The following is a 115,343-nucleotide window of genomic DNA, read 5'->3' as shown; positions in this document are numbered from 1 at the left end:
AGGACGCTGGAGTGCCCCATCCAGGTGAGCCGCAGGCCGCTCGCCGGGGGCCTGGCGAGGTCGGCGAGGGTCGTCGCGTGCACCGGGATCGGGGCGGAGGGGGTGCGGCGGACCCGCTCCTCCTTGCGAAAGTAGATCTTCGCGAACTCCAGGGCGGATCCGGACGGCCTGGTCCGGGCGCCCAGCGGGTTCTGGAACGAGCCGTTCGCGTAGTGCGGCGATCTCTGGATGCGCGCAAGCCGCTCCCCCGCGGGATCCGCGCCGAAGGCGGCCGGCCGCAGCGAACGGAGCCGGGGGCTCGAGAACCGGGACACGGCACCTCCAGAAACAGGATTGCTCAGGCTCCCCCCATTATGTGCGCCACCTCCGACAGCGGCCGCCGGGGCCCGGCCCCAGGGCCCGCCCGCCCGCGTCCGGCCCCGATGTCACATCCGCGCTCCCTCGTTCCGTCTCCTCCACGAGACGGCGAAACCACGCCGCGCACGACCGGGAGGTGGCCCCCATGGCCCGCATTTCGCTCACCCCGCCCCGCACCCTGTTGCTGCGCGCCATGGAGTGGTACTCCAGGCGCGCCTACGGCAAGGTCCTCGACCCGGGGAAGGCGATGGCACACAACGGCCGCGTGCTCTGGTCCTACCTGCGCTTCGAGCAGTCCGTCGCCAAGTTCCGCGCGCTCGACGGGGACCTGAAGATGCTGGCCGAGATGACGTCGGCAGCGGCGATCGGCTGTGCCTGGTGCATGGACTTCGGCCACTGGGAGGGCAACCGGCGTGGCATGGACCCGCGCAAGCTGCACGACGTACCGCGGTGGCGCGAGAGCGATGTCTACACGCCGCTGGAGCGGGACGTGATGGCGTACGCGGAGGAGATGACCGCGAATCCGCCGGAGGTCGACGACGAACTGGCCGCCCGGCTGCTCGGACGGCTCGGCGAGGCCGCGTTCGTGGAGCTGACCATGATGGTGGCCGTCGAGAACATGCGCTCGCGGTTCAACTCGGCGATGGGGCTGACCAGTCAGGGCTTCAAGGAGTCCTGCGACCTGCGGGACGCGCCCGCGGGGAGGTCGCGTCCCGCGGCGTAGGCCTCCCGGCGGCGGGGCCCGTGGTGTACTCCTGGCTGCTGACTGATCGGTCAGTAGCCAGGAGCCAACGATCGGCAGACCGCAGGAGCAGCCCCATGCCCGTCCCCGCCGCACCCCAGCCGTCCGTGCCCCCGCCGCCTCCGCCATCCCTGCCATCCCCGCCCTCCCCGCCCTACCTGTCCCTGACCTGGACCGATCACGTCACCGGTCGTCGCGGCTTCCTGGTGGTCGACCGGCTGGTGCGCGGAGTGTGCAGCGGGGGCCTGCGGATGCGGCCGGGCTGCACGCAGGCGGAGGTGGCCGGGCTCGCACGCGGGATGACGATGAAGGAGGCCCTCCACTACGACCCCCGGGCGCGCTACATCCCGCTCGGCGGCGCCAAGGGCGGCATCGACTGCGACCCGCGGGACCCGGCGGCCTACGACGTCCTGGTGCGCTATCTGCGGGCGATGCGCCCCTGCATCGCGGACTTCTGGACCACCGGCGAGGACCTGGGCCTGACCCAGGACCTCGTCGACCGGGCCGCCGCCGAGGCCGGTCTGACGTCCTGCGTGCAGGCCGTCTACCCGCTCCTGGACGACGAGGCGGCGGCGCGGCGACGGCTCGCGGACGCGTTCGCCGTCGCGGTCGACGGGGTCGGCCTGGACGCGCTGGTCGGGGGCTGCGGTGTCGCCGAGTCCGTGCTGACCGCGCTCGACGCGGCGGGCGTGCCGCCCGCGCACGCCCGCGTGGCCGTGCAGGGGCTCGGCACCATGGGCGGCGCGACGGCACGTTTCCTCGCGCAGGCGGGGCTCACGGTCGTGGCGGTGGCCGACATCAAGGGCACGGTCGCCAACCCCGACGGCCTGGACGTGGAGGCACTGCTCGCCGCCCGGGACGCGTACGGCACCGTCGACCGCGCGGCCCTGCGCCCCGGCGACCGCGAACTCCCCGACGGCGCCTGGCTGTCGGCCGACGCGGAGGTCCTCGTACCGGCCGCCGTGTCGTACGCGATCGACGTCACCAACCAGGAACGGATCAGCGCCCGTTGGATCGCGGAGGCCGCCAACATGCCGGTCCTCCCCGACGCGGAGCGGCTGCTCACCGCACGTGGCGTGACGGTGCTGCCGGACGTCGTCGTCAACTCCGCGACCAACGCCTGGTGGTGGTGGACGCTGTTCGGCGACATCGGCACCTCATCCGGTACGTCCGACGGGGCCGCCCTGGCCGACGAGGCCTTCGCCCACACGCGCCGGGCCATGCGCGCGCTGGTCGGGCAGGTGCTCGCGCGGGCTCGGCGGGACGGCACGACACCGCGCGCCGCCGCGCACGCGCTGGCCGCCGACCGGCTCCCGGAGATCACCGAACGCTTCGGCTGGTACGCGCCGCGTGCGACGACGTGAGGCGTGCACGGGCCGGAGCCCCGGCCGTTGAAGGTCCGGCACGGCGCCGCACGCCGCGCATACGCCCTGTGTGACGCGCGTAGGTAGGGTGCACGGCGTGACAAGAGTGCGGTTGAGCGTGGCGGAGCGGCGGGTGGAGCTGCTGACCGCCACCGTCGAACAGATCGAGGTGCGCGGCGTGGCGGCCGTGCGCATCGCCGACGTCGCGGCCGCGCTGGGGGTGAGCAACGCGCTCGTCCTGTACCACTTCGCCACCAAGGACGAGCTGGTCGCCGCCGCGTTCGCGCATGCCGCCGAGGGCGACCTGGCGCAGCTGCACAAGGTCCTGGGCCGCCGCACGTCGGCGGTGCGACGGTTGCGTGCGGCGGTGCGGTGGTACGCGCCGACGGGGCCTGCCAAGGGGTGGCGCCTCTGGATCGAGGGCTGGGCGTCGGCTCTGCGTGAGCCCGCGCTGCGGTCGGTGACCCGGGACCTCGACCGCCGGTGGAAGGCCGCGCTCGCCGAGGTCATCTCGGAGGGGGTGGCCGCGGGCGAGTTCCGGTGCGCCGACCCGGAGGCGGCGGCCCTACGCCTGACGGCCCTTCTCGACGGTCTCGCCGTCCAGATGACGGCTTACCCTGGCTCGGTGTCGCGGGCGCGGACGCGGGCCTGGGTGGACGAGGCGTTGGCCCGTGAACTGGGCTTGCCCACGGAGGCCTTGAAGACCTGAGGCCGCGCCGCAGCCCTCGCGGGGCGGACTGTGCCGGTAGTTTTCAGCCCCTCCGGTGTTTGCGGAGCGGGGTCTGGGGCGGAGCCCCAGTTCTGGGAAGGGGCGCAGCGGGGAGCTCCCCGCTGCGCCCCTTCCGGCAAGGCCCCCGGCCCGAACCCTCACTGCAACTCGTAGACCGCCACCACCGAAACACTGTCCTGAATCTCCCCCGGCGCCACCGGCACCCCCTCCTGCTTGGCGAAGGCAGACGGAGACACCGTCAGAGGCCGAGGGTTGCCGGACTCGGCCTCGGTGAGGGAGACGAGGCGGCCGAGCTCACGCCCGGTGAGGCTCGCGTAGTGCTCGGCCTTGGACCGGGCGTCCGCATGCGCGGCCTCCCGCGCCTTGGCCCGCAGCGGCCGGGCGTCGGCGAGGTCGAAGGTCACCCCATTGATCCGGACGGAGTCCCCCGCGGCGGCCACGGCCGCTTTGATCACCCGCCCTGTACGACGCGGCTCCCGCACCTGCACGCTGAAGCTCTGCGCGGCCCGATACCCGGTGAGCTTGGCGGCCCCGCCACCCTCCGCGTACACGGCGGACAGCTCCAGGCTGTCCGTACGGACGTCGCGCTCGGCGACGTGCTGCTTGCGCAGGGCCCCGAGCAGCGCGTTGGCGGCGGCATGCTGCGCGGCGAGGGCCTTCTCCGCGGTCGGCGCGGTGACCTCCACCGCCATACCGACCACGGCCAGGTCGGGCGCGGCACTGGCGGAGCCGGTACCGGTGACGGTCACGGTGGACGGCGAGGGCGTCGGATCGGCGGGAGCCGGGGCGCGAACCGGGGCCGGGGCGGACACCGCAAGGACCTCGTCGGCGGCGGCAGGCGCGGCGAAGGCCGACGGCAGCCCGAGCACGGCGAGCGCGACGACGGCCGCGGTGAGCGCGCGCAGCGGGATGCGCGGGCGCGGGGCCGGGTCGGACGCAGCCGAACCTGGGTCCCCCTCGCGTACGAGCGGGCGCGGAGCTGCGGACATGGGCGGGAGTCCTTCCGATGGCCGGGTCATCCGCCCCCGCGGGGACGGCTGGCCGTCATCCCAGCACCCGCGGACCCGCGCGCGGGTCCGCCACTCCCGCCCTGTCACCTCACCGGTCGAGCCCGCCCCGCCCGGGGCGGGCTCCTACAGCGGCATCAAGTCCGGCCGTTTGGCGGCCACATGGTCACCGGAGGACTCGCCGCGGAGCCGCCGCCCGATCCACGGCACCAGATGCTCGCGCGCCCAGTGGATGTCGTCGCGCCGCTCCTCCAGCGGGCCGCGCGGCGGCAGCGGCGGCCAGGGCTGTTCCGGGTCGGCGGGCACCTCGATGCCGAGCGCCTGGGCGGCCCGCAGCGCCACCCGGGTGTGTCCTTCGGCCGACAGGTGGAGGCGGTCGTCGTCCCAGGCCCGCCGGTCCTGCACGGACTTCAGGGACCACAGGTCGAGGACCGGGCAGCCGTAGCGGTCGGCGACGGCGCGGACATGGCCGTTGTACGTGGCGATCTTGCCGCGCAGGTGCTTGAGGAGCGCCACGCCCCGGGTGTCGAAGCCGGTGGTGACGACGACGGTGCCGACGGCGGAGGCGAGGTCGGCGACGGCCCGCTCGAACCGTTCGGCGACCTCGTCGGGGTCGGTGCCGGGCCGGATGATGTCGTTGCCGCCGGCGGCGAACGTGACCAGGTCGGGCGCCAGCTCCTTGGCGCGCGGCACCTGGTCCGCGACGATCTGGTCGAGGAGCTTGCCGCGCACGGCGAGGTTGGCGTACCGGAAGGAGTGCTCGGGCACGCGGTCGTCGAGGAGGACGGCGAGCCGGTCGGCCCAGCCGACGAAGCTGCCGTCAGGGCCGGGGTCCCCCACGCCTTCGGTGAAGCTGTCGCCGACCGCTGCGTAGGAGGTGAAGGTGTCTGTGGGTGTGTTTTTGATGAAGTGTGTCGACTCTGCTGTCACGTCGCCACATCTTTCCTGGCGGCAAGTGACCTACGCCATCGTAATAAGGGGTTGACGCGGGGTGAGATAAGCCACCGGTCAAGATTGCACCAACCCGGAATACGCGTCGGTGACCCGCCGGAGCCGGAAGACGGCCGCGTCCAGGTCGCCGCGCAGCCCGGTCCGCAGCCCGTGCTGCAGCAGGACCGCGCCGCGATGCGTCTCCCGTGTGTCCGGGCACGCGTAGGCCGCATGCGGGTCGAGCCCCCGCAGCCGTACGGGTGGCACCTCCTGCCCGTACGCCTGCGCGGGGAGCCAGGCGAGCACGACGACGTCGTCCCCGTGGACGTACTGCACCGCGCACAGGCCGCCGTCCGGATCCCGCAGCCGGTACAGGTCGCCGAGCTGCACGACGGGCCTGATCTCCTTGTACAGCTCGACCCAGCCACGCGCCTCGGCGCGTTCGGCGTCGCTCCACCGCGTCAGGTCGCCGCCGACGCCGAGCACGCCCGCCAGCGCGCTGACGAAGCGGAACCGCAGCGTGCTGGTGCGCCCGTTGAGCTGGGTGTTGGGGCTGTCGGTGACCCAGGCGGCCATGACGCGCGCGGGGTGGATCTGGCTGAACCCGTGCTGGATGGCGAGCCGGTCCAGCGGGTCGGTGTTGTCGGACGTCCAGACCTGATCGGTGCGGGCGAGGACGCCGAGGTCGATCCGGCCACCGCCGCCCGAGCAGGACTCGAAGGCCACGGCGGGGTGCGCGGCCCGCAGCCGGTCGAGGAGGCCGTAGAAGGCGTGCACATGGGCGTCCCACAAGCGTTGCGGGTAGGGCTCGCCGGGCCAGCCCGGGTCGGTGAAGCAGCGGTTGAAGTCCCACTTCACGTAGTCGACGGGCGCGCTGGACAGGAGCGCGTCGAGCTGTTCCCACAGGTACGCCTGGACGTCCTCGCGCGCGAGGTTGAGGACGAGCTGGTTGCGGAACTCGGTGCGGGTGCGGCCGGGATGGTGCTGCACCCAGTCGGGGTGCGCGCGGTACAGGTCGCTGTCCACGTTGACCATCTCCGGCTCGACCCAGATCCCGAACCGCATGCCGAGGGCGTGCACCTCGTCGGCGAGCGGCTTGAGCCCGCCGGGGAAGCGCTCGGGGTTGGGCGTCCAGTCGCCCAGCCCCGCCCGGTCGTTCACGCGCGCGCCGAACCACGCGTCGTCCACGACGAACAGCTCCACGCCGAGCTCCGCGGCCCGCCCCGCGAGGGCCCGCTGCTGCTCCGCGGAGATGTCGAACCCGGTGGCCTCCCACGAGTTGTAGAGCACCGGCCGGACGGCGTCCGCGTCCGGGATGACGTGCGCGCGCTGGTACGCGTGCCAGGCCCGGCTCGCCCCGCCGAAGCCCCCGTCGGTCCACAGCCCCGCGAAGACGGGCGTGGTGACCGACGCGCCGGGGGCGAGCAGCAGCTGCCCGGAGTCGTCGTGCCCGCTGCCGCCGGTGATCTGCACGGCGCCGTCCGGGAGCCGGTGCACGGCGATCCGCCAGGACCCGGACCAGGCGAGCGCACAGCTGTGCACCTCGCCGTGCTCCTCGGTGGCGCCGTCCGCGTCGAGGGCCACCCAGGGCAGGTGCTGGTGCCCGGTGTGCCCGCGCCGACTGCCGATGACCTGCTCGCCGTAGGTGAGGTCGGAGCGGACGAGCCGGGACTCCGCCGCCCAGCGCCCGTGCAGGTGCGACAGCCGCCAGCGCTCGCGCAGGGGCAGCGTCCAGGTCGCGGAGTCGGCCCGCAGGACCTCCACGTCCGGTGCCGTCGGCGGGCCCTGGTGGGTGAGGACGGCGTACCGCTCCACGACGTCGCCGCGCATCCGGTACGCGAGGGTGATCAGGAGGCCGTGCACGGCGTCGGTGAAGTGCAGTCGGAGTGCGTCGTCGGTGCCACCCTCGGCAGCCGCGGCGCCCCCGGCCGCCTGCGCCCCGGCCCCCACCTCCGCCCGCAGGAACTGCCATTCCGTCCCCCGCACCCCACCACCCCGCACCGACAGCGCGGGCCGCACGAACCTCGGCCCGCCCTCGACCGGATACTCCTCCCGCCCGTCAAGACACGATTCGAAGGGCCGCTCGGGCGGCGTCGGCGCGGCGGCGAGGGCCTCGGCGTCGGCGACGGCGAGCCGCGCGCCCCAGTGCAGATGCAGCAGTTCGTCGCGGTCCGTGAGGTGCAGCGCGTAGCTGCTGGTGGGGCCCGAGAGGAGCCATGTCCGGCCCGTTCCGCCGACCTCGATCATCAAACCCCCACAGATAGCGAGACGAATTCCCACAGGCACGCGCGCGTACGCACATTTTCCGGCCCATCGACCGCGTGGGCAACGCCTGTGCACTCCCGCGTACGGGGTCCCGGCGCGCCCTGTACGCGCCTCCGGCCACCCCCGTGCCAGGGCTGATCGCCTCAGGAACCCGTGTCGTATCGTCGAAGGCGCAACCAACGGTGGGCCGCGCGCCCGCCGGGTCGTGCGCGCAGCCGCCCCCGAGCGGCCCGGAGCCACCCGGGCCCGCCCGGGCACCCCGAGCAAGAGGAGACCCCGTGACGCAGCAGGTCCCGTCGACCGAGCCCGAGCTGGCCGGTGTGCGCAACTTCCGTGATGTGGGCGGACTGCCGACGCTCGACGGCCGCCGGGTGCGCCACGGCGTCCTCTTCCGCAGCGGTCACCTCGCGCACGCCACGGACGCCGACGCCGCGTTCCTCGGCTCGCTGGGCCTGCACACGATCTTCGACTTCCGCAACGCCGCGGACCAGCGCCTGGAGGGCCCGGACGTGGCGCTGCCGGGCGTGCGCAATGTGAACCTGCCGCTGTCCGACCCGGCCGACGGCGCCGAGTTCTGGAAGATGGTCCGCGACGGCGACCTGGACCAGCTGCGCTCGATCCTGTCGGACGGCAGGGCGGCGGGGCGGATGACGGCCTCGTACCGCACGATCATCGAGGAGCGCACGGCCGAGCACAGCCGGGTGCTGCACGCGCTCGCCGAGGACAGCGTGCCCGCGCTCATGCACTGCGCGGCGGGCAAGGACCGGGCGGGCCTGTCCATAGCCGTGACGCTGCTCGCCGTCGGCGTGGAGCGCGAGGCGATCCACGCCGACTATCTGGAGTCGAACGCCGCGCACCGCCGCTACAAGGTGCACCGCAGCAGCACCTCGGCGGACGCGATGTCCCCCGAGGTGATGGAGCTCCTGAGCCCGCTGTTCGACGCCCGCGCCGAGTATCTGGCCGCGGCCTTCGAGACGATCGAGCGGACCTGGGGCGACACCGACACGTATCTGGAGCGGGGCCTCGGCGTCAAGCCGCAGACGCGGGAGCGGCTGCGCGAGCGCCTGCTCGACTGAGTCCGGGCGCCGGGACGGGGCGGCCGGGGCCGCCCCACTGGTGGGTCACTGGTTCTGTCCGCCGAGCACGAACAGCAGATAGACGAAGAACGCGAACACATGGCCCACGGCCACATAGATGATCAGCCGGACCCACAGGGCGCGGGGGAACTTCTCCTCCAGGACCATCCGGCGTTCAGGCCGCCGCGGCTCAGGTTCCGTCATGCCTGTCTCCCTGGGTGGGGCCGCCGAGGCACAGCGCGGTGGCCGGGCTCTGCAGCAAGGTGTGGACGAAGAGGAAGTCGGCACCGCCGTGGTCCGCGGCGGCGATCCGGTGCGGGGTCAGCGAGTCGAAGTGCGCGCTGTCGCCCGGAGCGAGGGCGTACGCGGTGTCGCCGAGCCGGAGCCGCAGCCGCCCGGTGAGGACGTACAGCCACTCCTCGCCCGGGTGGACCCGCACGATGTCGCCCTGCGCACCGTGCGGGACGTGCACCCGCAGCGCCTGCATGCCCCGGCCGGGCGCGCCCGCCTGCCAGTACGTCCAGCCGCCCGCCGCCGTGGGCTCCATGTCGGCGGCGCGGACGACGGAGTGCCGCTCGGCGGGCGTCTCGCCGAGAAGCTCGGAAACCGTCGTACCGTAGGTACGGGCGAGGGCGAGCAGCATCGGCAGCGACGGCTGGCGCTGCCCGGTCTCCAGGCGGGACAGGTGCGCGGGCGAGAGTCCGGCCGCGCGGGCCGCGGCCTCCAGGGTCAGGGCGGCGCGGCGGCGCAGGTCCCGTAGCTGGGGCGCGACGACGGGCAGGGCATCGGCGACGGTGTCGGGGTGCGGGTCGGCAGCGGCGTCGCCGGGCTCCGGGGCGGCCCCCGCGGGTTCGGCAGGGTTCATGCTTCGATTCAGCCAGAGGCTTGCCTCAGGGGCAACTTTCTTGCCCCTGAGGCAAAGACCCACGGCACTGCCTGCGCGCCACCGGCGGATCAGCCCGCCGCACCGGCCGACCCGCCCGCCGCGCTACCGGTTCGCCACCGCCTGCTTCACCAGCGTCCTGCCGAAGTCCCACATCAGCCCGCCCCCGCTGTGCGCGTCGTCCATGACGGCGGTGAAGGCGGCCACGAACCGGTCGACGTCCTGCTCCCCCACCGTGAGCGGCGGGATCAGCTTGATGACCTCCAGGTGGTCGCCGGAGACCTGGGTGAGGATGCGGTGCTTCTGGAGCAGCGGCACCACCACCATCTGTGCGAACAGGCCCTTGCGGGCGGCCTGCAGCATCGTCCAACGGCTGCGCAGCTTCAGGGACTTGGGCCTGCCGAACTCGATGCCGATCATGAGGCCGCGGCCGCGCACCTCGCTCAGCAGCTCATAGCGGTCGACGAGCGCGCCGAGCCGTGACTTCAGGAGGTCGCCGGTCACGCGCGCGTTCTCGACCACCTTCTCGTCCCGCATGACGGCGAGGACGGCGAGCCCGGCCGCCATGGCCTGCGCGTTCGCCCCGAAACTCGCCGAGTGGACCAGGACGCGGTCCATGGACGAGTAGACCTTCTTGAAGATCCAGTCCTTGCCGAGGGTGGCGCCGACCGGCACATAGCCGCCGGACAGCGCCTTGGCCACGCACACCAGGTCGGGTTCGACGCCGTCCTCGTGCTCGTACGCGTAGAACGCGCCGGTCCGGCCGAGCCCGGTCTGCACCTCGTCGGCGATGAGGAGTGCCTTGTGCCGGTGCAGCAGTTCCTGGGCGGCGCGCAGATAGCCGGGGGGCGTCTCGTGCACGCCCTTGCCCTGGATGGGCTCGACGATCAACGCGGCGACGTCGCCCTTCTTCAACTCGGCGCGCAGCGCGTCCAGATCGCCGAGCGGCACCGCCGTGTCCGGAAGCAGCGGCGCGAAGCCGTCCCGGAAGCCGTCCTCGCCGTTGACCGACAGGGAGCCGGTGGTCAGGCCGTGGAAGGCGTGCGCGCAGTACAGGACGCGCGGCTTGCCGGTGGCGTACCGCGCGAACTTCAGGGCCGTCTCCACCGCCTCGGTGCCGCTGTTGCCGAAGAACACCCGGTCCAAGTGCGGGCTGTGGGTGAGCAGTTGCTCGGCGAGCAGGCCGGGCAGGGGCTGGCAGTCGAAGCGGGTGAGGTCGGCGAGGGAGGCGTCGAGGACGTCGTGCAGCGCCTTGCGTACGACGGGGTGGTGGCGGCCGAGTCCCATGACGCCGAACCCGGCGAGCATGTCCAGGTAGTCGTTGCCGTCCGCGTCCCAGAAGTGGGCGCCCTCCGCGCGTTCGTAGACCTTGTCGAAGCCGATGGTGTGGAGCATCCGCGGCAACTGGTGGTTCAGGTGGCGCGCGTGCAGTTCGTACCGTTCGCCGCCGCGCTCGGCGAGCAGTCGGCCGAGGTCGAACTCCTTGCTCATGCTGGTCATGCCCGGTTCTCCTCGCCGGCCGCACCGGCTCTCTTGGTGCCGGTGGGACCGGCCTGTTCCGGCGCGCCGGCGCCGGTGGCGTCCCGGCGCGCGATGGTCGCGCTGATGCTCCCGGCGATCTCGACGGGGGTGAGCCCGAGGTCGGCGAGGACCTCGCCCCGCTTGGCGTGCGCGAGGAACTGGTCGGGGATGCCGAACCGCCGTACGGGAACGTCCACTTCGGCCTCGCCCAGGGCCAGCGCGACCGCCGCGCCGACCCCGGACGCCTTGCTGTTGTCCTCGACGACCGCGACGAGCCGGTGCCGCCCCGCGAGCTCGGGCAGCGCCGGGTCCACGGGCTTGACCCAGCGCGGGTCGACCACGGTGGCACTGATCCCCCGCTCCCGCAGCAGATCGGCGGCGCCCAGGCACACCGGGGCCATCACGCCGACCGCGACGAGCAGCACATCGGCGGCCGTCCCCTCCTCCTCTTCGGGGCCCCGGCTCAGCACGTCCATGACGCCGACGCGGTCCACGGCCGGGATCACGGGCCCCACCGACTCCTTGGGGAACCGCAACAGCGTGGGCGCGTCGTCGACGGCGACGGCCTCGCGCAACTGTGTCCGGAGCTGGTCGGCGTCGCGCGGCGCGGCGATGCGCAGGCCGGGGACGACCTGGAGGACGGACAGGTCCCACATGCCGTTGTGCGAGGCGCCGTCGGGCCCGGTGACCCCGGCGCGGTCGAGCACGAAGGTGACCCCGCACCGGTGCAGCGCGACGTCCATCAGGAGCTGGTCGAAGGCGCGGTTGAGGAAGGTGGCGTAGACGGCGACGACGGGGTGGAGCCCGCCGGTGGCGAGCCCGGCGGCCGCGACCGCCGCGTGCTGCTCGGCGATGCCGACGTCCCACACCCGGTCGGGATAGGCCTCGGCGAACTTGGTGAGGCCCACCGGGTGCAGCATGGCGGCCGTGATCGCCACGACGTCCTCGCGCTCGGCGCCGATGCGGACGATCTCGTCGCCGAACACCGAGGTCCAGGAAGGGCCGTTGGACGGGGCGAGGGGCTCACAGGTGAGGGGGTCCATGACGCCGACGGTGTGGAAGCGGTCGGCCTCGTCGGCGAGCGCGGGTTCGTAGCCGCGGCCCTTCTCGGTGAGGCAGTGCACGAGCACGGGCCCGTGGAAGCGCTTCGCGCGGCGCAGCGCCGACTCGACGGCCTTGATGTCGTGCCCGTCGATCGGGCCGACGTACTTCAGGCCCAGGTCCTCGAACATGCCCTGCGGTGCGAAGGCGTCCTTGAAGCCCTTCTTAGCGCCGTGCAGCGATTCGTACAGGGTGCGGCCGACGACGGGGGTGCGCTGGAGGAAGTCCTTGCCCCAGGCGAGGACCTGCTCGTAGCTGTCGGTGGTGCGCAGGGTGGCCAGGTGGTTGGCGAGGCCGCCGATGGTGGGGGCGTACGAGCGTTCGTTGTCGTTGACGACGATGATCAGCGGCTGGTCCTTGGCGGCCGCGATGTTGTTCAGCGCCTCCCAGGCCATGCCGCCGGTGAGCGCGCCGTCCCCGATGACGGCGACGACGTGCCCGCGCTCGCCGAGCACGTCACGGGCCTTGGCGAGGCCGTCGGCCCAGCCGAGCGCGGTCGACGCGTGGCTGTTCTCGACGATGTCGTGTGCGGACTCCTCGCGCGAGGGATAGCCGGACAGGCCCCCTTTGCCGCGCAGCTTGGAGAAGTCCTGACGCCCGGTCAGCAGCTTGTGCACGTAGCTCTGGTGGCCGGTGTCCCACACGATGCGGTCGACGGGCGACTCGAAGACCCGGTGCAGGGCCATGGTGAGCTCCACCACGCCCAGGTTGGGCCCGAGGTGACCGCCGGTCCTGGCGACCGCGTGCACCAGGAACTCCCGTATTTCCTCCGCCAGTTCGGCAAGATCGGCTTCGGTCAGCGCCTTCAGGTCGTGCGGCCCCCGGATCGTCTCCAGAATGGTCATGCTCGGGCCCCCTTACTGGTTGTTCAGCTCACGGTGACGTCGGGCACCCCGGACGGGACGCCTGCGGCCTCCATCTGCTCGGCGATCTTCATCGCCTCTTCGATCAGGGTCTCCACGATCTTCGATTCGGGCACGGTCTTGACGACCTCGCCCTTCACGAAGATCTGCCCCTTGCCGTTGCCGGACGCGACACCCAGATCGGCCTCACGCGCCTCACCCGGCCCGTTCACCACACACCCCATGACCGCGACCCGCAACGGCACCTCCATGCCGTCGAGCCCCGCCGTCACCTCGTCCGCCAGCTTGTACACGTCGACCTGGGCGCGCCCGCAGGAGGGGCACGACACGATCTCCAGGCGCCGCTGGCGCAGGTTCAGCGACTCCAGGATCTGGATGCCGACCTTGACCTCCTCGGCCGGAGGAGCCGACAGCGAGACGCGGATCGTGTCGCCGATGCCCTCGCTGAGCAGCGCGCCGAACGCGACGGCCGACTTGATCGTCCCCTGGAACGCCGGACCGGCCTCCGTCACACCCAGGTGCAGCGGATAGTCGCAGGCGGCGGCCAACTGCCGATAGGCGTTGACCATCACCACCGGGTCGTTGTGCTTCACCGAGATCTTGATGTCCCGGAAGCCGTGCTCCTCGAAGAGGGACGCCTCCCACAGCGCCGACTCGACCAGCGCCTCGGGCGTCGCCTTGCCGTACTTCTTCAGGAGGCGCGCGTCCAGGGAACCCGCGTTGACGCCGATGCGGATCGGCGTACCCGCGTCGCTCGCCGCCCGGGCGATGTCCCGCACCCGGTCGTCGAACTGCTTGATGTTGCCGGGGTTCACCCGCACCGCCGCGCACCCGGCGTCGATCGCCGCGAACACGTACTTCGGCTGGAAGTGAATGTCGGCGATCACCGGGATCTGCGATTTGCGCGCGATCGTCGCGAGCGCGTCGGCGTCGTCCTGCGTCGGACACGCCACCCGGACGATCTGGCACCCCGACGCCGTCAGCTCCGCGATCTGCTGCAGCGTCGCCCCGATGTCCGACGTACGCGTCGTCGTCATCGACTGCACCGACACCGGCTCGCCGCCCCCCACGGCCACCGGTCCGACCTCGATGCGCCGCGAGAGGCGGCGCTCGGCGAGGGGCCGGACCGGCAGCTCCGGGAGGCCCAATGCGACGGGCACTCCAGGGGTCATGACGTCACCCGCGATTTCCGTTGACGGTCTCGCGCATGGCCCGCAGGGACTCCTTGAGGGAGCCCATGGTGGCGAGCACGGCCGTGGGCTCGTAGCCGCAGTGCGCCATGCAGTTGGCGCACCGCTCGTCCTTGCCGCGGCCGTACTTGGACCAGTCGGTCTTCTCGATCAGCTCCCGGTACGTCGGGACGTACCCGTCGCTCATCAGATAGCAGGGGCGCTGCCAGCCGAAGAGCGAGTAGTTGGGGATCGCCCACGCCGTGCACTGGAAATCGACCTTGCCCTCGAGGAAGTCGAGGAACAACGGCGAGTGGTTGAGCCGCCAGCGCCGCCGGTTGCCGCCCGCGAAGGCCTTCTTGAACAGCTCGCGGGTCTGCTCGACGCCGAGGAAGTGCTCCTGGTCGGGCGCCTTCTCGTAGGCGTAGGCGGGCGACAGCATCATCTCGTCGACCTGCAGCTCGTCATTGAGGAAGTTGAGCACCTCGATGATCGTCTGCGGGGTGTCGGTGTTGAAGAAGGTCGAGTTGGTGGTGACCCGGAAGCCGCGCCGCTTGGCCTCCTTCATGGCCTCGACCGCCTCGTCGAACACCCCCTCCTTCGCCACCGACTCGTCGTGGCGCTCCCGCATCCCGTCGATGTGCACGGCGAACGCGAAATACGGCGAGGGCGTGAACTTGTCCATCTTCTTGCGCAGCAGCATGGCATTGGTGCAAAGGAAGACGTACTTCTTCTTGGCGACCAACTGCCTTACGATCTCATCGATCTGAGGGTGCATCAGCGGCTCGCCACCGGCGATGGACACCATCGGCGCACCGGACTCGAGAACGGCGCCCACGGCCTGGGCCACCGGCATCCGCTGCTTGAGCACCCCGGCCGGGTGCTGGATCTTGCCGCAGCCCTCGCACTTCAAATTGCAGGCGAACAGCGGCTCCAACTCGACAATCAGCGGGAACTTGTCCCGCTTGCGCAGCTTCTGTTCCATCAGGTACGTAGCGACCTTGATCGACTGACGCAGCGGCATGACCATCTGGCTCACCTCCGGGGGAGCAGCGAAGAACGGTGCCATTCGAAGAAAGCGGGAAGCACGGCACGGAGAACGCGGAAGGCCGATATTCCACCGCGCACCGTGCCGATCCGTACGAGTTCGTGCTGTGGGGCGTCCACGACCACCCGGACGGCGGCAACCGGCCGGGACCCGGCCGCCGCCGCGGTGCGCAGCGTGACGGCGGACTCCATGTCCACCGCGATCGCGCCGGTGGCGAGCAGATCGCCGCGTTCGTGGCCGCGGACGACGTGGTCGGACCCCGTGAGCGGCCCGGTGTGCACGGTGCGCCGGGGCAGCGCCCGCACCAGCTCCTCGACCAGGAGTTCCGTGCCGACGCAGGGCGTGGCGCCGCCGTCGTGCCGGGTCTCCTCGGCGACGACCAGGTCGCCGGGGTGCATGCCGGGGGCGAGCCCGGCGCAGAAGCCGGTGGCCACGACCGCCGCGTCCCGCAGGGACGGGGTGCCGAGCGCCGTGGTGACGGCGCGCTCGGCGGCCTTCGGGCCCATGCCGGTCCGCAGGACGGTCATGGGCCCGCTCGCGCCGCCCCGGTCGCCGGTGCGCAGGGCGAGGCGCTCGATGCCGAGCGCACAGGCGACGAGGAGCGGTGCGGGGCCCGGCGGCGCCGGGGTCACGGCCATCAGCCCCCCTTGCCGGAGGCACCGAGGGCCGGCTCTCCGTTGACGTACCGGCCGAGCGCGGTCAGCGGGAAGACCTGCCGGTAGAGGTGGTAGTTGATGGAGAAGTCCCAGGGGAAGCCGGTGCCGGTGAAGTACGGCTCGTCCCAGGAGCCGTCCTCGGTCTGCGTCTGGACCAGCCAGTCGACACCGCGCTCCACGCACTTGGCGTCCCGCTCCCCGGCCGCGAGCAGCGCCAGCAGCGCCCAGGCCGTCTGGGACGCGGTGGAGGCGCCGCGTCCGATCCACTGCTCGTCGCGGTAGGAGCGCAGGTCCTCGCCCCAGCCGCCGTCGTCGTTCTGCACCGACTCCAGCCAGGCGACCGCGCGCCGGATCGCCGGATGCGAGGCGGGCAGCCCGGCGGCGACGAGCGCGGGCAGCACCGACCCGGTGCCGTAGACGTAGTTGACGCCCCAGCGCCCGAACCAGGCGCCGTTCGCCTCCTGTTCGGCGAGCAGCCACTCCACGCCGCGCCGGGTGCGCGGGTCGTGGGACTTGCCCTCGTAGGCGAGCATCTCCACGACGTGCGCGGTGACGTCGGCGGAGGGCGGGTCGATGACCTCGCCGAAGTCGCAGAACGGCAACCGGTTGGGGAAGGAACTGGTGTTGTCGACGTCGAAGGCGGCCCAGGCGCCGTTCTTCGACTGCATGCCGAGGTTCCAGCGCACCCCGCGCGCGATGGCGTTCTCCAGGCGCGGCTTGTCCGGGTGCGCGACCCGGCGCAGCGCGAGGACGACCTCGGCGGTGTCGTCGATGTCGGGGTAGTTGTCGTTGTGGAATTCGAAGGCCCAGCCGCCGGGGGTGAGGCCCGGCCTGCGCACCGACCAGTCGCCGGGCCGCACGATCTGCTCGCCCAGCATCCAGTCCGCGGCCTTGACGAGCTGCGGATGGTCGGCGGGCACCCCGGCGTCGGCGAGGGCGATGGCCGCCAGGCAGGTGTCCCACACCGGCGACTGACAGGCCTCGATCATCCGGGCACCGTCCTCGCGCCACACGGCGAACCGGTCCAGGGACGCGAGACCGGCCTTCAGGACCGGGTGGTCGAGGTCGTAGCCCATCAGGTGCAGCGCGATCACGGAGTACACGGCGGGCGGCTGGATGCCGCCCCAGCAGCCGTCGTTCTCCTGCCGTTCGATGATCCAGCGCGCGGCGCTGTTCATCGCCGCCTTGCGCACGCCGCGCGGCGCGACCTTGTGATAAAGGTGCAGCGCCTTGTCCATGCGCTGGAAGACGCCGTCCCAACTCGCCATCGGGGCAAGGGGCTTGGCGGGGTTTGGCGCGCTCGCGTCGGTGTGCAGCTCGTCCAGCGCGAAGGGCGCGGGACGGACCGGACGCTTGGCCGAGACAATGGTGAGCGGCACGATGGTCTGTCGCGCCCAGCAGCCGAAATCGTAAATGTTGAGCGGGAACCACTTGGGAAAATAAAGGAGTTCGGGCGGCAGCTCGGGCAGGTCGTCCCACTTCCACCAGCCGAAGAGGGCGAGCCAGATGCGGGTGAAGACCCGGGCGGAGGCGATGCCGCCGCGCTCCCTGATCCAGGCGGACGCCTTCGCCATGTGCGGGGCGTCGGGTGCGTCCCCCGCGAGGCGCAGCGCGACATACGCCTCGATGGTGGCGGAGAGTTCGCCGGGGCCGCCGTAGAAGGTGGCCCAGGTGCCGTCGTCACGCTGCTCGCCGCGGATGAAGAGTCCGGCGGCCCTGGTCGTCGATTCGTCCTGGATGCCCAAGAACTGACGGAGCAACAGGTCCTCGGCGTCCATGGTCACATTGGTTGCCAGGTCGCCCTTCCACCATCCCTGGGCGTCCTGGCGGGACAACAGGAATTGAGTGGACCGTTCTATGGCGCGCGCCGCGGCACCCGGCACCCCGGGCGGCGCGGGGGTGGTGTCGGTCGTTCCGGTGGCCGAGGCCGCTCGGGGCGTTGCCGCTCCGGTGCTTCCGTCGGTCGTCGCTGTCATGGCTTCCCCTTCTACGCAGTGCTTCATCTCTGCTGGGTCCGCCGTCGGCCGGTGCCCTGGAGGGACACAGGCCGGCGACTGCGATTCAGTTGGGGCCGATAGTGATCATCTCTTTCGTACGACGACGAAGTCGGCGAGCGCGGTGAGCTGCGCCCGCACCTGGTCCGGCATCTGGACCGCGTCCAGGGCCTCGATGGCGACGGCGTGCTGCCGTCGCGCCTCCTCGGCGGTCCACTCGCGGCCGCCCGCCTGCTCGATCAGGGCGGCGCGCGCGGCGAACTCCTCCTCGGAGAAGCTGTCGAAGTCGTTGCTCTTGGCGTCGGCGGCGAGCAGCTCGCCGAGCCGCTCCGAGGCCGGGCCGCCCGCGGCGAGCGCGGCGACCACCGGCAGCGACTTCTTGCGCTGGCGCAGATCGCTCCACGTCTGCTTGCCGGTGGCCTCGGGGTCGCCCCAGATGCCGAGCAGGTCGTCGACGGCCTGGAAGGCGAGGCCCAGGTGGTAGCCGTACTTCTCCAGGATGTCGGCGGTGGCGTCGTCGGCGCCGCCGAGGACCGCGCCGATGGAGACCGCGCAGGCGAGCAGCGCGCCCGTCTTGTTGCCCTCCATCTCCAGGCACTCCTCGACGGTGACCCGCTCGCGGTGCTCGTAGGAGATGTCCTGCGCCTGGCCGTCGATGAGGGCGCGGGTCGCGGTGGTCAGGCGGCGGGTCGCGCGGCCCGCCTCGACGGTGCCGAGTTCGAGCAGGATCTCGTTGGCGAGGGCGAACAGCGCGTCGCCGACGAGGATCGCCTGCGCGGGGCCGTGCACCTTCCACACCGTGTCGCGGTGGCGGCGCTGCTCGTCGCCGTCCATCAGGTCGTCGTGCAGGAGCGAGAAGTTGTGGACCAGCTCGACGGCGACCGCGCCGGGCACGCCGGTCTCCGGGCTCGCGCCCGCGGCCTCCGCGGAGAGCAGGGCGAGCGCCGGGCGCACGGCCTTGCCGCCGTCGCCGACGGCCGGGTTGCCGGCCGCGTCGATCCAGCCGAAGTGGTAGGCGGCGACGGTGTCCATGGGCGGCGCGAGGCGGTCCACCGCGGACCGCAGGACCGGGGTGGCCAGCGTCCGGCCGCGTTCCAGCAGCGCGGTCACGTCCACAGCGGCCGGTTCGGCCGAGGGCACAGTCGGCACATTCTCTCCTCTGGTTCCGGTGCGGGGTTCGTGGGGCGGGGGCCCCAGCAGGTCGAGCTTCACGCCGCCTCCTCGAAGAGATGGCCATGGGGGCGGTCCAGTGCGGTCAGGGCCGCCCTGGCTGCGGTGATGCCGCTGCGCACAGCGCCTTCCATCGTCGCGGGCCAGCCGGTCGCGGTCCACGCGCCGGCCAGGTAGAGCCCGGACGCGTTGGTGTGCGCGCCCGGCCGCAGGCGGCCGACGCCCGGCGTGGGCGCGAATGTCGCCGTGCGCTCCCGGGTCACGAAGAAGTCGAGGACCCGTGCGCCGTGCGCGGCGGGCAGGAGGCGCTCGAGCTCCGGCAGATAGCGCTCCCTGAGCGCCGCCACGGGAGCGTCGATCTCGTCCTGGGCGGCCGACTGCGACAGCGCCAGATACTGCCCCTGGGCCAGGCCCGAGGCCTCGGTCCGGTCGAAGACCCACTGCACGGGGGTGCCGAGCGCGGCGAAGAAGGGCCTTCTCAGGACCTTGCGGTCGTACACGACATGGATGTTCAGGATCGGCGCGGTGTCGATGCCGAGCAGCCGGTCGGGCTCGTCGAGGGCACCGTCCGGGAGCAGATCGTGGGTCTCGGCCTGGGGCACGGCGAGCACCACGGTGTCGGCCGGAATGGACTCGCCGGGAACCTCGACGCGCCAACCACCGTTCTTACTACGGGAGACGGAGGTGACACGTGCTCTTAGTTCGGTACGCACGCCCGCCGAGTCGAGCGCCTTGCGGGCCAGACCGTCATGGATGTCACCGAGGGGCACCCGCGCCCAGCCGATGTCGGCGGCGCCCGGCTCGGAGAGCAGCCCGGTCTTGAACACCATCGCGGCGAGGCCCAGCGAGGCATCGCCCGCGACGGCGTTGAGGGTGGCGACCCCGACGAGGTCCCACAGGGCCTCGATGGCGCGCTTCGACTGTCCGCGGGCGGCCAGCCAGCTGCCGAAGTCCTGACTGTCGAGCGCCGGGTCGGCCGGGTCGAGTCCCTTGAGGGCGAGCGCCGCGCGCCCCACGGCAGCGCGCTCGGCGAGCGACAGATGCGGGTAGCCGGCGAGGCTCGCGGCCAGGTGCAGCGGCACCGGCAGCGCGGTGCGGCGCAGGCGTCCGAGCCGGTTCCGGTCGGCATCGAGCACGGGTACGTCGAGACGGTCCTGCACCGGCGCCAGGTGCGCGCCCTCGACCCGGTCGAGGAACCAGCGGTAGGCGGTGCAGCAGCGCAGGTAGACGTGCTGGCCGTTGTCGACGGTCAGTTCGCCGCGCTGGAAGGAGAAGGCGAGTCCGCCGAGGCGCGGGCGGCCCTCGAGCAGAGTGACGTCGAGGCCGGCGTCGGCCAGGGCGAGGGCGGAGGTGATACCGGCCAGGCCGCCGCCCACGACGACGGCGGACGCCCGTTTACCGGCTCCGTCGGCGCCCCCTTCGGGCTGCCTGTCGTCCTGCCTCATGCGTCCTCCCTTTCGGCAGTTGCAGTCTGGGACGCCATGGTCATGCGGAGGGTTGCCCGCCGTTTGCGGCGACGCACAGGACCTGCACCGGCGCCGCCGTACCTGCGCATCACGTACGCCTCCTGACGGCCCCCCGGGAGACGCTGCGCGCGTCGAACCCGGACAGACCGCGCACGGCGACATACGCCTTCTCGCGTCCCGGCAGCGAAACGCGGCCCCGGAGCACCGCTTCCGGTTCCCGCTCGATGCGATCCAGCAGGCGGCGGTAGATGCCCGCCATCGCCGCCACACAGGCACCGCTGCGCCGGTCCAGCATCGGCAGCAGCCGGTAGCCCTCGGCGAACAGGGCGCGGGCACGGCGGACTTCGAAGTGGACGAGGCCCGCGAAGTCCGACCCGGCGGGCGGCTCGGGGCGGGAGAACCCGGCAGAGCAGCCGAACTTGGCGAGGTCGTCGGCCGGCAGGTAGGTGCGTCCCTCCAGGGCGTCCTCGCGAACGTCCCGGAGGATGTTGGTGAGTTGGAGTGCGAGGCCGAGCGTGTCGGCGTACTCCGGCGCGCGCTCCGCGTGCAGCGCCCCCGGCTCGGTGCCGAAGACCCCGAGCGAGAGCCGTCCGATGGCACCGGCCACACAGCGGCAGTAGACCTTCAGGTCCTCCCAGGTCTCGTACGTCTCGCCGCGCACGTCCATCACGACGCCGTCGATCAACTCGTCGAGCCCGCCGAGCGGGATCGGGAAGTGCTGGGCCGCGTGGCTGAGCGCCACGGCCACGGGGTCGGTGTCGTCCTCCTCCACCTCGCCGTCGCGGACGCGGGTGAGCAGCGCCCGGGTGTCGTCGAGCCGCGCCCCCTTCACGTCCGGCGCGAGGGTGCCGTCGCCGATGTCGTCCACGCGCCGGGAGAACGCGTAGAGCGCGGACATCGCCCGCCGCTTGGGCGTCGGCAGCAACCTGATGCCGTACGCGAAATTGCGTGCCTGCTGCCCGGTCACGGTCTCGCAATAGCTGTATGCGGCGAGTACCGGCGCGGACACGCGAGGTTCTGACTCCACGGTCCGGCTCACCCCTCTCCTCGCAGAACCGCGCCCACCTCGCGCACCAGGCGCGGTTTCGTGGGCTTCGGCGGCCTTGGAAGTACGTCGTATCCGGCGGCGGCGATCGCCGCGATCGCCGCCCTTCCCCCTGCCACGAACCCTGCAAGCAGCAGCTTCAGCCTGCCGTGGACGCTACCCACCAGGGGGGTGCCTTCATTCAGGAGGCCATGGGCGCGTTCCGCTTCATATGCAACCAGTGCGCGCACCGATGCGCCTGCCGTAGGGACAGCCAGGTCCCGCTCCTGGACATGAAACCGCTTCATGTCCTCGGCGGGCAGGTAGACCCGATCGCGGCCCAGGTCCTCGCGTACGTCCTGGAGGTGCTCCACGATCTGCAGCGCCGTGCACACCGAGTCGGAGAGGCGGATGCGCTCGGGGGTCGCGGTGCCGGTGATGGCGAGGACCAGGCGGCCGACGGGGTTCGCGGACAGCTCGCAGTAGGCGAGCAGGTCGTCGTAGGTCTCGTACCGCTTGACGAGCTGGTCCTGGCGGTTGGCCGCGATCAGGCCGAGGAACGGCTCGGGGGTCAGGCCCCGGCGGCGCACGGTGGGCACCAGGGCCTGCAGTAGCGGGTGGCCGGGGTCCTGACCTGCGAAGACCTTGTTCAGGTCGGCTTCGAAGGCGTCGAGGAGGGCGAGCGGGTCACCGGCGGCCTCGGGGTCCGCGCCGAGGTAGCGGGCGTGGGCGGCGCCGCGGTCGAGGTCGGTGTCGCCGATGTCGTCGACCAGGCGGGCGTAGCCGTACACGGCCATGAGGTCCTCGCGCCAGGCGCGCGGGAGGAAGAACGGGGCCACGGGAAAGTTCTCGTCCGCGGCTTTGTCGAGGACGGCGGACGCATCGCGGAGCCGGAGATCGTCCGTAGCCATTGCCGTCACATCTCCCGTTCTACACTGCCGACCCAAAACATCCTATTTCGGACACGCCGCCCTGCCCCCCGTGCGGCCGACCGCGCCCGCCACCCCGATGCCGCGCGATATCGCCCCACTTGCCGCGAATCAGCACCGGTACAGCTTACGTTGTACAACGCACACCGAGTCGTCGGGGTGTTCGGCACATCACAACAACGCACCGATTGGCTCCAATCTTCCCTGAACTCCGGTGACTTGAGGGACTCCTGATGTCCGAAGAACGGGTCAGGGCCCCGCCGGAGTGTCCCGGCGGAGCCCTGACCCGTTCGGCCGCCGCGCGCGTGCGGCCATTCGGCTACTTGCCGGTGAACTTCTCGTACTCCTTGATGACCTCGTCGGTCGGTCCGTCCATCCGCAGCTCGCCCCGCTCCAGCCAGAGCACGCGGTCGCAGGTGTCACGGATCGACTTGTTGTTGTGGCTGACCAGGAAGACCGAGCCCGCTTCCTTGCGCAGCTCGCGGATGCGGGCCTCGGAGCGCTTCTGGAACTTGCGGTCGCCGGTGGCCAGCGCCTCGTCGATCATCAGCACGTCGTGGTCCTTGGCCGCCGCGATGGAGAACCGCAGGCGGGCGGCCATGCCGGAGGAGTAGGTGCGCATCGGCAGGGTGATGAAGTCGCCCTTCTCGTTGATGCCGGAGAAGTCGACGATGTCCTGGTAGCGCTCCCTGATCTGCTCACGGCTCATGCCCATCGCGAGCCCGCCGAGGATGACGTTGCGCTCGCCGGTCAGATCGTTCATGAGGGCCGCGTTCACCCCGAGGAGCGAGGGCTGGCCGTCGGTGTAGACCTTGCCCTTCTCGGCCGGGAGCAGGCCCGCGATGGCCCGCAGCAGGGTGGACTTGCCGGAGCCGTTGGACCCGATGAGGCCGATCGCCTCGCCGCGGTAGGCGGTGAAGCTGACCCCGCGGACGGCGTGCACCTTGCGCACGCCGCGCTCCTCGCCGCGCTTGATGATGCGGCTCAGCGCGGAGGTGGCGCTGCCCTTGCCCGTCTTGGCGCCGTTGACGCGGTAGACGATGTGCAGCTCGTCCGCGATGACGGTGGGGATGTGCGCCCGGTCGGCGCTCTTGTCGTCAGCCACGGCCGTACCGCTCCTCCGCCTTCCAGAAGTACACGAAGCCGCCCACGGCGACGAGCACGGCCCAGCCGGCCGCGACCGCCCAGACGTGCGGCGGCAGGTTCTCGGAGCCGTAGCCGTCGATGAGCGCGAAGCGCATCAGGTCCATGTAGATGGCGGCCGGGTTCCACTGGAGGATGTCGCCGATCCACGCCGGGTGCTCCTTGAGCATCACCGGGATGGAGAACATCACGCCGGACGCGTACATCCAGGTGCGCATCACGAACGGCATCAGCTGCGCGAGGTCGGGGGTCTTGCTGCCGAGCCGCGCCATGACCAGCGCGAGCCCGGTGTTGAAGAGGAACTGCAGCGCGAGCACCGGCAGGATCAACAGCCAGGACAGCTTCGGATAGCTGCCGAAGCCGACCGCCACCACGAACAGCACGATCATCGAGAACAGCAGCTGCTGGAGCTGCTGCAGCGAGAAGGAGACGGGCAGCGAGGCGCGCGGGAAGTGCAGCGCGCGCACCAGGCCGAGGTTGCCCGAGATCGCCCGTACGCCCGCCATCACCGAGCTCTGCGTGAAGGTGAAGACGAAGACGCCTGTCACGAGGAACGGGATGTACACCTCCCGGGACATGCCCCGGTCGGCCTTGAGGATCAGGCCGAAGATGAGGAAGTAGACGAGCGCGTTGAGCAGCGGTGTCGCCACCTGCCAGAGCTGGCCGAGCTTGGCCTGGCTGTACTGGGCGGTGAGCTTCGCCTGTGAGAAGGCGAGGATGAAGTGGCGCCGCCCCCAGAGCTGGCTGACGTACTCGAAAAGACCCGGACGGGCGCCGCTGACGGACAGGCCGTACTTGGCCGCCAGCTCTGCGGGGGACAGCCCGTCGTCGGGCGACGGTGGCGCGGTCACCGCGACTCCACCGTCCTGCGTTGTCTCACTCACGAGGGGAAACTTTCGTCTTCAGATGCACGGCCGGTCGGGCGTAGGCCTGGGGGGCCAGGGACCGGAATACGGCCCGAATGTTCTCAGACCCGAGCTTGTCAGATCACAGGAGGTCGGCCCAGCCGGGTCAGGCGCCACACCGTACGCCACTTCATGGGGCGGCGAGGTCCGCTCGGGCTGGTCCAGCCCTCCTTGAAACCGCCGAACCAGGCCTTCAGGGCGGGCCGCGAGGGGCGCCGGGCGAGGGTCAGCAGGAGCCAGACGCCGAGGTACACGGGCACCAGGAGGGCGGGCAGGTTGCGGCGGGCCAGCCAGACGCGGTTGCGGGCCACCATGCGGTGGTAGACCGCGTGCCGGGAGGGGGCCGTGGTGGGGTGGAAGAGCACCATGTCCGCGCGGTAGTCGATCATCCAGCCCGCGTCCAGGGCGCGCCAGGCGAGGTCCGTCTCCTCGTGGGCGTAGAAGAAGGCGTCCGGCAGGCCGCCGACCTCCTTCAGGACCTCGGTGCGCACGGCGTTGGCGCCGCCGAGGAACGTCGTCACGCGCGAGGAGCGCATCGGGTCCGAGGCGCGCAGGCGCGGCACGTGGCGGCGCTGGGTGATGCCGGTGTCCGGGTCGGCGATGCGGAAGCTGATGATGCCGAGCTCGGGGTCCGCCGCGAAGGCCGCGCGGCACAGCTCGGCGGTGTCGGTGTGCGCGAGCAGCCCGTCGTCGTCGAGGAACAGCAGGATGTCGACGTCGGTGCCGCCCGGGCCGAAGGCCTCGATGCCCACGTTGCGCCCGCCCGGGATGCCCAGGTTCTCGGGCAGTTCTATGGTGCGCACGCCCGCGGGCACGTCCGGCACGGGGGCGCCGTTGCCGACGACGACCACCTCGACCCGGTCGCCGTCCTGCTTGGCGACCGAGTCGAGCAGGGCGCGCAGCTCCTGGGGGCGGTTGCCCATGGTGATGACGACCGCGCCGACCTTGAGCGGCGCGGTCGACGTCCCCGGTGTACCGGCGGGGCTCGGTGTACTCACTTCAGCCTGCTCGACACGAGGATGGACACGAGGTGCAGCAGGGTCTGCAGGAGCGCGATGCCCGCGAGCACGGCGACCCCGACACGGGAGAAGAACAGGTCTCCCCTGACCGAGTCCACGATCGCGAGGACCAGGATCAGCAGCGACGCCTCGATGCCGAGGATCAGCCGGTGGAACTTCAGCGCGGCCGCGGCCTTGCGTGCCAGGGCCATGCCGGCGGCGCGCGGCTCGGCCGCCGACTCCTGGACGGGAGCCATGCCCTGCTGATGGCGGGCGACCGCGACGAGGTCGGTCTCGGCCTTGATCAGGATGGCGCCGAGGGCGGCCAGGGTGCCGAGGAAGGCCCACAGCCAGTCGATGCGGCCCGAGCCCCACAGGTCGGCGGCGCGCAGGCCGAAGCCGACCAGCACCGCCGCGTCGCACAGATAGGCGCCGACCCGGTCCAGGTACACCCCGGACATCGAGTACTGCTTGCGCCAGCGGGCGATCTCGCCGTCGACGCAGTCGAGCAGCAGATAGAGCTGGACCGCGACGACGCCGAGCACCGCGCCCCAGATCCCCGGCACCAGGAGGGCCGGGGCGGCGAGGACGCCCGCGACGGTCATCAGGTAGGTCAGCTGATTGGGCGTGATCCTGGTGTTCACCAGGTAGCGGTCGCAGCGCAGCGAGATCTCCCGCATGTACATGCGTCCCGCCCAGTGCTCACCGCTGCGCCGGTCCTTCACCCCCGCGGGGTGAACGACGGGCCGGAGTTCAGCTACCGATGGCCTTGGCATAGTCGGCGTATGCGTCCTTGATCTGGTCGGTGTTCAGATTGAGGTGCTCGAGGATCGTGTAGCGGCCCGGCCGGGTCTGCGGCGCGTACTCGACGACCTGGACGAACTCGTCCACGGTGAAGCCGATCTCCTCGGGCAGGACCGGCAGGCCGTGGCGGCGCAGGACCTCCGCCATGTACGCCGACTCCTCGCGGGCACCGCGCAGGTACATCGCGAAGGCGGCGCCGAGGCCGCACTGCTCGCCGTGGCTCGCGGCGCGCTTGGGGAAGAGCAGGTCGAAGGCGTGGTTGATCTCGTGGCAGGCGCCGGACGCCGGGCGGGAGTCGCCCGAGACGGACATGGCGATGCCGGTGAGGACCAGGCCCTCGGCGAGTACCTGCAGGAAGCCGTCGTCGCCGACGCCGCCGGGGTGGCGCAGGACCGCCTCGCCGGCCTGGCGGGCCATCGCGGCGGCCAGGCCGTCGATGTCCTCGCCGCGCTCGCGGGCGGCCAGCTCCCAGTCCCGGATCGCGGAGATGTTGGACAGGGCGTCGCCGATGCCGGAGCGCACGAAGCGGACCGGGGCCTCGCGGATGACGTCGAGGTCGATGACGACCGCGATCGGGTTCGGCACGCCGTAGGAGCCGCGGCCCGCGTCGTTGTCGAGCGTCGCGACGGGCGAGCACAGACCGTCGTGCGACAGGTTCGTCGCGACGGCGACCAGCGGCAGACCGACGCGCGCCGCGGCGAACTTGGCGCAGTCGATGATCTTGCCGCCGCCGAGGCCGACGACCGCGTCGTAGCGGCCCTTCTTCATGGCCTCGGCGAGCTTGATGGCGTCATCGAGGGTGCCGCCGCCCACCTCGAACCATTCAGCGCTCGGCAGCGACGGCGCGAGCCGCTTGCGCAGCACCGCGCCGGAGCCGCCGCTGATGGCGATGGCGAGCTTGCCGGTCGACGAGCAGATCCGCTGGTCGGCGAGGACACCGGCCAGGTCGTTCAACGCCCCTGCCCGGATGTCGACGACGACCGGCGAGGGGATGAGCCTCGTCAGTACTGGCACGCGATTTCACGCCCCTTGGCGAGGTCGTCGTGGTTGTCGATCTCGACCCACGTGACGTCGCCGATCGGCGCCACGTCGACCTTGAAGCCGCGGTTGACGAGCTCCTGGTAGCCGTCCTCGTAGTAGAGGTCGGGGTCGCGCTCGAAGGTGGTCTTCAGGGCGTCGGCGAGCTCGTCGGCGGCGGAGCCCTCGATGAGGGTGACGCCGATGTACTCACCGGTGGCCTCGGCCGGGTCCATCAGCTTGGTGATCTTCTGGACGCCCTTCTCGGGGTCCACGACGACCTTCATCTCCTCGTCGGCGAGCTGCTTCACCGTGTCGAGGGCCAGGATGATCTTCTTGCCGTCGCCGCGGGCGGCGAGCAGCGTCTTCTCGACGGAGACCGGGTGCACGGTGTCGCCGTTGGCGAGGATCACGTCGTGCTTGATGGCGTCACGGCCGCACCACAGGGAGTAGGCGTTGTTCCACTCCTCGGCCTTGTCGTTGTCGATGAGCGTCAGCTTGAGGCCGTACTTCGCCTCCAGGGCCGCCTTGCGGTCGTAGACGGCTTCCTTCTTGTAGCCGACGATGATCGCGACCTCGGTCAGGCCGATCTCGGCGAAGTTCTTCAGGGTGAGGTCGAGGACGGCCAGCTCATTCTCGGTTCCCTCGCCCACGACGGGCACCAGCGCCTTGGGCAGCGTTTCGGTGTAGGGACGCAGGCGCCGGCCGGCGCCGGCAGCCAGGACGAGGCCGATCATGCGGGTTCTCCTTCATCGTGTACGGCGGGTGCGCCACGCATGTGAGCGGTCACCCAGAAGCGGATGCTCTCGATGAGCACCACGAGTGCCACGGCCACGGCGAGAGCCGTGAGCGCGACGGTGAAATCTGTGTCGTGCAGTGCGAAGGCGGCCAGCGCGACCGCCAGGGTCCTGCCCTCTTGGCCGCCGATCGCCCGCACCAGCCAGCGCGGGGGCGCGCCGGTGCCGCCCTTGATGCGGTACACCGTGTCGTAGTGATGGTAGGCGACCGCGGCCACCAGGCCGAAAGCCGCGGGAAGGCTTCCGTTCACATCGGCTTTGGCCGCCAGCACCAGTACGGTGCCGTACTCCGCGACCCGGAAGAACGGCGGCACCAGCCAGTCGAGGGCGCCCTTGAGGGGGCGGCCGAGGGCGAGTCCGGACGCGATGACGTACACCACGGCGCCGACCACCACCCACGGGCTGCCGTAGGAGCTGAAGAGGGCCGCGCAGACCACCGCGGCGCCGCCGGCGAAGGCGACGGCGGGCGCGGGCAGCGGCAGGCGCAGCCGCAGCGCGGCGAAGGCGGACGCGAGCGGGCCGTTGTCGGCGAGGTCGGCGAGCGCCGCCGTGGCGCGGTCGGTGCGGGTCGCCTTGCGGGTCAGCGAGCGCAGCACGCGCCCTGCCGTGGTGTAGCAGGCGGCGAGGCCGCAGCCGATGAGCAGGACGACCAGGGTGATGCGGGGCGTGCTGACGGCGGTGAGCACGGCGATCAGGGCCCAGCGTTCGCCGATGGGCAGCACGATCATGCGGCGCAGCCAGACCGTCCAGCCGACGCTGTCGAGCTTGTCGGAGAGGGCGGCGGTGGGGCTGGTGTTGCCGGTGGCGTCGTGGTTCGCCTCGTTGAAGGAGAAGTCCACGACGTGCCGGCAGGTCTGCAGGACCATCGCGCCGAGCGCGAGCGCCCACACATCGTCGCCGCCGCGGGCGGCGCCGAGCGCGAGGCCCGCGTAGTACGCGTACTCCTTGGCGCGGTCGAAGGTCGCGTCGAGCCAGGCGCCGAGCGTGGAGTACTGCAGCGAGTAGCGGGCGAGCTGGCCGTCCGTGCAGTCCAGGACGAAGGAGAACAGGAGCAGCACGCCGGCGGCGACGAAGCCGCCGCGGGTGCCGGTCGCCGCGCAGCCGGCCGCGATCACCGCCACCAGCAGGGAGGCGGTGGTGACCTGGTTCGGGGTGAGGCCCCGGCGGGCGCACCAGCGGGCGAGGTAGCGCGAGTACGGGCTGATGCAGTAGGTCGTGAAGAAGCCGTCGCGGGCCTTCACGGCGCCGCGCAGGCGGACGGCCTCGTCGTCGACGGCGGCGACGGCCTGGCGGGCGGAGTTGCGGGACTCGGGGTCGCCGGGCAGGGCCGCGACGAGGGTGCCGAGTTCGGGCCGGTGCACGTCGGTGCCGGAGGCCTCGACGGCGGCGGCGACGCGGTCGGGCACGGCGTCGGAGGCGACCGCCACGGACGCGCGGCCGCCGTCGGCGGTGGCCTCGGCGGCAGCGGCCTCGACAGCCCCGGCGGCCCCAACTGCCGTGCGCAGCGCGGCCGTCAGCTCCCGGCGCGCCGACGCCTGCGCGGTCATGGCGCCGGGCACGGCGGACACCGGGAAGCGCGGGTCGGTCAGGCCGAGGCGCAGGGCGTGGACGTGGCCGACGAAGCGGCTGTCGACGAGGGCGACGCGCTCGGTGGCGGGCAGGTCACGCAGCAGGGCCTCGAGCTCTTCCGGGGACGCCGCCTCGGGGGCGGTCCGCACGTCGAAGCCCAGGGACCGCAGATCGCCTTCGAGCGGCGAACCGGGCACCGGCCGGCCGGTGAGGATGGCGGTCGACAGACGAACTCACTCCTTGATTCCCGGCGCGGCTCGCGCGGGCACGTGCGTGACGGGGGCACCCGGGCAGCGAGGCGGCCGGGCGGCATGTCGGCAGAGGCTATCGGATGAATGGAAGCGGGCGTTCACCGCCCGTTCACGCCCCGATCAGCGCGGTCTGCGTGGTTCTCGACCGCCGCGATCATCATGGTCGAAAGCGGCCCGCGGCCACAAACCGTGGGGTCCACAACCGACCAAGCCAGCCTAAGGTGGACGCCCATGACATGGATGATCACAGGTGGAGCGGGATATATCGGGGCGCATGTGGCGCGGGTCATGGCCGGTGCGGGTGAGCGGGTGGTCGTCCTGGACGACGTCTCCTCGGGTGTGCCGGAGCGGCTGCCGTCGGACATTCCACTGGTACGGGGCACTTCGCTCGACGGGGGCCTGCTGCGGCGGGTGTTCGCCGAGCACGCGGTGACGGGGGTCGTGCATCTCGCCGCCCGCAAGCAGGTCGGCGAATCGGTGGAGCAGCCGCTGCGCTACTACCGGGAGAACGTCGGGGGCCTGACGACGCTCCTCGAAGCGGTGGTGGACGCCGGGGTGAAGCGGTTCGTCTTCTCGTCGTCGGCGGCCGTCTACGGCAACCCGCCGGACGCCGACCTGGTCGCCGAGGACACGCCCTGCGCGCCGGTCAGCCCCTACGGCGAGACGAAGCTGGCCGGTGAGTGGCTGGTGCGGGCGGCCGGACGGGCCCACGGGCTGACCACGACGTGCCTGCGGTACTTCAACGTGGCGGGCTCCGCCAGCCCGGAGCTGGCGGACACCGGTGTCTTCAACGTGGTCCCGATGGTCTTCGACCGCCTCACCCGCGGCGAGGCCCCGCGCGTCTTCGGCACCGATCACCCCACGCCCGACGGCACCTGTGTGCGGGACTACATCCACGTCGGCGACCTCGCCGAGGCCCATCTCGCCGCCGCCCGCAGGCCCGCCGAGCCGGGCAGCGATCTGACGGTGAACATCGGCCGCGGCGAGGGCGTTTCCGTACGCGAACTCCTCACCGTGATCGCGGAGGTCACCGGGGACACGCGCGAGCCCCTCCTCGAACCGCGCCGGGCGGGTGACGCGCCGCGCGCCGTGGCGGACGTACGCCTGGCCGCGAAGGCGCTGGGCTTCAGCGCCCGGCTCGGGGTGCGCGAGATGGTGGAGTCGGCGTGGGCGGGCTGGTGCCTGCGCCACCCGGAGGCCGTGCGCGGCTAGTCGTAGCGTCCCGCAAAGTCACCTTCAAGGCTCTGACCTGCGGAGTGTTTCCGCAGGTCAGAGCATATGACAACGGTTCCCAAGAGCGTGTTGCGCATACCCCCCACCCGTAGTTGACTGAAGGTCGCGTCCGGATCAGGGCGACGACCGACGACGACGGAGGACCGCGCCATGGGGGCAGGACACGACCACGGCCACGCACCGCCCGCGCGGGGCACGGCCACGGCCGCCCACAAGGGGCGCCTGCGCATCGCGCTGTCCATCACGCTCACCGTCATGGTGGTGGAGATCGTCGGCGGCATCGTCGCCGACTCCCTCGCGCTGATCGCGGATGCGACGCACATGGCGACGGACGCGCTGGGCCTCAGCATGGCGCTGCTCGCCATCCACTTCGCGAACCGCCCGCCGAGCGAGAACCGCACCTTCGGCTACGCCCGCGCCGAGATCCTGGCGGCGCTCGCCAACTGTCTGCTGCTCTTCGGCGTCGGCGGGTACGTCCTGTACGAGGCGGTGCAACGGTTCGTCACGCCCGCCGCGACCGAGGGCGGCCTGACCATGGTCTTCGGCCTGATCGGCCTGCTCGCGAACCTGGTCTCGCTGGCCCTGCTGATGGGCGGCCAGAAGGACAGTCTCAATGTGCGCGGCGCCTTCCTGGAGGTCCTCGCGGACGCGCTGGGCTCGGTCGCGGTGCTCGTCTCGGCCGCCCTCATCCTGCTCACCGGCTGGCAGGCCGCCGACCCCATCGCCTCCATCGTCATCGGGCTCATGATCGTCCCGCGCACCTGGAAGCTGCTGCGGGAGACCCTGAACGTCCTGCTCGAATCGGCGCCCAAGGGCGTCGACATGGCCGAGGTCCGCGCCCACATGCTGGCCCTGCCCGGCGTGGAGGACGTGCACGACCTGCACGCCTGGACGATCACGTCGGGGATGCCGGTGCTCTCGGCGCACGTCGTCGTCAGCTCCGAGGCGCTGACCGCCATCGGCCACGAGAAGATGCTGCACGAGCTGCAGCTCTGCCTGGGCGACCACTTCGACGTCGAGCACTGCACGTTCCAGCTGGAGCCGGGCGGCCACGCGGAGCACGAGCCGGGGCTGTGCCACTGACGTACGACCGGACGCGTGGCCACGTACGGCCTGGTCACGTACAGGCCGAGCAGGCACGGGCGGGACTCCCGATCACGGACAGTGCTACCCTGGCCAGGACCTTACGGAAGTGAAAGAGGTGGGTTGATGACTGTCGTGGCTGGCGCTGCCCTGCGCGGCGACACGTCTGTCCCCACTTTCCGGGCCCACGCCTGACCTTCCGTACGTCGCCTCTCGCACGTACGTCACGTATGCCTTGCGCGTACGTCATCCGTGTCACGGCCGGGCCCACTCATTCAAGGGTTTACTCCGTTGACTCAGAACGCGATCACCAACGCCTTCTTCACCCTGCACCACGGCCTGCCCCGGCAGGGTCCCGGCTCCGACGCCACCACCCGCAAGCTGCTCGCCCTCGCCGGTGAGCTGCCCGCCCGTCCGCGCGTCCTCGACCTGGGCTCCGGCCCCGGCCGCTCCGCGCTGCTCCTGGCCGCCGAGGCCGGAGCCGAGGTCACGGCCGTCGATCTGCACGAGCCGTTCCTCACCGAGCTGCGCGCGGCGGCGGACGCCCGCGGGCTCGCCGACTCCGTGCGCACCGTCCAGGCCGACATGGGCGAACTGCCCTACCCGGACGGTTCGTTCGACCTGATCTGGGCCGAGAGCTCGGTCTACTGCATCGGCTTCGACACCGCCCTCGACAGCTGGCGGCGGCTGCTCGCCCCCGGCGGGACGCTCGTCGTCACCGAGTGCGAGTGGACGACCGACGCCCCGTCCGGGGCGGCGCGCGCCTTCTGGGAGCAGCACTATCCGCTGCGCACCACCGAGGAGAACACGCGCGCGGCCCTCGCGGCCGGGTACGCGGTGCTCGGCACCGTGTCCCAGCCGGAGTCCGACTGGGACGAGTACTACGGTCCGCTCGGCGCCCGCGCCGACGCGGCCGACCCCGGGGCGCCCGGCATGGCCGAGGCCCTGGCCGGCACCCGCGCCGAGATCGCCATGCGGCGGGAGCACGGGGCGGAGTTCGGTTACACCGGCTACGCCCTGCGCCCGGCGGGCGACGGCTGGCGCACCCGGCCCGAGTCGGCGTCCGGCGCCGACCGCGCGGCCGTGCACGCCGTGCACGCCGCCGCCTTCGAGACGGAGGCGGAGGCCGACCTCGTGGACGCACTCCGCGCGGACCCCGGGGCGTGGCTCGACGGGCTCTCGGTGGTCGCCGAGGCGCCGGGCACGGACAGCGCCGACGGCGCGGGCGGGGAGGTCGTGGCGCACGCCCTGATCACCCGCTGCCACGTGGACGGCGCCCCGGCCCTGTGCCTGGCGCCCGTGGCCGTACTACCGGCGTACCAGGGAACGGGCGCCGGTTCGGCCGTCGTGCGCGCCGTGCTGCACGCCGCGCGCACCCGTGGCGAGCAACTGGTCCTGGTGCTCGGGCACCCGGACTACTACCCGCGGTTCGGGTTCACCCCGGCCTCGGGGTACGGGATCCGGCCAAGTTTCGAGGTGCCGGACGAGGCGATGATGGCGCTCGTCCTGGCACGGCCCGGTACAGGTGACGGCGGCAAGCCCGTCCCGTCAGGCACGATCGCCTATCCGGCGGCCTTCGGGGTCTGATCCCGGCGCGCCCCCGGCCGGACGCCGGGGGCGCCGCGGCGCGATCCGCGTGTCCCGTTCCCACGGTCGGGGACGGGACATGCGGGGCCCCCGGAGTGCCGGGAGTGCCCCCGTCGTACGGCAGACTTGACCATCCGAGACCGAAGCGAAGGATGGGTATGCCGATCACACCTGCCACCGCGGCGAACAGCTCGTCGAACGGCGCCGGAGAAACTATCTTGCTGGAACTCGTCGACGAGGACGGCAGGACGATCGGCACGGCGGAGAAGCTGGCCGCTCACCAGGCGCCCGGGCAGTTGCACCGGGCGTTCTCCGTCTTCCTCTTCGACGAGCAGGGGCGGCTGCTGCTCCAGCAGCGGGCGCTCGGCAAGTACCACTCCCCCGGCGTCTGGTCGAACACCTGCTGCGGGCACCCGTACCCGGGCGAGGCACCGTTCGCGGCCGCCGCCCGGCGCACCTACGAGGAGCTGGGCGTCTCGCCGTCACTGCTCGCCGAGGCAGGCACGGTGCGCTACAACCACCCGGACCCGGAGTCGGGCCTGGTGGAGCAGGAGTTCAACCACCTCTTCGTGGGCATGGTGCAGGCCGACCTGCGTCCGGACCCCACCGAGGTGGGCGGGACGGCGTTCGTGACCGCCGGGGAGCTGGCGGAGCGGCACGCGAAGGGGCCGTTCTCCGCGTGGTTCATGACCGTCCTGGACGCGGCGCGGCCCGCGATCAAGGAGCTGACAGGGCCGGGCGCGGGCTGGTAGTCCGCGGGCACCGCCGGACCTCGCCGGGCTCCCCCGGGCGCTCCGCCCCCCCTCGGACCTCAGATCCCGTTGGGTTTCAGGGGCAAGGCCGCCCAGATGACCTTGCCCCCGCTGGCCGTGTGCGCGACGTCGCAGGCGCCGCCCGCCTCGCGGGCGATCTCACGGACCAGGAGCAGCCCCCGGCCGCCGGTCTGGCCGTGGTCGGCCTCCAGCGCCGTCGGGCGGTAGGGGTGGTTGTCCTCCACGGATACCCGCACCCACTCCGCGCCCACCGCGACCTCCACGGCGAGCATCGGCGACAGCAGCGCCGCGTGCCGTACGGCGTTGGTGACCAGTTCGGAGACGATCAGGAGCAGCCCCTGCACCAGGTCGTCCGATGCCGGCACTCCCTGGCGCGCGAGCAGATCGCGCACCGCGTGCCGTGCCTGGGGCACCGAGGCGTCGACGGCGGGGGCGGTGAACCGCCACACGCCCTCGTACGGCACGCGCCCACCTCCCCCGGGGAGCGGGTCCGGCCCTCTCCCGTCGTTGCCCATCGCCCGGTCCCCGCCCTCGCGCTCGGTTGTCACCACACGTCGAGTGTTGGTAACGCGCTGGTCCGTACCGCGCTACTGACCAGAAGTCAGCGACTATCGACGGGAATTGATCGCCCCCGCGTGCCGTCGTCAGTTGCGCGACTGCTCCTGCCCTTCTTGTTCCGCCTTCGAGGGTTCTTCAGCTTGTACGGCTTGCGGGGTCCCGCCCGCGCCGCCGACGCGCTCCGAGACCATGCTGATCAGGCGTCGGCCGCCGACGGCCGTCGCGATCAGGCCGAGGCCGTCGAAGAGCAGCGCGAGCGAGAAGAAGCAGCCGATGACGTACTGGCTGCTGTGCGGCCAGTCGCCGAGCACGAGCACGCCGAGCAGCACACCGAAGGCACCCTGCAGCAGCGTCACCGCCATCTGCGGGCCACGCACCACCAGGCTGCCGACGAGCCGGAACACACCACCGGTCAGGAAGAGCAGCGCCGCGAACATCGTCAGCGCCTCCGCGGCCACATCGGGCCTGCGGATGACGACGACGCCCGCCGCGAGGTTCAGCGCGGCGACCACCACCCCGAGCCAGAAGAAGTTCGTGCCGCGCGACTGCACCGCGTGCAGCAGCGCCACCAGGCCGCCCACCAGGAGCAGCCAGCCGAACAGCAGCATCGAGGTGAGCGTGGCCACGCCGACGTACACGATGCCGATGAGCCCGCCGAGGACGAGGATCGCGCCGAGCACGGCGAGCCAGCCGAAGCTGCGCTGCAGGCGGGCTCCTTCATCCGTGATGCCGGTACTGTCGGCACCGTCCTGACCTGCCCGTTTGTGTGTTCCGCCGAGCATCATGAGGGCCTCCGTCCGCTGTGCGACGCCGCCCCTTCTTGATCGTACGTTCGGTGGGTGCGGATAGCATCCGGCGCATGGAGCCGCAGCTGAGGCACGCCGTCGCCGACGGCGTCGCCACCGTCGTCATCGACCATCCGGCCAAGCGCAACGCCATGACGGCGGACATGTGGCGCTCGCTGCCGCCGCTGCTCGCGGCGCTCGCCGCCGATTCCGCCGTACGGGCGCTGGTCCTGACCGGCGCCGGGGACACGTTCTGCGCGGGCGCCGACATCTCCTCGCTGCGCACGGAACCGGCGCGCGCGCAGGAGCTCGCGGTGCGGGCCGAGGAGGCCCTCGCGGCCTTCCCCAAGCCGACGCTCGCGGCGGTGCGCGGGTACTGCGTGGGCGGCGGCTGCCAGTTGGCGGCGGCCTGCGATCTGCGGTTCGCCGACGAGGGCGCGGTGTTCGCGATCACCCCGGCGAAGCTCGGCATCGTCTACCCGGCGTCGACGACGCGCCGCCTGGTGGCGCTCGTGGGGCCCTCGACCGCCAAGTACCTGCTGTTCTCCGGCGAGTCCGTCGACACCGGGCGGGCGCTGCGGAGCGGGCTCGTGGACGAGGTGCTGCCCGCCGGGGACCTGGACGCGCGGGTCAAGGAGTTCACGCGGATCCTGGCCTCGCGGTCGCTGCTCACGCAGGCGGCGGCGAAGGAGTTCGCGTCCGTGACCGCCGGTTCGGACGGCCCCGACGCCGGGGTCGCGCGGGAGGCCTACTGGGCCGGGCAGATGCGCGGCAGCGGCGACACCGCCGAGGGTGTCGCCGCCTTCCTGGAGCGCAGGCAGCCGCGCTTCGCCTGGACTCCGCCGCCGGGTCCGGCTACGCCGGCTGCTCCTGCTCCTCGTCGCTGAACCGGTTGAGGTCGCGGAACATCTCGACGAGGTGGGCGGGCGCCTTCTCCGGCGAGCCGGCGTCGTAGGGCGGCTGCGGGTCGTACTCCATCATCAGCTGGACGGCCTGGGCGCGTTCCTCACCCGCGATCCGGCCGACGAGCGCGAGACCCATGTCGATGCCGGACGACACCCCGGCCGCCGTGACGTACTTCCCGTCGAACACCACCCGCTGCCCCGTCGACCGCACGCCGACCTTGTCCAGCTCCTCCAGGGCCAGCCAGTGCGAGGTCGCCTGGCGGCCCTCCAGGAGCCCCGCGGCGGCGAGCGCCAGGGAGCCCGTGCACACGGACGTCGTCCAGGTGCTGGTGGCGTCGGCGGTGCGCAGCCAGCCGAGCAGCGCCTCGTTCTCCATCTGGTCGCTCTGGCCGGGGCCGCCGGGCACCACCACGATGTCCGGGCTCGACACCTCGTCGAAGGTCTTCTCAGCGACGAGGGTGAGGTGGCCGGTGTCGTCGTGCACGGGCCCGGCCTGCTCGGCCACGAAGACGACCTCGGCGTCCGGGAGTCCGGCGAGCGTCTGGAACGGGCCGACGGCGTCGAGCGCGGTGAAGCGTTCGTACAGGGCGATGGCGATCTGCATGCGGGCACTCCTCGGGAAGGCGGGTCGGATGACGGTGTGCGGTGGTGCGGCGGGACCGGTGCGCGGTCACGGGTGCCGGGTGGGCGCGTGGCTCACACCGCGACGGTCAGGGGGGTGTGGAAGCGGCGGCGGTACTCGGCCGGTGCCGTGCCGAGCGCCTTGACGAAGGCGCGGCGCATGGCCTCCGGGGTGCCGTAGCCGCAGGCGCGCGAGACCTCCTCGACGCCGTCGGAGGTGTCCTCCAGGAGGCGCCTGGCGTGCTCGACGCGGACCCGGTCGACGTACTTGCCGGGGGTCATGCCGGTCTCCGCCTGGAAGGCGCGGGCGAAGTGCCGGGGCGAGAGCCGGGCGCGCTCCGCCAGGGACTCCACGCTCAGATCGCCCTCGGGGTGCTCGGTGATCCACTGCTGGACCTCGCGCAGCGGCTCCCGGCGGGCCGTCTGCGCCGACAGCTGGGCGCTGAACTGCGCCTGGTTGCCCGGGCGGCGCAGGAACACGACGAGGTAGCGCGCGATGATCAGCGCCGTGTCCCGGCCCAGGTCCTCCTCGACGAGGGCGAGCGCCAGGTCGATGCCCGCCGTCACGCCCGCCGAGGTCGAGACGTGTCCGTCCCGTACGTAGATGGGGCCCGGGTCCACGTCGATCTCCGGGTGGTCCCGGGCGAGTGTGGCGCAGTACGCCCAGTGGGTCGTCGCGCGGCGGCCGTCGAGCAGGCCCGCGCGGGCCAGCAGGGCGGCCCCGGTGCAGACCGAGATCAGGCGCTCGGCGTGCGGGGCGTGCGCCCGGAGCCAGTCGACCAGTGCCGCGTCCTCCTCGCGGGTGCCCGCGCCGCCGGGCACCAGGACGGTGTGCGGCACCGGAGCGCCGGAACGTCCCGCGTACTCCGCGAGCGAGGAGTCCGGGACCAGCGTGAGCCCGCTCGACGTCCGCACGGGGGCGCCGTCGAGGGAGGCGGTGCGCACCCGGTACGGCGGCGCGTCGGGGTGGTGGTGGCTCGCGCCCGTGAACACCTCGGCGGGGCCGGTGACGTCGAGGCTCTGGACGCCGTCGAAGAGGACGATCAGGACGGTTCGCTGCTCCATACCCACGATTCTTGGGGTACGACGGGATGGCCGCAATGACGGGCAGCCCACCTTTTCTGCCATCCTTTTCCGCCATGGGCAGCTGTCGCCGGTGCCCGGTCCGCATGCCTGCCCGGCGTCGGAGCCCGGGGAGGTCCCGTACGTCGCCGGGAAACCCTTCACCTCATACCGACCAGTCGGTAACGTGTGGGCCATGACCTCTTCGACGACCTCCGCACCGGTCGGCGCGGCGCTGCACCCGCGCGCGGGACGGCGCTGCCACAACGTGCTCAACGCCCTCCACACCACGCACTACTTCTCCCCGGACGTGGGCCGCGAGCTGGCCGCGCTCGGCATCACCCACCCGAAGGCCGTCAACTTCGCCATCCGGGCGGCGGCGCTGGGGGCCGTGGGCGCGGGCACCGTCACGGCCACGTTCTACAACTACCAGCCGGACACGGTCGCCCGGTTCGTGCCGGAGATCTGGCGCACCGCAGCCCCCGAGGACGTCCTCGCCGCCCGTCTCCGCGCCGTCGACACCACACTGCGCCGGCTCCTCGGGGACGAGGCCCTCGCGTCCCCGGAGATGGCGGAGGCGGCCCGCCTCGCCCTGCGGGCCACCGAGGCCTGCTCGCCGAGCGGCCGCCCGCTGTACGCCGCGCACGCCGCCCTGCCCGTGCCCGCCGAGCCGCACCTGGCCTACTGGCACGCGGCGACGCTGCTGCGCGAGCATCGCGGCGACGGCCACCTGGCCGCGCTCCTGGACGCCGAACTCGACCCGGTGGAGGCGCTGGTGAGCCACACCGCGACGGGCAAGAGCATGACGCCCACGTGGAACCTCAACACCCGGGGCTGGACCCAGGAGGACTGGGACGCGGCCGTCGAGCGGCTGCGCGGGCGCGGCCTCGTGGACGCCGAGGGCGAACTGACCGAGTCCGGCGTCGCCTTGCGGGGGCAGGTCGAGGAGCGCACGGACCGGCTCGACCGGGCGCCCTACGAGCACCTCGGCGCGGCGGACGTGGAGCGGCTCACGGAACTGGGCACGGTCTTCGCCGGGGCGGCGCTGGAGGCGGGGGCGTTCCCCGCCGATCTGCTCGGCAAGGGCTGAGCGGCTCCCGCAGCATGGGCCCCGGGGCCGGGGGTACTCGCGCGTCACCCGGCCCCGAGGGGGCTTCCCCGCCGAGGGCCGGGAGACGGAAGGAGAATCCTCGTGTTCCGAGCCATAGCAGACGTGCTGCGACAGATCGGCGGAGCGATCGCCACGGTGGTCACGCTGCCGTTCCGGGCGCTGGCCCGGCTGTTCTCCGGAGCCTCCCGTTCCGGACGCCGGCCGCGCCGGACCCGCCGGGTCTGACGGCCGCGCCCCCGGGTCTGACTGCCTCACTGTCGGTGCCACCTGCCACAATTGGCGCGCAACCCCAGTGAGAAGGCGGTACCGGAACGTGACGACCACCCCAGCGTCCATCGAAGGCAGGATCGCCGAAGAACTCGGCGTGCGGGAGCGGCAGGTGAAGGCCGCCGTGGACCTGCTCGACGGCGGGTCGACGGTGCCCTTCATCGCGCGCTACCGCAAGGAAGCCACCGAGATGCTCGACGACGCGCAGTTGCGCACGCTCGAGGAACGGCTGCGCTATCTGCGGGAGCTGGAGGAGCGGCGGAGCGCCATCCTCGACTCGGTGCGCGAGCAGGGCAAGCTCACGGACGAGCTGGCGGCCCGGATCCGCGAGGCCGACACGAAGGCCCGCCTGGAGGACATCTACCTGCCGTTCAAGCCGAAGCGGCGGACCAAGGCGCAGATCGCCCGCGAGGCCGGTCTGGAGCCGCTGGCCGAGGGGCTGCTCGGGGACCCGACGGTGGAGCCGCAGGCCGCGGCCGCCGCGTTCGTCGACGCGGACAAGGGCGTCGCCGACCCGCAGGCCGCCCTGGACGGCGCCCGCGCCATTCTCACCGAGCGGTTCTCCGAGGACGCCGACCTCATCGGCGAACTGCGCGAGCGCATGTGGGTGCGCGGTCGCCTCGCCGCGAAGGTGCGCGACGGCAAGGAGGAGGCGGGCGCGAAGTTCGCCGACTACTTCGACTTCGCCGAGCCGTTCACGGAGCTGCCCTCGCACCGGATCCTCGCGATGCTGCGCGGCGAGAAGGAGGAGGCGCTCGACCTGGTCCTGGAGCCGGAGGAGGCCACCGAGGGCCCGTCCTCGTACGAGGGCTCGATCGCCCAGCGCTTCGGGATCGCCGACCGCGGCCGGGCCGCCGACAAGTGGCTGACGGACACAGTGCGCTGGGCCTGGCGCACCCGTGTCCTGGTGCACCTCGGCATCGACCTGCGGCTGCGCCTGCGCACGGCCGCCGAGGACGAGGCGGTGCGGGTGTTCGCCGCGAACCTGCGCGACCTGCTGCTCGCCGCCCCCGCGGGCACGCGCGCGACGCTGGGCCTGGACCCCGGTTTCCGTACGGGTGTGAAGGTCGCCGTCGTGGACGCCACCGGCAAGGTCGTGGCGACCGACACGATCCACCCGCACGTCCCGGCGAACAAGTGGGACAAGGCCCTGGCCGCCCTCGCGCGGCTCGCCAAGGAGCACGACGTCGACCTGGTCGCGATCGGCAACGGCACGGCGTCCCGCGAGACGGACAAGCTCGCCGGTGAACTCATCGCCAAGCACCCCGAGTTGAAGCTCACGAAGGTGATGGTGTCCGAGGCGGGCGCGTCGGTGTACTCGGCGTCGGCGTTCGCCTCGCAGGAGCTGCCGGACCTCGATGTGTCGCTGCGCGGCGCGGTGTCGATCGCCCGGCGCCTTCAGGACCCGCTCGCCGAGCTGGTGAAGATCGACCCGAAGTCGATCGGCGTCGGGCAGTACCAGCACGACCTGTCCGAGGTGAAGCTGTCCCGCTCCCTCGACGCGGTCGTCGAGGACTGTGTGAACGGCGTCGGCGTGGACGTGAACACGGCGTCCGCGCCGCTGCTCGCCCGGGTCTCCGGCATCGGCTCCGGCCTCGCCGAGAACATCGTGTCGCACCGCGACGCGAACGGCCCGTTCACGAGCCGCAAGGGCCTCAAGGACGTGCCCCGCCTCGGCCCGAAGGCGTACGAGCAGTGCGCGGGCTTCCTGCGCATCCTCGGCGGCGACGACCCGCTCGACGCGTCCAGCGTGCACCCCGAGGCGTACCCCGTGGTGCGGCGGATGGCGGGCACCGCGGGCGGTGCCGTCGGTTCGCTGATCGGTGACACGGCCACGCTGCGGTCCCTGCGGCCCGCCGACTTCGTCGACGACCTCTTCGGTCTGCCGACCGTCACGGACATCCTCAAGGAGCTGGAGAAGCCCGGGCGCGACCCGCGTCCCGCCTTCAAGACGGCGACCTTCAAGGACGGCGTCGAGAAGATCTCCGACCTCACCTCCGGCATGGTCCTCGAAGGCGTCGTCACGAACGTCGCCGCGTTCGGCGCGTTCGTCGACGTCGGCGTCCACCAGGACGGCCTCGTGCACGTGTCGGCGATGTCCAAGACCTTCGTCAAGGACCCGCGGGACGTGGTGAAGCCCGGCGACATCGTCAAGGTGAAGGTCCTCGACATCGACGTGCCGCGCAAGCGGATCTCGTTGACCCTGCGCCTCGACGACGAGGCCGCCCCGCAGGACGCCTCCGCGCCCGGCGGCCGCAAGGAGCGCGGCGGGCGTCCCCCGCAGCAGCGCGGCGAGCGCGGCCGGGGCGGCGCCAAGCAGAGCCAGGGCGGCGGCGGTCGGGACCAGGCCGGCCGTGGCGGCCGACCCCAGCAACGGCAGCAGCGGCAGGCCCCGCCGCCCGCGAACGACGCGATGGCGGAGGCCCTGCGGCGCGCGGGTCTGGTGGACCCCAAGCAGCGCTGACGCGCGGGGCACCGGGCGCCCGGACGAACAGAGGTCACGGTGGCAGCCGCCTGCGGGTGGCTGCCACCGCGACGAGCCGTCAGATCGGCAGCGGCGGCCGCCGGGCTGTGGCCGACACCGACGCCGGCACCGACGCGACAGCCCCCAGGCCGTCGTGGCCGTCAGGCCGTCGTGGCCGTCAGGCCGTCGTGGCCGTCAGGCCGTCGTGGCCGTCAGGCCGTCGTGGCCGTCAGGCCGTCGTGGCCGTCAGGCCGTCGTGGCCGTCGTGGCCGTCGTGGCCGTCGTGGCCGTCGTGGCCGTCGTGGCCGTCGTGGCCGTCGTGGCCGTCGTGGCCGTCGTGGCCGTCGTGGCCGTCGTGGCCGTCAGCGGGCCGGTTCCGTCACCTTGCCCTCCGACACCTCCAAGCGGCGCGTCACGTTGACCGCGTCGAGCATGCGGCGGTCGTGGGTGACCAGGAGGAGCGTGCCGGTGTAGGAGTCGAGGGCCGACTCCAGTTGTTCGATGGCGGGCAGGTCCAGGTGGTTGGTGGGCTCGTCCAGGACCAGGAGGTTGACGCCTCGGCCCTGGAGGAGGGCCAGGGCGGCGCGGGTGCGTTCGCCCGGTGACAGGGTCACCGCGGGGCGCAGCACGTGGTCGGCCTTCAGGCCGAACTTGGCGAGGAGCGTGCGGACTTCCGCCGGGTCGGTGTCCGGCACCGCCGCCCGGAACGCGTCGAGCAGCGACTCCGCACCGTGGAACAGGGCGCGCGCCTGGTCCACCTCGCCCACGACGACCCCCGAGCCGAGCGCCGCGTGCCCCTCGTCCACGGGGGCGCGGCCGAGCAGGGCGGCCAGGAGCGTCGACTTGCCCGAGCCGTTGGCGCCGGTGATGGCGACGCGGTCGGCCCAGTCGAGCTGGAGGTCGACGGGGCCGAGCGCGAACGAGCCGCGGCGAACGACCGCCCCGCGCAACGTGGCCACGACCGAGCCGGAGCGCGGCGCCGCGGCGATCTCCATCCGGAGCTGCCACTCCTTGCGCGGCTCGTCGACGACGTCCAGGCGCTCGATCATGCGCTGGGTCTGGCGCGCCTTCGCCGCCTGCTTCTCGCTGGCCTCGCTGCGGAACTTGCGCCCGAGCTTGTCGCTGTCGGTGGCCTTGCGACGGGCGTTCTTCACGCCCTTGTCCATCCAGGTCCGCTGCATCTGGGCGCGGTCCTGGAGGGCGGCGCGCTTGTCGGCGTACTCCTCGTAGTCGTCCCGGGCGTGCCTGCGGGCGACCTCGCGCTCCTCCAGATACGCCTCGTACCCGCCGCCGTAGAGGTTGATCTCCTGCTGGGCCAGGTCGAGTTCAAGCACCTTCGTGACCGTGCGCGTCAGGAACTCGCGGTCGTGGCTCACCACGACCGTGCCCGCGCGCAGGCCCCGCACGAACGCCTCCAGGCGGTCCAGGCCCGCCAGGTCCAGGTCGTTGGTGGGCTCGTCGAGCAGGAACACGTCGTACCGGGACAGCAGCAGCGAGGCGAGGCCCGCGCGCGCCGCCTGGCCGCCGGACAACGCCGTCATCGGGTGGTCGAGGCGCACGCCGAGGCCGAGCGAATCGGCCACTTCCTCGGCGCGTTCGTCCAGGTCGGCGCCGCCGAGGGCGAGCCAGCGCTCCAGGCTGAGCGCGTACGCGTCGTCGGCGCCGGGCGCGCCCGCCACGAGGGCCTCGGTGGCCTCGTCCATGGCGGCCTGCGCGGCGGTGACGCCGGTGCGGCGGGCCAGGAACTCCTGGATGGTCTCGCCCGGGCGGCGGTCGGGCTCCTGGGGCAGGTGGCCGACCGAGGCCGTCGGCGGGGACAGGCTGAGCCGGCCGGCGTCCGGGGTGTCCAGGCCCGCGAGGAGGCGGAGCAGCGTGGACTTCCCGGCGCCGTTGGCGCCCACCAGGCCGATGACGTCGCCGGGGGCGACGACGAGGTCCAGGCCCTCGAAGAGGGTGCGGTCGCCGTGGCCGGCGGCGAGGTCTTTCGCGACAAGAGTGGCGTTCATCAGGCCCTGAGCCTAATGCGCGGGGGCGGGGCGCGGTGGGGTGGCCCCGGGAGCACGGGCGGGCGCGTCGCGGCTGCGGGGCGTCGTGCCACCGGGCCGCGGCCCCTCACTCCGAAGCCGACGACACCAGCACGCTGTCCGGCGTCCGCGCCACCACATGGCGGGCCCTGCCCGGCAGGGCCACCCGGTGCTCGCCGGGTTCCAGGACCTCGTCGAGGACTTCGTGGACGCGGGTGCGGTAGAGGCGGTCGAGCCGGTAGACGGTGAGCCGCACCCGGCAGGTGGAGGTGACCTCGGTGACCACGCTGTCCCCGGCCACCGAGAGCCGGGTCAGGCGGCGCTGGGCCAGCGGGCTGCGGTCGAGGGCGTACTCGATCTGGGCGACGAGCAGCGGGACGATGGGCGCGAGGCCGTCCACGTACGCGACGTCGACGCCCGCGCCCTCGAAGGACGCCCGCACCCCGTCCCGGGTCCGCGCGGGCACCTCGCGCGCGAACGCCACCGCCCCGTAGGTCCGCAGCTCCTCCGCGGGTACCCCCGTCGCGTCCGCCGCGATCTCCGCGCCGATGCCGATGGTGCGCAGCGCCGCCGCGAGCTTGGCGTTCAGCGCCACCCGGGCCCCGATGAGCAGCACCCGCCGCCCGGCCCCCGGCGCGGCCCCGTCCAGCAGCCGCCCCAGCTCCGCGCGGTACTCGCCGCCGCGGAAGCGGAACGGCCCTATGCCGTGGTAGCCGTTCAGCTCCAGGTCGGCCCGGTCGGAGGTCTGCCAGGCGAAGTCGCGCCACACATAGTCGTCACCGCCGCCGCTCACGTCGGCGTCGTCGCCGGACTCGGCGCCCGCCCCCGAGCCCCCGGCGCTGTCCCGCGTGCGCTCGATGACCGCCGTCACCGCACCGCACTCGAGGCCCTCGCACTCCGGACAGCCGTAGATCACGTACCGGCCGTCCAGCAGCGGGGCCTCGGCCTCCAGGAGGAGTCGGCGCACATGCGTCGTGAAGATCGCCGGGGGGATGTCGGACGCCAGCGGGGACACGGCGTCGAGGTCGGAGAGCTGGAACAGCAGCGGGCGGCCGTTCACGATGAAGTCGACGAATTCGCGGTGCACTTGATAGTCACCGCCTGCGAGAACTCCACCGGCGCGCATCGCCGGTGCCAGGCCGAAGGTCGCATACTCGGCAGACATGCTGTGAGTATCCCCACCAGGTACGGGGTCTGAGCACGGCATGCGCCATTCCGCTACGTTTCCGGGATGGGTGGGACCGGCAGGGCAGACGTGACGATCGTGGGCGGCGGGGTCATCGGCCTCAGCACCGCCGTGGTGCTCGCGGAGCGCGGCCGCCGCGTCCGGGTCTGGACCCGGGACCCGGCCGAGCGCACGACCTCGGCGGTTGCGGGCGGCCTGTGGTGGCCGTACCGCATAGAGCCCGAGGCGCTCGTCGGCGCGTGGTCGGTGCGCTCCCTTGAGGTGTACGAGGAGTTGGCCGCCGACCCGGAACATACGGGCGTACGCATGGTCGAGGGCGTACACGCCAAGATCCACTTGGACAGCCTCGGGCCGTGGGCCGCGCGGGTGCGGGGACTGCGCCCGGCGACGCCCGAGGAGTACGCGGGCGGCGGGCTGTGGGCGCGGCTGCCGCTGATCGACATGCCGACGCATCTGGCGTGGCTGCGGGAGCGGCTGCTCGCGGCGGGCGGCACGGTCGAGGAGCGGACGGTGCGGAGCCTCGACGAGGCGCTCGGCGCGGCCCCCTGCGTCGTCAACTGTTCGGGGCTCGGCGCCCGGCACCTCGTACCGGGAGACGGGGTGCGGCCCGTGCGGGGGCAGCTGGTGCTCGTGGAGAACCCCGGGATCCGTACCTGGTTCACAGCCGCTGACGCCGCGTCGGCGACCCTGACGTACCTCCTGCCGCAGCCCGGGCATCTGGTGCTCGGCGGGACGGCCGACGACGGCGACTGGTCCCTGGAGCCCGATCCGGCGGTGGCGGCGGAGATCGTCGAGCGGTGCGCGCGGGTGCGGCCGGAGGTCGCGACGGCGCGGGTCGTCGGGCATCGGGTGGGGCTGCGGCCCGCGCGCTCGCCGGTGCGGCTCGAGCGCGAGGCGCGGGACGGCGGGCGGGTGCTCGTGCACAACTACGGGCACGGCGGGGCCGGGGTGACCGTGGCGTGGGGCTGCGCCGAGGAGGCGGCGCGGCTCGTGGCGGAAGCCGCCACCTGAGACGACCACCGGCACGGGCGCCGCTGCCCCTGCCGGCGCTGCGGGAACCGGTGTCCTGACAGCCGTACCGGCCACGGCGTGTGTGCCGTGGCCGGTACGTGGACGTCAGCGGGTCTCAGCGGGCCGGATCGGGCTGTTGCTCGGAGCCCGAATCCGTGTCCGTGTCCGTGTCGCCGTTCTCGGCCGGGCCGATCTGGAACTCGAACTCGCCGACACCGTACTGCTCGTGACCGGCGATGACCGCCTTCTCGACGGCCTCCGTGCCGTGCTCGCCCCGCACGATCAGCGGGTCGTGGCGCAGATCGCGCATCAACGCCACACACATGCCGATCATCACCAGGGTGAAGGGCGCCGCCACCAGGATCGTCAGATTCTGCAAGCCCTTGAGGGCGTTGTCCTCCCCGTCGCCGATGAGCAGCATGACCGCCGCGACGGCACCCGTCACCACGCCCCAGAAGACCACCACGAAGCGGCCGGGTTCGAGGGAACCCTTCTGGGAGAGCGTGCCCATGACGATCGAGGCGGCGTCCGCCCCGGACACGAAGAAGATGCCGACGAGGATCATCACGAGCAGGCTCGTGGCCGTCGCGATCGGATACTCGTGCAGCAGACCGAAGAGCTGTGCCTCGGGGGTGCTGTCGCCCTCCAGGCCGCCGCGCTCCTTGACCTTCATGGCGCTGCCGCCGAAGACGGCGAACCAGATCAGGCTGACCGAGCTCGGCACCAGGATCACGCCGCCCACGAACTGACGGATCGTGCGCCCGCGGCTGATGCGTGCGATGAACATGCCGACGAAGGGCGTCCAGGAGATCCACCACGCCCAGTAGAAGACCGTCCAGCCGCTCAGCCAGGCCGAGACGCCCTCACCGCTGGATGCCTCCGTACGCCCGATGAGCTGCGGCAGGTCGTCGAGGTAGGCGCCCACCGAGGTCGGCAGCAGGTCCAGGATGATGACCGTCGGGCCCGCGACGAACACGAAGACGACCAGCAGCAGGGCGAGCACCATGTTGATGTTCGACAGCCACTGGATGCCCTTCTCCACACCGGAGACCGCGGACGCCACGAAGGCGACCGTCAGGACGGCGATGATGGCGACGAGCAACCCGGTGCTCGCCTTGTCCATCCAGTCGAGCTCCTCGAAACCGCTGCCGATCTGCAGCGCGCCCAGCCCGAGCGAGGCGGCGGAGCCGAACAGCGTGGCGAAGATGGCGATGATGTCGATGACCCGGCCCCACGCACCGTGCGCGTGCTTCTCGCCGATGAGCGGAACGAAGACGGAGCTGATGGTCTGCCGCCGGTTCCGCCGGAACGTGCTGTAGGCGATGGCGAGGCCCACGACCGCGTAGATCGCCCAGGGGTGCAGCGTCCAGTGGAACAGGGTCGTCGCCATGGAGGTCTCCATGGCGGCGGCCTTGTCCGCGGGGTCGGTGCCGGGCGGCGGCGTGGTGAAGTGCGCGAGCGGTTCGCTGACGCCATAGAACATCAGACCGATGCCCATGCCGGCGCTGAACATCATCGCGACCCAGGAGACGGTGCGGAACTCGGGTTCCTCGCCCTCCTTGCCGAGTGTGATTTTTCCGTACCGGCTGACCGCCAGCCACAGCGCGAAGACCACGAAGCCGGACGCCGCCAGCATGAAGGCCCAACCACCGTTGTGGATCAGGCCTTCGAGCATGTCCGACGAGACGTCTTCGAGGGTGTCCGTGGCGGTGGCGCCCCACACCACGAACGCCAGGGTGAGCACGGCGGTGACGCCGAAGACCACCCGGTCCGTCTGTGGGGACCGGCCGCCGGAGGAGTCCGCCGATGTCGGCGGGCCTCCTCCGGCGTCCGCTTTCTCTGATTCCTGGGTCACAAGTGCACCTTTCGCGGAGTCGTTGATCGACCTTGGGTTCTTCTCCGCTACCCCCTACCACATGTGACGTGCGCTCCGATGCCTCAACAGTCGGTGTCGGGCTGCCCGGTGACGAGGTGGTACGGCGCGCGTTCGTCCAGGAGCAGCGGGACGAGTGCGCGCGCGGGCTGCCGCAGTGGCACGAGCACCCCCGAGCCGTCCCGCTTCACGGTAACGCCGTGGAGGCCGAGTTCATCCTTGACGTCGGCGAACTGTTGCGGCGTCAGCCGGTAGCCGCACGCCGGGTCCTCGATGATCTCGCCGGGCTCGGCCGGGTCATTGTCGGCGCCGCCCAGGTAGACGGGTCCGCGGTCGCGCAGGCCCGCGAGCCGGGACGCCGTGCTGGCCGCCTCCAGACGTCGGCGGTGCTCGTCCGCGTACGAGAACAAGCCGGTGAGCGCGGAGAGTTGGGAGTCGACGCGGCGCCGGTTGTTCAGCGCCGGGTCGTTCTTCTCGGCGTCCGTGAGGGGGTCGACGCGGCTCTCGATCAGGAGTCCGGCGGCGTGCTTGAGGCCGGAGGCGTTGCGCAGGATGCGCTCCTGGCCGTCGCCCGCGACCTGCTTGACGGGCTCACCGGTGACCGGGTCGGTCCAGATGCCGTACGTGCCCGTGCTGTAGCCGTCCGCCTCGGCGGCGGGCCGCACGTGGTCGAGGGAGAGCGCCTTGGCCTCCCGGTGCAGCGCGCCGTGCGTGTTGAGGTTGCGCGGCCACAGGTCGAACAGGTCCTTGTCGTAGAACTTGGGCGTGGCCCCGTACTCGTGCAGGTCGTAGATGGCGTCGGGCTCGCGGTCGCGGATGACGGCGGCCAGGGCGCGGCCCTCGGCGGTGGCCAGGGCTATGTGGTCGCGGTTGATGTCGACGCCGTCGGAGTTGCCGCGGGTGTCGGCGGCGCGCCCGTCCGGGTTGGCGGTGGGCACGACGAGGAGGGTGGTGCGGGACAGGAAGCGCCGGGTCTTCTTGTCCTTGGCGTAGGCCAGGTCACGGATCGTGGTCAGGCAGGCCTCGCGGCCTGACGGCTCGTCACCGTGCTGGCTGCACACGAGCAGGACGGTGCTCGCGGTGCGGCGCTCGCCGATCCGCACGAGCTGCACGGGCCGGTCCTGCTCGGTGGTGCCGATGCGGGCCACCGACACCCGGTCGGTGGCCTTGTCGATGGTTCTCAGGAGCTGCTGCTCCTCGGGCTGGCTGGTCCAGCGCGCCCCGTTGGTCTCCTCGAAGCCGGTGCGCGGCGGCTTCGGGGCCGCCTGTGCGGGGGCCGTCAGGAGGGGTGCGGCGAGAGCGGCACAGGCCGCGGCCAGGGCCACGGCGCGGATGCGGGGGGTCATGAGGTGCGGCCTCCAGGGATGCGGTCGATCAGGCGCGGCGGTGCGACGCCGTCGAGGCGGGACGCGCGCGGCGTGGCGGCGTGCGGGTTCGTGGCGAGGGCCTTGGCGCCGCCGACGAGCGGCACGCGCGCGACGGTGCGGGCGAGGTCGACGGTGAGGGTCGGGGTGTCGGCGGGGGGCTGGATGAGGTTGCGGTCGGTGCCGCCGACGATCAGCGCGAGCCGGTGGCCCTTCGGCACGACGTGGTCGCCGGCGGCCAGGTCGAGGGTGATGGTGTACGGCTTGCCGGGGGTGAGCGGCTCCCCCTGCTGGTCGGAGGCGTGGTTGCCGAGGTCGGCCCAGCCGCGGCTGAAGATGGTGTAGTCGACGGCGGCGGTCCTGGCCTCGGTGTTCTTGAAGCAGGCGCTGTCACCGGGGGCGCTCTGGCCCCAGCAACCGCGGTCGGGGAGCGTGGTGATGCCCTCGTCGTCGTGGGCGTAGTCGCGGATGGTGTCCGGGCCGAGGTCGACGAGGACGGCGCTCAGGTGCGCCGTGCGGGTCGTCGGCGTCACGGTGACCGTCACCCGCGAGGAGCCGGCGACGCGCAGGTCCCGGGCGAGCGGCCGGGTGGTGAACCCGGCCTTGGCGGGCGTGGCCGAGTCGATCGTCGCGGCCCAGTCGGTCTCGCCGAGGCGCCGGTCGTCGGTGAACGTCTCGGTGCCCTTGCCGGGGCGGGTGCCGAGGGTGCCGACGCCGGGCGCGGTGCCCTTGGCGGGGCGCAGCGCGGTGCTGCCGGTGGCGCGCGGCGGCCAGGTGCGGTCGGTGGTCCAGCGGTCGGGGGCGCGTTCGATGTCGGCCATGGGCTCGCGGTCGATGCCGTTGCGGTAGCCGAGGAGTTCGTGGTCGAACCAGCGGTGCAGGGTGCGGACCCAGTCGGCGCGGCGGAAGTCGAACGGGTCGACGTGCCCGGTCTGGCTCAGCCAGATCTTGCGCTGCACGCCGGCGTCGGCGAGGGCGTCCCACCACTGCCCGAAGTGCTTGGTGCGCACGTTCAGGTCCTGCAGGCCGTGCACGACGAAGACGCTGGCCTTGACCTTGCGGGCGTCCGGCACGTGGTCGCGTTCGGTCCACAGCGGGGTCCAGTCGCCGCTGCGGGGCGAGCCGTCGATGATGCGCTGCTGCACATGGCCGCAGCGGGCGCGGGCCTCGGGGCTCTCCACGTAGTCGGACAGCCACTCGGGGCCGCCCTGGAGCGGGGCGCCCTTGGCGAAGTAGTAGTCGTACCAGGAGGAGATGGCGCCGATCGGCACGATCGTCTCCAGGCCCTCGACGCCGGTCGCGGCGACGCCGTTGGCGATGGTGCCGTCGTAGCTCTTGCCGATCATTCCGGTGCGGCCGTTGGTCCAGCGCGCGTCGGTGCGCTTCTCGCCGGTGCGCGAGGTGTAGCCGCGGGCGCGGCCGTTGAGCCAGTCGACGACGGCCTTGGCGGACTGGACGTCGGAGCGGCCGCCGACGTCGACGCAGCCGTAGGAGCGGTTGGTGCCCGCGAGGTCGACGGCGACGAAGGCGTAGCCGCGGGGCACGAAGTAGTTGTCGTAGTACAGCGGGAACTGGACCGGGTCGCCGTTCGCGTCGTACGTCTTCTTCTGGCTCTCGTTGCCGCGCCCGCAGCAGGAGTAGTACGGGCTGGCGTCCATGATCACGGGTATCTTCCGGCCCCTGGCCGCGGGTTCGCGGGGCCGGACTATGTCGACGGCGACACGGTCGGTCTTTCCGTCCGCGTCGCCGTCGATCCGGGTGTCGACCCACACGGATTCGCGTATCGCGTCCGCGTAGGAGTAGACGGGTCTGCTCTCCTTGGGCTGCGCGTACGTCTTCGGGCCGCGCGGCGCGGAGTGCGCGGCGCCGCCCGGGGACAGGAGCGTGGCCAGCAGGGCGGCGAGGGCCGCCACCAGGAGCGCTCTCCACATCGTCGGGGTCAGGGGGCGCGTGCGTCGCGCGCGTATCGGCATGGCGCGGAAGGTACACGCGTCAACAGCCGCCGGAAAGAGGGCCGTAGCCGGAGCGGAAAGGTCCATGGGACGTGATCGCACATGTCGGCCGAATGGCGATCGTGTGACATATGCGGCCATGGACATGGTCAGGGGCGGGAGTGCTCAATAGGGTCGACCGCATCGAGAGTTACCTCGCGCCGGACGCGGCTCGGCGGCCCCGCATCCCTGGGGCCGCCGGGCCGCGCCGTGGCGCAACCCGTCTCATTCCGTGATGACTTGGAGATTCCCGTGCACCGCAGACTCATCGCCCCGGGCGCACTCGCGGCCGCGTTCGCCCTGCTGGCGATCCCGGCATCGGCCGCCGACTTCTCCCCCGGGGCCCCGGGCGCCGGCGACCACTACTACCCCGACGCGGGCAACGGCGGCTACGACGTCTCCCACTACGACCTGCGCCTGAAGTACCAGCCGAAGACGGACCTCCTCGAGGGCACGGCCACGCTCCAGGCCACCACCACGCAGGACCTGTCGCGCTTCAATCTCGACTTCGGCCTGAAGGTCAGCGAGGTCCGGGTGAACGGCAAGAAGGCGGCGTTCGCCAAGACCGGCGAGCAGGAGCTGGAGATCACGCCGAAGGCGGGCCTGCCCAAGGGCAGTTCGGTGTCGATCGTGGTCCGGTACGCGGGCAAGCCCTCCGAGGTGAAGATCCACGGCTTCACCGCCTGGCAGCGCACCCCCGACGGCGGCGTCGCGGCCCAGGAGCCGGAGTCGTCGGCCTGGTGGTTCCCGGGCAACGACCACCCGCGCGACAAGGCGACGTACGACGTGTCGGTGTCCGTGCCGGACGGCACCCAGGCGATCTCCAACGGCGTCCTCCAGTCGCAGTCCTCCAAGCTCGGCTGGACCCGCTTCAACTGGCGCTCCAACAAGCCCCAGGCCACGTATCTCGCCACGCTCGCCGTCGGCAGGTTCGACATCACCACGGACAAGACCGAGAACGGCCTGCCCGTCCTCAACGCCTACAGCAAGGACCTCGGCGACAACGCGGGCGCCGCGCGCGCCAGCATCGAGCGGACCACCGAGGTCGCGGAGTGGCTGGAGGAGGTGTTCGGCGCGTACCCGTTCAACGCGCTCGGCGGCTACGTCCCGAACGTCCCCGCCAGCTACGCTCTGGAGACCCAGACCCGGCCCTTCTACGGCCCGAAGGCGTTCGCCAACGGCTCCAACGTCTCCATCGTGGTGCACGAGCTGGCCCACCAGTGGTACGGCGACAGCGTCTCCGTGGAGAACTGGAAGGACATCTGGGTCAACGAGGGCTTCGCCCGCTACAGCCAGTGGCTGTGGTCGGAGAAGGAGGGCGAGGGCACCGCGCAGGAGCTCGCCGACTACGTGTACGCGAACAACGCGGCGGACTCCCCCTTCTGGCAGGTCAAGCCCGGCGACCCGGGTCCGGACAACCAGTTCCACATCGCCGTGTACGACCGCGGCGCGCTCGCCCTGCAGGCCCTGCGCAACGAGGTCGGCGACAAGACCTTCTTCCGCATCCTGAAGGGCTGGCCGAAGGACCGCGCGTACGGCAACGCCTCGGTGCGGGACTTCGTGACGTACGCGGAGAAGGCCAGCGGCAAGCCGCTCTCCGCCCTCTTCGACACCTGGCTCTACCAGACGGGCAAGCCGGGCAAGCCCGCCGCGCGGGACGCCGGGGTCGCCCGGTCCGCGGCCGCGGGCGCGCAGGCGAAGCCGAAGTCCTGGAAGAAGATCGCGGCGACGAACTCGCTGCACGAGCACGAGGACGGGGCCGGGCACGCCAAGGGCCACGACCACCGCTGACGGCTGTTCGGTACGTGAGGTGCGTCCCCGCTCGGTGCTCCGGTGCCGGGTGGGGGCGTGGTCAGCCCCGGGCGCGGTGGGCCGCGCGGGCCCGGCGCGCCACGGGGGCGTAGCGGAGGCGTTCCGGCAGCCGCGGGCCGATCCGGCGGACCACGCGGCCGAAGCGGATCAGGCGGCGCTCCTGGCGGGGCGTCCAGGCCAGGCCGATGGCCGCGCGGGCGTCGGGCGGCAGCAGGCCCACGGTGAGGAAGCGCCGGAACCGGGCGAGGCCGGGCCAGAGCAGCGGCCACAGGACCCGGAGGGCCACGCGGAGCGCGCGGGGGCCGCGGTCGGGCGGCGGCACCGGGCGGTCGACGGCGATCAGCTCGCGTACCACCGCCGTCTGCTCCAGCTCCTCGGTGAGCATCCGCCGGTAGTACGGCCAGAACTCCTCCGGGGACTGCGGCATGTCCCGGTCGTGGAGCCCGAGCACCCGGCCGACCTGGAGCCACTCGGCGTAGAGCTGCCGCTCCTGTGCGGGCGTGAACGGCTCGCCCAGGTACGCGCGGGCGTGCCGGTGGACGGGGAAGCCGGTGGCGTGCACCCAGGCGTAGTTCGCGGGGGTGAGCGCGTGGTAGTGCCGCCCGCGGGTGTCGGTGCCCCGGACGTCCCGGTGCAGCGCGCGCAGCCTGCGCCCCTCGGCGGCGGCGGCCTCTCCCCCGTACACCCAGAGCAGCAGGGACCTGATCGAGCGCTCGCCGCGCCCCCACGGGTCGGTGCGGAACACCGAGTGCTCGTCGACGCCCGCGCCGACCGCCGGGTGCGCCACCTGCAGGGCCATCGCGGCGGGCAGGGCGAGGAGCGTGCGGTACTCACCGGCGATGTCCCACAGGATCCCGTCGGGCGGGGGTGGCGCGGGGTCGGGCACATCACCAGTATGCGGCGGTATGCCCGCCCTGTGCGCGACGCCCGCGAGCCGTGCGGACACGGCAGCGGTGTGCGGACACCACAGCGGGCGGTGCCCCGGAGGACACCGCCCGCTGTCGAAGCTCCGCGCGCGGGCTGCTGCCGCGCACGCCTTGCGCTACTTGCTGAGCTCCGCCGCCTCGCGCTCGGTCTCGCGGTCCGCCTTGCGGCGGATCGCGTACCAGCCGACGGTGAGGGCCGCCGCCACGATCGGGATGAGGAACAGCGTCTTGCGGCCCACCTCGGCGTCCTTCCACATCAGGCCGAGCACGGCAAGCAGGAAGGCGATGGTGACGTACTGCGTGACGCCGCTGCCCGGCAGCTGGAAGCTCGGCCTGGTCAGGTGGCCTTCCTTGGCCCGGCGCACGAAGGCGAGGTGGCAGACCATGATGCTGATCCAGGTGCCGATGATGCCGAGGGACGCCACGTTCAGGACGATCTCGAAGGCCTTGTCCGGGACCACGCGGTTCAGCGCGACGCCGAGGACACCCACCGAAGCGGTGAGCAGGATGCCGCCGTAGGGGACCTGGTTGCGGTTCATCTTCGCCGTGAACTTCGGGGCCGAGCCCGCCATCGCCATGGAGCGCAGGATGCGGCCGGTGGAGTACAGGCCGGAGTTCAGCGAGGACATGGCGGCGGTGAGGACGACGAAGTTCATCACGTCACCGGCGCCCGAGACGCCGATCTTGGAGAGCACGGTGACGAAGGGGCTCTCGTCGGCCGAGTAGACCGAGCCGGGCAGCAGCAGCGCGAGCAGCACGACCGAGCCGACGTAGAACACACCCACGCGCCACATGATCGAGTTCACCGCGCGCGGGACGACCTTCTGCGGGTCCTTGGTCTCACCCGCGGCGACACCGACGAGCTCCAGCGAGGCGTACGCGAAGACGACGCCCTGGAGGACGATCACGACCGGCATCAGACCGTTCGGCAGGAAGCCGCCGTGGTCCGTGATCATGTTCATGCCCGGCGTCTCGCCGCCCACCTTGTGCTGCGTGGAGACGAGGAAGATGCCGATGAACATGAAGGCGACCAGCGCCGCGACCTTGATGATCGCGAACCAGAACTCCATCTCGCCGAACCACTTGACGGAGATCAGGTTCACGGCGAGGACCACGGCGAGCGCGGCGAGCGCGAGCAGCCACTGCGGGATGTCCGTGAAGAAGCTCCAGTAGTGGGTGTAGAGCGCGATGGCCGTGATGTCGGCGATGCACGTCGTCGACCAGTTGAGGAAGTACATCCAGCCGGCGACGTAGGCGCCCTTCTCGCCCAGGAACTCGCGCGCGTAGCTCACGAACGATCCGGACGAGGGCCGGTACAGGACCATCTCGCCGAGGGCGCGTACGACGAAGAAGGCGATGATGCCGCACACGAGGTACGCGACGGCGAGCGCGGGGCCCGCCGAGTTCAGGCGGCCGCCCGCCCCGAGGAAGAGCCCCGTACCGATCGCGCCACCGATCGCGATCATGTTGACGTGGCGGCCCTTGAGGTCCTTGCTGTAACCGGCGTCGCCCGCGTCCGCGGGGGCGGCCTGGGACGCAGTGCGGGCGTCCGCGGCCGTGTCTACGGCGTCGTTGCTCACGTGGAAGGTCCACTCTGTGGTGCCCGGAAGAGGTTCCGGGGTCCGGATGTGCTGCGGGCCCGCGGCACCCCTGACGTGCCCGGACCAACGCGACACCTTCCCCCAGAGACCCTTCCGGATGCGGTGGCGCACATCACATAGCGGCACTTCTCACATGGTGGGCGACGTCTGTACAGTCCTACGTCACTCGGTGTACAGGCCGTCGATCACTTCGGCGTACCGCTGTCTGATGACCCTGCGGCGCAGCTTCAGGGACGGCGTCAGCTCGCCGGACTCCGGGCTCCACTCCTTGTCGAGCAGCCGGTACTTCTTGATCTGCTCGGTGCGGTTGAGGCGCGCGTTGGCCGCCTCGACGGCGCGGGCGATCTCGGCGCGCACGGCGGGGTGGTCCACGAGGCCGCCGCCGTCGGTGCTGTCGAGGCCGTGCGCCGCCGCCCACGCGGGCGCCAGCTCCGGGTCGAGGACGAGCAGCGCCACCAGGTACGAGCGGCCGTCGCCGTGGACGAGGGCCTGGCCGATGAGCGGGTGCTCCTTGAGGGCGTTCTCGACGAGCGCGGGCGCGACGTTCTTGCCCGTGGACGTCACGATCAGCTCTTTCTTGCGGTCGGTGATCCACAGGAAGCCGTCGTCGTCGAGGTGCCCGATGTCGCCGGTGGCGAACCAGCCGTCCGCGTCCCGGAGGCCGTCCACGCCGCCGTCGGCCCGCAGATAGCCGTCGGACACGTACGGGCCGCGCACCATGATCTCGCCGTCGTCCGCGACGCGTACCGCCATGCCCGCGAGCGGCTTGCCCACGGAGCCGATCCGGAAGGCCTCGGGCCCGTTGGTGGTGACCACGCCCGTCGTCTCGGTCAGCCCCCACGCGTCCATGACGACCAGGCCGAAGCCCGCCCAGAAGCGGGCCACGTCCACCGGCATCGGCGCCGCCGCGCTCGCCGTCCACGCGAGCCGGTCGAACCCGGCGAGCGCCAGCAGCGGATCGAGCACCTGCTCCTTGGCCTCGCGGTACGCCGCCGCGAGCGCGGCGGACGGCTCCTCGCCGCGTTCGCGGCAGGCGACGTGGGCGCGCGCCGTCTCGTTCGCGGCCTCGACGGCCCGGCGCCGCTCCTCGGGGAGCCCGGCGAGCGCCGCCCGCACGGCCGCGGCGAGCTTCTCCCACACCCGCGGCACGCCGAAGAACTGGCGGGGCCGCAACTCGCGCACGGTGGCGGCGACTTGGGTCGGCTCGGCGCACAGATAGACCTGGGCGGCGCGGAGCAGCGGCAGATAGATCCCGAGCATGCGCTCGGCGATGTGCGCGAACGGCAGGTAGCAGATGTGGCCGACGTGCTCGGGGAACTCGATCACGGAGTCCAGGGCGATGCCGTTGCCCACCACCGTGCGGTGGGTGAGGCGCACGCCCTTGGGGTCGCCGGTGGTGCCCGAGGTGTAGACGACGGTCAGCGGGTCCGTGGCCCGGGCCTCGCGCCAGGCCTTCTCGAAGGTGTCCGGGTTGACCAGGCGGGCGCCGGTGGCGTGCAGCGAGCCGTAGGTCCGGTGCGGCCCCGCGGCGGCCGGGTCGACGACCACCAGGCGCTCCAGGGGCGCCGTCGGGTCGGCCAGCAAGGGCTCCCAGCGGGGGAGTTCGCGCGCGCCCCCGACGATCGCGACGCGGGCGCGGCTGTGCCGGGCGATGTGCGCGATCTGCTCGGGAGCCGACGTGCCGTACACGGTGACGGGGACCGCGCCGAGGTGGACCAGGGCGAGGTCGCTCAGCCAGTGCTCGGGGGTGTTGCCCATCATCATCAGGACGTGCTCGCCGCGGCCGACGCCGAGCGCGGTGTACCCGGCGGCGAGGACGGCGGTCTTGCGGCGCACCTCGCTCCAGGTGAGGGTCGTCCAGCCGTCGCCCTCGCGCCAGGAGAGCGCGGGCAGTTCGGGGTGGTCCTCGGCGTTGCGCAGCAGCAGGGCGGGGAAGGTGATGCGGTCCGGGTCTGCGGGAAGCCGCAGGATCGTGGTCATGAAACCGCCTCCTGGCACCGTGGGTTCGCCGTCGGCTACATGGCGTGACTGGCCCGGAGACTTTCACAACAGTGGTGGCACAGCAATACTGTTGCACCGCATTACTCCATATCCCGGGGGCGGTCCCCGGACCCCCAGCCGACAGCGCACACCGACGGGGAGGCGACCGACGGCGATGACGACGGACACGGAGCAGTCGACGGACACGGCCGACGACACGACGTTCACGGTCGACGAGTTGGCCGCGCACGCGGGCGTCACGGTCCGCACGATCCGCTTCTACAGCACCAAGGGCCTGCTGCCGCCGCCGGTGATCGGCCCGCGACGCGTGGGCCACTACGGCCGGGAGCACCTGTCCCGCCTCGCCCTCATCGAGGAGTTGCAGCACCAGGGCATGACGCTCGCCGCGATCGAGCGCTACCTGGAGCAGCTGCCGCCCGGCCTGAGCGCGCACGACCTGGCCATTCACCGCGCGGTGGTGGCCTCGTGGGCGCCGGACGCGGCGGAGGACATGGCGCGCGCGGAGCTGGAGCGGCGGGCGGGCCGGGCCCTGTCGGACGAGGACCTGGACCGGCTCGCGGCGATGGGGGTGGTGGGCCGGGCGGCCGACACCGACCAGCTGCGGGTGGACACCGGGCTGTTGCGGCTCGGCGTACAGCTCCTCGACGTGCCGATCGCGCACGAGACGATCCTGGCCTCGCGCACCGTCCTGATGGAGCACGCGCGCTCGGCGGCGCACGAGCTGTCGCGGCTCTTCCGGGACGAGGTGGGGGACGCCTGCCGTGCGCGGGAGTCGGACCCCGAGCACGTCGCGGCGATGCGGTCCCTGTCGGCCCATATGCAGCCGATGGTGGTGCAGGCGCTGGTGACGGCGTTCCAGCGGTCGCTGAAGGAGGAGCTGCGGGAGTGGCTCAAGGAGTCCTGAGCCACTCCCCCGCGCGGGCAGCGGTCCGAGCCGCCGCACGCGTCGCGTTCAGCGCCGTCAGGCGTCGCTGAACTTCTCGCCCCGCTCGGCCTTCTGCACCAGCAGCGCGGGCGGCGTGAACCGCTCGCCGTAGCGCTCGGCCAGCTCCCGCGCGCGGGCCACGAACGCGGGCAGCCCGGCGCCGTCGTCGTACCCGTTGACGTACTGCAGAACGCCGCCCGTCCAGCCCGGGAAGCCGATGCCGAAGATGGAGCCGATGTTGGCGTCGGCGACCGACGTCAGGACGCCCTCCTCCAGGAGGCGCACCGTGTCGAGCGCTTCGGAGAAGAGCATCCGCTCCTGCATGTCCCGGAACGGGATCTCGTGCCCCTGCTTGGTGAAGTGCTCCCGCAGGCCGGGCCACAGACGGGTGCGCTTGCCGTCCTCGCCGTACTCGTAGAAGCCCCCGCCGCCGCTGCGGCCGGTGCGCTCGAACTCGTCGACCATGCGGTCGATGACGGCCTCGGCGGGGTGGCCGGGCCAGGTGCCGCCCGCTTCCTCGATGGCCCGCTTGGACTCGTTGCGGATCTTGCGGGGCAGCGTGAGGGTCAGCTCGTCCATGAGGGACAGCACCTTGGCGGGGTAGCCGGCCTGTGCGGCGGCCTGCTCGACCGACGCGGGCTCGATGCCCTCGCCGACCATGGCGACGCCCTCGTTGATGAAGTGCCCGATGACGCGCGAGGTGAAGAAGCCGCGCGAGTCGTTGACGACGATCGGCGTCTTGTTGATCTGGCGTACGAGGTCGAAGGCGCGGGCCAGCGCCTCCGCGCCGGTGCGCTCGCCCTTGATGATCTCGACGAGCGGCATCTTGTCGACGGGCGAGAAGAAGTGCAGGCCGATGAAGTCGACCGGTCGGGACACGCCCTCGGCGAGCGCGGTGATGGGCAGCGTCGAGGTGTTGGAGCACAGCAGCGCGTCCGGCTCGACGACGTCCTGGATCTCCTGGAACACCTTGTGCTTGAGCGCCGGGTCCTCGAAGACGGCCTCGATCACGGCGTCGCAGCCCGCCACGTCCTGCGGGTCGGCGGTCGGCGTGATGCGGGCGAGCAGCGCGTCGGCCTTGTCCTGGGTGGTGCGGCCCCGGGAGACGGCCTTGGCGCACAGCTTCTCCGAGTAGGCCCTGCCCTTCTGCGCGGCCTCGGCGGAGACGTCCTTGAGGACGACGTCGATGCCCGCGCGGGCACAGGAGTAGGCGATGCCCGCGCCCATCATCCCGGCGCCGAGCACGGCGACCTTGCGGACCTTCTTCTGCTCGATGCCCTGGGGCCGGTTGGCGCCGGAGTTGACCGCCTGGAGGTCGAAGAAGAACGCCTGGATCATGTTCTTGGCGACCTGTCCGGTGACCAGCTCGGTGAAGTACCGGGCCTCGATGGTCAGGGCGGTCTCGAAGTCGACCTGGGAGCCCTCGACGGCGGCCGCGAGGATGTTGCGCGGGGCCGGGTAGGGGGCGCCCGCGAGCTGCTTCTTCAGGTTGGCGGGGAACGCGGGCAGGTTGGCGGCGAACTTGGGGTTCGCCGGGGTGCCGCCGGGGATGCGGTAGCCGGGGACGTCCCAGGGCTGCTGCGACTCGGGGTGGGCGTCGATGAAGGCGCGGGCCTTCTCGATCATCTCCTCGGGGGTGGCGGCCACCTCGTGGACCAGACCGTTCTCCAGGGCGCGCTGCGGCGTGTACTGGGTGCCCTGGAGCAGCACCTTCAGGAGCGCGTCGGCGATGCCCATGAGGCGTACGGTGCGGGTGACGCCGCCGCCCGCGGGCAGCAGGCCGAGGGTGACCTCGGGCAGGCCGATCTTCGAGCCGGGGGCGTCGAGGGCGACGCGGTGGTGGCTGGCGAGGGCGATCTCGTAACCGCCGCCGAGGGCCGCGCCGTTGAGGGCGGCCACGACGGGCTTGCCGAGGGTCTCGATGCGGCGCAGCGAGTTCTTGATGGCGGTGCCGGTCTCGAAGGCGACGCGGGCGTTCTCGGGGCCGACCTGGATCATGTCCTTCAGGTCGCCGCCCGCGAAGAAGGTCTTCTTGGCGGAGGTGTAGACGAACCCGCGGATCGCGTCCTTGTCGGCCTGGACGGCGGCCTCGGCGCGGTCGGCGATGGCGGCGATGGAGTCCTTGAACGCCTGGTTCATGGTGTTCGCGGACTGGTTGGGGTCGTCGAGGACGAGCGTGACGACGCCGGTGTCGTCCTGTTCCCAGCGGATGGTGGTGCTCTCGGTCATGTCGTTGTCTCCGTGAAGTCTCGTGCGGAAGCCTCTTGGGGGCGGGGCCCGGGGAGGGGGGGCTGCGTCAGGAGGCGCGGCGAGGCCGCGTGCCTCAGGGGTGCGGGGAACTGCGCGAGCAACCACCACGCGCCCGCAGCGGGCGACGCACCAGCCCCGTTGGCGCGGAGCCCTACACCCGTTCCACGATCGTGGCGATGCCCATCCCGCCGCCCACGCACAGGGTCGCCAGCCCGTACCGGAGGTCCCTGCGCTCCAGCTCGTCGACGAGCGTGCCCAGGATCATCGCTCCGGTCGCGCCAAGGGGATGTCCCAACGCGATCGCGCCGCCGTTGACGTTGACCTTGTCCAGGGACAGGCCCATGTCCTTGACGAAGCGCAGGACGACGGCCGCGAAGGCCTCGTTGATCTCGACGAGGTCGATGTCGTCGATGCCGAGCCCGGCCTTGGCGAGCGCCTTGCGGGTCGCGGGCGCGGGGCCGGTGAGCATGATCAGCGGTTCGGAACCGGAGACGGCCACGGAGACGACGCGGGCGCGCGGGGTCAGGCCGTAGCGCTCGCCGACCTCCTTGGAGCCGATGGCCACCAGCGAGGCGCCGTCGACGATGCCGGAGGAGTTGCCCGCGTGGTGGACGTGGTCGATCTCCTCGATCCAGTGGTACTTCTGCAGCGCGACCGCGTCGAAGCCACCCAGGTCGCCGATGTCCTTGAAGGACGGCTTCAACCTGGCGAGGGAGTCGGCGGTGGTGCCGGGGCGCAGGTGCTCGTCGTGGTCGAGCACGGTGAGGCCGCTGCGGTCCTTGACCGGGACGACGGACCGCTCGAAGCGGCCCTCCTTCCAGGCCGCGGCGGCCCGCTCCTGGGAGAGGGCGGCGTACTCGTCGACGTCGCGGCGGCTGAAGCCCTCGATCGTGGCGATGAGGTCGGCGCCGATGCCCTGGGGCGCGAAGTTCGTGTCCCAGTTGGTCATCGGGTCGGCGAACCAGGCGCCGCCGTCGGAGGCCATCGGCACCCGCGACATCGACTCGACGCCGCCCGCGAGCACCAGGTCCTCCCAGCCCGAACGGACCTTCATCGCGGCCAGGTTGACGGCCTCGAGGCCCGAGGCGCAGAAGCGGTTCTCCTGGACGCCCGCGACCGTGTCGGGCAGACCGGCGGCGATGGCGGCGATCCGCGCGATGTCGGAGCCCTGGTCGCCGACGGGACCGACCACACCGAGCACGATGTCGTCGATGGCGGCCGGGTCGAGGCCGGGGAAGCGGGCCTGGATCTCGTGGATCAGCCCGACGACGAGGTCGATCGGCTTGGTGCCGTGCAGGGCACCGTTCGCCTTGCCGCGTCCGCGCGGGGTGCGGATCGCGTCGTATACGTACGCTTCGGTGGTCACGCGTGAGCCTTTCGGGGGTGTCCGGGAGGGGTGGGGTCAGCCGAGCAGCGAGCGGCCGATGATCTCTTTCATGATCTCGGTCGTGCCGCCGTAGATGGTCTGGATCCGGCCGTCGGTGAACGCCTTGGCGACGCGGTACTCCGTCATGTAGCCGTAGCCGCCGTGCAGTTGCAGACAGCGGTCGGCGACGCGTTTCTGCAGCTCCGTGGCCCACCACTTGGCCATGGAGGCGTGCACGGCGTCGAGGGTGCCGGCGGCGTGGTCGGCGATGCACCGGTCCAGGAAGGAACGGGTGACGGCGCACTCGGTGGCCATCTCCGCGATCTCGAAGCGGATGTGCTGGAGCTTGGCGAGCGGGCGCCCGAAGGCCTCGCGCTCCTTGACGTACGCGGTGGTGATCTCAAGGAGGTACTCGGCGGCGGCGATCCCGGCGACGGCGATGCCCATGCGCTCCTGCGCGAGGTTCGTCATCAGGTGCACGAACGCGCCGTTGAGCTCGCCGAGCAGGTTCTCCTTGGGCACGCGCACGTCGTTGAAGAACAGCTCGGCGGTGTCCTGGGCCTTCTGGCCGATCTTGTCGAGGTTCCGGCCGCGCTCGAAGCCCGCCGTGCCGCGCTCGACGACCAGCAGGGACAGGCCGTGCGCGCCGCCCTCGGGGGTGGTCTTGGCGACGACGATGACGAGGTCGGCGAGGATGCCGTTCGAGATGAACGTCTTGGAGCCGTTGAGCAGCCAGTGGTCGCCCTTGTCCACGGCCGTCGTGCGGATGCCCTGCAGGTCGGAGCCCGCGCCGGGCTCGGTCATGGCGATCGCGGTGATGGTCTCGCCGGAGCAGAAGCCGGGCAGCCAGCGGCGCTTCTGCTCGTCGGTGGCGAGGCCCGTCAGATACGGCCCGATGATGTCGTTGTGCAGGCCGACGGCGAGGCCCGCGGCGCCCGCGCGGGTGAACTCCTCGGCGATGACGGCGGCGTAGCGGAAGTCGGTGTTGCCGCCGCCCCCGTACTCCTCGGGCACGGCGAGGCCGAGCAGGCCCTGGCGCCCGGCGGCGAGCCAGGCCGCACGGGAGACGACGCCGTCCTGCTCCCACTGTTCGTAGTGCGGCAGCACCTCCTTGGCGAGGAAGGTGCGGACCGTCTCGCGGAACGCGTCGTGCTCGGGGTCGAAGAGCTGCCGTTGCATGTGTCTGTGGACCTCCTCGGCCCTAGAGCCATCCCTTGACGGTTTCGATGAGCCCGGCCGGGTCGGGTCCGACCGGTACGACGTTGAGCATGGTGACGCCCGCGGCGCGGAACACCTCGACGCGCTCGCGGACGTAACCCGCGGGGCCGCACAGCGACATGAGTTCGCAGAACTCGTCGGGCACGGCGGCCTCGGCCTCCTTCTTGCGCCCGGCCAGGTACAGCTCCTGGATGCGCGCGGCCTCCTTCTCGTAGCCGTACGCGACCGCCAGGTCGTTGTAGAAGTTCTTGCCCACGGCGCCCATGCCGCCTACGTAGAGGGCGATCTGCGGTCGGGCGAGGTCGCGGGCGGCCGCCGCGTCGTCGCCGATGGCGAGCAGTCCGCCCGCGACGACCTGGAGCGGGCCGAGCGCCGGATCGCGCCGGGCGCGGCCCTCGGCGAGGGGCGCGCCCCAGACCTCGTGCGCCTTCTCCGGCAGGAAGAGCGTGGGCAGCCAGCCGTCGGCGATCTCGGCGGTCATGCGGACGTTCGCGGGGCCCAGGGAGGCGACGTACAGCGGCACTTCGGCGCGGACGGGTCTGGTGAGGATCTTCAGGGGCTTGCCGAGGCCGCCGGGGCGCGGCATGTCGGTGATGCCGTGGTGGTCGATGACCTCGCGGCGCAGGATGCGGCGGGTCAGCTCGATGGTCTCGCGGGTGCGGCCGAGCGGCTTGTCGTACGCCTTGCCGTGCCAGCCCTCGACGACCTGCGGCCCGGACGCGCCGAGGCCGATGAGCGCGCGGCCGCCGGAGATCGCGTCCAGCCCGGCGGCGGTCTGGGCGATGAGGGCGGGGGTGCGCGAGTAGACGTTGAGGATCCCGGCGCCGATGCGCATCCGCTCGGTGCGGGCGGCCAGATAGCCCATGATCGTGGGCGAGTCGAAGCCGTACGCCTCGGCGACCCAGACGGCGTCGAGGCCCGCCCGTTCCAGGGCGGCGACGGCGTCGGCGCCCTCGCGGGGGTCGCCCGCGTAGGCGAGCGGGGTGGAGATCTCCATCAAGCGCCTTCCTGGGTGGGGTGGGGTGGTGCGGGTGTGTCCCGGGCGGCCGGGCCCGGGCCGCGTGCGTCCGGGGCGAGCAGGTCCGGTACGTCCCAGTCGTGGGCCACGGCCGCCGTGTCAGCGCCGGGCTGCGCGGGGCCCGAACGCACGGACGCGGGCGTCGCGGAGAAGCGCGGGGCGGGCGCGGGCTGGGTGATCCCGCTGTGGTCGGTGAAGGTGCCGCGGGCGGCGAGGTGCGGGTGCTCCGGGGCCTCCCGGAGCGAGAGCACGGGCGCCACGCAGGCGTCGGAGCCCTCGAAGACAGCCGTCCACTCCGCGCGCGTACGCGTCCGGAACCGGGCGGCCACGGCCTCCCGCAGCTCGCCCCAGCGCGCCAGGTCCTTACGGGCGGGCGCGACCTCGCCGAGGCCGATGAGGGCGATGAACTCGTCGTAGAACTGCTGCTCCAGGGCGCCGACGGCCATGTGCTCGCCGTCCGCGGTCGCGTAGGTGCCGTAGAACGGGCAGCCGCCGTCGAGGAGGTTCGCGCCCCTGCGGTCCTGCCAGCTGCCGGCCGCGAGCATGCCGCGGATCATCGCGGACAGATGCGCGGTGCCGTCGACGATCGCCGCGTCCACGACCTGCCCGGCGCCGGTGGACCGCGCGTGGTGCAGGGCGGCGAGGACGCCGACGACCAGGTACAGCGAGCCGCCCGCGTAGTCCCCGAGGAGGTTCGCGGGGACGGTGGGCGGCTCCCCCGGGGCGCCGATCATGCCGAGGGTGCCGGTCAGGGCGATGTACGCGATGTCGTGCCCGGCGCGCTGGGCGAGCGGGCCCTCTTGGCCCCAGCCCGTCATGCGGCCGTAGACGAGCCGGGGGTTGCGTGCGTGGCAGGGCGCGGGGCCGACGCCGAGGCGCTCGGCGACCCCCGGGCGGTAGCCCTCGATCAGCACGTCCGCGCGGGCGACCAGGTCGAGGACGCGGGCCGGGCCCTCGGGGGCCTTGAGGTCGACGACGACGCTGCGCTTGTTCCGGTTGGTGACGTCGTACGCCGGGTCGATCGCGAGTCCGCCGCCGCCGGGCCGGTCGACGCGCACGACGTCGGCGCCGAGGTCGGCGAGCAGCATGGCGGCGAACGGGCCGGGTCCGATGCCCGCCAGCTCGACCACGCGCACCCCGGCGAGCGGTCCGTGAACGCCCTTGTCCGGCACTGCCATTGAGCCCCCAGCACTGTGACACAACCGATGTAACACCAGTGATGCTAAGAACGTGTTCCACTCCGCACAAGCCCTTGGCGAGCAAGCGCTTAGCCAAGGAGTCGGTCAGGGGGCGTCCGCCTGGGGGGCGCGAAGCCTCATGTGGCGCGCTCCTCCAGTTCCGCCACGCGCTTCTTCGGTGCGATCGTCCGATAGCTCTCCTCGACCCAGTCGCACAGCAGGTCCGCGGCCGGGGCGCCCTCGGCCGCCAGCGGGACCCGCACCCAGCCGGACCTGCCCAGGCCGTACCCCGCAGGTTCGGCGCCCGGGCTGGTCAGCGCGTGGGCGTGCGCCGCCTCGTCGGTGAGCTTGACCGTGACGGCCAGCGGACAGCTGCCGTCGTCGACCCCGAGGAAGACGAACACTTTCTTGTGAACCTTCGCGACGCTCTCCCCCCAGGGGAACTCCTCGACGGCGCCCGGCAGCCCGAGCGCGAAGGACCGCACCCGCTCCCACTTGGCCAGCGCGGCCCTCGACGGCTTCCTCGACACCTTCCCCGGCTGCGGCCCTGCCGTGTCCGCCATGGCACCTCCTCGTTCGGGACCCGCTCGTTCACGCTAGCCTCAGCCACCGACAACGGCGCGGGACACACGGCTGAGAGGTGCCATGACCAGTCATGACAAGGACCGTCCCTACGACATCGTGCTCTTCGGAGCCACGAGTTTCGTGGGGGCGCTGACCGCCGAGTACCTCTCCGCGCACGCCCCCGACACCCTGCGCTGGGCCATCGCCGGGCGCGACGCGGCCAAGCTGCGGCGGCTGCGGGAGCACCTCGCGGCGGACCGTCCGGGCTGCGCGGAGCTGCCCGTCGTGCTCGCGGACGCCACCGACCCGGCGACGCTGCGGGAGCTGGCGGCGGGGGCGCGCGTGGTGGCGAGCACCGTCGGCCCGTACCTCAGCCACGGACAGGACCTGGTGGCCGCGTGCGCGGAGGCCGGGACGGACTACGTCGACCTGTGCGGCGAGCCGGAGTTCGTCGACCTCATGTACGTGCGGCACGACGCCCGCGCGCGGGAGACCGGCGCGCGCCTGGTGCACGCCTGCGGCTTCGACTCCGTGCCGCACGACCTGGGCGCGTACTACACCGTGCGGCAGCTCCCCGAGGACGTGCCGCTGCGCGTCGACGGGTTCATCAGCGCCGACGCGCGCTTCTCCGGCGGTACGTTCTCCTCCGCGCTCCAGCAGTTCGCGCGCGGGCCGCAGCTGCTGTCCGCCGCGCGCGACCGTCGCCGGCACGAGCCGCGGCTGGTGGAGCGCCGGGCGTCCACCCCGGCGGGCGGCCCCCGGTACGCCGGGGAGATCGGCGCCTGGGCGCTGCCGCTGCCGACCATTGACCCGCAGATCGTGGCGCGTTCCGCGCGGGCACTGCCCCGCTACGGCCCCGACTTCCGCTACCGCCACTACGCCGCCGTGAAGTCGCTCCCCGTCGCCCTCGGCGGGGTGGCGGCCGCGGGCGCGCTGTTCACCGCGGCCCAGGTCCCGCCCGCGCGGCGCTGGCTCGCCGGCCTCCTCAAGCCCGGCGAGGGACCCGACGCGGCCCGCCGTGCGACGAGTTGGTTCTCCATGCGCTTCGTCGGCGAGGGCGGCGGCAAGCGGGTCTTCACCGAGGTCTGGGGCGGCGACCCCGGCTACGGCGAGACCGCGAAGATCCTCGCCGAGGGCGCGATGTCCCTGGCCCTGGACGAACTCCCCGCCGTCGCGGGCCAGGTGACCACGGTGGTGGCGATGGGCGACGCGCTGACGAAGCGGCTCGTGGACGCGGGGATCGGGTTCCGGGTGGCTGCGGTGCGGTGACGTGGAGGGCGGGGCGGCGTGCGGCGTGCGGTGCCTGGTGCCGGGTCGCGTGCGGCGTGCCCGTCGGATGCGGCGTACGGCCCGCGTCAGGCGCCCGTCGCCTCCCGCAGTGCCGCCCGGCACAGCGCGTCCGCCCTGCGGGTGGTCTCCGGAAGGCGGTAGCGCGGGGTGAGGTGGAGGGTGTGGGCGCGGGCGTCGGCGAGGGTCACCCGGTGGCCGACCGAGACGAACACCGGCTTGACGCCCTCCCGGGTGCGCAGCGCGCTGCCGACCTCCTCCGCGCCGTCGAGCAGCGGCGCCGCGCTGCCGCGGGCGGCGCCGGGCGCCTCGTACGCGAACGTGAACGGGTTCTTGGCGACGCCGATCGTGGGCCGCCCGGTCAGCACCCCGAGGTGGCTGGCGAGCCCGCAGCGGCGCGGGTGCGCGACGCCGTACCCGTCGCACACGACGAGCCCCGGGTCGGCCGTCAGCGCGTCCAGCGCCGCGAGGACCGCCGGGACCTCCCGGAACGCCAACAGGCCCGGAACGTAAGGGAAGGCGACCTGGCCGACCGCCGTCGCCTCCTCGACCACCTCCAGGCTCGCCCCGTCCAGCACCACGACGGCCGCGGCGACCACGTCGCGCTCGTCGTCGTAGGCGACGTCCACGCCCGTGACGTGGCCGGTGCCGGGCCGGGGCCCGGACTCGTCGCGCACGACCCGCTCGCGCAGGGCGTCCTGGACGGCGCGGGCCGCCGACTCGTCAGCGGGCCAGTCGGCGGGCAGAGGCGGGATAGCGGCGGGCGTGGGCGTGCTGGGCGTGGGCGTGCTGGGCGTGGGCGTGCTGGGCGTGGGTGTGGCGGGCGTGTTCATGATGGGCCGAGCCTAAGCCGTCGGCAGAAGCGACGGGCGGTCCGGTCCGGTCCCGCCGACGGCGCCGGGGTAGCCTCGCGATCATGTTTGTGATGGAGCTGACCTACACCGCCCCGGTCGACCGCGTCGACGCCCTGCTCGCCGATCATGTCGCCTGGCTGGACGAGCAGTACGCGGCCGGAGTCTTCATCGCGTCGGGACGCAAGAACCCGCGCGACGGCGGCGTGATCCTGGCCGTGGGCGACAGCCGCGAAGAGATCGAACGGCTCGCGGCGAGCGATCCGTTCACCGTCGGCGGTGTGTGCGCGTACCGCGTCACGGAGTTCCTGGCGACGAAGACGGCGCCCGAACTGGCCGCGTACCGGCAGCAGTTGCCGGGCTGAATCCGGCTCGGCGGCCCGACGGGCACCGGAGCGAGCGGCGCCCAGGACGCCCGGCCCCTCGTTCCGGTGCCGCCGTCTCAGCCCCGTTCGAGCCGCGCCACGCGCCCCTTCTCCCCCGCCGCCCAGCAGCCCAGGTCCCGCGCGCAGTCGACGGTGTCGTACGAACCGCCGTCCACCGTCCGCCAGCTCCGGCCGCCGTCCGTGGTGAGGTCCGTGCCGGTGGGACCGACCGCGAGGGCCGTGCGGCGGCTGTGCGGGAGCCAGGTGACGCCGGAGCGGTACGCGGGGACGGGCTTCGCGGCGGGCCGCCAGGTGCGGCCGCCGTTCGTGGTCGTCGCGGCGGCGCGGGGCGACTGCTGGTCGGCGCGGTAGTCCCCGCCGACGGCGATGCCGTGCGCGCGGTCGCGGAAGGCCAGGCCGAAGACGCCGCGCGCCGGGTCGCCGCCCGGGATCGGGGCGTCCGTGACGGTCCACGTCAGGCCCCGGTCGGCCGAGTGCAGCACCCGCGCACGGGCCGCCCCGCCCGTCGCCAGCCACACATGGCGCGAGCCCGAGTTGACCAGGCACTGGCCGCTCGCCGCGAACGCCGACTCGCCCTCCTGCGCCTTCGGCATGCCCCGGTCGGGCAGCACCTTCCAGGAGCGGCCGCCGTCGGCGGTCGACAGGATGCGGTACTTGCCGTTCACGGGGTCGCTCAGCGCGAGGCCGTGGCGGCGGTCGAAGAACGTCATGCAGTCGTAGAACGCCTTGGCGTCGGTGTTGCGGAAGGACTCCGTCCAGGTGGCGCCGCCGTCGTCGGTGCGCAGCACCCGGGACGCCTCGCCCTCGCCGATCGCGAGCACCACCGCGCGGCGCCCGTCGAACGCCTCGACGTCCCGGAATTCGAGACCCTCGGCCCCGGGCGGCGACACGTTCCGCCAGCTCGCGCCGCCGTCGGTCGTGCGCAGCACGGTGCCCTTCGTCCCGGCGGTCCACGCGGTGCTGCGGCTGACGGCGGCGAGGCCCCGGAAGCGGGCGTCGGTGCCGGTGGCCTTGAGCGACCAGGCGGGCCGGGTCGTGGTGCTCGCCTCGCCGGTCGCGAGGGAGACCGGCGAGGCGCTCGGCTCGCCCCGCACGGCTGAGGCCGACGGTTCGCCCCGCGCGGGCGGCACCGCCGCGACCGACGTCAGCGCGAGCGCCGCCGCACCGAGTCCGGCCCACACGCCACGGCTCGTCCACCGGGACCGCACCGGGCCCACCCCCTGCCGAGGACATTCCGCATTCCCCGTACGCATCGTCAGCCCCGCCCGCATTTTCCGTACCCCGCGCATCGCACGCCCCTCCCGGTCCAGCTGCCCCGTGGCCCTCATGGCGGGCCGAAGCTAGCCCACCCCCGGGGCCTCGTCCAGATGGCGGTACTGGGCCTTTCGGCGGTCGCCCGGGTGGAGGCCGGCGGGAACCGGTCGCGTTCCCCGGGTGTCGCGGTGACAGAGGTCACTCCCTCCGGAGGGGTCCTCGCGTGCACGGATCCTCCGTTTCCAACGTCTATTCAAGTGTCCGACCCCGGTCGTGCACACCCAGGTCGTCCAGCCGTCAGAGTTGAGGGAGCAGGCGTTGTCCACTGTCATCGAGCAAGCCGTTGAGGCCCGCCTGGTCGCCGCCGCGCCCCGGATGCCCACGATTCCCGCCACTCTGCACTACGACGGGCGCGACCCGTTCGCCGTGCGCATGAGCTTCCCGGCCCCGGCGACGCTGGAGGGCGTGGAGGTCTACTGGACGTTCGGCCGCGAACTGCTCACGCACGGCGTGGAGAACGCGGTGGGCGACGGCGACGTGCGCGTCCGGCCGTACGGCTACGACCGCACGGTCCTGGAGTTCCACGCCCCCGAAGGCACCGCAATCGTGCACGTCCAGACCGGCGACCTGCGCCGCTTCCTGCAGCGCACGACCGCCCTGGTCCCGGTCGGCCAGGAACACCTGCACGTCGACCTGGACCAGGATCTGGCCGACCTGATGCGCGACGCGTGCTGAGCGGGGGACCCGGCACCGGACGGACCCCCCGCACCCACGACGCCCCTCCGCCCGGTCTCAGCGGCCGAACAGCCCGTTGAGCTCCCCGTAGTCGAGCCCGCCCGCCAGCGACTCGTACGTCCCCTCGGTCAGCAGTTCCCGCGCGGCCCTGCGGACCAGGGCGTGGGCCGCCTGTGCGATGCCCGAGCCGGCGCTGACGCGTGCGACGCCGAGACCGGCGAGGTCCGCCACCGTCGGCGCGCCCGGTCCCACCATGATGTTCAGCGGCCCGTCGACGCCCTCGACCAGCGCCTTGACCGTGTCCGGGGCCACCGCGCCGGGCACGAAGACCCCGTCCGCGCCCGCGGCGAGGAACGCGGCGGCCCGCTCCAGGGTCAGCGCGAGCCGGGCGTCCGGGCCTTCGCCGACGCCCCGCAGGTAGGTGTCGACGCGCGCGTTCACGAACAGCGGTACGCCCGCCGCGTCGGCGGCACCGCGCGCGGCCGCGATCCGCTCCGCCTGCTCGGCGACCGGCCGCAGCGGCTCGGCCGTCCCGTACAGGGCGTCCTCGATGTTCACGCCGACCACCCCGGCGGCGAGCGCGGCGCGCACCGTGTCCGCGACGCCCGCCGCGTCCTCGGCGTAGCCGCTCTCGATGTCGGCGGTCACCGGCACCTCGACCGCGGCCGTGATGGCGGCGACGGCGGCGAGCGCCCGGTCCCGGGTCAGCCGGTCGCCGTCGGCGGCGCCCAGGGCCCAGGCGAGGCCCGCGCTGGTGGTGGCGACGGCGGCCGCACCGGCCGCCTCGACGACGCGGGCGCTCGCGAGGTCCCAGGCGTTGGGCAGGACGAGCGGGGCACCGGGGGTGTGCAGGGCGCGGAAGGCGGTCGCGGTGGCGTGCTGGTTCGTCATGGCCGGTACTCAAGCAGGGGTGCGGGAACGGGGTCTGGCGAGAATCCGACATCAACGGCAACCGCCCCGCCGACCCCCGCGACCACGCCGACGCCGACGCCGACGCCGACGCCGAGGACCGTCGCGCGGAAATTCCTTTGCGCGACGGCCGACCGACCCGGCACGCTGGTAGCGGAGGCCGCCCCGGGTACCAGACCGGCGCGTCCACCCCACCCCGAGAAAGCCCGTTGACAGACCCCCGCACCTCTTCTACGGTGTATAGCGGTTCTGTTGCCGTCGATTGGAGAAGGACGTTGCTCGTCTGAGGTCTTGAGACACCGCGTCGCAGCCGTCGACGAACTCCTCGCTTGTCGTGAGTTCTCCGCTGCGCACGATGTGTGCGACCTCGGCGTACGAGCCGTCCGTTCCGGCACCGGGCCTTCTCTCTTCTCCGGCCCCCCGGCGTGACCGCCTCCCGACGTCCGGCCCCGGCGCCCCGACGCCCTTGCCGACGCACACACGACCCTCGCGGTGTCCCGCACACGTTGCCCACACCCGCCGCACCACAAGCAACCGCGAGGCCCGTATGTCCTTGTCCCCCGCCACGTCCATCACCTGCACCTCCCTCGCCTTCGCCTGGCCCGACGGCACGAGCGTCTTCGACGGCTTCCAGGCCGCGTTCGGTCCCGGCAGGACCGGTCTGATCGGCCGCAACGGATCGGGCAAGTCGACCCTCCTGAAGCTCGTCGCGGGTGAACTGACGCCCGCCGACGGCACCGTCCGCACCGCGGGCGACGTCGGCTACCTGCCGCAGAACGTCACCCTGGACACCGCCCTGCGCGTCGACGAGGTCCTCGGCATCGCCGCCACCCGCGCGGCCCTGCACGCCATCGAGGCGGGCGACGCGAGCGAGGAGCACTTCACCGCCGTCGGTGACGACTGGGACGTCGAGGAGCGCGCCGCGGCCACCCTCGACCAGCTCGGCCTCGGCCACATCGGCCTGGACCGCACCACCGGCGAGGTGTCCGGCGGCGAGTCCGTGCTGCTTCGGCTCGCCGCGCTGCTGCTGCGCAGGCCCGACATCCTGCTGCTCGACGAGCCCACCAACAACCTCGACCTGCACGCCCGCAGGCGCCTGTACGCGGCCGTCGAGGCCTGGTCCGGGGTGCTCGTCGTGGTCAGCCACGACCGGGAGCTGCTCGACCGCGTCGACCAGATCGCCGACCTGCGCGACGGCGAAGTGACCTGGTACGGCGGGAACTTCAGCGCGTACGAGGAGGTGCTTGCCGTCGAGCAGGAGGCGGCGGAGCGCATGGTGCGCGTCGCCGAGGCCGACCTGCGCAAGCAGAAGCGCGAACTCACCGACGCCCAGGTCAAGTTGGCCCGCCGCAAGCGGTACGGCCAGAAGATGTGGGACAGCAAGCGCGAGCCCAAGATCGTCATGGGGGCCCGCAAGCGCGCCGCCCAGGAGTCCGCGGGCAAGCACCGCATCATGCACGAGGAGAAGCTGAGCGAGGCCAAGGAGCGCCTGGACGACGCCGTCGAGGCGGTACGGGACGACGACGAGATCCGCGTCGACCTGCCGTACACCGCCGTCCCGGCGGGCCGCACCGTTCTGACGCTGCAGGACCTGACACTCCGTTACGGAGCGCGGGTGAAGGGCAGGTTCGAGCTGCGCGGACCCGAGCGGATCGCGCTGGTCGGCCGCAACGGCGCGGGCAAGACGACCCTGCTCAGGACCATCAGCGGCGAACTCGACACCCTCGGTGGGGAGGCCGAGGCGCACGTGCCGCTGCGCTTCCTGCCGCAGCGTCTCGACGTGCTCGACGAGGAGCGGACCGTCGCCGAGAACGTCGCCCGGTTCGCGCCGGACGCCACCAACAACCGGATCCGGGCGCGGCTCGCCCGCTTCCTGTTCAAGGGCGCGAAGGCCGACCAGCGGGCCGCCACGCTCTCCGGGGGCGAGCGGTTCCGGGCGGCGCTCGCGGCGCTGCTGCTCGCCGAGCCCGCGCCGCAGCTGTTGATGCTCGACGAGCCGACGAACAACCTCGACATGGCGAGCGTCCGGCAGCTGTCCACCGCCCTGGAGAGCTACGAGGGCGCGCTGATCGTGGCCAGCCACGACCTGCCGTTCCTGGAATCCATCGGCATCACCCGCTGGCTGCTGCTCGACGGGGAGCTCAAGGAGTTCGCGGATCTCGCGGCGGTCACCGAGTTCACCATGAGCGCGCGGAGCGGGGAGAACACCACGGACGCCGAGCACGCCGAGCACGCCGAGGGCGCCGACAGCGCTCAGATCGCCTCGTAAAACAGGACAGGAGCTGTCGGGTATCCCGACTAGCTTCGCAGGTATGCGAGCAGCCAGTCACCCACCGCGCACCCGGTCCGACCACCAGCACATCACCATCAGCGGAGGCCGTGAGAACAATCTGAAGGAGGTGGACCTGCGCATCCCCAAAGGCCGGCTCACGGTCTTCACGGGGGTGTCGGGGTCCGGGAAGTCGTCGGTCGTCTTCGACACGATCGCCGTCGAGTCGCAGCGGCAACTCAACGAGACGTTCACGTGGTTCATCCGCAACCGGCTGCCGAAGTACGAGCGGCCGCACGCGGACGCCATCGAGGACCTCGCGCCCGCGATCGTCGTCGACCAGAAGCCGATCGGCGGCCACTCCCGCTCCACCGTCGGCACGATGACCGACATCTACTCGGTGATCCGGGTCCTGTTCTCGCGGCACGGCACGCCGAGCGCGGGCCCGGCCACCGCGTACTCGTTCAACGACCCGAGCGGCATGTGCCCCGAGTGCGCCGGGCTCGGCCGCACCGTGCGACCCGACTACGACCGCATCCTCGACCCCGCCAAGACCCTCGCGGGCGGCGCGATCCTGTTCCCGCCGTTCGCCGTCGGAACCTGGCAGGGCCAGACGTACACGAACACCACCGACCTCGACACGCACAAGCCGGTCGGTGAATTCAGCGCCACGGAACGGCAGTTTCTGATGCGCGGCGGTGGCGGGCGCGGCAAGAGGGCGGGCAAGGTCAACGTCGACAACACCGGCGGCTCCCGCGACATCGACTACGAAGGGCTCGCCGACCGCTTCGAGCGGCTGTATCTGCACCGCGATCTGTCTGCGCTCTCCCAGAAGACCCGCGACATGGTGCAGCCCTTCCTCGTCGAGGACCACTGCCCGGCGTGCGACGGCGCGCGTCTGAACGCGGCCGCGCTCGCCACCCGCGTCGCGGGCCTGAGCATCACCGACTGCACGCGCATGGAGGTCACCGACCTGATCGCGGCGCTCGGCCGGATCGAAGGCCCGGTGGCCGGCCCGATCGCCGGGGCCGCCGTGGCCGCGCTCGAACGCGTCGAAGCCATCGGGCTCGGCTATCTGAGCCTGGACCGCGAGACGTCCACGCTCTCCGGCGGCGAGGGCCAGCGCCTGAAGATGGTGCGGCACCTCGGCTCCAGCCTCACCGGCATGACGTACATCTTCGACGAGCCGAGCGTCGGCCTGCACCCGCGCGATGTGGGCCGCCTGGGCGACCTGCTGCTTCGCCTGCGCGACAAGGGCAACACCGTGCTCGTCGTCGAGCACGACCCGGACGTGATCGCCGTCGCCGACCACGTCGTCGACATGGGCCCAGCCGCGGGTGCCGACGGCGGCCTCGTCGTCTTCGAGGGCACCCCCGAGGAACTGCGCGCCGCCGACACCCTCACGGGCCGCTGTCTGCGCCGCACCAGCGGCGTCAAGGAGCACCCGCGCGAGCCCGTCGGCGGCGAGTGGATCAAGGGGGCCGACCTGTACAACCTCAAGGACGTGAGCGTGCGGGTGCCCACCGGCGTGCTCACGGCCGTGACGGGTGTCGCGGGCTCCGGCAAGAGCACGCTGATCTCCCGGGTCTTTCTGGAGCAGCACCCCGACGCCGTGGCCGTCGACCAGTCGGCCATCGGCATCTCGGGGCGGTCGACCCCGGCGACGTACCTGGGGATCATGGATCGGGTACGCGGCCTCTTCGCGAGGCGCACGGGCTCCGAGCCCGGTCTGTTCAGCTTCAACTCCCGGGGCGCGTGCGAGAGTTGCCAGGGGCGTGGGATCATCTACAGCGACCTGGCCTTCATGGACCCGGTCACGACGACGTGCGCGGTCTGCGAGGGGAGGCGCTTCAAGGACGAGGTGCTGCGGCTGACCGTCGGCGGGCGCTCCGTCGTCGACCTCCTGGACATGACCGCCGAGCAGGCACTCGCCTTCTTCGAGGACTTCCCCGATCCGGCGGTACGTCGCCGACTGGCCGCCCTGCGCGACGTCGGCCTGACGTACCTCACCCTCGGGCAGCCCCTGTCCACGCTCTCCGGCGGCGAACGCCAGCGCATCAAGCTCGCCACCCAGCTGCACCGGACCGGCACCACGTACGTCCTCGACGAACCGACGACCGGACTGCACATGGCCGACGTCGACGGACTGCTCGCCATGCTCGACCGGCTCGTCGACGCCGGGAACACCGTGCTCGTCGTCGAGCACAACCTGGACGTCGTCAAGCACGCGGACTGGGTCATCGACCTGGGACCCGACGGCGGCAAGCACGGCGGGCAGGTCGTCTTCGAGGGGACGCCCCGGGAGCTGCTCGGGGTGCGCGGGTCGCACACGGCGGAGCATCTGCGGCGGGCCGTGAGGGTGGCCGGGGGCGGCGTGGGCTGACCCCCGGTTTGGGGGGCTCTTTACGGAGGGCTTAACCTACGGGAACGTAACCTACGATGCCGTAGGTACTCCGCTCGCGGCGCTGCGGTTCCCCCCGCGCACCGCACCCCTCCCCCTCCCGTCCCCAGGAGCCCCCCGTGACGATCACCCCTTCCCACCTCGGCAGCACGGACACATGGACCGACGCCCGGCTCCTGTACGCCCTGGAAGAAGTGGTCGAGAAGGAGCTCAACCGGCACCTGGGCGTCGCCAAGGACTGGATGCCGCACGAGTACGTGCCGTTCTCCGACGCCCGGAACTTCCCCGGATTCTTCGAGGACGGCGAGGCCTGGGAGAAGGGGCAGTCGCCCGTCACCGACATCGGCCGCATCGCCCTCGTCGTGAACCTCCTCACCGAGGACAACCTCCCCAGCTACCACCACGAGATCGCCTCCCTCTTCGGGCGCGACGGCGCCTGGGGCACGTGGGTGCACCGCTGGACCGCCGAGGAGGGGCGCCACGGCATCGTCATGCGCGACTACCTCCTCGCCTCCCGCGCCGTCGACCCCGACCAGCTCGAGCAGTTCCGCATGGCGCACATGAGCGAGGGCTTCGAGTCCGACAACCGGCACTCGATGCTGCACTCCGTCGCGTACGTCGCCTTCCAGGAGCTGGCCACCCGGATCTCCCACCGCAACACCGGGCACCAGTCCGGGGACCCCGTCTGCGACCGGATGCTGGCGCGCATCGCCACCGACGAGAACCTGCACATGGTCTTCTACCGGAACCTGCTGCGGGCCGCCTTCGACCTCGCCCCCGACCTCACGATGTGCGCCGTCCGGGACGTCGTCGTCGGCTTCCGCATGCCCGGACACGGCATCCCCGGGTTCGAGCGGGCCGCCGCGCAGATGGCCATCGGCGGGGTCTACAACCTCCGCATCCACCACGACGACGTGCTGCAGCCCGTCCTCCGCTTCCTCAAGATCATGGAGGTCCCGGGGCTCGGCCCCGAGGGCGCCCGGGCCCAGGAGGAGCTCGGCCTCTTCATGGGTGGTCTCGACGCGGAGGCCGCGAAGTTCGACGAGAAGCTCGCCGCCCGCCGGGCCCGCATCGCCGCCCGGGGCTGAGCCCGCGTCCCAGCAGCGGCCCGGCGACGCTCGCCCGCGAGGCTGAACCCGCGTCTCACCTGCGGCCCAGTGTGGGCGCGCGGGCGGGTGGGGCGCCGCCCGGGCCGACGGTGCCAGGACGACAACCGTCAGGCGTCCGGGGTGAAGGTCACGGCCAGGGCCGCGTCCCGGACGTCCGGCGTGGGGTGCCGGCGCAGGGCGTGGAGGAGGGTGCGCCACTCGTGGGGCCAGGCTGTGCGGGTGCCCTGGACCGCGGTGAGAGTGACGGCGAAGAGCGCTGCCGCGGGGGTCTCCGCCGAGGCCAGGGTCCGGGCCAACGGGACGAGCACGGCGTCCGGGGGCGTGGCCTCGACGCGGGTCGCCAGGGCACGGCACGTCGCGGGAGTCAGCGCCGGGCGGTCGCGGTGCAGCGCCGCCAGGCGGACGACAGCGGCGGCGGTCCCGTCCGATTCCGCGGCCGCGAGGTCCAGCGCGGCGGTCAGCAGCCGAGCAGCCTGCGGCACGAAGCCGTCATGGGCGGCCAGCACCTCCCCCGCCCGACGGCACACCGCACGCGCGGTGCTCCCCCGCAGCCCCGCCAGGTGAGCCACGACGAACTCCACCCGCCGCCGCGCAGGCAGATCCCGCTCAACCACCACCCCGCCGACCCCGGCCTGCCCGGCAACCTCCACCCCACCGCCGCCCCCAGCCGGACCCGCGCCCCTCACCCCACCCGCACCCTCAGGCTCACCAGCACCCCCCGCCATCCCGCCAGCCCCCTCACGCCGACCAGCACCCTCCACCAGCCCGTCCAGCGCAGCACACAGCGCCGCGCCCCCACCCTCCGTCGCCACAGCCGCCGCCACGAGCCCCCGCCCCGCCGCCTGCCACACCAGTCGCCCCCGCGTGAGATCCGCGCACGCGGCGGCGAGGACATCGGCCGCCGCAGGGGCCCACGGCGCCCAGCGGGACAGGGTGTCGAAGGCGAGGACGGCCGTCTCGGTGTTCTCGGTGTCCTCGGTGTCCTCGGTGTCGCTCACCTCGCGGACGAGGCGCGCGTACCGCTCGCGGTGGGACGGTCCGACGTCCAGCGGCCGGGTGCGGAGGAGGGCCGTCCGCAGGACCTGGTCGCCACGGGTCGCGTCGGACAGGACGTGCCAGGCGGCCTCCTCGCCGAGCAGCCGGGCGGCGGCGAAGGCCACGCACGCGGCGCGCACGTCCCGGTGGGCGCCCGGCGCCTCGTACACCTCGCGGAGCAGCGCGGCGGCGCCGACGGCGGGCAGCCGTGCCGCGGCGAGGCGCACCGCCTCCTTGCGGCTGGTGACCTTGGCGCCGTGTCCGGTCAGGACGTGCCGCAGCCAGGGGGCGAGGCGGGACGGCGGGGCGTACCGCGAGGCGCGCGAGGCCGCGTACACGGCGACCCGCGCGCGATCGCCGTCCGCGTACGCGAGCAGCGCGGGCACCGCGTCGCCGGGCAGGTCCGTGCGGGCGAGCGCGCCGAGCGCGGCCTCGGCGAGCCGGACCTCGGGGTCGGCGCCCCAGTCGCGGAGCAGCGCGGGCCCCGCCCCGGGGACGTCGGCGCAGCGCGCGACGGCCACCGCCCGGTCCCCCTGCGGCAGCCCCGCGTCCCGCGCGGCGGACCCCAACTGCCCGAGCAGCGCCTGCTGTTGGCGCGGCACCCAGCGCCGCACCTGCCGCGGCCCCGCCGGTACGGTCCACGCGGAGCCCTGCGCGAGGAAGCGCCCGTACGGCGGCGCGGCCCCGAGCACCTGGTCGAGGAGGTCGGTGCGGCGGCCGGTCAGGACGGCGTGGACGGCGGGCAGGGCGGCCGCGGACGGCTCCCGCGCGAGGACGAGGGCGACGCGTTCGTCGCGGGTGGCGGGCGCGTCGAGCCACAGGTCGATCGCGGTGGCCGCGGTGCGGTTGGCGCCGAACCGGACGGCCTGCCACAGGAGTTCCTGGAGTGCGGGCATGCCGTGCGCGCGCCGTCCGACGGCGCGGGCGAGGGTGAACGCGAGGCCGTAGTCGGCCTTCTCGGCGCCCGCCTCGATCCACGACCGCAGCGCCTCGTACACGTCGTGCTCCTGGCCTCGGCGCAGGGTCCGGTCGAGGCGGCCGAGGTCGACGTGGCCGGTGCTGCCGGAGAGCCGGGTGAGGGTGCGCAGGCTCCAGCCGACCAACTCCCGCTGCCCGCTTGCCGCGTGCTCGCGCAGCACGGCCACGGCGAGGGCGCTCAGCCCTTCGCGGCTGTCGACCGAGCAGTCGCGCGCGGCGACGGCGTCGGCGGTGAGCTTGTCCAGGTGCGGCGCGGCGGCCTCGATGAGGAGGGCGGGGCGCATCGAGGACAGGGCCAGCAGCGCCTCGCAGCGCACCAGGTCCTGTTCGTTGGCGATGCGGGTCGCCAAGTCGGCGAGGAGGGAGGTGACTTCGGCGGTGTCGCCGGAGCGTGCGACGTTGCGGATGAGGTACGGCCAGGCGTCCGCGCGGTCGTAGGCGTCGGGGCGGCGGGTCGCGGCGACGAGGTGGTCGCGGGCCTCGGCGCACGGCAGGTAGGACTCGGCGGCGAGCACGGCCACCCAGTAGGCGCCGTCGGCCCGGCCCTCGGCGGCGGCGCGGCGGGCCTCGTCGGCGGCGGCCCGGCGCGGCAGCGCGTCGAGGACGACGCTCTCCGTGACGGGGCTGGTGCCGCGGCCCGCGCGGGCGGCCGTGAACAGCGCGGCGCGGGCGGCCGGCGGGTGCGCGGCGAGGAGGCGGCCGAGGGCGCCCGCGTCGTCGGCGACGGAACGGGCGTACCTGCGGACGGCGGCGTCGGCCTCGGGGTCGCCGGAGCGGGCGAGTGCCCGCAGGACGGCGGGGGTCAGGTGGCCGCTGGTCCGCAGCGCGGGGTTCCACGGGCCGGTGAGCAGGCGCAGCACGGCGGCCGGGTCGGCGCTCGCGAACACCCGCAGGTGCGGGAGGAGCGGGGCCGGGAAGCGGGTCGGCGCGTACCGTTCGAGCAGGTCGAGTACGCGGGCCGGGGCCAGGTCGGCTGTGGCCTCCAGGGCCGCCGCGCACTCCTCCCAGCGGGAGTCGCGCAGCGCTTCGGGCGCGGCGAGGTGCCGGGTGACGACGTCGAGCAGCAACTCGCCGTGGCGGCGGGCCAGTCCGCTCCAGCCCCGCACGGCGTGGAACAGCTCGGGCAGCAGCCGCGCGGCGACCTCGTCGGAGCAGCCCGGCAGCAGCCGGGCCGCCGCCGCGTCGCCCCAGGCCCGCCGCACACCGTCGACGAGCCGGTCCGCGAGCGCGGTGCGCCGCCCGGCGACCACGGCCCGCAAGAGCTGCCCGCGCACGGCCTCGGGGGCATCGTCGAGCGCGGCCTCGAAGGCGGCGTCGGGCAACCGCGCGGGCCCCGCGGCCCGCAGCGCGTGCCCACGGACGAACGGGTCGGGGTCGGCGAGCCGGGCGGCGATCCACTCGGTGTCCACGGTGATGGCGGCGAGGAGGATCGCGATGCCGCGTTCGTAGGGACGGCCGGGCACGAGCTGGGCCGCGTGGCGGTGCGGGCCACCGGTGGTGGGGTCGCTGCGGCCGCGGTCGCGGCTGCCGAAGGCCCATCGGCGGGGAGCGGCGGGACTGCCGGGGCCTCTGGTGCGACGGCCACTGCCGGGACCTCCAGCGCCGCCGGGAGCGCCGGGGTCGCTCGCGGCGCCGGGACCTCCGGCGCTGCCGAGCGCGTCGGGGTCGTTTGTGCCGCTGGGACCGCGGGAGTCGCCGGGACCACCAGCACCACCAGGGGCATGGGGGTCGCCCCCGCCCTCCAACTCCTCCAGCACCCCGCGGACCAGACCGTCCCGCCTCAACTCCCGCCCCCACCGCGCGAGTTCCCGCATCCGCTGCGGGTGAGGGAGCGGGTCGAGGGCGGCGAGGAGGCGGGCTGCCGTGGTCGTCGGCTCGGGGGAGGTCATGCGGTGATTCTGCCCGGCGGGTGCGCGGTGCCGTAGCGATTTACGGTGCCGTCCGGCGGTGCCATGTTGGGCGGACGGACACAGCGACCGTCGACCGCAGGGGGTGCACGGGAGTGGCACGGACCCATGAGTGGATGTTCTACGAGGTCATGTGGCGCAGCTGGGCGGACCGGGCCCGGGTGCCGTACCCGGTGCCGTGGTGGGCGCAGACCGCCTTCCGGCGCTGGAGCGACGACTTCGACCCGGGCACGTACGAGTCGAAGGAGGCCGCCTTCGCCTCGAACGCGCTGTACCGGTACTGGCACATGGTGGGCGTGAAGGACCACCGCCAGGAGTCCCTGGTCGGACAGGCCGGGGAGATCGAGCCGGTGTACGACAAGTACTGCCTGGCGTTCTTCCTGTACGACCCGGCGGCGGGCACCGTCGGGGTGCCGCAGCTCGCGGAGTGCGGCACGGTCACGCAGCGGATGGAGGCGCCGCACGTGCCGGAGGTCGTGACGACGTTCCGGGCGGCGGACGGGCTCGGGTTCACGCAGCGGACGTTCGCGGTGCCGGTCGGGCCGCGGCAGCGGGACCTCACGGTGACCCGGCTGAGCGTCACGGGCGCGGGCGGGCCGCCGCGCGAGGGCTGGCTGTGCGCGGCCGTGCTGCCCGCGGGGCCGAGCGGCTTCCAGCGGCACGACCGCCGCGACCCGAACGGCACCGACCGGCGGCTGACGTTCCTGAGGTACCTGCCGGACGAGGCGCGGGTGGAGACGAACAGCGGCTGGGGCCCGGCGTTCGACACGGCGCCCGAGTACTACGGGGTGTACGGCAACCCGGACTTCTCGCTCGACCCGGCCACCTACCTGGCGCGCAGCCCGTTCCACGACCTGGCCGTCAGCGGCAAGCTGAACGCCGCGCTGCAGGCGCAGGACCAGGTCGCGGGGTTGTGCAGCGCCGCGTTCGCGTGGCCGTTCCGGGTGGCGGGCGACGAGGTGTTCGAGGTCGATGTGCGGCTGCCCGTCGACCTGTACAGCGGGGCGGCCGACCTCGCCGAGCTGCGGGCCACGCCCGCCGCCGAACTGGCCGAGGCCAACCGGGCGTTCTGGACGGCGAAGCTCATCGGGCAGGGCGTGCAGCCCGGACTCCCGGATCCGGTGCGCCACTTGACGGACCTGTTCCGGCAGGCACGCTCGCAGTTGCTGGTCCTCTCCGACCACGGGGAGATCCATCCGGGTCCGACGGTGTACGACTCGTTCTGGATCCGGGACTCCTCGGTGGAGGCGACGGCGTGCTCGCTGGTGGGCGACGCGGCCCTGGCGGAGCACCAGTTGGGCACGCACTATCCGGGGCGGTTCAACCGCGGCACGGGCCGGATCGGGCCGTGCGCGGAGTACGGCTTCTACGGCGGCCCGCACGAGCGCGACGACCACGAGTGGGACAGCAACGGCCAGGCGCTGTGGGCGATCGGCCGCTACGACCGCACGGCGGGCCGCGCCGCGGCGTTCGGCGCGAAGCTGTACACGCCGTATGTCATCGACGGCGCCCGCTGGCTGCGCGACAACCGGGACGGCTACGGCCTGCTGCACAGCGGCTGGAGCGCCGAGCACCTGGGCGAGCGCGACAAGCCGCACTACTGGGACGACCTGTGGGGCCTCGCGGGCCTGTACGAGGCGGCGCGGCTCGCCGAACGCCTCGGCACCCCGGACGTCCGTGAACTCTGGGCCGCCTTCGACGACTTGAAACAGGCCACGGCGGCGTCCGTCCGCTGGGTCCTGGACGAGCAGCGGCGACGGGGCGAGTGGGAGACGTACATCCCGACCGGGCCCGGCGACGTCGGGCGGCGCGACTCGACGATGATCGGCGCGGCCGCGTACTTCCATCCGCTGCGCCTGCACATGGGCAGCAAGCTCGGCGCCGACGTCGACCGGGCGGCGCGCTGGACCCTCGACACCATGTACGGGCGGTTCGTGACGGGCGGCTTCCGGCACGAGGCGGCCTGGAACGCGTACGGGCCCTATCTCACGACGCAGTTGGCGCACGCGTACCTGCTCGCCGGGGACGCGGCGCGGATGGACGCGCTGCTCGGCTGGGCCGTGAGCGCGTCCATGCCGCGCGTCGACGACCGGGCGGTGGCGCTCGGCGCGTGGAACGAGCAGCACGCGTTCCCGGTGGCGTCGGGCTTCACCGAAGTCCCGTACCGGCACTGGTACATGGGGGACATCCCACACGGCTGGGCCGCCGCGGAGTATCTGCTGCTGCTCCGCGACATCCTGTTCTTCGAGGCCGACGAGGACCACGATCCGCACGTGTACATCGCCCCGGGCGTGCGCCCGCACTGGGTGCCGGACGGCGAGTCGGTGACCGTCGAGGACGCGCCGACGCTGTTCGGCGCGCCCTTCGGCTACCGGCTCACGCACGACGCGAGCGCCCGCACGGTGACCGTGGACATCGTCCGGGCCCCGGAGCGGGTCCGGTACGTCTACCCGTGCCGCTTCGGCTCCGTGCGGTCGGCGTCGGCGGACGGCCGCGACGTGCCGGTGAGCGGCGACGACGTCCACATCCCGGCGGGGACGCGGCGGTTCGAGGTGAGCTACGCCTAGCTCCACAGTGAGCTGTGCCCGGCTCCGGTGGCTCCGGGGCGAGCCCCCGTCGCGGTCTCAGGCCTGGTCGCGGCGGAGGCTCTGCCGTTCCTTCTCGGAGAGCCCGCCCCAGACCCCGAACCGCTCGTCGTTGTCGAGGGCGTACGTGAGGCAGGTCTCGCGCATGTCGCACAGCAGGCAGATGCGCTTGGCCTCGCGCACCGAACTGCCCGGCTCGGGGAAGAAGAAGTCGGGCCCGGTCTGCGCGCACAGCGCCTGCTCCTGCCAGTCGAGGCCGGGCTCGGTCAAAGTGGTGTCATAGTGCATGCAGTGATCGTGCTGGACGGCGCGAAACAACCGATCAACGTTCGATCAACGCGGCGCGCCGGGCGTCGCGGAGTCGGGCGTCACCGGCCCCGCGACATCGCCTCTCACCCCCGTGACCTGCGGCTCGACCCTGCCGCGGCTCAGCCCTGTCGCGGCTCCGGCTGCATCAGCGCGAACCGCGCGCCGTACGGGTCGGCGAGCTTCGCGAACGCGCCCACCCCGGCGAGGTCCATCCGCTCCGCCCGGACCGTGCCGCCGCTCGTCCGCGCCTTCTCCACGACCGCGTCGATGTCGGCCACCTGGAAGTACGGCATCCAGTACACCCCGGCCTCCTGCTCGACCGGGTCCTGGTCCAGCGGCCACAGACCGCCGAACATGTCCTCCGCCGTGCCCTCGCCCGGGTACACCATGGTGTACGAGCCGCCCTCGAAGGGCTGGACGATGGTCTTCCAGCCGAACACCGTCCCGTAGAACGCGGCGCCCGCCTCGATGTCCGGGGTGTACAGCTCGGTCCAGATCAGCCCGCCGGGCTCGTTCACCAGCTCCAGGCCCTTGTTCGTCCCCGGCTGCCAGACGGAGAAGGCGACGCCGCCCGAGTCGGTGAAGCCCGCCATGCGGCCGAGGTCGAGGACGTCCGTCGGCTCCCAGAGGGTGCTGCCACCGGCCTGCTCGACCTGCTTGGCGGTGGCGTCCGCGTCGGGCGTACAGAAGTACAGCGACCAGGCGGGGGCGCCCATCTCGGGCGTGACCGTCATGCCGCCGGCGACGGTCCTGCCACCGAGCTGGAAGGTGCCGTACCCGCCGACGTCCTCGCCGCCCTTCTCGAAGTCCCAGCCGAAGACCGCGCGGTAGAAGGAGGCCGCGCCGTCGATGTCCGTGGTGCCCAGATCGACCCAGATCGGGGCGCCGGTGAGCGTGAGGTTACTGAGCATGATCGACTCCTTTGTCGCTCGCATCGCTCTTGTCGCTCTTGCTGCTCTTGTCGCGCTTGCCGCTGTCGCGCTTGCTGCCCTTGCCGCTCTTGCTGCCTTTGGATGCCGTTTGTGGCTGCTCGCCGCCTCGGCCGTATGTCCCTTCCGAGTCTTCCACCGGGCACTGACAATCCGCGCGCGCCGGCCGCCCCCGGGCACGCACCGTCACCACCCGGTGGGCCACCGGGCCGCGTTCCGTCACCCTCCGCGCCCGTCCGCCGTCATCTTGTGAACACGGACAAGTTTCTGAGAGCGCTCTCAGCGTCAGCTCTTGACGCCGGGTTTTCACCGCGGCAACAGTGGGGGCACGTCGACGCACCACCCGCGCGCCCGGGCCGCACTCCTGCTCAACTCCCCCCACATTCCAGCCAGGAGAGAATTTCCGTGATATCGCGCAGAGTGTTCCTGACGTCGTCCGCGGCCGCCGCGGGCGCCCTCACCTACCCCGCCTGGGGCCCCGCGCTCAGCCCGCGCGCCGAAGCCGCGCCCGCGACCTGCGAACTCGCCCTGCAGAACAAGTCGCTGCCGGGCCAGGTCCGCGCGTACGTCACCGGGCACGAGCCCGGCACCGACCGCTGGCTGCTGCTCAAGCCGGACGGCGGGGTGTACCGCCCCGATTCGCCGTCGGCCCCGCAGACCCCGCTGCCGGTGGACTGCGCCATCCCCCTCGGCGCGGCGGGCTCCGCCCCCAAGGTCCTGACGCTGCCTCAGATGTACGGCGCCCGCGTCTACTTCGTCCGCGACGACAAGCTGGACTTCTTCCTCAACCCGGGCCCGTCCCTCGTCGAGCCCGCCTTCGCCACCAAGGAGGACCCGAACTACGGCCGCACGTGGTCGTTCTGCGAGTTCACCTTCAACAGCACGCAGCTGTACGCGAACATCAGCTACGTCGACCTGGTGACCGCGCTGCCCATCGGCCTGACGCTGGCGGGCGACGCCACCCACACCGTCGCGCCGCTGCCGGACGGCGCCGTCGACAAGATCGCCGCCGATCTGGTGGCGCAGGCGGGCCGGGACGGGCAGCCCTGGGACAAGCTGGTGATCCGCGGCGACGGCGGCGTGCTGCGGGTCATCTCCCCGCAGAACCTCATGGCCCCGTACTTCGACCGCCCCGACCAGATGCCGTTCCGCGACCTCTTCAAGGGCTACGTCGACCAGGTCTGGGACAAGTACCGCGCCACCGACCTGCGGATCGACCTGCAGGGCGGCCGGGGCGTGCGCGTCGGCCGGGTCAGCGGGGACACCCTCACCTTCGAGGGCGGGCACACCTTCGCCAAGCCGTCCTCGAAGGACATCTTCACCTGTAACCACGGCCCGTTCGCCAACAACCCGAACGACCCCGACGACAAGAAGGGCCTCCTCGCCCGCCTCGCCGCCGGCTTCAACCGCAGCATCATGCTGACCCACCCCTCGCAGCCCAACGGCACGACGTCCGGTGACTACTACCGAGGCGACGTCACCAACCACTGGGCCCGCGTGGTGCACGCCAACTCGCCCATCGGGTACGCCTTCCCGTACGACGACGTGCGTCCGGACGGCCAGCCGGACGTGTCGGGGGCGGCGCACGACGGGAACCCGCGGAGGTTCACGGTGTCGGTCGGCGCGTAGCGGCTCCGCCGCGGGTGGGGGGCGGGCAGATCCTTCCGGTGCCCGCCCCCCGTCCGGCTCGTACGGCCCGAGCGCGTCCAGTCCGAGCCCCTCCAGCGCGGCCCCCGTGTCAGGCCTCCACTCGCTCGACCAGGAAGTCCTCCCACGTCCTGCGGCCCACGGCGGCGCCGTCCAGCGTCAGGTTCTCCCCCGCGCGGTACGCCCGTCCGACCTTCCCGGGCATCCGTACCGGCAGTAGGAGGCGGTGCTTGCCGCGGGCCTCCAGGTAGCCGCGGCTCAGCTCGCCCATGCCGTACACCTTCGGTCCCGCCAGGTCGGGCACCAGGCCCGCGGGCTCGCCGAGGGCCAGCTCCGCGATCCGGGCCGCGACCTCGCGCGCGTCGACCGGCTGGAAGCGCAGGCCGCCGGGGACGGGGATCACCGGGAGCTTCGCCATCTTCGACACCATGGTCAGGACCAGGTCGTGGAACTGGGCGGCCCGCAGCGTCGTCCACGGAACGCCCGACTCGGCCACGGCGCGCTCGGCGCCCAGCTTGGCGCGGAACCAGCCGATCGGCATGTGGTCGGCGCCGATGACCGAGATGTGCACGAGGTGGCGCACCCCGGCACCGCCGACGGCGCGAGCCAGGTTGCGGGCCGCCTCCTCGTCGCCCTTCGGGCCGCCCGCGAGGTGCAGCACCACCTCGGCCCCGGCCACGGCCTTCTCGATGCCCTCGCCCTTGACCAGGTCCCCGGTGACGTACTCGACGCCGTCCCGCGCGGGCCGGGCGTTCCGGGTCAGCACGCGCACGTCGCGACCCGCCTCGCGCAGCAACGGCACCACCAGCTTGCCGAGCGTGCCCGTACCACCGGTGACCAGGATCGTTCCCGCCATGACCGCTCCCAACTCGTCACACCCGGAAGCCTCCGCTCCCGGCGGCACCCGCGCGTTCCGCGGGGCTCACTGCTATGACTCGCGGGGCGCGGGAAGTGTGACCGGTGGCGGAAAAAAGAACTCCCCAGTACGGCACGCGGCCGTGGTGAGTACTGCGGGCGGGCCGCGCCCGGATCGGATGGATCAGACCGGATCGGATGGATCAGATCAGGTCGGATCGGATCGGATCGCCAGGCGGATTCCCGGGCTACGAGTACCGCTACGCGGACTCCCGGCGTACGAGTTCCGTGGGCAGCACCACGTGCGCGGCCTCCTCGGACGCCGCCTCGCCGCCCCCGGCATCCGGGGCGTCGGGCTGCGGCTGCCCCTGTCCCGGCCCCTGTGCCTGGTCGCGCAGCAGCATCGCCGCCATCAGGCGGCCCATCTCCTCGATGTCCTGGCGGACCGTCGTCAGCGGCGGGTCCGCCTGTTCGGCCAGGGGAAGCATGTCGTCGAAGCCGACGACCGCCACGTCCTGGGGCACCCGGCGTCCGGACTCGCGCAGGACGCGCAGCGCCCCGGCCGCCGACAAGTCGTTGGCGGCGAAGACCGCGTCCACGTCGGGGCAGCGGTCGAGGAGCGCGCGCATCGCGCGTTCGCCGCCCGCGGGGGTGAAGTCGCCGTCGGCGACCAGCCGTGGGTCGCCTTCCGGTACGACGTCGCGGTAGCCGTCGAGGCGGTCGACGGCGGAGGTCTGGTCGAGGGGTCCGGTGATGTGCGCGACGCGGGTGCGGCCGAGGGCGGTGAGGTGGCGTACGGCCTGGCGGGCGCCGCCGCGGTTGTCGCAGTCGACGTACCGGACGCCGCCCGTCCAGCCCGGCCGCCCGCCGAACACCGTGGGCAGACCGGCGCCGTGGATGATGCCGGGCAGCGGGTCGTCCAGGTGCAGCGAGAAGACGAGGGCGCCGTCGACGTGGCCGCCCGCGAGATAGCGCCCGACGCGCTCGTGGTCGTCCCGCCCCTCCGTCAGGAGCAGCACCAACTGGACGTCGCGTGCCGTCAGTTCCTTGCTGATGCCCCGGAGTTGGCGGGCGAAGAACGGGTCGGCGAACACCCGCGTCTCGGGCTCGGCGATGACCACGGCAACGGCGTCGTGGCGCCGGGTGACGAGGCTGCGGGCGGCGCGGTTGGGGACGTAGCCGAGTTCCCGCACCGCGCGCCTGACCTTCACCGCGAGCGCTTCGCGTACCCCGGCGTCGCCGTTCACGACCCGTGACACCGTCGCCCGCGACACCCCGGCCCGCTCGGCCACGGCCTCCAGCGTGGGACGCGCTGCTGCCTGGGGCACCTCGGGACTCCTCGTCGACGGTTGCCGATCAGAATAGCTCCGGGGCCGCCGCACTCCATCGAACATTCACGCCGCCCACCAGTGTCCGTTCGGGACTCGGGGCGGACCGGTTCACCCTTCTCGGCCAGCGGTCACCTCATGCGGGCCATCCCGGGCGCCGGGGATGGCGGGTCGCTCGCCGCGTACGCCAGCATCGAGGTCACGGAACGTGATCCACCGCGGCGCCCGGCGCTGCCACGGGGCAGGGAGTACGCATGACGTCCACACGCCGCAGGAACCCCGCACGCAGGCTCGCCGTCCTGACGGGAGCCCTGGTCGCAGCCCTGGCCGGGACCGTCGTCGCGGGCACGGCCCCCGTGCACGCCGAAGCCCCCGCCGCCCCCGTGATCCCCGCCGACGACGCCTGGTCGCAGTGGCGCAACGTGGGCAACGGCCTGTGCATGACCACAGCCGCCGACCCCGCGAACGGCTTCCAGGGCACCGCCACGTTCGCCACCTGCGACGCGGGCGACCGACGTCAGCAGTGGACCTTCGAGCTGCGGACCCACAACGGCTTCCGGATCGTGTCCCGCGACAACGGCACATGCCTCACGGACATCGCGGGCTGGGGCCTCGCCTGGCTGGGGCCGTGCGACGAGAACGACCTCAACCAGGCCTGGCGGCTCTCCCTCAACGGGGCGGGCGAGGCCAACTGGCTGTCGTGGGACGACGAGAAGCGGCTGAGCACGCCGTATGCGGCGGGCACGTCGTACGTGACGGCCCGCCGCGACCTCGACCCCGCCGACCTGCGGTACCGGTGGCGTTTCGTGCGGCCGTAGCCGCCGGGACGACGGGGCGGGGACGGCCGGAGATCCGCCACGCGCAGCGTCGAGGCGCGGTCGATGCGCTAGTGGTGCGCGTGGTCGGCCCCGCCCCCGCCGGACTTGTCCGCACCTGACTTGCCCCCGCCGGACTCGGGACCATTCGACTTGCCCTCGCCCGCCCCGCCCCCGCCCGACTTCTTCTCCGCCCCCGCGTGCGGATGGTGCGGCTCGTAGTCCGGGATCGTGCCGTCCGGCTTCTTGACCAGGAACAGCCCCACCATCCCCATGTCGGAGTGGCTCTGCACGTGGCAGTGGTACATCCACGCCCCGGCGCCCACCCCTTCGCCCGCGATCACCTGGAAGCCGAAGGAGTCGCCGGGGCCCGTGATCTTGTCGTCGAGGATCTGGCTGGGGTCGTCGGGGCCGGTGAGCAGGCCCGTGCGGTTGTCGGCCCAGCGGTGACCGTGGATGTGGAACGTGTGGTAGTACTCGCCGTGCGTGATCGACACGAACTCGACCCGATCGCCCACCGTGGCCTCGAAGTTGGGCCCCGAGTGGGCGGGCTTGTTGTTGATCATCATGTCGTTGAAGACGACGACGCAGGTCTGGTCCGGCAGGAGATCGCCCTTGCGGCGCACGATCACCGCGCCGTAGAGGCCCTTGCGCACGCCGACCGTGCCGTGGTCGGTGCCGACCACGTGGTCGTGGTAGTGCCAGTACCCGGCCGTGCCGGGGCGCCAGGTGCCGTCCTTGCGGCGGCCCGGGGCGTGCGTGCGCCAGGTGTAGGTGCGCTTGGCGCCGGGCGCCACATGCGACTTGGTGTGTCTGGTGCCGTCGTTGGAGATCTCGTAGTCCACGCCGTGAACGTGCAGGCTGACGTCGACGTCGGTGGTGTTCTCGAACTCCACGTGCAGCGTGTCGCCCTCGTTGAGTTCGAGCAGCGGGCCGGGGATCGTGGCCTTGCCCTTCTCCAGGCCGTAGCCCAACTGCCCGTCGGGGAGCTTCTCGGCGTACATCTTGATGCGGCGCACCTCGCCGCCCGCGGGGGCGGTCTTCGGCGGATCCACCGCGCGCGGGGCGTCGGCGGCGGAGTCCGACGCCATCGCCGACAACGATGTCACCCCCACGGTGGCCGCCGCTCCCCCGGCCAGCATCCGGCGGTTGAAGCTCCGTCTGTCCATGGCGAACTCCCCACTCATATACGGAAACTGACGCAACGTACGGACATGGCCGGGCGCACGAGGCACCGGATTCCGGCCACACGCTAGCGGCAGCACTCCGGTTTATCCACACGCAGGACAAAGGTCGCACGAAGTGATGTCGTAGCTATTGGCTAGCCGTCAAAAGAGGGCTAGCTTCATCGGCGCCAGCCATCGATGGAGGGCTGGCTTCCTCCGCACTGTTGAGGTATACGCCGTAGCCGTGACCGACGATGGGTGGATGTACTCATGCGGCTGACTCCGCATCAAACGCCGCCAACCGTACGAGGGTTGGGCAGACCAAGACATAGATCCCGGCGCCGCGCCTGGGCGGCCGCCCTGGCCGCCGGAGCCGTCGCCGCCGGAGTCCTCACGGGCCCCGCCGCGACCGCGCGCCCCTTTCCGGAACCGCTCCCTGACGCGGAGCAGATGAAGACAACGATGTCACGCGCGCTCCCCGCTCCCCCGGGCAGCGCGACCGTCCGTGTGCTCGCCTTCTACGGCTCGGCGGCCGGTGGCGAGGAGTCCCCGGTCGTCGACGCGGCCATCGCCGCCATCGAGAAGATCGGCCAATCAGGCCCGGCCGAGCAGCGGTTCACGGTGACGGCCACCGACGACCCGGCCGTGTTCACCAACGCCAAGAAGCTCGGCAAGTTCAACGCGGTGACGTTCGTGACCGGCGGCGGCGACGTCCTCGACGCCGAGCAGGAGGCGGGCCTTGAGGCCTACATGGAGGCCGGTGGCGGCTTCCTCGGCCTGCACGACGCGGCCCGCGCCGAGCCGTACTCGTCCTGGTTCACCGGTCTCGTCGGCGCCCGCCCCAAGGACGCGAGCCCCACGACGGCGCAGCGCGCGACCGTCGAGGTCGGCGACCGCGAGAACCCCGCCACCAAGGACCTGCCGCTGGAGTGGAAGCGCCCCGACAAGTGGCTGAACTGGGAGACGAACCCGTCGGGCGACGTGCACACCGTGGCCCGCGTGCGCGAGTCGACGTACAAGCCGGGCGAGGGCGCGAACGGCTGGGACCACCCGGTGTCGTGGTGCCGTGACTACGACGGCGGCCGGTCCTTCTACACCGGCATGGGCGGCACGGCGGACGCCTACGACGAGGCGGACTTCCGCGGCCACCTGCGCGGCGCCCTGCTGTGGACGACCCGCATCGCGCGCGCCGACTGCAAGGCGACCATCAACGCGAACTACAAGGCCGAGCGCCTGACCCAGCCCAACAAGCCGGGCCAGAACGACCAGATCGGCGAGCCGCACGGCCTGGTCACGGCCCCCGACGGCCGGGTGTTCTACATCGGCCGCGGCGGCGCCGACTCCTCGCAGCCCGTGATCACCGACTGGAACAACCCCGACATCGGCAAGGGCAAGGGCGAGATCCACGTCTACGACCCGAAGACCAAGAAGTCGACCCTGGCCGGGGCGCTGTCGGTCTTCGGCAACAAGGGCGGCGGCGGTGAGCTGATCAAGGTCGAGGAGGGTCTGCTCGGCATCGAGCTGGACCCGAGGTTCGAGCAGAACGGGTGGGTGTATCTGCACTACACGCCGCACTCGCAGCTCAATCGCGACACGCACATGGCGCAGCGGTACGTCTCCCGCTTCACCCTCGACCAGGCCACCGGCAAGCTGGACATGGCCAGCGAGAAGGTGCTGCTCAAGTGGCCTGTACAGGTGCACAGTTGCTGCCACTCGGGCGGCGGGATGGCCTGGGACTCCAAGGGCAACCTGTACATCGCGACGGGTGACAACAACTCCTCCGGCTTCAGCGACGGCTACTCGGGCAACAACCCGCAGCCGAACTTCAAGGGCGTCTCCTTCGCCGACGCCCGCCGCACCGCGGGCAACACCAACAACCTCAACGGCAAGATCCTGCGCATCCACCCGGAGCCCGACGGCACGTACACACTGCCCGACGGCAACCTCTTCACCGGCGAGGAGCCGGACGAGGGCGGCGGCAAGACGCGCGGCGAGATCTATGTGATGGGGGTCAGGAACCCCGCCCGCATCTTCGTCGACAAGAAGACCGACACCCTGTACGCGGGCTGGGTCGGCCCCGACGCCGGTCAGCCGTCGACGACCTGGGGTCCGGCCAAGTACGACACGTTCGCGGCCATCACGCACGCCTCCAACCGAGGCTGGCCGTACTGCATGGGCAACAACCAGCCCTACCGCGACCGCAATCTGCCGGACCCGAGCAAGCCGCTCGGCTGGTACGACTGCAAGAACCTGCGCAACGAGTCGCCCAACAACGACGGCCTGGTGAAGATCCCGCCGGCCGAGCCGAACACCATCTGGTACTCGCCGCAGGGCGGCGGCATCGACTACCCGCGCGACGCGAACGGCGTGCCGAGCTACAAGCCGGAGGAGCAGAAGCAGCTCCTGCCGTGGCTCAAGGGCGGCGGCCAGGCCACGATGAACGGCCCGGTCTACCGCTACGACGCGGCGAGCGCGAGCGCCGACAAGTGGCCGTCGTACTGGGACGGCAAGTGGTTCGTCGGGGACTTCTACGACGGCGACCAGCCGCGGCACGCGGTGCTCACCGACCCCAAGACGGTCGGCAAGGGCGGTCTGCCGGTGCACGCCGAATCGCTCCGGAAGATCATCCCGGTGGGCAACGACAACATCAAGAACCTGATGGACTGGAAGTTCGCCCCGGACGGTTCGCTGTACGTCCTGGACTACGGGCGCGGCTTCTTCACCTCGGACGCCAAGTCGGCGCTGTGGCGGGTCACTTACAAGGGCGGCGCGGCCACTCCGGCGGCGACGGACCTGGCGAGGAAGGCGGCACGATGAGATCCGCTCACCGGGGCAGGGTCTGGACGGCCCTGCTCGCCGCGCTCCTCATGGCGGTCGGTCTGACGTCGGCGGCCAGCGCGCGGCCCGACAACACCGGGCTCGCCGCGGCGCAGCAGACGCTCACCTGGACCGCCGACAACGACATCACCAAGTACAAGTCCGCGCCGACGACGGCGGTCGCGGGCAGGACGACGATCGTCTTCGAGAACAGCGTGGCCACCGGCAACACCACCGGCATGCCGCACACGTTGACGTTCGACGTCTCCGACCCGGAGTACAACAACGACGTCCCGCTGAACATCCTCGCCAACCCGGGCGACGACCAGGGCGGCAAGCACACGGCCGAGGTCACCCTCAAGCCGGGCCGCTACCGCTACTACTGCACCATCCCCGGCCACGGCGCGATGCAGGGCATCATCGTCGTGACCGAGGGCGGCGGCGAGGACACCACCGCCCCGGAGACGAAGGCGAAGGTGGACGGCGCGACCAACTCCGACGGCGCGTACGTCGGTTCGGCGACGGTGTCCGTGACGGCGACCGACGAGGGTTCGGGCGTCGAGAAGACCGAGTACGCGGTCGGGGCCGACGGCGCCTGGCAGCCGTACACGACGCCCGTCGTCGTGAACACGGTCGGCACCCACAAGATCCGCTATCGGGCGTCCGACAAGGCGGGCAACGTGGCGGCGGAGAAGGCCGTCGACTTCAAGGTGGTCGCGCCGCCGACGGACGACAAGACGCCGCCGGAGACCTCCGCGACGGTCAGCGGCGAGCAGAACGGCCAGGGCCAGTACCTCGGCATGGCGACGGTCACGGTGACGGCGTCCGACGCGGGCTCGGGCCTCAACAAGGTCGAGTACGCGGTCGGCGACGGCGCCTGGCAGCCGTACACGACCCCGGTGATGGTCCACGAGGTGGGCAGCCACAAGGTCCGCTACCGCGCCTCGGACAAGGCCGGGAACGTGGCTCCGGAGAAGTCGGTCGAGTTCACGGTGGTCGCGCCGCCCACCGAGGACAAGACGCCGCCGGAGACGTCGGCGAAGGTCGACGGCGACAAGAACTCGGACGGCGCCTACATCGGCAAGGCCAAGGTGACGGTCACCGCGACCGACTCCGGCTCGGGTGTGGACAAGGTCGAGTACTCCCTGGACGGCGGCCCGTACGTGGCGTACGCCGCGCCCGTCGTCGTCGACCGCGTCGGGCGGCACACCGTGGCGTACCGGGCGAGCGACCAGGCGGGCAACACCGCGCCCGCGAAGTCGGTGGCGTTCACCGTCGACGAGGGCGGCGGGGTCCCCGGGCCCAACTGCCCCGAGTACGACGAGCGGTTGACGGTGTTCGTCGGCACGGTCGACACGGGTATCCCGAACCGGGTCACCAACAACCGCTGCCGGATCGGCGAGTTGATCGAGGACGAGAAGGACTGGTCGTCGCACGCGCTGTTCCTCAAGCACGTGAAGACCGTCACGGACCGCCTCAAGAAGGCCGCCGAAATCGACCAGCGCGAGTACAAGAAGATCAACAACGCGGCGAAGCGGTCGGGCATCGGCAAGCCCGGCCAGACCGAGGGCTACCGTCCGCTCTTCGACGGCACCCAGAAGTCCTTCGCCAAGTGGCAGCATGTGGGCGGCGGTTCGTTCGGCCTGAACACCGACGGTTCGATGACGTCGGGGACGACGAAGAACGGGCTCGGCATGCTGTGGTTCCCCGAGCGCAAGTACGGGGACTTCTCGCTGAAGCTCCAGTGGCGCGACGACGCCCCGGCCGCCGGGAACGCCAACTCCGGTGTGTTCGTGCGCTTCCCGCAGGTCCACGACCACCCGGAGGAGTCACGTCCGGAGTGGGTCGCCATCAAGTACGGCCACGAGGTGCAGGTGCTCGACCGTCCTGACGGCGACATGTACAAGACCGGTTCGGTGTACGGCTTCGACCGCGTCGGTCTCGCGGGCGCGGGCGTGACACCCAAGGGCACCTGGAACGACTACGAGATCCGCGTGGTCGACCAGCGCTACTCGGTCTACCGCAACGGTGTCCTGCTGAACGAGTTCGACAACACCGGCGGTCAGCTCTTCGAGCCGCCGCGCGGCGACGACCCCGGCACGGACGGCCGCCGCTTCGCGTCCGGGTACGTCGGCCTCCAGGTCCACGGCGTCACGGACGTGGTGTCGTACCGGGACATCCGGATCAAGGAGCTGTAGGCGACCAGCCCTGAACGGGGAGCTGGAGCGGGTTCAGTCGTCGTGCTTCGCACGGCTCGGCTGGACCCGCTTCGGCTCTCCCGGCATCTTCGGGTACTCCGGCGGATAGGGCAGGTCGCCGAGGCCGTGGTCGCGCTCGTCGCGGTCGGCCTGTTCGAGCAGCCCCTCCAGCGAGAAGGCGTGCTCGTCCATGTCCTCGTGTACGTCGCCGACCTCGGCGAAGCGGCCGGGCATGGTGCCGATGTCGAAGTCGGTGGGCACGGCGTCGTCGATCTCGTCCCAGCGCAGCGGTGCGGAGACGGGGGCGCCCGGGCGGGCGCGCACCGAGTAGGCGGAGGCGATGGTGCGGTCCCGGGCGGTCTGGTTGAAGTCGACGAAGATGCGCTCGCCGCGCTCCTCCTTCCACCAGGCGGTGGTCACCGCGTCCGGATGGCGCCGCTCCAGTTCCCGGCCGCAGGCGATGGCGGCGCGCCGCACCTCGACGAACGTCCAGCGGGGCGCGATGGGCACGAAGACGTGGATGCCGCGCCCGCCCGAGGTCTTGGGCCAGCCGCGAAGGCCGAAGTCGCCGAGGACTTCCCTGAGTCCGTGGGCGGCGCGGACGGCGTCGGCGTAGTCGGTGCCCGGCTGCGGGTCCAAGTCGATGCGCAGTTCGTCGGGGTGGTCGGGCTCGGCGCGGCGGACCGGCCAGGGGTGGAAGGTGAAGGTGCCGAACTGGGCGGCCCAGACGACGGCGGCGACCTCGGTGGGGCAGATCTCGTCGGCGGTGCGGCCGCTGGGGAAGGTGATGGTGCCGGTGGGGATCCAGTCGGGCAGGTTCTTGGGGGCACGCTTCTGGTAGAAGTGCTCGCCGCCGAGGCCCTCCGGGTAGCGCTCCAGGGTGGTCGGCCGGTCGCGCAGGGCCCGCAGGATGCCGTCACCGACGGCGATGAAGTACTCGGCGAGGTCCCGCTTGGTGAAGCCGCGCTCGGGGAACAGCACGCGGTCGGGGCTGGAGAGCCGCACCTGCCGCCCGCCAGCCGTCAGCTCCACCGCCGCTCCGGCGCCCATGCGAGCCACGGTAGCCGCGCCCGGCAAATGCCGCATACCGGGCGATATCGACCGCCGCGCCGCAGAATCGGAGCATGGATCTCCCGGTGATGCCGCCCGTGAAGCCCATGCTCGCCAAGTCCGTGGCGCGGATTCCGCCCGGCATGCAGTACGAGGCGAAGTGGGACGGGTTCCGTGCGGTCGTTTTCCGGGACGGCTCCGAAGTGGAACTGGGCAGCCGCAGTGGCAAGACGCTGACCAGGTACTTTCCCGAGCTGGTCGAAGCCCTGCGGGAGCGGTTGCCGCAGCGGTGCGTGCTGGACGGCGAGATCGTCATCGCGCGCGGGGGGCGGCTCGAATTCGACGCCCTCACCGAGCGCATCCATCCCGCCGCGTCCCGGGTGCGGCTGCTCGCCGAGCGCACCCCGGCGTCCTTCGTCGCCTTCGACCTGCTCGCCCTCTTCGACGAGTCCCTGCTCGACGTCGCCCTCACCGACCGCCGCGCACTTCTGACCAGGGCCCTTGAGGGTGTGAGCGCGCCCGTGCACCTGGCTCCCGCCACCCTCGACCGGGAGGTCGCCGAGCGGTGGTTCGAGGAGTTCGAGGGCGCCGGGCTCGACGGGGTCATCGCCAAGCCGCTGGACCTGCGGTACCGGCAGAACGAACGCCTCATGTACAAGATCAAGCACGAGCGGACGGCGGACTGCGTCGTCGCGGGCTTCCGCTTCCACAAGAGCGGGCCCGTGGTGGGGTCGCTGCTGCTCGGCCTGTACGACGACGGGGGGACGTTGCAGCACGTCGGGGTGTGCGCGGCCTTCGCCATGAAGCGGCGGGCCGAGCTGATGGCGGAGCTGGAGCCGCTGCGGATGGAGTCCGTGGCGGGGCATCCGTGGGCCGCGTGGACCGAGGAGTCCGCCCACGAGGGGGCGCGGCTGCCAGGGGCGGTGAGCCGGTGGACCGGGAAGAAGGATCTGTCCTGGGTACCGTTGCGGCCGGAGCGGGTGTGCGAGGTCGCCTACGACCACATGGAGAACGGGGCGCGATTCCGGCACACCGCCCAGTTCCGGGCCTGGCGCCCGGACCGCACGCCCGACTCCTGCACGTACGCCCAGCTGGAGGAGCCCGCCGGATACGACCTGACCGAGGTCCTCGGCTCACCCCCGGCCTAGCCGGGGCCCGCACACCCCCCGCACCCCGCGCGCCCGCACCCCCGGGCCAGTCGCACCCTGCTGCCCGGCCACCCCACGCGCCCCACAGTCACGGGCGAGCGGGAGAGAACCCGCCGCGGTAGCGGTGGGCACCCCCACGCCCCCGCAGACGAAATCGCGCCAACGTCGCCCCGCGCGCCCCACACCGCTTCCGGCGCCCCGCCGGCAACCGTAAGCTCCGCCCCCGACAACCGAGTTACCGACGGTAAGGGGGACGGGTATGGGGCACACGGAGCCGCACGCAGGCGCCCAGGGAACGAGCACCCGCAGGGCTTTCGTCGCACGGACGGCGACCGTCGGCGGCGCGGCCGCGCTGGGGGTGGGCCTCGGGGCGCTCCCGGCCCCGGCCCACGCCGCCGACGCGGGGCCCAGGGCCAGTCGGCGCGTCGCCGTGCTCGGCGGCGGCGTCGCGGGCCTGACCGCCGCCCACGAGCTGGTGGAACGCGGCTTCGCCGTCACCGTGTACGAGCGCCGGGCCCTGGGCGGCAAGGCGCGCAGCATGGACGTACCGAACAGCGCGAAGGGGAATCGCAAGCCGCTTCCCGGGGAGCACGGCTTCCGGTTCATTCCGGGGATCTATCACAACCTGCCGGACACCATGCGGCGCATCCCCTTCCCCGGGAACAAGAACGGCGTCTGGGACAACCTCGTCAGCCCGCCCGAGATGAGCTTCGCCCGCTCCGGCGGCCGCGAGGACATCCGGCTGCCGATCCCCCAGCACACGGGCGACCCGGCGGAGCTCACCAAGGACGACATCGCCCGCGCCCTCACCGCCCTGCTTGACACGGCGACCAGCATCCCCGGCCATGAGGTCGCGTACTTCGTGAACCGCGCGCTGGTGTTCCTCACGAGCTGCGACGAGCGCCGCGACGACGACTGGGAGTCGACGCCGTGGTGGGAGTTCGTGCGGGCCGAGCAGATGTCGAAGGACTACCAGCGGGTCCTGGCGATCGGCGTGACCCGCAACATCGTGGCGACGAAGGCGGAGGAGGCCAGCACCCGCACGGTCGGCACGCTCGGCGAGGCGTTCGTGTTCAACGCGCTCGGGCGGGGCGGGGACGGCCCGCCGGACCGCATTCTGAACGCGCCGACGAACGAGGCGTGGATCGACCCGTGGGTGACGCATCTCAAGGCGCTGGGCGTGGAGTTCCACATCGGCTGGACGGTCCGCGAGCTGGCGTACGGCGGCGGCCGGATCACGAAGACGGTCGTCGAGAACCCTGACGGCAAGCGCGAGGACGTCGTCGCCGACCACTACGTACAGGCCATGCCGGTCGAGCACGCCCGCCGCACCTGGAGCCGTGAACTCAAGGCGGCGGACCCGCAGTTGGCGCGCTGCGACAAGCTCAAGACGGACTGGATGACGGGCATCCAGTTCTATCTGACGGAACGCCCCGACGTCGTCGAGGGCCACTTCAACTGCATCGACTCGCCCTGGTCGCTGACCGGCATCGCGCAGGCCGCGCACTGGAAGGGCCGCGACTTCCCCGCGGACTACGGCGACGGCACGGCGGTGGACTGTCTGTCGGTGGACATCTCCGAGTGGGACAAGCCGGGGATCCTGTACGGCAAGACGGCCAAGCAGTGCACGCGCGACGAGGTGGCCCGCGAGGTGTGGGCGCAGCTCAAGGCGTCCCTCAACGACACCGGCAAGACGGCCCTGAGCGACGCCAAGCTGCACTCGTGGTTCCTCGACCCGGGCGTCGACGGCATCGGCGGCCCGAACCCGACCAACGAGGACGAGCTCCTGATCCACCCGGTGGGCACCCTGCACAACCGCCCGTCGGCCGCGACGAAGATCCCGAACCTGTTCCTCGCGGGCGACTACGTGGCCGTCGCCATCGACCTCGCCACCATGGAGGGCGCCAACGCCGCCGCCCGGCAGGCCGTCAACGCCCTACTCGACCGGGTGGGCTCGGACCACGAGCGGTGCGAGGTGACGCCGATGTACCGCGCTCCGGAGATCGAGGGCCTCAAGCGCCACGACCGCTTCCGGTACCGGCTCGGGCTGCCCAATCTCCTCGATCTGGGGTGACCCGCGCCCACGATCCGGGCTGAGCGCCCCCCTGCGGGGTACATCCCCGGCATGACACGGCAAGCACAGGGACGCGTGCGGGGGCTGGTACGGGTGCGGGCGGGGGTACGCGGGTGGCGCGCGGCGACGGCGGTGACGGTGCTCGCCGCCCTCGCCGCGGGCTGCACGCTGGAGACGGATCGGGACGGCGACGGGAAGCGGTCCGGCTCCGGGGACGGCCGCGTACTCGCCGTGAAGATCGACAACGTCGGTCCGGCGCGCCCGCAGACGGGCCTGGACGCGGCGGACGTCGTGTACGCGGAGCAGGTGGAGGCGGGGCTCAGCCGGTTGCTGGCGGTGTACGCGACCAAGCTGCCGCCCGTCGTCGGCCCGGTGCGCAGCGCCCGCGAGACGGACCTGGACCTGCTTCGCCAGTTCGACCGCCCGGCGCTCGCGTTCTCCGGCGCGCAGTCCAAGCTCCTGCCGCTGATCGACCGGGCGCCGGTGCGGCCGCTGCCGCCGGGCAGGGCCCCCGGGAGCGCGTACTACCGGGGCGACGACAAGCCCGCGCCGCACAACCTCTATCTGCGGCCCGCCGCGCTCGGCGTCCGGCCGCAGGCGAGCGGCCTGGACAGCACCGGCTTCACGTTCGGCCCGCGCCCGGCGGGCGGCAAGCCGGAGACCCGGCGCACGGTCCGCTTCCCGTCGGCGCGCTTCGCGTTCACCTGGGTCGAGTACGAGGGCCGCTGGCACATCGCGATGGACGGCACCCCGGCCCGCACCCCGGCGGGCAAGGCACTGACCGCCGCGACGGTGGTGGTCCAGCGCGTCGACATCCGTGACTCGCGCTTCCACGACCGCTCCGGCAACACCTCGCCGCTGACCCGCACGGTCGGCGAGGGCACGGCGCAGGTGCTGCGCGACGGCCGGTCCTACGAGGCGCGCTGGGAGCGCGGGGCCGCGGACGACGGGACGGAGTTCACGACGCCCGGGGGCAAGCCGCTGCCGTTCGCGAAGGGGCCGGTGTGGGTGGTGTTCACGAAGGCGTGACGGTCTCGGCCAGCGGGTCGCGCAGGCGCTCCGCCGCGTCGGCGACCCGCTGGATCAGGCCGAGGAACACCGTCCGTTCGTCGTCGGCCAGCGGCGCGAGGAGCACTTCGTTCATGCGGGCCGCCCGCACCGTCAGCCTGCGGTGGACGCGCCGGCCCTCGGCCGTGGGGCGCAGCAGGGCGCGGCGGCCGTCCTGCGGGTCGCGGACCTTGTCGAGCAGGTCCTTGCGGGTCAGCCTGCCGACGACGTCGGCGACCGTGGAGCGGTCGAGGCGCACCCGTTCGCCCACGCCGCGCTGGTCGAGTCCCGGTTCGGCGACGAGCGCGTTGAGGACCGCGAACTGCGGCGAGGTGATCTCCTCGGAGACCATCGCGTTCCACAGCAGGTGATGCGCCTGCTGCAGGCGCCGGGCCAGGTGTCCCGGGTGGGTGCTCAGGTCCACCGCGGCCATGGCTGCTCCTCACGCGTGCCGGTGCGCCCGCGCCCGTCGGGTCGCGGGGAATTCGTCGGTGCACTGAACGATAGCCGGTCCGACGGTGCCTTGACGGCTTCCTGCACGGGTGGGAGCGTGAGCCGAGGTCCACAGAGACAGTCAGTGTGCTGATGAACTTCGCGTGCTGAAGTCCGGCGCGGGGCGCGGGCGTTGCGGCGAGCGCGCGGGCGCGGGGTTCCGGCACGCGGCACGGGAGAGACGAGGCCGGCCCGGATGGACAAGGTGGTCGCTTCGGCCGCGGACGCGGTGGCCGACATCGCCGACGGCGCGTCCCTGGCCGTCGGCGGGTTCGGGCTCGGCGGCGTGCCGACGGTACTCATCGCGGCACTGCACGCCCGCGGCGTCACCGGCCTGCGTGTCGTCTCCAACAACTGCGGCGCCCTGGACACGGGGCTCGCGGTGCTCCTCGCGGCGGGCCGCGTCGCGCGCGTCACGGGCTCGTACATCGGCGCCAACAAGGAGTTCGCGCGCCAGTACCTGGCCGGGGAGCTGGACGTCGAGCTGATCCCGCAGGGCACGCTCGCCGAGCGGCTGCGGGCCGGGGGCTGCGGCATCCCCGCGTTCTACACCCCGGCCGGGGTCGGCACACAGGTCGCCGAGGGCGGTCTGCCGGTGCGGTACGACGGCCGGGGCGGGGTCGCGGCGGCGTCGCCGCCCAAGGAGGTCCGGGAGTTCGACGGCGTCCCGTACGTCCTGGAGCACGCCATCCGCACGGACTTCGCGCTGGTACGGGCGGCGCGGGGCGACCGGCACGGGAACCTCGTGTTCGCCAAGTCCAGCCGGAACTTCAACCCCCTTGCCGCGATGGCCGGGCGGGTGACGGTCGCGGAGGTGGAGGAGCTGGTGGAGCCCGGCGTGCTCGACCCGGACGCGGTGCATCTGCCGGGCGTCTTCGTGCGGCGGGTGGTGGCGCTGAGCCCGGAAGAAGCCGTGGCCAAGGGTGTGGAGAACCGGACGGTGAGCGCGGACGGTCCCGGGCGGCGTGCGGCGGACGGTCCGGAGTCGCGCGCGACGGGCGGTGCGTCCTGATGCCCTGGACCCGCGAGCAGGTGGCCGCCCGTGCGGCGCGCGAGCTGCGCGACGGCCAGTACGTGAACCTCGGCATCGGCCTGCCCACCCTCATCCCCAACCACCTGCCGCCCGGCGTGCAGGTCGTCCTCCAGTCCGAGAACGGCATCCTCGGCGTCGGCCCCTACCCGACGGCCGACGCGGTGGACCCCGACCTGATCAACGCGGGCAAGGAGACGGTGACCGTGCTGCCGGGGGCCGCGTACTTCGACTCCGCGCTGTCCTTCGGGATGATCCGCGGCGGCCACATCGACGTGGCGGTACTCGGCGCGATGCAGGTGTCCGCACGCGGGGACCTCGCCAACTGGGCGGTCCCCGGCAGGCTCGTCACCGGCATCGGCGGCGCGATGGACCTCGTGCACGGCGCCCGCACGGTCATCGTGACGATGACGCACACCGCCAAGGACGGCTCCCCGAAGATCGTCGAGGAGTGCGACCTGCCGCTGACCGGCCGGGCCTGCGTCCACCGCGTCATCACCGACCTCGCGGTCCTCGACGTCACGGACGACGGGCTCGAACTCGTCGAGTGCGCGCCGGGCGTCGGCGTGGACGAGGTCGTCGCGAAGACAGCGGCGCAGCTGACCGTACGCATCCCGGGGGCACGCCCCAGCGACACGCCCCACGCCCCCGTTCCCCACCCTCCAGGGAGGAGCAGCCGGACATGACCCCCTTACCGCTGCCGGACGGCCTGACCCAGCAGGAAATGGACGCGGAACTGGCCAAGGCCGAGGAGGCGGCGCGGGCGCCGGCCGCGCCGACGGCCCCGTACCACCCGCCGATCGCCTACCCGCCGTACCGCAGCACCCACCACCGCACCCCCCACGCCCCCCTCGTCGCCGTCCGCGACCCGGAGGCCGTGGAGCTGACCGGCCCGGTGTTCGGCGGGACCGACGTCACCGCGCTCGACCACGATCTGACGCGGCAGCACGCGGGGGAGCCGATCGGCGAGCGGATCACGGTCACCGGGCGCGTCCTGGACCGGCGGGGGCGGCCGGTCCGCGGTCAGCTGGTGGAGCTGTGGCAGGCCAACTCGGCGGGCCGGTACGCGCACCGGCTCGACCAGCACCTGGCGCCGCTCGACCCGAACTTCACGGGCTTCGGCCGCTGTCTGACGGACGACGACGGCACGTACTCCTTCACCACCGTCCGGCCGGGCGCCTACCCCTGGCGCAACCACATCAACGCGTGGCGCCCCGCTCACCTGCACTTCTCGTTCTTCGGCACGGCGTTCACCCAGCGCCTCGTGACGCAGATGTACTTCCCCGGGGACCCGCTCCTGCCGCACGACCCGGTCCTGCACTCGGTCACCGACGAGGCGGCGCGGGCGCGGCTCGTGGCCGCGTACGACCACGGCCTCTCGGTACCCGAGTGGTCGCTCGGCTACCGCTGGGACGTCGTCCTGGACGGCCCGTCCGCCACGCTCACGGAGGAGGACCACGCCCGGTGACGCCCCTTCACGCCCCCACGCCCTCCCAGACCATCGGCCCCTTCTACGGCAACGCGCTGCCCTTCGCCGACGGCGGCGAGATCGCGCCCCGCGCCCACCCGGACGCGATCACGCTCCACGGGTACGTGTACGACGGCGCCGCCGAACCCGTCCCGGACGCCCTCGTGGAGATCTGGCAGCCCGCACCGGACGGCTCCCGCGCGGGCGCGCACGGGTCGCTGCGGCGCGATCCGGCGACGGGGCGCGCGGCGGGCCGCGACGGGGTGACCTTCACGGGCTTCGGCCGCGTGCCCACGGACGCGGACGGCCACTGGGCCGTCCGCACGCTCCCCCCGGGCGGCGTGCCCTACCTCTCGGTCGCCCTCTTCGCCCGCGGCCTCCTCCACCACCTGTACACCCGCGCCTACTTGCGCGACGAACCGGCCGACCGCCTCCTCGCCTCCCTGGACGCGGGGCGCCGCGCCACGCTCCTCGCCCTGCCCGAGCCGCCGCGCGCGTACCGCTTCGACATGCGCCTTCAGGGGGAGGGCGAGACGGTGTTCTTGGGGTTTTCGTGAGCGACGACGGCCCCGACGTCGTCAGCCTCCCCCTCGACGTCGGGCTGCTGGCGCCCGGGCGGGCCGGGTCCCCCGCCGAGGAGGCGACCGGTGACCTGGCGTTCCTCCAGGCCCTGCTGGACGCGGAGGCGGCGCTGACGCGGGCACAGGCGGCGGTGGGCATGGCCCCGGCCGAGGCGGCGGCCGCCGTGACCGCAGCCGCCGACGCCGCCCGCTTCGACGCGCGCGGCCTCGCGGTGCGGGCCCGTGCGGGCGGCAATCCGGTGATCCCGCTGGTGGCCGACCTGACGGCGGCGGTGCCTCCGGAGGCGGCGCCGTACGTCCACCGGGGCGCGACCAGCCAGGACATCCTGGACACGGCGACGATGCTGGTGGCGGCGCGGACGCTGGACCTGCTCCGGCCCGATCTGGCGTGCCTGGAGCGGGAGTTGACCCGCCTGGCCCGCACCCACCGGGACACGGTGATGGCGGGCCGCACCCTCACCCAGCACGCGGCGCCGACGACGTTCGGCCTGAAGGCGGCCGGGTGGCGGGCGCTGGCGCTGGACGCGCGGGACCGGGTGGTGGGGGTGCGGGGGGCGCTGCCGGTGCAGTGGGGCGGGGCGGTGGGGACGTTGGCGGTGGTGGCGGCGTACAGGGCTGACGGGGCTGACGGGGCTGACGGGGCTGACGGCCCGCACGATCCCGAACTGACGCTCCGTCTCCTCTCCGCGTACGCCCAGGAGTTGGGTTTGGCCGACCCCGACCTGCCGTGGCACACGCTGCGTACCCCCGTAGCGGACCTCGCCGGGGCGCTCGCCCTCACCGCCGGGGCACTCGGCAAACTCGCCGCCGACGTCCTCACGCTCTCCCGCACGGAGATCGGCGAGGTCTCCGAGGGCACCGGCGGCCCCTCCTCGGCGATGCCGCACAAGGCGAACCCGGTCCGCGCCACCCTGATCGCCGCCGCGGCCCAGCGCGCCCCCGCGCTCGCCGCCACGCTGTACGCCTCGCTGCCCGCCGCCGACGAACGCCCGCCCGGCGCCTGGCACGCCGAGTGGGAGCCGCTGCGGGACCTGTTGCGGCTGGTCGGAGGGGCGACGCGGGACGCGGTCGAGCTGTGCGCGGGCCTCCGCGTCCATCCGAGCGCGATGCGCTCCAACCTCGGCCTCACCAAGGGCCTGATCACCTCCGAGCGCGTCACCGCGGCGCTGGCACCGACGCTCGGCCGGAAGGGGGCGGCCGACCTGGTGGCCTCGGCGGCGAGGCGGGTCCGGGAGCGGGGCGAGACGCTCGCGGACGCGCTGACCGCCGAACTGGCCGCACGGCCGCCCGTCCCCCGCCTCAAGCTCACCGGAGCCGACTTGGCCGACCTCACCGACCCCGCCCGCTGGACCGGCCGCGCCGCGGCCCTCACCGACCGCGCCCTGGAACGACGTTGACCCGGAACACCGGAACACATGCCGAACACCCCACCGAGCGAACGTTTTTCCTTCCCTCGGGCGAGTGACAAGGCGCGTCGGAGCCCACCCCGTGGGCAGGCTGTGAGCCCCACACCGGCACGGCTCGTGGAGGCCGAGATGAGACGCATCCGCATCGCCACCCTGACCGCCTTAGTGATCGTCGCGGCCGGGGCGGGCGTCACCGCCGCGCAGGGCATCGACACGAACAAGCCAGACAATCCAGGGAAGTCAGACACGTCGGCGGAGCAGCGCGAAGCGGCTCCCAGGGCCGCGCACACCCAGCACCAGGGCATCGCTCAGAACATCCCGCCGGGCCTCGAGGGCTTCGCCTCCGTGACGTGCCCGCAGGGCACGGTGGTCACCGGCGGTGGCGCGAGCACCAGCGGCGAGAGCACCTACGTGACCTCCTCGACGCCCTCCGGCGCGTCCTGGTTCGCGACCGCCAAGAACACGACCGGCTCCAATCAGAGCGTGACCGCCTGGGTCATCTGCACGGCCGCCTGACCGGTTGACCCCACCGGCCCGTGGCGGGTGGCTGTCCGCGCGCCCGCCACACCGGAATCACCTCCCGCGTCGCCCCTTCGCACGTGAGACGGCGCACATTGTCACCGTCAAGTCACCCCCGTGACACATCCGTAGCCTAAGTTTCCACTTGACCATGGAGCTTCGCGCACGGAGGTGAGCACGTGTCCCGAGCGGGCGGACGCCGCGCACTTCACCGGGTGCCCACCGCCCTGGCCACCGTGCTCCTGATCGTCCTCCAGTGCTTCGCCCCGGCCCCGGGGGCCCACGCGACCGCCGGGACGGGCCAACCGGTCGCCTACACGGCGTGCGGCGACGGCGAACCGGCCGGCGCCGGGCCGGCCCTCGAACACATCCGGGTCCGGGCCCGCCCGCACGCGTGCCCCGTCACCGACGGCCGCGTCACCCCGGCCGCCCCCGTGGCACAGGACGTGCCCGCCCCGCCGCACCGCCCGCGCGTCGTCGCGTACGACGAGAGCAGACCCGCGGGCAGCGAACTCCCGGCCCTGCTCCAGGTCTTCCGCTGCTGATCGGCGCCCGTCACCAGCGCCCGCGCCCCCAGAGAGCCCGCACCCGCGGCCTCTCCGCGTCGCCGTGACGACCTGCGCCGATCCATGTCACACCGAGCACCGACACGCCCCCGTGGCGCTCAGGAGTCATTCCCCCATGCAGCCTTTTCTCGACCGTTCCCTTCTCCGTGCCCGTTCGCTGTTAAAGGTCTCCGGAGACCGGCAGCACGATCTCGTCGCCTCCGTCGTGGTCTTCCTCGTCGCACTCCCCCTGTGCGTGGGTGTCGCCGTCGCATCCGGCGTACCCGCCGAACTCGGGCTGATCACCGGCATCGTCGGTGGTCTCGTCACCGGGCTGCTGCCGGGCAGCAGCCTCCAGGTCAGCGGCCCGGCCGCCGGTCTGACCGTCCTCGTGTACGAGGCCGTGCGGGAGTTCGGACTCCCCGCGCTCGGCGCGCTGGTGCTCGCCGCGGGCCTGCTCCAGCTGGCCATGGGCGCGCTGCGGCTCGGCCGGTTCTTCCGCGCGATATCCGTCGCCGTCGTCGAGGGCATGCTCGCCGGGATCGGGCTCGTCCTGATCGCCGGGCAGCTGTACGCGATGGCGGACCAGGAGGCCCCCGCGAGCGGGCTCGCGAAGATCGGAGGGCTGCCCGAGCTGCTCGCCGACACCTTCGGCTCGGGCCGCGCTCTCGCCGCGCTGGCGCTCGGCTCCGGCACCGTCGCGGTCCTGCTCCTGTGGCGCAGGCTGCCCGGCTTCCTGGGCACGATCCCCGCGCCGCTGGCGGCCGTCGCCCTGGCCACCGGCGCCTCGCTGCTGTTCTCGATGCCGGTCGCGACCGTCGAGGTGCAGGGCCTGATCGACGCCGTGCAGCCGCCCGGCACCGGCGCGTTCGGTGAGCTCCTGGGCCTCGGCGCGATCGGCACGGTCCTCGCGTTCGCGCTGATCGCGTCCGCGGAGAGCCTGTTCAGCGCGGCCGCCGTGGACCGCCTGCACGACGGCCCGCGCACCGACTACGACAAGGAGCTGGTCGCGCAGGGCGCGGGCAACACGGTGTGCGGGCTCCTCGGCGCGCTCCCGATGACCGCGGTGATCGTCCGCAGCGCCGCCAACGTGCAGGCCGGTGCGCGCACGAAGGCCTCGCGCGTCCTGCACGGCGTGTGGCTGCTGCTGTTCGCGGCCCTGCTGCCCGCCGCGCTCGGCCTCATCCCGGTCGCCGCGCTCGCGGGCGTCCTGGTGCACGCGGGCTGCAAGCTGGTGCCCGTACGGCAGTTGGCGGGGCTGTGGCGCGAGCACCGGGGCGAGGCGGTCGTCCTGGTGGTGACGGCCGTCGCGATCGTGTCGGTGAGCATGTTCGAGGGTGTGCTCATCGGCCTCGCGCTGGCGATCGTCAAGACGGCGTGGGAGACCTCCCACGTGCACGTCGACGTCGTCGACAAGGGCGCGGGCCCCATCCGCGCCCACCTGTCGGGCAACGCCACCTTCCTGCGGCTGCCGAAGATCCTCGACGCCCTGGAGGCACTCCCCCAGGACCGCCCGATCGAGCTGGACCTGACGGACCTGCGCCACCTCGACCACGCCTGCCGCACCTCCCTGGAGAACTGGGCGGCGCGGCACAGCGCGGAGGGCACGGAACCGGTGCGGGTGGCTTCGGGGGTGTGATCCTCAGGGCGGCGCCCGCGCCGGTTCCGGACTCCCGGGGCAGCGCGGGCGCCGGTTCCGGGCTCCCTGGGCGGCGCGGGCGTCCGGTGCCGAGCTCCCTGGGCGGCGCGGGCGTCCGGTGCCGGACTTCCCGTGCCGGTCGCCGGGCGTGCGCCCCGGAGTCAGCGCGCCCCGTACACCGGCTGTGGCGGCTCGGCCCTGGAGAGCAGCTTCAGGGCCGCTTCGCCCGCCTCGGCGGCGCCCGCGCCGGTTCCGGACTCCCGGGGCAGCGCGGACGCCGGTGCCGGGCTCCCTCGGCGGCGCGGGCGTCCGGTGCCGGACTTCCCGTGCCGGTCGCCGGGCGTGCGCCCCGGAGTCAGCGCGCCCCGTACACCGGCTGTGGCGGCTCGGCCCTGGAGAGCAGCTTCAGGGCCGCTTCGCCCGCCTCGGCGGCGCCCGCGCCGGTTCCGGGCTCCCGGGGCAGCGCGGGCGTCCGGTGCCGAGCTCCCTGGGCGGCGCGGGCGTCCGGTGCCGGACTTCCCGTGCCGGTCGCCGGGCGTGCGCCCCGGAGTCAGCGCGCCCCGTACACCGGCTGTGGCGGCTCGGCCCTGGAGAGCAGCTTCAGGGCCGCTTCGCCCGCCTCGGCGGCGCCCCACCGTGCCCCCTTGTCGGCGCTCGGGCCGGGGCGCCAGCCCTCCATGACGGTGATGCGGCCCGCCTCGGCCTCGAAGACGCGGCCCGTGACCCCGGCGGAGGCCTCCGAGCCGAGCCAGACGACCAGCGGGGACACGTTCTCCGGGGCCATCGCGTCGAAACCGCCGTCTACGGGGGCGGCCATCGTGTCGGCGAAGGTCCGCTCGGTCATCCGGGTCCGCGCGGCGGGCGCGATGGCGTTCACGCGCACTCCGTAGGCGGCGAGTTCCGCGGAGGCGACCAGGGTGAGCCCGAGGATCGCGGCCTTGGCGGCGCTGTAGTTGCCCTGTCCGACGCTGCCCGACAGGCCTGCTCCGGATGAGGTGTTGACGACACACGCGCGGGGCTCGCGCCCGGCCTTGCACTCGGTCCGCCAGTGTGCGGCCGCGTGCTTCAGGGGCAGGAAGTGTCCCTTCAGGTGGACGCGTACGACGGCGTCCCAGTCGTCCTCGTCGAGGTTCACGAGCATCCGGTCGCGCAGGAACCCGGCGTTGTTCACGAGGGTGTCCAGGCGTCCGTACGTCTCCAGGGCGGTGGTGACGAGGGAGGCGGCGCCGTCCGGGGTGGCGATGTCCCCGTAGTGCGCGATCGCCTCGCCGCCCGCCGCGCGGATCTCCTCGACGACGCCCTGCGCGGGGTCCCCGGAGGCGCCGGAGCCGTCGAGACCCGCCCCCAGGTCGTTGACGACGACGCGGGCGCCCTCGGCGGCGTACGCGCGCGCGTGCGCACGTCCCAGGCCGCGGCCCCCACCGGTGACGATCACGACGCGCCTCGCGCAGATCCCTGGTCCGGGCTCGGGGTCAAGTCCTGGCCCTGGTCCTGGTCCTGGCCCACTGTCAGCGCTCATGCCGAACTCCCTTTCAGCCGTGGTTCACGGAGGCCGCGTCGAGGAACGCGGGCCGCTCGCCGCCGCCGTGCAGGTGCAGGGCGGCGCCGCTGACGTACCGCGCGGCGTCGGAGGCGAGGAAGACGCAGGCGTCCCCGACGTCGGCCGGGTCGGCGAGGCGGCCGAGCGGGACCGTGCGGCCCACCGCCGCGACGCCGTCCTCGTCGCCGTAGTGCAGATGGGAACTCTCGGTGCGGGTGAGGCCGAGCACGACGGTGTTCACACGCACGTGCGGCGCCCACTCGACGGCCATGGTGCGCGCCAGGTTCTCCAGGCCCGCCTTGGCGGCGCCGTAGGCGCCGGAGCCGGGCGAGGGGCGGGTGCCGCTGACGCTGCCGATCATGACGATGGCGCCGCCGGTGTCCTGACGGCGCATCACCTCGTAGGCGGCGAGGGAGGCATAGAGCGGGGACAGCAGGTTCAGCTCGACGATCTTCGTCTGGCGGGCGGCGGACGTCTCGGCGAGCAGCCCGAAGGGCGTGCCGCCCGCGTTGTTCACCAGGACGTCGATCCCGCCGTGGTCGGCCGCCACCTCGGCGAAGAAGTCGGTGGCCGCCGCCGCGTCGCGCACGTCGAGGGCACGGAACTCGGCCTCGACGCCCGCCACTTCGACGGGCGCGGCGGGTGGCCTGCGGGCGCAGATCACGACGCGCGCCCCGGCGGCCAGGAAGCGGCGGGCGATGCCGGCGCCGACGCCGCGGGTGCCGCCGGTGACCACGACCATCTGTCCCTTGTCAGTCATGGCTGCTACCTTTCGAAGGCAACTAACAAATGTTTGGTTGAGAGCTCTGGTTGAAAGGTAGCGGATCCTCTGATGCCTGTCTCCACCTCGGTTCCGGACGGGGGCGTGGCCGTCGTCACCGTCGACTACGCACCGGTCAACGCCCTGCCCGTGCGGGGTTGGTACGACCTCGCGGACGCGGTGCGGGCCGCGGGCCGCGACCCCGGCGTCCGCTGCGTCGTGCTCGCCGCGGCGGGCCGGGGGTTCAACGCGGGCGTGGACATCAAGGAGTTGCAGCGCGACCCCGGCCACGCCGCGCTGCTCGGCGCCAACCACGGGTGCTACGAGGCGTTCTCGGCGGTGTACGCCTGCGAGGTCCCGGTCGTCGCCGCCGTACAGGGCTTCTGCCTCGGCGGCGGCATCGGCCTGGTGGGCAACGCGGACGCGATCGTGGCGAGCGACGACGCCACGTTCGGCCTTCCGGAGCTGGACCGCGGCGCGCTGGGCGCCGCGACCCATCTGGCCCGCCTGGTGCCCCAGCACCTGATGCGCGCGCTGTACTACACCTCGCGCACGGCCACCGCCGCCGAACTGCACGCCCACGGCTCGGTGTGGCGGGTGGTCCCGCGCGCGGAGCTGCACGCGGCGGCCCTGGACCTGGCCCACGAGATCGCCCGCAAGGACGGCACGCTGCTGCGCCTGGCCAAGGCCGCGATCAACGGCATCGACCCGGTCGACGTGCACCGCAGCTACCGCTTCGAGCAGGGCTTCACGTTCGAGGCGAACCTGAGCGGCCTGGCGGACCGCGTCCGTGCGGACTTCGGCAGCACGGGCTTCGGCGGCACGGGCTTCGAAGGCAAGGGCCCGGACAGCGACGGCAGCGAGGGCTTAGGTACCGAGGACGTCCGCGGCAAGGAGAAGGAGGGGGACCGGGCATGAGCGGCAAGGTCATGACGCCCGACGCGATCGTGGGGCGCCTGGAGAGCGGCATGACGCTCGGCATCGGCGGCTGGGGCTCGCGCCGCAAGCCGATGGCGCTGGTGAGGGCGCTGCTGCGCTCGGACGTCACGGACCTGACGGTGGTGGCGTACGGCGGCCCCGACGTGGGGCTGCTCGCCGCGGCGGGCCGGATCCGCAGGCTGGTCACGGCGTTCGTGACGCTCGACTCGATCCCCCTGGAGCCGCACTTCCGCGCGGCCCGCGAGCGCGGCGCCTTCGAACTCGTCGAGCTGGACGAGGCGATGTTCATGCAGGGCCTGACGGCGGGCGCCCAGCGGCTGCCGTTCCTGCCGATCCGCGCGGGCCTCGGCTCGGACGTGCTGCGCGTCAACCCGTCGCTGCGGACGGTCACTTCGCCTTACGCGGACGGGGAGGAGCTGGTGGCGGTGCCCGCGTTGCGCATGGACGCCGCCCTGGTCCACCTGAACCGCGCGGACGCCCTGGGCAACGGCCAGTATCTGGGCCCCGATCCATACTTCGACGACTTGTTCTGCGAGGCGGCCGACACGGCGTACATGACGTGCGAGCGGATCGTCGACACGGCCGAGCTGACCCGGGACGCAGCGCCGCAGACGCTGCTCGTCTCCCGGCACGCGGTGACGGGCGTGGCCGAGACGCCCAGGGGCGCGCACTTCACGTCGTGCGTGCCGGACTACGGCCGTGACGAGGCGTTCCAGAAGGAGTACGCGACCGCCGCGCGCACCCCGGGGACCTGGGGGGACTTCAGCGCCCGCTTCCTCTCCGGCACCGGCGAGGAGGACTACCACCTGGCCGTCGAGGCCTGGCACAAGGAGCAGCGATGACGGCGACGACAGCGCCCTCGACGGTCTCCCGCGCCGAGTACTGCGTGGTCGCCTGCGCCGAGGCCTGGCGCGGCGACGGCGAGGTGCTCGCCTCGCCCATGGGCACGGTCCCGTCGATCGCGGCGCGCCTGGCCAGGCTGACGTTCGCGCCCGACCTGCTCCTCACCGACGGCGAGGCCCTGCTGACCGGGGACGTGCCCGCGGTCGGGGCGCGGTCCGCGGTGACGGAGGGCTGGCTGCCGTACCGCCGCCATCTGACGATGGTGATGGGCGGCCGACGGCACGTGATGATGGGCGCGAGCCAGATCGACCGCTTCGGCAACCAGAACATCAGCTGCGTCGGCGACTGGCGCCGCCCGACCCGCCAGCTTCTCGGCGTTCGCGGCGCCCCCGTCAACACCCTCAACAACCCGGTCAGTTACTGGATCCCCCGGCACTCCCCGCGCGTGTTCGTCGAGCGGGTCGACATGATCTGCGGGGTCGGGTACGACAGTGCGGCCGCGGCGGGCCCGTCGGCGACGCGCTTCCACGAGCTGCGCCGCGTGGTCTCGGACCTGGGGGTCTTCGACTTCGCGACACCGGACCACGCGATGCGGGTGGTGAGTCTCCACCCCGGGGTGACACCCGACGAGCTCCACGAAGCCACGGGATTTCCGTTGCAGGTGCCCCTCGCGACCCCCCGCACCCGCACCCCGTCCCCCCACGAACTCCACCTGATCCGCGCCGTGGTGGACCCGTCCGGCCTGCGCGAGCGGGAGGTGCGGACACGGTGACGGCACCCGGCCCGCACACGGCCCTGACCCGCCTCGCCGGGGTGCGGCACCCGATCGTGCAGACCGGCATGGGGTGGGTGGCGGGCCCGCGCCTGGTGTCGGCGGTGGCGAACGCGGGCGCGCTCGGCGTCCTCGCCTCGGCGACGATGACACCGGAGCGACTGCGGGCGGCGGTGCGGGAGGTCAGGTCCCGTACGGAGGAGCCGTTCGGCGTGAACCTGCGGGCGGACGCGGGGGACGCGCGCGAGCGGGTGCGGATCATGGTCGAGGAGGGCGTACGGGTGGCGTCGTTCGCGCTGGCCCCGTCGAAGGACCTGATGGCGGAGCTGAAGGACGGCGGCGTCCTCGTGATCCCGTCCGTGGGGGCGCGGCGGCACGCGGAGAAGGTCGCGGCGTGGGGCGCGGACGCGGTCCTCGTGCAGGGCGGCGAGGGCGGCGGCCACACCGGCGACGTGGCCACGACGGTGCTGCTGCCCCAGGTCGTGGACGCCGTGGACATCCCGGTGATCGCGGCGGGCGGCTTCCACGACGGCCGGGGCCTGGTCGCGGCGCTCGCCTACGGCGCGGCGGGCGTAGCGATGGGCACGCGCTTCCTGCTCACCGCGGAGTCGACGGTGCCGGACGCGGTGAAGGCCCGCTATCTCGCGGCGACGACCAAGGACATCACGGTCACCACCCGCGTGGACGGCCTGCCCCACCGCATGCTCCGCACGGACCTGGTGGCCGCCCTGGAGCGCGCGGGCCCCCTGCGTTCCCTGACCCGCGCGGTACGCCACGCGGCGGCGTTCCGCCGCGTCTCCGGCACGACCTGGCCCCAGCTGATCCGCGACGGCCTGGCCATGAAGCACGGCAAGGACCTCACCTGGAGCCAGGTCCTCCTGGCGGCGAACACTCCCATGATGCTCAAGTCCGCCCTGGTGGACGGCGATCCGGACCAGGGCCTGATGGCATCGGGCCAGGTGGCGGGCTTGATAGGGGACGTGCCGACGTGCGCGGAGCTGGTGGGGAGGATGGTGCGGGAGGCAAAGGAGACGGTGCGGGGGTTGGGCGTCGGGTGGACGGAGGAGGCAGCGGGCTGATCGGACGGGGCGTGGTGGTGGGCCGGGCGCGGTGGTGGGCCGCGCCCGGCATCGGGACGCTCCCGGCCACGACATCAACCACCGAGCAGCGCCTCAGCTCCGGCT

At 72.7% G+C, this 115,343-nt stretch carries 95 protein-coding genes (1 of these 95 running past the window's edge); 41 read left to right on the top strand and 54 right to left on the bottom strand.

Annotation, left to right across the window (positions count from 1 at the left end):
- Positions 1-314 carry the beginning of an MBL fold metallo-hydrolase gene (locus tag IE274_RS25770; RefSeq protein WP_190118267.1) on the bottom strand. 880 nt of this gene lie to the left of the window's left edge, so only the first 314 of its 1,194 coding nucleotides appear in the window; it begins with the start codon at positions 312-314; its stop codon lies beyond the left edge, outside the window.
- Positions 315-502: 188 nt separating this feature from the next.
- Here IE274_RS25770 and IE274_RS25765 point away from each other — a divergent pair, with 188 nt between their 5' ends.
- From IE274_RS25765 to IE274_RS25755, 3 genes are all read left to right on the top strand, one after another.
- Positions 503-1,081, top strand: a complete 579-nt coding sequence (locus IE274_RS25765; protein ID WP_190118266.1) for a carboxymuconolactone decarboxylase family protein — start codon at positions 503-505, stop codon at positions 1,079-1,081.
- A gap of 95 nt (positions 1,082-1,176) precedes the next feature.
- Entirely contained in the window at positions 1,177-2,463 is a 1,287-nt protein-coding gene (locus IE274_RS25760) for a Glu/Leu/Phe/Val dehydrogenase dimerization domain-containing protein (RefSeq protein ID WP_190118265.1), read from the top strand.
- Between the two features lie 97 nt (positions 2,464-2,560).
- Positions 2,561-3,172, top strand: coding sequence for a TetR/AcrR family transcriptional regulator (locus IE274_RS25755; RefSeq protein WP_190118264.1), 612 nt, complete (start codon positions 2,561-2,563; stop codon positions 3,170-3,172).
- 158 nt (positions 3,173-3,330) lie between these two features.
- On the opposite strand, the gene IE274_RS25750 is transcribed toward IE274_RS25755, so the two are convergent.
- The 3 genes from IE274_RS25750 to IE274_RS25740 form a co-directional block, all read right to left on the bottom strand.
- Positions 3,331-4,182 carry an SIMPL domain-containing protein gene (locus IE274_RS25750; RefSeq protein ID WP_229909805.1) on the bottom strand — a complete coding sequence of 284 codons (852 nt, stop codon included), beginning with the start codon at positions 4,180-4,182 and terminating at the stop codon, positions 3,331-3,333.
- A 144-nt stretch (positions 4,183-4,326) separates the two neighbouring features.
- Positions 4,327-5,130 carry an SGNH/GDSL hydrolase family protein gene (locus IE274_RS25745; protein ID WP_190118263.1) on the bottom strand — a complete coding sequence of 268 codons (804 nt, stop codon included), beginning with the start codon at positions 5,128-5,130 and terminating at the stop codon, positions 4,327-4,329.
- A 78-nt stretch (positions 5,131-5,208) separates the two neighbouring features.
- Complete coding sequence (locus IE274_RS25740; RefSeq protein ID WP_190118262.1) at positions 5,209-7,377, bottom strand: alpha-galactosidase; 2,169 nt, start codon at positions 7,375-7,377, stop codon at positions 5,209-5,211.
- Positions 7,378-7,673: 296 nt separating this feature from the next.
- Between IE274_RS25740 and IE274_RS25735 the strand changes: the two genes are divergently transcribed.
- A complete protein-coding gene (locus IE274_RS25735) occupies positions 7,674-8,471 on the top strand; it encodes a tyrosine-protein phosphatase (RefSeq protein WP_190118261.1) in 798 nt (265 codons plus the stop codon).
- 45 nt (positions 8,472-8,516) lie between these two features.
- On the opposite strand, the gene IE274_RS25730 is transcribed toward IE274_RS25735, so the two are convergent.
- From IE274_RS25730 to IE274_RS25640, 19 genes are all read right to left on the bottom strand, one after another.
- Positions 8,517-8,639 (bottom strand): DUF6126 family protein, encoded by a 123-nt coding sequence (locus IE274_RS25730; protein ID WP_190118415.1) that lies wholly within the window; start codon positions 8,637-8,639, stop codon positions 8,517-8,519.
- 22 nt (positions 8,640-8,661) lie between these two features.
- The gene (locus tag IE274_RS25725) at positions 8,662-9,336 is read right to left on the bottom strand and encodes a helix-turn-helix domain-containing protein (RefSeq protein WP_229909804.1); all 675 of its coding nucleotides are present in this window, start codon (positions 9,334-9,336) and stop codon (positions 8,662-8,664) included.
- 123 nt (positions 9,337-9,459) lie between these two features.
- Complete coding sequence (locus IE274_RS25720) at positions 9,460-10,854, bottom strand: aspartate aminotransferase family protein (RefSeq protein WP_190118260.1); 1,395 nt, start codon at positions 10,852-10,854, stop codon at positions 9,460-9,462.
- Positions 10,851-12,821, bottom strand: coding sequence for a 1-deoxy-D-xylulose-5-phosphate synthase (gene dxs / locus IE274_RS25715; protein ID WP_190118259.1), 1,971 nt, complete (start codon positions 12,819-12,821; stop codon positions 10,851-10,853). The genes IE274_RS25720 and dxs overlap by 4 nt, the downstream gene beginning before the upstream one ends.
- A gap of 23 nt (positions 12,822-12,844) precedes the next feature.
- Positions 12,845-14,011 (bottom strand): flavodoxin-dependent (E)-4-hydroxy-3-methylbut-2-enyl-diphosphate synthase, encoded by a 1,167-nt coding sequence (ispG, locus tag IE274_RS25710; protein ID WP_190118258.1) that lies wholly within the window; start codon positions 14,009-14,011, stop codon positions 12,845-12,847.
- 4 nt (positions 14,012-14,015) lie between these two features.
- The gene (hpnH, locus tag IE274_RS25705) at positions 14,016-15,038 is read right to left on the bottom strand and encodes an adenosyl-hopene transferase HpnH (RefSeq protein WP_030357039.1); all 1,023 of its coding nucleotides are present in this window, start codon (positions 15,036-15,038) and stop codon (positions 14,016-14,018) included.
- A 5-nt stretch (positions 15,039-15,043) separates the two neighbouring features.
- On the bottom strand, positions 15,044-15,694 hold the full coding sequence (locus IE274_RS25700; RefSeq protein ID WP_190118257.1) for a phosphorylase family protein: 651 nt from the start codon (positions 15,692-15,694) through the stop codon (positions 15,044-15,046).
- Positions 15,694-17,688 (bottom strand): squalene--hopene cyclase, encoded by a 1,995-nt coding sequence (gene shc / locus IE274_RS25695; protein WP_190118256.1) that lies wholly within the window; start codon positions 17,686-17,688, stop codon positions 15,694-15,696. The genes IE274_RS25700 and shc overlap by 1 nt, the downstream gene beginning before the upstream one ends.
- Before the next feature lie 105 nt (positions 17,689-17,793).
- Complete coding sequence (locus tag IE274_RS25690; protein WP_190118255.1) at positions 17,794-18,918, bottom strand: polyprenyl synthetase family protein; 1,125 nt, start codon at positions 18,916-18,918, stop codon at positions 17,794-17,796.
- On the bottom strand, positions 18,915-20,321 hold the full coding sequence (gene hpnE, locus IE274_RS25685; RefSeq protein WP_190118254.1) for a hydroxysqualene dehydroxylase HpnE: 1,407 nt from the start codon (positions 20,319-20,321) through the stop codon (positions 18,915-18,917). Before hpnE ends, IE274_RS25690 begins: the two co-directional genes overlap by 4 nt.
- A gap of 109 nt (positions 20,322-20,430) precedes the next feature.
- A complete protein-coding gene (gene hpnD, locus IE274_RS25680; RefSeq protein ID WP_190118253.1) occupies positions 20,431-21,381 on the bottom strand; it encodes a presqualene diphosphate synthase HpnD in 951 nt (316 codons plus the stop codon).
- Positions 21,378-22,277, bottom strand: a complete 900-nt coding sequence (gene hpnC, locus IE274_RS25675; protein WP_190118252.1) for a squalene synthase HpnC — start codon at positions 22,275-22,277, stop codon at positions 21,378-21,380. Before hpnC ends, hpnD begins: the two co-directional genes overlap by 4 nt.
- Positions 22,278-22,614: 337 nt before the next feature.
- Entirely contained in the window at positions 22,615-23,400 is a 786-nt protein-coding gene (locus tag IE274_RS25670; protein ID WP_190118251.1) for an ABC transporter ATP-binding protein, read from the bottom strand.
- Positions 23,393-24,322, bottom strand: a complete 930-nt coding sequence (locus tag IE274_RS25665) for an ABC transporter permease (protein ID WP_190118250.1) — start codon at positions 24,320-24,322, stop codon at positions 23,393-23,395. The genes IE274_RS25670 and IE274_RS25665 overlap by 8 nt, the downstream gene beginning before the upstream one ends.
- Positions 24,323-24,420: 98 nt before the next feature.
- A complete protein-coding gene (locus IE274_RS25660; protein ID WP_190118413.1) occupies positions 24,421-25,266 on the bottom strand; it encodes a glycosyltransferase family 2 protein in 846 nt (281 codons plus the stop codon).
- A 71-nt stretch (positions 25,267-25,337) separates the two neighbouring features.
- Complete coding sequence (locus IE274_RS25655) at positions 25,338-26,117, bottom strand: CDP-alcohol phosphatidyltransferase family protein (RefSeq protein ID WP_078619253.1); 780 nt, start codon at positions 26,115-26,117, stop codon at positions 25,338-25,340.
- The gene (locus IE274_RS25650) at positions 26,095-27,159 is read right to left on the bottom strand and encodes an iron-containing alcohol dehydrogenase family protein (protein ID WP_190118249.1); all 1,065 of its coding nucleotides are present in this window, start codon (positions 27,157-27,159) and stop codon (positions 26,095-26,097) included. Before IE274_RS25650 ends, IE274_RS25655 begins: the two co-directional genes overlap by 23 nt.
- Positions 27,147-27,899, bottom strand: coding sequence for a phosphocholine cytidylyltransferase family protein (locus IE274_RS25645; RefSeq protein WP_190118248.1), 753 nt, complete (start codon positions 27,897-27,899; stop codon positions 27,147-27,149). The genes IE274_RS25650 and IE274_RS25645 overlap by 13 nt, the downstream gene beginning before the upstream one ends.
- Positions 27,896-29,755: a DUF5941 domain-containing protein gene (locus IE274_RS25640; protein ID WP_190118412.1), complete on the bottom strand. Its 1,860-nt coding sequence runs from the start codon at positions 29,753-29,755 to the stop codon at positions 27,896-27,898. The genes IE274_RS25645 and IE274_RS25640 overlap by 4 nt, the downstream gene beginning before the upstream one ends.
- A 255-nt stretch (positions 29,756-30,010) precedes the next feature.
- Between IE274_RS25640 and galE the strand changes: the two genes are divergently transcribed.
- The 4 genes from galE (at position 30,011) to idi (ending at position 34,434) form a co-directional block, all read left to right on the top strand.
- On the top strand, positions 30,011-30,991 hold the full coding sequence (galE, locus tag IE274_RS25635; protein WP_190118247.1) for a UDP-glucose 4-epimerase GalE: 981 nt from the start codon (positions 30,011-30,013) through the stop codon (positions 30,989-30,991).
- Between the two features lie 171 nt (positions 30,992-31,162).
- A complete protein-coding gene (locus IE274_RS25630) occupies positions 31,163-32,095 on the top strand; it encodes a cation diffusion facilitator family transporter (RefSeq protein ID WP_190118246.1) in 933 nt (310 codons plus the stop codon).
- 291 nt (positions 32,096-32,386) lie between these two features.
- Positions 32,387-33,682: a bifunctional class I SAM-dependent methyltransferase/N-acetyltransferase gene (locus IE274_RS25625; RefSeq protein WP_190118245.1), complete on the top strand. Its 1,296-nt coding sequence runs from the start codon at positions 32,387-32,389 to the stop codon at positions 33,680-33,682.
- 158 nt (positions 33,683-33,840) lie between these two features.
- Positions 33,841-34,434, top strand: coding sequence for an isopentenyl-diphosphate Delta-isomerase (idi, locus tag IE274_RS25620; protein ID WP_190118244.1), 594 nt, complete (start codon positions 33,841-33,843; stop codon positions 34,432-34,434).
- Positions 34,435-34,493: 59 nt separating this feature from the next.
- Here idi and IE274_RS25615 read toward each other — a convergent pair whose 3' ends face one another.
- Positions 34,494-34,970 (bottom strand): ATP-binding protein, encoded by a 477-nt coding sequence (locus IE274_RS25615; protein ID WP_190118411.1) that lies wholly within the window; start codon positions 34,968-34,970, stop codon positions 34,494-34,496.
- Positions 34,971-35,099: 129 nt separating this feature from the next.
- A complete protein-coding gene (locus IE274_RS25610) occupies positions 35,100-35,798 on the bottom strand; it encodes an HdeD family acid-resistance protein (protein ID WP_190118243.1) in 699 nt (232 codons plus the stop codon).
- Between the two features lie 74 nt (positions 35,799-35,872).
- Here IE274_RS25610 and IE274_RS25605 point away from each other — a divergent pair, with 74 nt between their 5' ends.
- Positions 35,873-36,685, top strand: a complete 813-nt coding sequence (locus tag IE274_RS25605; protein WP_190118242.1) for an enoyl-CoA hydratase/isomerase family protein — start codon at positions 35,873-35,875, stop codon at positions 36,683-36,685.
- On the opposite strand, the gene IE274_RS25600 is transcribed toward IE274_RS25605, so the two are convergent.
- Together IE274_RS25600 and IE274_RS25595 are read right to left on the bottom strand one after the other, a co-directional pair.
- A complete protein-coding gene (locus IE274_RS25600) occupies positions 36,654-37,307 on the bottom strand; it encodes a DJ-1/PfpI family protein (RefSeq protein WP_190118241.1) in 654 nt (217 codons plus the stop codon). The genes IE274_RS25605 and IE274_RS25600 overlap by 32 nt on opposite strands.
- Before the next feature lie 92 nt (positions 37,308-37,399).
- Entirely contained in the window at positions 37,400-38,389 is a 990-nt protein-coding gene (locus IE274_RS25595; RefSeq protein WP_190118240.1) for a GlxA family transcriptional regulator, read from the bottom strand.
- 193 nt (positions 38,390-38,582) lie between these two features.
- Here IE274_RS25595 and IE274_RS25590 point away from each other — a divergent pair, with 193 nt between their 5' ends.
- From IE274_RS25590 to IE274_RS25580, 3 genes are all read left to right on the top strand, one after another.
- Entirely contained in the window at positions 38,583-39,476 is an 894-nt protein-coding gene (locus IE274_RS25590) for an SCO6745 family protein (protein WP_190118239.1), read from the top strand.
- Positions 39,477-39,578: 102 nt separating this feature from the next.
- Entirely contained in the window at positions 39,579-39,722 is a 144-nt protein-coding gene (locus IE274_RS25585; protein ID WP_190118238.1) for an LPFR motif small protein, read from the top strand.
- Positions 39,723-39,810: 88 nt separating this feature from the next.
- On the top strand, positions 39,811-42,228 hold the full coding sequence (locus tag IE274_RS25580) for a Tex family protein (protein ID WP_190118237.1): 2,418 nt from the start codon (positions 39,811-39,813) through the stop codon (positions 42,226-42,228).
- A gap of 362 nt (positions 42,229-42,590) precedes the next feature.
- Here the strand turns inward: IE274_RS25580 and IE274_RS25570 are convergent, their stop codons facing one another.
- Positions 42,591-44,234 (bottom strand): ABC-F family ATP-binding cassette domain-containing protein, encoded by a 1,644-nt coding sequence (locus tag IE274_RS25570; RefSeq protein ID WP_190118235.1) that lies wholly within the window; start codon positions 44,232-44,234, stop codon positions 42,591-42,593.
- A gap of 106 nt (positions 44,235-44,340) precedes the next feature.
- Positions 44,341-45,417: an oxidoreductase gene (locus tag IE274_RS25565; protein ID WP_190118234.1), complete on the bottom strand. Its 1,077-nt coding sequence runs from the start codon at positions 45,415-45,417 to the stop codon at positions 44,341-44,343.
- Between the two features lie 66 nt (positions 45,418-45,483).
- Between IE274_RS25565 and IE274_RS25560 the strand changes: the two genes are divergently transcribed.
- Complete coding sequence (locus IE274_RS25560; RefSeq protein WP_190118233.1) at positions 45,484-46,449, top strand: FAD-dependent oxidoreductase; 966 nt, start codon at positions 45,484-45,486, stop codon at positions 46,447-46,449.
- A gap of 115 nt (positions 46,450-46,564) precedes the next feature.
- Here IE274_RS25560 and IE274_RS25555 read toward each other — a convergent pair whose 3' ends face one another.
- From IE274_RS25555 to IE274_RS25545, 3 genes are all read right to left on the bottom strand, one after another.
- Positions 46,565-48,214, bottom strand: coding sequence for a BCCT family transporter (locus IE274_RS25555; RefSeq protein ID WP_190118410.1), 1,650 nt, complete (start codon positions 48,212-48,214; stop codon positions 46,565-46,567).
- A gap of 173 nt (positions 48,215-48,387) precedes the next feature.
- Entirely contained in the window at positions 48,388-49,668 is a 1,281-nt protein-coding gene (locus tag IE274_RS25550; protein WP_190118232.1) for a M14 family metallopeptidase, read from the bottom strand.
- Positions 49,665-51,659 carry a Xaa-Pro dipeptidyl-peptidase gene (locus tag IE274_RS25545; protein WP_190118231.1) on the bottom strand — a complete coding sequence of 665 codons (1,995 nt, stop codon included), beginning with the start codon at positions 51,657-51,659 and terminating at the stop codon, positions 49,665-49,667. Before IE274_RS25545 ends, IE274_RS25550 begins: the two co-directional genes overlap by 4 nt.
- A gap of 270 nt (positions 51,660-51,929) precedes the next feature.
- On the opposite strand from IE274_RS25545, the gene IE274_RS25540 reads away from it, so the two are divergent.
- Entirely contained in the window at positions 51,930-53,468 is a 1,539-nt protein-coding gene (locus IE274_RS25540) for a M1 family metallopeptidase (RefSeq protein ID WP_190118409.1), read from the top strand.
- Positions 53,469-53,529: 61 nt separating this feature from the next.
- On the opposite strand, the gene IE274_RS25535 is transcribed toward IE274_RS25540, so the two are convergent.
- From IE274_RS25535 to IE274_RS25525, 3 genes are all read right to left on the bottom strand, one after another.
- Positions 53,530-54,375 carry an oxygenase MpaB family protein gene (locus IE274_RS25535; RefSeq protein WP_229909803.1) on the bottom strand — a complete coding sequence of 282 codons (846 nt, stop codon included), beginning with the start codon at positions 54,373-54,375 and terminating at the stop codon, positions 53,530-53,532.
- Positions 54,376-54,531: 156 nt separating this feature from the next.
- Positions 54,532-55,995, bottom strand: coding sequence for an amino acid permease (locus IE274_RS25530; RefSeq protein ID WP_190118230.1), 1,464 nt, complete (start codon positions 55,993-55,995; stop codon positions 54,532-54,534).
- Between the two features lie 183 nt (positions 55,996-56,178).
- Positions 56,179-57,996 (bottom strand): AMP-dependent synthetase/ligase, encoded by a 1,818-nt coding sequence (locus IE274_RS25525; RefSeq protein ID WP_190118229.1) that lies wholly within the window; start codon positions 57,994-57,996, stop codon positions 56,179-56,181.
- 175 nt (positions 57,997-58,171) lie between these two features.
- Here IE274_RS25525 and IE274_RS25520 point away from each other — a divergent pair, with 175 nt between their 5' ends.
- Positions 58,172-58,921 (top strand): MerR family transcriptional regulator, encoded by a 750-nt coding sequence (locus IE274_RS25520; protein WP_190118228.1) that lies wholly within the window; start codon positions 58,172-58,174, stop codon positions 58,919-58,921.
- A gap of 57 nt (positions 58,922-58,978) precedes the next feature.
- Here the strand turns inward: IE274_RS25520 and IE274_RS25515 are convergent, their stop codons facing one another.
- The 6 genes from IE274_RS25515 to IE274_RS25490 all read right to left on the bottom strand — a co-directional run bounded on the left by IE274_RS25515 (position 58,979) and on the right by IE274_RS25490 (position 66,535).
- On the bottom strand, positions 58,979-61,171 hold the full coding sequence (locus IE274_RS25515; RefSeq protein WP_190118227.1) for a 3-hydroxyacyl-CoA dehydrogenase NAD-binding domain-containing protein: 2,193 nt from the start codon (positions 61,169-61,171) through the stop codon (positions 58,979-58,981).
- Between the two features lie 172 nt (positions 61,172-61,343).
- A complete protein-coding gene (locus tag IE274_RS25510; RefSeq protein ID WP_190118226.1) occupies positions 61,344-62,558 on the bottom strand; it encodes an acetyl-CoA C-acetyltransferase in 1,215 nt (404 codons plus the stop codon).
- 36 nt (positions 62,559-62,594) lie between these two features.
- Positions 62,595-63,737 carry an acyl-CoA dehydrogenase family protein gene (locus IE274_RS25505; RefSeq protein ID WP_190118225.1) on the bottom strand — a complete coding sequence of 381 codons (1,143 nt, stop codon included), beginning with the start codon at positions 63,735-63,737 and terminating at the stop codon, positions 62,595-62,597.
- Between the two features lie 22 nt (positions 63,738-63,759).
- Complete coding sequence (locus tag IE274_RS25500; protein WP_190118224.1) at positions 63,760-64,773, bottom strand: LLM class F420-dependent oxidoreductase; 1,014 nt, start codon at positions 64,771-64,773, stop codon at positions 63,760-63,762.
- Positions 64,773-65,972 carry a CaiB/BaiF CoA transferase family protein gene (locus tag IE274_RS25495; protein WP_190118223.1) on the bottom strand — a complete coding sequence of 400 codons (1,200 nt, stop codon included), beginning with the start codon at positions 65,970-65,972 and terminating at the stop codon, positions 64,773-64,775. The genes IE274_RS25500 and IE274_RS25495 overlap by 1 nt, the downstream gene beginning before the upstream one ends.
- 137 nt (positions 65,973-66,109) lie before the next feature.
- A complete protein-coding gene (locus tag IE274_RS25490) occupies positions 66,110-66,535 on the bottom strand; it encodes an MmcQ/YjbR family DNA-binding protein (protein ID WP_190118222.1) in 426 nt (141 codons plus the stop codon).
- A gap of 82 nt (positions 66,536-66,617) precedes the next feature.
- Between IE274_RS25490 and IE274_RS25485 the strand changes: the two genes are divergently transcribed.
- Positions 66,618-67,805 (top strand): saccharopine dehydrogenase family protein, encoded by a 1,188-nt coding sequence (locus tag IE274_RS25485; protein ID WP_190118221.1) that lies wholly within the window; start codon positions 66,618-66,620, stop codon positions 67,803-67,805.
- Between the two features lie 86 nt (positions 67,806-67,891).
- Here the strand turns inward: IE274_RS25485 and IE274_RS25480 are convergent, their stop codons facing one another.
- Positions 67,892-68,656: an endonuclease V gene (locus IE274_RS25480; protein WP_229909802.1), complete on the bottom strand. Its 765-nt coding sequence runs from the start codon at positions 68,654-68,656 to the stop codon at positions 67,892-67,894.
- A gap of 83 nt (positions 68,657-68,739) precedes the next feature.
- Between IE274_RS25480 and IE274_RS25475 the strand changes: the two genes are divergently transcribed.
- Positions 68,740-69,039, top strand: coding sequence for a YciI family protein (locus tag IE274_RS25475; protein WP_190118220.1), 300 nt, complete (start codon positions 68,740-68,742; stop codon positions 69,037-69,039).
- Between the two features lie 77 nt (positions 69,040-69,116).
- Here IE274_RS25475 and IE274_RS25470 read toward each other — a convergent pair whose 3' ends face one another.
- On the bottom strand, positions 69,117-70,241 hold the full coding sequence (locus tag IE274_RS25470; RefSeq protein WP_307822033.1) for a WD40/YVTN/BNR-like repeat-containing protein: 1,125 nt from the start codon (positions 70,239-70,241) through the stop codon (positions 69,117-69,119).
- A gap of 391 nt (positions 70,242-70,632) precedes the next feature.
- Here IE274_RS25470 and ssgD point away from each other — a divergent pair, with 391 nt between their 5' ends.
- Positions 70,633-71,049, top strand: coding sequence for a spore wall synthesis regulator SsgD (gene ssgD / locus IE274_RS25465; RefSeq protein ID WP_190118218.1), 417 nt, complete (start codon positions 70,633-70,635; stop codon positions 71,047-71,049).
- Between the two features lie 57 nt (positions 71,050-71,106).
- Here the strand turns inward: ssgD and IE274_RS25460 are convergent, their stop codons facing one another.
- Positions 71,107-71,940: an isocitrate lyase/PEP mutase family protein gene (locus IE274_RS25460; RefSeq protein ID WP_190118217.1), complete on the bottom strand. Its 834-nt coding sequence runs from the start codon at positions 71,938-71,940 to the stop codon at positions 71,107-71,109.
- A gap of 565 nt (positions 71,941-72,505) precedes the next feature.
- Between IE274_RS25460 and IE274_RS25455 the strand changes: the two genes are divergently transcribed.
- The 3 genes from IE274_RS25455 to IE274_RS25445 all read left to right on the top strand — a co-directional run bounded on the left by IE274_RS25455 (position 72,506) and on the right by IE274_RS25445 (position 77,716).
- Positions 72,506-74,227 (top strand): ABC-F family ATP-binding cassette domain-containing protein, encoded by a 1,722-nt coding sequence (locus IE274_RS25455; RefSeq protein WP_190118216.1) that lies wholly within the window; start codon positions 72,506-72,508, stop codon positions 74,225-74,227.
- Positions 74,228-74,270: 43 nt separating this feature from the next.
- Positions 74,271-76,610, top strand: coding sequence for an ATP-binding cassette domain-containing protein (locus IE274_RS25450; protein ID WP_190118215.1), 2,340 nt, complete (start codon positions 74,271-74,273; stop codon positions 76,608-76,610).
- Between the two features lie 137 nt (positions 76,611-76,747).
- On the top strand, positions 76,748-77,716 hold the full coding sequence (locus tag IE274_RS25445) for an acyl-ACP desaturase (protein WP_190118214.1): 969 nt from the start codon (positions 76,748-76,750) through the stop codon (positions 77,714-77,716).
- A gap of 128 nt (positions 77,717-77,844) precedes the next feature.
- Here the strand turns inward: IE274_RS25445 and IE274_RS25440 are convergent, their stop codons facing one another.
- Positions 77,845-81,639, bottom strand: coding sequence for a hypothetical protein (locus IE274_RS25440; RefSeq protein WP_190118213.1), 3,795 nt, complete (start codon positions 81,637-81,639; stop codon positions 77,845-77,847).
- Positions 81,640-81,752: 113 nt separating this feature from the next.
- On the opposite strand from IE274_RS25440, the gene IE274_RS25435 reads away from it, so the two are divergent.
- A complete protein-coding gene (locus IE274_RS25435) occupies positions 81,753-84,224 on the top strand; it encodes a glucosidase family protein (protein WP_190118212.1) in 2,472 nt (823 codons plus the stop codon).
- A 57-nt stretch (positions 84,225-84,281) separates the two neighbouring features.
- Here the strand turns inward: IE274_RS25435 and IE274_RS25430 are convergent, their stop codons facing one another.
- Both IE274_RS25430 and IE274_RS25425 read right to left on the bottom strand, forming a co-directional pair.
- Positions 84,282-84,530 carry a WhiB family transcriptional regulator gene (locus IE274_RS25430; protein WP_190118211.1) on the bottom strand — a complete coding sequence of 83 codons (249 nt, stop codon included), beginning with the start codon at positions 84,528-84,530 and terminating at the stop codon, positions 84,282-84,284.
- A gap of 140 nt (positions 84,531-84,670) precedes the next feature.
- The gene (locus tag IE274_RS25425; protein ID WP_190118210.1) at positions 84,671-85,462 is read right to left on the bottom strand and encodes a VOC family protein; all 792 of its coding nucleotides are present in this window, start codon (positions 85,460-85,462) and stop codon (positions 84,671-84,673) included.
- A 423-nt stretch (positions 85,463-85,885) separates the two neighbouring features.
- On the opposite strand from IE274_RS25425, the gene IE274_RS25420 reads away from it, so the two are divergent.
- A complete protein-coding gene (locus tag IE274_RS25420) occupies positions 85,886-87,109 on the top strand; it encodes a glycoside hydrolase family 64 protein (RefSeq protein ID WP_190118209.1) in 1,224 nt (407 codons plus the stop codon).
- A gap of 109 nt (positions 87,110-87,218) precedes the next feature.
- Here the strand turns inward: IE274_RS25420 and IE274_RS25415 are convergent, their stop codons facing one another.
- Positions 87,219-87,983, bottom strand: a complete 765-nt coding sequence (locus IE274_RS25415; RefSeq protein WP_190118208.1) for an SDR family oxidoreductase — start codon at positions 87,981-87,983, stop codon at positions 87,219-87,221.
- A gap of 259 nt (positions 87,984-88,242) precedes the next feature.
- The gene (locus IE274_RS25410; RefSeq protein WP_190118207.1) at positions 88,243-89,310 is read right to left on the bottom strand and encodes a LacI family DNA-binding transcriptional regulator; all 1,068 of its coding nucleotides are present in this window, start codon (positions 89,308-89,310) and stop codon (positions 88,243-88,245) included.
- A gap of 254 nt (positions 89,311-89,564) precedes the next feature.
- Between IE274_RS25410 and IE274_RS25405 the strand changes: the two genes are divergently transcribed.
- The gene (locus tag IE274_RS25405) at positions 89,565-90,128 is read left to right on the top strand and encodes an RICIN domain-containing protein (RefSeq protein ID WP_190118206.1); all 564 of its coding nucleotides are present in this window, start codon (positions 89,565-89,567) and stop codon (positions 90,126-90,128) included.
- Between the two features lie 68 nt (positions 90,129-90,196).
- Here IE274_RS25405 and IE274_RS25400 read toward each other — a convergent pair whose 3' ends face one another.
- Positions 90,197-91,294 carry a multicopper oxidase domain-containing protein gene (locus tag IE274_RS25400; RefSeq protein ID WP_190118205.1) on the bottom strand — a complete coding sequence of 366 codons (1,098 nt, stop codon included), beginning with the start codon at positions 91,292-91,294 and terminating at the stop codon, positions 90,197-90,199.
- Between the two features lie 267 nt (positions 91,295-91,561).
- On the opposite strand from IE274_RS25400, the gene IE274_RS25395 reads away from it, so the two are divergent.
- Entirely contained in the window at positions 91,562-94,108 is a 2,547-nt protein-coding gene (locus IE274_RS25395) for a ThuA domain-containing protein (protein ID WP_372447003.1), read from the top strand.
- Entirely contained in the window at positions 94,105-96,306 is a 2,202-nt protein-coding gene (locus IE274_RS25390; protein WP_190118203.1) for an OmpL47-type beta-barrel domain-containing protein, read from the top strand. Before IE274_RS25395 ends, IE274_RS25390 begins: the two co-directional genes overlap by 4 nt.
- Positions 96,307-96,339: 33 nt before the next feature.
- Here IE274_RS25390 and ligD read toward each other — a convergent pair whose 3' ends face one another.
- Complete coding sequence (ligD, locus tag IE274_RS25385; RefSeq protein ID WP_190118202.1) at positions 96,340-97,356, bottom strand: non-homologous end-joining DNA ligase; 1,017 nt, start codon at positions 97,354-97,356, stop codon at positions 96,340-96,342.
- A 74-nt stretch (positions 97,357-97,430) separates the two neighbouring features.
- Here ligD and IE274_RS25380 point away from each other — a divergent pair, with 74 nt between their 5' ends.
- From IE274_RS25380 to IE274_RS25370, 3 genes are all read left to right on the top strand, one after another.
- On the top strand, positions 97,431-98,504 hold the full coding sequence (locus tag IE274_RS25380) for an ATP-dependent DNA ligase (RefSeq protein WP_190118201.1): 1,074 nt from the start codon (positions 97,431-97,433) through the stop codon (positions 98,502-98,504).
- Between the two features lie 259 nt (positions 98,505-98,763).
- A complete protein-coding gene (locus tag IE274_RS25375; RefSeq protein WP_190118200.1) occupies positions 98,764-100,578 on the top strand; it encodes a hydroxysqualene dehydroxylase in 1,815 nt (604 codons plus the stop codon).
- Positions 100,579-100,629: 51 nt separating this feature from the next.
- A complete protein-coding gene (locus IE274_RS25370; RefSeq protein ID WP_190118199.1) occupies positions 100,630-101,607 on the top strand; it encodes a DUF3048 domain-containing protein in 978 nt (325 codons plus the stop codon).
- Here the strand turns inward: IE274_RS25370 and IE274_RS25365 are convergent.
- Positions 101,594-102,058 (bottom strand): MarR family winged helix-turn-helix transcriptional regulator, encoded by a 465-nt coding sequence (locus tag IE274_RS25365; protein ID WP_190118198.1) that lies wholly within the window; start codon positions 102,056-102,058, stop codon positions 101,594-101,596. The two genes, IE274_RS25370 and IE274_RS25365, sit on opposite strands and share 14 nt — an antisense overlap.
- A 255-nt stretch (positions 102,059-102,313) precedes the next feature.
- On the opposite strand from IE274_RS25365, the gene IE274_RS25360 reads away from it, so the two are divergent.
- From IE274_RS25360 to IE274_RS25325, 8 genes are all read left to right on the top strand, one after another.
- Positions 102,314-103,129, top strand: coding sequence for a CoA transferase subunit A (locus tag IE274_RS25360; protein WP_190118197.1), 816 nt, complete (start codon positions 102,314-102,316; stop codon positions 103,127-103,129).
- On the top strand, positions 103,129-103,833 hold the full coding sequence (locus IE274_RS25355) for a CoA transferase subunit B (RefSeq protein WP_190118196.1): 705 nt from the start codon (positions 103,129-103,131) through the stop codon (positions 103,831-103,833). The genes IE274_RS25360 and IE274_RS25355 overlap by 1 nt, the downstream gene beginning before the upstream one ends.
- Positions 103,830-104,615 carry a protocatechuate 3,4-dioxygenase subunit beta gene (pcaH, locus tag IE274_RS25350; RefSeq protein ID WP_190118195.1) on the top strand — a complete coding sequence of 262 codons (786 nt, stop codon included), beginning with the start codon at positions 103,830-103,832 and terminating at the stop codon, positions 104,613-104,615. The genes IE274_RS25355 and pcaH overlap by 4 nt, the downstream gene beginning before the upstream one ends.
- On the top strand, positions 104,612-105,172 hold the full coding sequence (gene pcaG / locus IE274_RS25345) for a protocatechuate 3,4-dioxygenase subunit alpha (protein WP_190118194.1): 561 nt from the start codon (positions 104,612-104,614) through the stop codon (positions 105,170-105,172). Before pcaH ends, pcaG begins: the two co-directional genes overlap by 4 nt.
- Positions 105,169-106,593: a 3-carboxy-cis,cis-muconate cycloisomerase gene (gene pcaB, locus IE274_RS25340; protein ID WP_190118193.1), complete on the top strand. Its 1,425-nt coding sequence runs from the start codon at positions 105,169-105,171 to the stop codon at positions 106,591-106,593. The genes pcaG and pcaB overlap by 4 nt, the downstream gene beginning before the upstream one ends.
- A gap of 138 nt (positions 106,594-106,731) precedes the next feature.
- On the top strand, positions 106,732-107,118 hold the full coding sequence (locus IE274_RS25335) for a hypothetical protein (protein WP_190118192.1): 387 nt from the start codon (positions 106,732-106,734) through the stop codon (positions 107,116-107,118).
- Positions 107,119-107,336: 218 nt separating this feature from the next.
- Positions 107,337-107,666, top strand: coding sequence for a hypothetical protein (locus tag IE274_RS25330; RefSeq protein ID WP_190118191.1), 330 nt, complete (start codon positions 107,337-107,339; stop codon positions 107,664-107,666).
- 136 nt (positions 107,667-107,802) lie between these two features.
- Positions 107,803-109,305: a SulP family inorganic anion transporter gene (locus tag IE274_RS25325; RefSeq protein WP_229909801.1), complete on the top strand. Its 1,503-nt coding sequence runs from the start codon at positions 107,803-107,805 to the stop codon at positions 109,303-109,305.
- Positions 109,306-109,855: 550 nt separating this feature from the next.
- Here IE274_RS25325 and IE274_RS25320 read toward each other — a convergent pair.
- Positions 109,856-110,824: an SDR family oxidoreductase gene (locus tag IE274_RS25320; RefSeq protein ID WP_190118190.1), complete on the bottom strand. Its 969-nt coding sequence runs from the start codon at positions 110,822-110,824 to the stop codon at positions 109,856-109,858.
- Positions 110,825-110,837: 13 nt separating this feature from the next.
- Entirely contained in the window at positions 110,838-111,605 is a 768-nt protein-coding gene (locus IE274_RS25315) for an SDR family oxidoreductase (RefSeq protein ID WP_190118189.1), read from the bottom strand.
- 72 nt (positions 111,606-111,677) lie between these two features.
- Here IE274_RS25315 and IE274_RS25310 point away from each other — a divergent pair, with 72 nt between their 5' ends.
- The 4 genes from IE274_RS25310 to IE274_RS25295 are packed head-to-tail and all read left to right on the top strand — an operon-like array spanning position 111,678 to position 115,238.
- The gene (locus tag IE274_RS25310; protein ID WP_190118188.1) at positions 111,678-112,523 is read left to right on the top strand and encodes an enoyl-CoA hydratase family protein; all 846 of its coding nucleotides are present in this window, start codon (positions 111,678-111,680) and stop codon (positions 112,521-112,523) included.
- Entirely contained in the window at positions 112,520-113,386 is an 867-nt protein-coding gene (locus IE274_RS25305) for a CoA transferase subunit A (protein WP_190118187.1), read from the top strand. The genes IE274_RS25310 and IE274_RS25305 overlap by 4 nt, the downstream gene beginning before the upstream one ends.
- Positions 113,383-114,159: a CoA-transferase subunit beta gene (locus tag IE274_RS25300; protein WP_190118186.1), complete on the top strand. Its 777-nt coding sequence runs from the start codon at positions 113,383-113,385 to the stop codon at positions 114,157-114,159. The genes IE274_RS25305 and IE274_RS25300 overlap by 4 nt, the downstream gene beginning before the upstream one ends.
- Entirely contained in the window at positions 114,156-115,238 is a 1,083-nt protein-coding gene (locus tag IE274_RS25295) for an NAD(P)H-dependent flavin oxidoreductase (RefSeq protein WP_190118185.1), read from the top strand. The genes IE274_RS25300 and IE274_RS25295 overlap by 4 nt, the downstream gene beginning before the upstream one ends.
- Positions 115,239-115,343 lie beyond the last annotated feature (105 nt).

The sequence above is a fragment of the Streptomyces flavofungini genome (genome assembly GCF_014650815.1).
GTDB classification, from domain to species: Bacteria; Actinomycetota; Actinomycetes; order Streptomycetales; family Streptomycetaceae; genus Streptomyces; species Streptomyces flavofungini.
Note: the sequence above shows the minus strand (reverse complement) of the source record. Positions and strands in the feature narration are given on the sequence as shown.

Excerpts from the sequence above, each read along its gene's own strand:
- IE274_RS25720 (WP_190118260.1), bottom strand. The coding sequence starts at position 10,854 with ATGACCAGCATGAGCAAGGAGTTCGACCTCGGCCGACTGCTCGCCGAG.
- IE274_RS25485 (WP_190118221.1), top strand. The coding sequence starts at position 66,618 with ATGACCAGTCATGACAAGGACCGTCCCTACGACATCGTGCTCTTCGGA.
- IE274_RS25475 (WP_190118220.1), top strand. The coding sequence starts at position 68,740 with ATGTTTGTGATGGAGCTGACCTACACCGCCCCGGTCGACCGCGTCGAC.
- IE274_RS25740 (WP_190118262.1), bottom strand. The coding sequence starts at position 7,377 with ATGATCGAGGTCGGCGGAACGGGCCGGACATGGCTCCTCTCGGGCCCC.
- IE274_RS25590 (WP_190118239.1), top strand. The coding sequence starts at position 38,583 with ATGACCTCTTCGACGACCTCCGCACCGGTCGGCGCGGCGCTGCACCCG.
- IE274_RS25355 (WP_190118196.1), top strand. The coding sequence starts at position 103,129 with ATGCCCTGGACCCGCGAGCAGGTGGCCGCCCGTGCGGCGCGCGAGCTG.
- IE274_RS25595 (WP_190118240.1), bottom strand. The coding sequence starts at position 38,389 with ATGGAGCAGCGAACCGTCCTGATCGTCCTCTTCGACGGCGTCCAGAGC.
- IE274_RS25300 (WP_190118186.1), top strand. The coding sequence starts at position 113,383 with ATGACGGCGACGACAGCGCCCTCGACGGTCTCCCGCGCCGAGTACTGC.
- IE274_RS25305 (WP_190118187.1), top strand. The coding sequence starts at position 112,520 with ATGAGCGGCAAGGTCATGACGCCCGACGCGATCGTGGGGCGCCTGGAG.
- ligD (WP_190118202.1), bottom strand. The coding sequence starts at position 97,356 with ATGGGCGCCGGAGCGGCGGTGGAGCTGACGGCTGGCGGGCGGCAGGTG.
- IE274_RS25365 (WP_190118198.1), bottom strand. The coding sequence starts at position 102,058 with ATGGCCGCGGTGGACCTGAGCACCCACCCGGGACACCTGGCCCGGCGC.
- shc (WP_190118256.1), bottom strand. The coding sequence starts at position 17,688 with ATGACAGCGACGACCGACGGAAGCACCGGAGCGGCAACGCCCCGAGCG.
- IE274_RS25335 (WP_190118192.1), top strand. The coding sequence starts at position 106,732 with ATGAGACGCATCCGCATCGCCACCCTGACCGCCTTAGTGATCGTCGCG.
- IE274_RS25375 (WP_190118200.1), top strand. The coding sequence starts at position 98,764 with ATGGGGCACACGGAGCCGCACGCAGGCGCCCAGGGAACGAGCACCCGC.
- IE274_RS25725 (WP_229909804.1), bottom strand. The coding sequence starts at position 9,336 with ATGAACCCTGCCGAACCCGCGGGGGCCGCCCCGGAGCCCGGCGACGCC.
- IE274_RS25495 (WP_190118223.1), bottom strand. The coding sequence starts at position 65,972 with ATGGCAGTGCCGGACAAGGGCGTTCACGGACCGCTCGCCGGGGTGCGC.
- IE274_RS25560 (WP_190118233.1), top strand. The coding sequence starts at position 45,484 with ATGGGTGGGACCGGCAGGGCAGACGTGACGATCGTGGGCGGCGGGGTC.
- IE274_RS25455 (WP_190118216.1), top strand. The coding sequence starts at position 72,506 with ATGTCCTTGTCCCCCGCCACGTCCATCACCTGCACCTCCCTCGCCTTC.
- IE274_RS25400 (WP_190118205.1), bottom strand. The coding sequence starts at position 91,294 with ATGGACAGACGGAGCTTCAACCGCCGGATGCTGGCCGGGGGAGCGGCG.
- IE274_RS25325 (WP_229909801.1), top strand. The coding sequence starts at position 107,803 with ATGCAGCCTTTTCTCGACCGTTCCCTTCTCCGTGCCCGTTCGCTGTTA.
- IE274_RS25440 (WP_190118213.1), bottom strand. The coding sequence starts at position 81,639 with ATGACCTCCCCCGAGCCGACGACCACGGCAGCCCGCCTCCTCGCCGCC.
- ispG (WP_190118258.1), bottom strand. The coding sequence starts at position 14,011 with ATGACCCCTGGAGTGCCCGTCGCATTGGGCCTCCCGGAGCTGCCGGTC.
- IE274_RS25645 (WP_190118248.1), bottom strand. The coding sequence starts at position 27,899 with ATGATCGGCCTCGTCCTGGCTGCCGGCGCCGGCCGGCGCCTGCGTCCC.
- IE274_RS25490 (WP_190118222.1), bottom strand. The coding sequence starts at position 66,535 with ATGGCGGACACGGCAGGGCCGCAGCCGGGGAAGGTGTCGAGGAAGCCG.
- IE274_RS25360 (WP_190118197.1), top strand. The coding sequence starts at position 102,314 with ATGGACAAGGTGGTCGCTTCGGCCGCGGACGCGGTGGCCGACATCGCC.
- IE274_RS25610 (WP_190118243.1), bottom strand. The coding sequence starts at position 35,798 with ATGATGCTCGGCGGAACACACAAACGGGCAGGTCAGGACGGTGCCGAC.
- IE274_RS25520 (WP_190118228.1), top strand. The coding sequence starts at position 58,172 with ATGACGACGGACACGGAGCAGTCGACGGACACGGCCGACGACACGACG.
- IE274_RS25505 (WP_190118225.1), bottom strand. The coding sequence starts at position 63,737 with ATGCAACGGCAGCTCTTCGACCCCGAGCACGACGCGTTCCGCGAGACG.
- IE274_RS25660 (WP_190118413.1), bottom strand. The coding sequence starts at position 25,266 with ATGGGCAACCGCCCCCAGGAGCTGCGCGCCCTGCTCGACTCGGTCGCC.
- IE274_RS25460 (WP_190118217.1), bottom strand. The coding sequence starts at position 71,940 with ATGACGAACCAGCACGCCACCGCGACCGCCTTCCGCGCCCTGCACACC.
- IE274_RS25390 (WP_190118203.1), top strand. The coding sequence starts at position 94,105 with ATGAGATCCGCTCACCGGGGCAGGGTCTGGACGGCCCTGCTCGCCGCG.
- galE (WP_190118247.1), top strand. The coding sequence starts at position 30,011 with ATGACATGGATGATCACAGGTGGAGCGGGATATATCGGGGCGCATGTG.
- dxs (WP_190118259.1), bottom strand. The coding sequence starts at position 12,821 with ATGACCATTCTGGAGACGATCCGGGGGCCGCACGACCTGAAGGCGCTG.
- pcaH (WP_190118195.1), top strand. The coding sequence starts at position 103,830 with ATGACCCCCTTACCGCTGCCGGACGGCCTGACCCAGCAGGAAATGGAC.
- IE274_RS25565 (WP_190118234.1), bottom strand. The coding sequence starts at position 45,417 with ATGTCTGCCGAGTATGCGACCTTCGGCCTGGCACCGGCGATGCGCGCC.
- IE274_RS25320 (WP_190118190.1), bottom strand. The coding sequence starts at position 110,824 with ATGAGCGCTGACAGTGGGCCAGGACCAGGACCAGGGCCAGGACTTGAC.
- IE274_RS25310 (WP_190118188.1), top strand. The coding sequence starts at position 111,678 with ATGCCTGTCTCCACCTCGGTTCCGGACGGGGGCGTGGCCGTCGTCACC.
- IE274_RS25655 (WP_078619253.1), bottom strand. The coding sequence starts at position 26,117 with ATGCCAAGGCCATCGGTAGCTGAACTCCGGCCCGTCGTTCACCCCGCG.
- IE274_RS25480 (WP_229909802.1), bottom strand. The coding sequence starts at position 68,656 with ATGAACACGCCCGCCACACCCACGCCCAGCACGCCCACGCCCAGCACG.
- hpnC (WP_190118252.1), bottom strand. The coding sequence starts at position 22,277 with ATGGCTACGGACGATCTCCGGCTCCGCGATGCGTCCGCCGTCCTCGAC.
- IE274_RS25415 (WP_190118208.1), bottom strand. The coding sequence starts at position 87,983 with ATGGCGGGAACGATCCTGGTCACCGGTGGTACGGGCACGCTCGGCAAG.
- IE274_RS25630 (WP_190118246.1), top strand. The coding sequence starts at position 31,163 with ATGGGGGCAGGACACGACCACGGCCACGCACCGCCCGCGCGGGGCACG.
- IE274_RS25525 (WP_190118229.1), bottom strand. The coding sequence starts at position 57,996 with ATGACCACGATCCTGCGGCTTCCCGCAGACCCGGACCGCATCACCTTC.
- IE274_RS25425 (WP_190118210.1), bottom strand. The coding sequence starts at position 85,462 with ATGCTCAGTAACCTCACGCTCACCGGCGCCCCGATCTGGGTCGATCTG.
- hpnE (WP_190118254.1), bottom strand. The coding sequence starts at position 20,321 with ATGAGGCAGGACGACAGGCAGCCCGAAGGGGGCGCCGACGGAGCCGGT.
- IE274_RS25615 (WP_190118411.1), bottom strand. The coding sequence starts at position 34,970 with ATGGGCAACGACGGGAGAGGGCCGGACCCGCTCCCCGGGGGAGGTGGG.
- IE274_RS25430 (WP_190118211.1), bottom strand. The coding sequence starts at position 84,530 with ATGCACTATGACACCACTTTGACCGAGCCCGGCCTCGACTGGCAGGAG.
- IE274_RS25500 (WP_190118224.1), bottom strand. The coding sequence starts at position 64,773 with ATGGAGATCTCCACCCCGCTCGCCTACGCGGGCGACCCCCGCGAGGGC.
- IE274_RS25750 (WP_229909805.1), bottom strand. The coding sequence starts at position 4,182 with ATGTCCGCAGCTCCGCGCCCGCTCGTACGCGAGGGGGACCCAGGTTCG.
- IE274_RS25760 (WP_190118265.1), top strand. The coding sequence starts at position 1,177 with ATGCCCGTCCCCGCCGCACCCCAGCCGTCCGTGCCCCCGCCGCCTCCG.
- IE274_RS25730 (WP_190118415.1), bottom strand. The coding sequence starts at position 8,639 with ATGGTCCTGGAGGAGAAGTTCCCCCGCGCCCTGTGGGTCCGGCTGATC.
- IE274_RS25370 (WP_190118199.1), top strand. The coding sequence starts at position 100,630 with ATGACACGGCAAGCACAGGGACGCGTGCGGGGGCTGGTACGGGTGCGG.
- IE274_RS25550 (WP_190118232.1), bottom strand. The coding sequence starts at position 49,668 with ATGACCCCCCGCATCCGCGCCGTGGCCCTGGCCGCGGCCTGTGCCGCT.
- IE274_RS25600 (WP_190118241.1), bottom strand. The coding sequence starts at position 37,307 with ATGCAGATCGCCATCGCCCTGTACGAACGCTTCACCGCGCTCGACGCC.
- IE274_RS25515 (WP_190118227.1), bottom strand. The coding sequence starts at position 61,171 with ATGACCGAGAGCACCACCATCCGCTGGGAACAGGACGACACCGGCGTC.
- IE274_RS25395 (WP_372447003.1), top strand. The coding sequence starts at position 91,562 with ATGCGGCTGACTCCGCATCAAACGCCGCCAACCGTACGAGGGTTGGGC.
- IE274_RS25405 (WP_190118206.1), top strand. The coding sequence starts at position 89,565 with ATGACGTCCACACGCCGCAGGAACCCCGCACGCAGGCTCGCCGTCCTG.
- IE274_RS25545 (WP_190118231.1), bottom strand. The coding sequence starts at position 51,659 with ATGCCGATACGCGCGCGACGCACGCGCCCCCTGACCCCGACGATGTGG.
- hpnH (WP_030357039.1), bottom strand. The coding sequence starts at position 15,038 with ATGGTCATGCCGCTGCGTCAGTCGATCAAGGTCGCTACGTACCTGATG.
- IE274_RS25380 (WP_190118201.1), top strand. The coding sequence starts at position 97,431 with ATGGATCTCCCGGTGATGCCGCCCGTGAAGCCCATGCTCGCCAAGTCC.
- IE274_RS25700 (WP_190118257.1), bottom strand. The coding sequence starts at position 15,694 with ATGGCCGTGACCCCGGCGCCGCCGGGCCCCGCACCGCTCCTCGTCGCC.
- IE274_RS25765 (WP_190118266.1), top strand. The coding sequence starts at position 503 with ATGGCCCGCATTTCGCTCACCCCGCCCCGCACCCTGTTGCTGCGCGCC.
- IE274_RS25450 (WP_190118215.1), top strand. The coding sequence starts at position 74,271 with ATGCGAGCAGCCAGTCACCCACCGCGCACCCGGTCCGACCACCAGCAC.
- IE274_RS25315 (WP_190118189.1), bottom strand. The coding sequence starts at position 111,605 with ATGACTGACAAGGGACAGATGGTCGTGGTCACCGGCGGCACCCGCGGC.
- IE274_RS25605 (WP_190118242.1), top strand. The coding sequence starts at position 35,873 with ATGGAGCCGCAGCTGAGGCACGCCGTCGCCGACGGCGTCGCCACCGTC.
- IE274_RS25570 (WP_190118235.1), bottom strand. The coding sequence starts at position 44,234 with ATGAACGCCACTCTTGTCGCGAAAGACCTCGCCGCCGGCCACGGCGAC.
- idi (WP_190118244.1), top strand. The coding sequence starts at position 33,841 with ATGCCGATCACACCTGCCACCGCGGCGAACAGCTCGTCGAACGGCGCC.